The 112,993-nt window shown below is 71.1% G+C and carries 104 protein-coding genes, 1 tRNA gene and 6 pseudogenes (2 of these 111 cut by a window edge); 47 read left to right on the top strand and 64 right to left on the bottom strand.

The window, feature by feature from the left end:
• Positions 1-1,161 carry the 5' portion of a carbohydrate binding domain-containing protein gene (locus OG247_RS07665; protein WP_442813235.1) on the bottom strand. Its footprint begins 519 nt before the window's first position, so only the first 1,161 of its 1,680 coding nucleotides appear in the window; the start codon lies at positions 1,159-1,161; its stop codon lies off the left edge, out of view.
• A 283-nt stretch (positions 1,162-1,444) separates the two neighbouring features.
• Here OG247_RS07665 and OG247_RS07660 point away from each other — a divergent pair, with 283 nt between their 5' ends.
• The 4 genes from OG247_RS07660 to OG247_RS07645 all read left to right on the top strand — a co-directional run bounded on the left by OG247_RS07660 (position 1,445) and on the right by OG247_RS07645 (position 9,163).
• Positions 1,445-2,401, top strand: coding sequence for a GlxA family transcriptional regulator (locus OG247_RS07660; RefSeq protein ID WP_327251526.1), 957 nt, complete (start codon positions 1,445-1,447; stop codon positions 2,399-2,401).
• A gap of 169 nt (positions 2,402-2,570) precedes the next feature.
• The gene (gene gap / locus OG247_RS07655) at positions 2,571-3,569 is read left to right on the top strand and encodes a type I glyceraldehyde-3-phosphate dehydrogenase (RefSeq protein ID WP_327251525.1); all 999 of its coding nucleotides are present in this window, start codon (positions 2,571-2,573) and stop codon (positions 3,567-3,569) included.
• A 217-nt stretch (positions 3,570-3,786) separates the two neighbouring features.
• Positions 3,787-7,752, top strand: coding sequence for a Pls/PosA family non-ribosomal peptide synthetase (locus tag OG247_RS07650; protein ID WP_327251524.1), 3,966 nt, complete (start codon positions 3,787-3,789; stop codon positions 7,750-7,752).
• 73 nt (positions 7,753-7,825) lie between these two features.
• The gene (locus OG247_RS07645) at positions 7,826-9,163 is read left to right on the top strand and encodes a M1 family metallopeptidase (protein WP_327251523.1); all 1,338 of its coding nucleotides are present in this window, start codon (positions 7,826-7,828) and stop codon (positions 9,161-9,163) included.
• Here OG247_RS07645 and OG247_RS07640 read toward each other — a convergent pair.
• The 5 genes from OG247_RS07640 to OG247_RS07620 form a co-directional block, all read right to left on the bottom strand.
• Positions 9,160-9,366: a hypothetical protein gene (locus tag OG247_RS07640; protein WP_327251522.1), complete on the bottom strand. Its 207-nt coding sequence runs from the start codon at positions 9,364-9,366 to the stop codon at positions 9,160-9,162. The two genes, OG247_RS07645 and OG247_RS07640, sit on opposite strands and share 4 nt — an antisense overlap.
• 148 nt (positions 9,367-9,514) lie before the next feature.
• A complete protein-coding gene (locus OG247_RS07635; protein WP_327251521.1) occupies positions 9,515-10,006 on the bottom strand; it encodes a hypothetical protein in 492 nt (163 codons plus the stop codon).
• Positions 9,997-10,428 carry a hypothetical protein gene (locus OG247_RS07630; RefSeq protein ID WP_327251520.1) on the bottom strand — a complete coding sequence of 144 codons (432 nt, stop codon included), beginning with the start codon at positions 10,426-10,428 and terminating at the stop codon, positions 9,997-9,999. Before OG247_RS07630 ends, OG247_RS07635 begins: the two co-directional genes overlap by 10 nt.
• 48 nt (positions 10,429-10,476) lie before the next feature.
• Positions 10,477-11,988: a SulP family inorganic anion transporter gene (locus OG247_RS07625; RefSeq protein ID WP_327251519.1), complete on the bottom strand. Its 1,512-nt coding sequence runs from the start codon at positions 11,986-11,988 to the stop codon at positions 10,477-10,479.
• Positions 11,989-12,333: 345 nt separating this feature from the next.
• A complete protein-coding gene (locus tag OG247_RS07620; protein WP_327251518.1) occupies positions 12,334-12,876 on the bottom strand; it encodes a DUF1269 domain-containing protein in 543 nt (180 codons plus the stop codon).
• 456 nt (positions 12,877-13,332) lie between these two features.
• Here OG247_RS07620 and OG247_RS07615 point away from each other — a divergent pair, with 456 nt between their 5' ends.
• The gene (locus OG247_RS07615) at positions 13,333-14,010 is read left to right on the top strand and encodes a GAP family protein (protein WP_327251517.1); all 678 of its coding nucleotides are present in this window, start codon (positions 13,333-13,335) and stop codon (positions 14,008-14,010) included.
• A 330-nt stretch (positions 14,011-14,340) separates the two neighbouring features.
• Here the strand turns inward: OG247_RS07615 and OG247_RS07610 are convergent.
• Positions 14,341-15,680 (bottom strand): annotated as a pseudogene (locus OG247_RS07610) (nucleobase:cation symporter-2 family protein); the annotation flags it as partial.
• Between the two features lie 217 nt (positions 15,681-15,897).
• On the bottom strand, positions 15,898-16,617 hold the full coding sequence (locus tag OG247_RS07605; protein ID WP_327251516.1) for a helix-turn-helix domain-containing protein: 720 nt from the start codon (positions 16,615-16,617) through the stop codon (positions 15,898-15,900).
• A gap of 319 nt (positions 16,618-16,936) precedes the next feature.
• Between OG247_RS07605 and OG247_RS07600 the strand changes: the two genes are divergently transcribed.
• A complete protein-coding gene (locus tag OG247_RS07600; RefSeq protein WP_327251515.1) occupies positions 16,937-18,475 on the top strand; it encodes a nucleobase:cation symporter-2 family protein in 1,539 nt (512 codons plus the stop codon).
• Here the strand turns inward: OG247_RS07600 and OG247_RS07595 are convergent.
• The gene (locus tag OG247_RS07595) at positions 18,437-19,666 is read right to left on the bottom strand and encodes a DUF2254 family protein (RefSeq protein WP_327251514.1); all 1,230 of its coding nucleotides are present in this window, start codon (positions 19,664-19,666) and stop codon (positions 18,437-18,439) included. The two genes, OG247_RS07600 and OG247_RS07595, sit on opposite strands and share 39 nt — an antisense overlap.
• A 307-nt stretch (positions 19,667-19,973) precedes the next feature.
• On the opposite strand from OG247_RS07595, the gene OG247_RS07590 reads away from it, so the two are divergent.
• The 3 genes from OG247_RS07590 (at position 19,974) to OG247_RS07580 (ending at position 22,308) form a co-directional block, all read left to right on the top strand.
• A complete protein-coding gene (locus OG247_RS07590) occupies positions 19,974-20,477 on the top strand; it encodes a hypothetical protein (RefSeq protein ID WP_327251513.1) in 504 nt (167 codons plus the stop codon).
• 111 nt (positions 20,478-20,588) lie between these two features.
• The gene (locus OG247_RS07585) at positions 20,589-21,317 is read left to right on the top strand and encodes a hypothetical protein (protein WP_327251512.1); all 729 of its coding nucleotides are present in this window, start codon (positions 20,589-20,591) and stop codon (positions 21,315-21,317) included.
• Between the two features lie 118 nt (positions 21,318-21,435).
• On the top strand, positions 21,436-22,308 hold the full coding sequence (locus OG247_RS07580; RefSeq protein WP_327251511.1) for a 2OG-Fe(II) oxygenase: 873 nt from the start codon (positions 21,436-21,438) through the stop codon (positions 22,306-22,308).
• 181 nt (positions 22,309-22,489) lie between these two features.
• On the opposite strand, the gene OG247_RS07575 is transcribed toward OG247_RS07580, so the two are convergent.
• Positions 22,490-23,341, bottom strand: coding sequence for a LysR family transcriptional regulator (locus tag OG247_RS07575; RefSeq protein WP_327251510.1), 852 nt, complete (start codon positions 23,339-23,341; stop codon positions 22,490-22,492).
• Between the two features lie 151 nt (positions 23,342-23,492).
• On the opposite strand from OG247_RS07575, the gene OG247_RS07570 reads away from it, so the two are divergent.
• Entirely contained in the window at positions 23,493-23,855 is a 363-nt protein-coding gene (locus OG247_RS07570) for a DoxX family protein (RefSeq protein ID WP_327251509.1), read from the top strand.
• Positions 23,856-23,874: 19 nt separating this feature from the next.
• Here OG247_RS07570 and OG247_RS07565 read toward each other — a convergent pair whose 3' ends face one another.
• Positions 23,875-24,411 (bottom strand): SixA phosphatase family protein, encoded by a 537-nt coding sequence (locus OG247_RS07565; protein WP_327251508.1) that lies wholly within the window; start codon positions 24,409-24,411, stop codon positions 23,875-23,877.
• A gap of 137 nt (positions 24,412-24,548) precedes the next feature.
• Here OG247_RS07565 and OG247_RS07560 point away from each other — a divergent pair, with 137 nt between their 5' ends.
• Positions 24,549-24,686 (top strand): hypothetical protein, encoded by a 138-nt coding sequence (locus OG247_RS07560; protein ID WP_327251507.1) that lies wholly within the window; start codon positions 24,549-24,551, stop codon positions 24,684-24,686.
• 63 nt (positions 24,687-24,749) lie between these two features.
• Positions 24,750-25,856 (top strand): glycosyltransferase family 39 protein, encoded by a 1,107-nt coding sequence (locus tag OG247_RS07555; RefSeq protein ID WP_327251506.1) that lies wholly within the window; start codon positions 24,750-24,752, stop codon positions 25,854-25,856.
• A gap of 425 nt (positions 25,857-26,281) precedes the next feature.
• Here the strand turns inward: OG247_RS07555 and OG247_RS07550 are convergent, their stop codons facing one another.
• Both OG247_RS07550 and OG247_RS07545 read right to left on the bottom strand, forming a co-directional pair.
• The gene (locus OG247_RS07550; protein WP_327251505.1) at positions 26,282-26,659 is read right to left on the bottom strand and encodes an FKBP-type peptidyl-prolyl cis-trans isomerase; all 378 of its coding nucleotides are present in this window, start codon (positions 26,657-26,659) and stop codon (positions 26,282-26,284) included.
• Positions 26,660-26,857: 198 nt separating this feature from the next.
• Positions 26,858-27,280 (bottom strand): MarR family winged helix-turn-helix transcriptional regulator, encoded by a 423-nt coding sequence (locus OG247_RS07545; protein ID WP_327251504.1) that lies wholly within the window; start codon positions 27,278-27,280, stop codon positions 26,858-26,860.
• 162 nt (positions 27,281-27,442) lie between these two features.
• On the opposite strand from OG247_RS07545, the gene eno reads away from it, so the two are divergent.
• Complete coding sequence (gene eno, locus OG247_RS07540; RefSeq protein ID WP_327251503.1) at positions 27,443-28,759, top strand: phosphopyruvate hydratase; 1,317 nt, start codon at positions 27,443-27,445, stop codon at positions 28,757-28,759.
• Positions 28,760-29,072: 313 nt separating this feature from the next.
• Here eno and OG247_RS07535 read toward each other — a convergent pair whose 3' ends face one another.
• Together OG247_RS07535 and OG247_RS07530 are read right to left on the bottom strand one after the other, a co-directional pair.
• A complete protein-coding gene (locus tag OG247_RS07535) occupies positions 29,073-29,741 on the bottom strand; it encodes a response regulator transcription factor (protein ID WP_327251502.1) in 669 nt (222 codons plus the stop codon).
• Entirely contained in the window at positions 29,738-30,697 is a 960-nt protein-coding gene (locus OG247_RS07530; protein WP_327257371.1) for a sensor histidine kinase, read from the bottom strand. Before OG247_RS07530 ends, OG247_RS07535 begins: the two co-directional genes overlap by 4 nt.
• Positions 30,698-30,987: 290 nt before the next feature.
• On the opposite strand from OG247_RS07530, the gene OG247_RS07525 reads away from it, so the two are divergent.
• Both OG247_RS07525 and OG247_RS07520 read left to right on the top strand, forming a co-directional pair.
• Positions 30,988-31,458, top strand: coding sequence for a cation:proton antiporter regulatory subunit (locus OG247_RS07525; protein ID WP_327251501.1), 471 nt, complete (start codon positions 30,988-30,990; stop codon positions 31,456-31,458).
• Positions 31,459-31,463: 5 nt separating this feature from the next.
• Positions 31,464-32,717, top strand: coding sequence for a cation:proton antiporter (locus tag OG247_RS07520; protein ID WP_327251500.1), 1,254 nt, complete (start codon positions 31,464-31,466; stop codon positions 32,715-32,717).
• A gap of 54 nt (positions 32,718-32,771) precedes the next feature.
• Here OG247_RS07520 and OG247_RS07515 read toward each other — a convergent pair whose 3' ends face one another.
• A complete protein-coding gene (locus OG247_RS07515; RefSeq protein WP_327251499.1) occupies positions 32,772-34,835 on the bottom strand; it encodes a SpoIIE family protein phosphatase in 2,064 nt (687 codons plus the stop codon).
• Positions 34,836-35,212: 377 nt separating this feature from the next.
• On the bottom strand, positions 35,213-37,930 hold the full coding sequence (gene lanKC / locus OG247_RS07510; protein WP_327251498.1) for a class III lanthionine synthetase LanKC: 2,718 nt from the start codon (positions 37,928-37,930) through the stop codon (positions 35,213-35,215).
• A 350-nt stretch (positions 37,931-38,280) separates the two neighbouring features.
• On the opposite strand from lanKC, the gene OG247_RS07505 reads away from it, so the two are divergent.
• Both OG247_RS07505 and OG247_RS07500 read left to right on the top strand, forming a co-directional pair.
• Positions 38,281-39,540 carry an FAD-dependent oxidoreductase gene (locus OG247_RS07505; protein ID WP_327251497.1) on the top strand — a complete coding sequence of 420 codons (1,260 nt, stop codon included), beginning with the start codon at positions 38,281-38,283 and terminating at the stop codon, positions 39,538-39,540.
• Positions 39,537-40,757, top strand: coding sequence for a cytochrome P450 family protein (locus OG247_RS07500; RefSeq protein WP_327251496.1), 1,221 nt, complete (start codon positions 39,537-39,539; stop codon positions 40,755-40,757). The genes OG247_RS07505 and OG247_RS07500 overlap by 4 nt, the downstream gene beginning before the upstream one ends.
• A 42-nt stretch (positions 40,758-40,799) precedes the next feature.
• Here OG247_RS07500 and OG247_RS07495 read toward each other — a convergent pair whose 3' ends face one another.
• The 3 genes from OG247_RS07495 to OG247_RS07485 form a co-directional block, all read right to left on the bottom strand.
• Complete coding sequence (locus OG247_RS07495) at positions 40,800-41,183, bottom strand: VOC family protein (RefSeq protein WP_327251495.1); 384 nt, start codon at positions 41,181-41,183, stop codon at positions 40,800-40,802.
• A gap of 8 nt (positions 41,184-41,191) precedes the next feature.
• The gene (locus OG247_RS07490; protein ID WP_327251494.1) at positions 41,192-42,148 is read right to left on the bottom strand and encodes a nucleoside hydrolase; all 957 of its coding nucleotides are present in this window, start codon (positions 42,146-42,148) and stop codon (positions 41,192-41,194) included.
• Positions 42,149-42,350: 202 nt separating this feature from the next.
• Positions 42,351-45,599: an NB-ARC domain-containing protein gene (locus OG247_RS07485; RefSeq protein ID WP_327251493.1), complete on the bottom strand. Its 3,249-nt coding sequence runs from the start codon at positions 45,597-45,599 to the stop codon at positions 42,351-42,353.
• A gap of 237 nt (positions 45,600-45,836) precedes the next feature.
• On the opposite strand from OG247_RS07485, the gene OG247_RS07480 reads away from it, so the two are divergent.
• Positions 45,837-46,184, top strand: coding sequence for a VOC family protein (locus OG247_RS07480; protein WP_327251492.1), 348 nt, complete (start codon positions 45,837-45,839; stop codon positions 46,182-46,184).
• A gap of 59 nt (positions 46,185-46,243) precedes the next feature.
• Here OG247_RS07480 and OG247_RS07475 read toward each other — a convergent pair whose 3' ends face one another.
• Together OG247_RS07475 and OG247_RS07470 are read right to left on the bottom strand one after the other, a co-directional pair.
• On the bottom strand, positions 46,244-46,639 hold the full coding sequence (locus OG247_RS07475; RefSeq protein WP_327257370.1) for a nuclear transport factor 2 family protein: 396 nt from the start codon (positions 46,637-46,639) through the stop codon (positions 46,244-46,246).
• A gap of 71 nt (positions 46,640-46,710) precedes the next feature.
• Positions 46,711-47,445: an SDR family oxidoreductase gene (locus tag OG247_RS07470; protein WP_327251491.1), complete on the bottom strand. Its 735-nt coding sequence runs from the start codon at positions 47,443-47,445 to the stop codon at positions 46,711-46,713.
• Positions 47,446-47,574: 129 nt separating this feature from the next.
• On the opposite strand from OG247_RS07470, the gene OG247_RS07465 reads away from it, so the two are divergent.
• Entirely contained in the window at positions 47,575-48,444 is an 870-nt protein-coding gene (locus OG247_RS07465) for a helix-turn-helix transcriptional regulator (RefSeq protein ID WP_327257369.1), read from the top strand.
• A gap of 12 nt (positions 48,445-48,456) precedes the next feature.
• Here the strand turns inward: OG247_RS07465 and OG247_RS07460 are convergent.
• Both OG247_RS07460 and OG247_RS07455 read right to left on the bottom strand, forming a co-directional pair.
• Positions 48,457-49,058, bottom strand: a pseudogene (locus OG247_RS07460) (pyridoxamine 5'-phosphate oxidase family protein).
• A 37-nt stretch (positions 49,059-49,095) separates the two neighbouring features.
• A complete protein-coding gene (locus tag OG247_RS07455) occupies positions 49,096-50,352 on the bottom strand; it encodes a globin domain-containing protein (RefSeq protein ID WP_327251490.1) in 1,257 nt (418 codons plus the stop codon).
• A gap of 747 nt (positions 50,353-51,099) precedes the next feature.
• Here OG247_RS07455 and OG247_RS07450 point away from each other — a divergent pair.
• Positions 51,100-52,314 (top strand): S8 family peptidase, encoded by a 1,215-nt coding sequence (locus tag OG247_RS07450; protein WP_327251489.1) that lies wholly within the window; start codon positions 51,100-51,102, stop codon positions 52,312-52,314.
• 181 nt (positions 52,315-52,495) lie between these two features.
• Here OG247_RS07450 and OG247_RS07445 read toward each other — a convergent pair whose 3' ends face one another.
• Both OG247_RS07445 and OG247_RS07440 read right to left on the bottom strand, forming a co-directional pair.
• Positions 52,496-53,221: a permease prefix domain 1-containing protein gene (locus tag OG247_RS07445; protein ID WP_327251488.1), complete on the bottom strand. Its 726-nt coding sequence runs from the start codon at positions 53,219-53,221 to the stop codon at positions 52,496-52,498.
• Positions 53,218-53,562 (bottom strand): PadR family transcriptional regulator, encoded by a 345-nt coding sequence (locus OG247_RS07440; RefSeq protein ID WP_327251487.1) that lies wholly within the window; start codon positions 53,560-53,562, stop codon positions 53,218-53,220. Before OG247_RS07440 ends, OG247_RS07445 begins: the two co-directional genes overlap by 4 nt.
• A gap of 100 nt (positions 53,563-53,662) precedes the next feature.
• On the opposite strand from OG247_RS07440, the gene OG247_RS07435 reads away from it, so the two are divergent.
• Together OG247_RS07435 and OG247_RS07430 are read left to right on the top strand one after the other, a co-directional pair.
• On the top strand, positions 53,663-54,139 hold the full coding sequence (locus tag OG247_RS07435) for a hypothetical protein (RefSeq protein WP_327251486.1): 477 nt from the start codon (positions 53,663-53,665) through the stop codon (positions 54,137-54,139).
• 2 nt (positions 54,140-54,141) lie between these two features.
• Positions 54,142-54,435 carry a DUF3817 domain-containing protein gene (locus tag OG247_RS07430; RefSeq protein WP_327251485.1) on the top strand — a complete coding sequence of 98 codons (294 nt, stop codon included), beginning with the start codon at positions 54,142-54,144 and terminating at the stop codon, positions 54,433-54,435.
• A 99-nt stretch (positions 54,436-54,534) separates the two neighbouring features.
• Here the strand turns inward: OG247_RS07430 and OG247_RS07425 are convergent, their stop codons facing one another.
• Together OG247_RS07425 and OG247_RS07420 are read right to left on the bottom strand one after the other, a co-directional pair.
• Positions 54,535-55,635 (bottom strand): winged helix DNA-binding domain-containing protein, encoded by a 1,101-nt coding sequence (locus tag OG247_RS07425; RefSeq protein ID WP_327251484.1) that lies wholly within the window; start codon positions 55,633-55,635, stop codon positions 54,535-54,537.
• The gene (locus tag OG247_RS07420; protein WP_327251483.1) at positions 55,632-56,057 is read right to left on the bottom strand and encodes a VOC family protein; all 426 of its coding nucleotides are present in this window, start codon (positions 56,055-56,057) and stop codon (positions 55,632-55,634) included. Before OG247_RS07420 ends, OG247_RS07425 begins: the two co-directional genes overlap by 4 nt.
• Before the next feature lie 112 nt (positions 56,058-56,169).
• On the opposite strand from OG247_RS07420, the gene OG247_RS07415 reads away from it, so the two are divergent.
• Both OG247_RS07415 and OG247_RS07410 read left to right on the top strand, forming a co-directional pair.
• The gene (locus OG247_RS07415; RefSeq protein WP_327251482.1) at positions 56,170-57,171 is read left to right on the top strand and encodes a helix-turn-helix transcriptional regulator; all 1,002 of its coding nucleotides are present in this window, start codon (positions 56,170-56,172) and stop codon (positions 57,169-57,171) included.
• A gap of 239 nt (positions 57,172-57,410) precedes the next feature.
• Positions 57,411-58,229 (top strand): YqjF family protein, encoded by an 819-nt coding sequence (locus OG247_RS07410; protein WP_327251481.1) that lies wholly within the window; start codon positions 57,411-57,413, stop codon positions 58,227-58,229.
• 157 nt (positions 58,230-58,386) lie between these two features.
• Here OG247_RS07410 and OG247_RS07405 read toward each other — a convergent pair whose 3' ends face one another.
• Positions 58,387-59,310, bottom strand: a complete 924-nt coding sequence (locus OG247_RS07405; protein ID WP_327251480.1) for a LysR family transcriptional regulator — start codon at positions 59,308-59,310, stop codon at positions 58,387-58,389.
• A 142-nt stretch (positions 59,311-59,452) separates the two neighbouring features.
• On the opposite strand from OG247_RS07405, the gene OG247_RS07400 reads away from it, so the two are divergent.
• Positions 59,453-60,505 (top strand): YncE family protein, encoded by a 1,053-nt coding sequence (locus tag OG247_RS07400; protein ID WP_327251479.1) that lies wholly within the window; start codon positions 59,453-59,455, stop codon positions 60,503-60,505.
• A 340-nt stretch (positions 60,506-60,845) separates the two neighbouring features.
• Here OG247_RS07400 and OG247_RS07395 read toward each other — a convergent pair whose 3' ends face one another.
• A complete protein-coding gene (locus OG247_RS07395; RefSeq protein WP_327251478.1) occupies positions 60,846-61,226 on the bottom strand; it encodes a winged helix-turn-helix transcriptional regulator in 381 nt (126 codons plus the stop codon).
• Between the two features lie 122 nt (positions 61,227-61,348).
• On the opposite strand from OG247_RS07395, the gene OG247_RS07390 reads away from it, so the two are divergent.
• The 4 genes from OG247_RS07390 to OG247_RS07375 all read left to right on the top strand — a co-directional run bounded on the left by OG247_RS07390 (position 61,349) and on the right by OG247_RS07375 (position 63,640).
• Positions 61,349-61,756 carry a RidA family protein gene (locus tag OG247_RS07390; protein WP_327251477.1) on the top strand — a complete coding sequence of 136 codons (408 nt, stop codon included), beginning with the start codon at positions 61,349-61,351 and terminating at the stop codon, positions 61,754-61,756.
• A 212-nt stretch (positions 61,757-61,968) separates the two neighbouring features.
• Complete coding sequence (locus tag OG247_RS07385; protein WP_327251476.1) at positions 61,969-62,217, top strand: hypothetical protein; 249 nt, start codon at positions 61,969-61,971, stop codon at positions 62,215-62,217.
• Positions 62,218-62,319: 102 nt separating this feature from the next.
• A complete protein-coding gene (locus OG247_RS07380) occupies positions 62,320-62,949 on the top strand; it encodes a TetR/AcrR family transcriptional regulator (RefSeq protein ID WP_327251475.1) in 630 nt (209 codons plus the stop codon).
• A gap of 205 nt (positions 62,950-63,154) precedes the next feature.
• Entirely contained in the window at positions 63,155-63,640 is a 486-nt protein-coding gene (locus OG247_RS07375) for a VOC family protein (protein ID WP_327251474.1), read from the top strand.
• 115 nt (positions 63,641-63,755) lie between these two features.
• Here OG247_RS07375 and OG247_RS07370 read toward each other — a convergent pair.
• Positions 63,756-64,229: pseudogene (locus OG247_RS07370) on the bottom strand (MBL fold metallo-hydrolase); the annotation flags it as partial.
• Positions 64,230-64,466: 237 nt separating this feature from the next.
• Between OG247_RS07370 and OG247_RS07365 the strand changes: the two are divergent.
• Positions 64,467-64,543: transfer RNA gene (locus OG247_RS07365), tRNA-Met, on the top strand.
• Positions 64,544-64,741: 198 nt separating this feature from the next.
• On the opposite strand, the gene OG247_RS07360 is transcribed toward OG247_RS07365, so the two are convergent.
• From OG247_RS07360 to OG247_RS07330, 7 genes are all read right to left on the bottom strand, one after another.
• Positions 64,742-65,956 carry a family 2 encapsulin nanocompartment cargo protein terpene cyclase gene (locus tag OG247_RS07360; RefSeq protein WP_327251473.1) on the bottom strand — a complete coding sequence of 405 codons (1,215 nt, stop codon included), beginning with the start codon at positions 65,954-65,956 and terminating at the stop codon, positions 64,742-64,744.
• Between the two features lie 266 nt (positions 65,957-66,222).
• Positions 66,223-66,777: an EF-hand domain-containing protein gene (locus OG247_RS07355; RefSeq protein ID WP_327251472.1), complete on the bottom strand. Its 555-nt coding sequence runs from the start codon at positions 66,775-66,777 to the stop codon at positions 66,223-66,225.
• Positions 66,778-67,010: 233 nt separating this feature from the next.
• Complete coding sequence (locus OG247_RS07350) at positions 67,011-67,727, bottom strand: HAD family hydrolase (protein ID WP_327251471.1); 717 nt, start codon at positions 67,725-67,727, stop codon at positions 67,011-67,013.
• A 17-nt stretch (positions 67,728-67,744) separates the two neighbouring features.
• Complete coding sequence (locus OG247_RS07345) at positions 67,745-68,380, bottom strand: acetoacetate decarboxylase family protein (RefSeq protein WP_327251470.1); 636 nt, start codon at positions 68,378-68,380, stop codon at positions 67,745-67,747.
• Positions 68,377-69,231 (bottom strand): SDR family NAD(P)-dependent oxidoreductase, encoded by an 855-nt coding sequence (locus OG247_RS07340; protein WP_327251469.1) that lies wholly within the window; start codon positions 69,229-69,231, stop codon positions 68,377-68,379. Before OG247_RS07340 ends, OG247_RS07345 begins: the two co-directional genes overlap by 4 nt.
• A gap of 53 nt (positions 69,232-69,284) precedes the next feature.
• On the bottom strand, positions 69,285-70,265 hold the full coding sequence (locus tag OG247_RS07335; RefSeq protein ID WP_327251468.1) for a polyprenyl synthetase family protein: 981 nt from the start codon (positions 70,263-70,265) through the stop codon (positions 69,285-69,287).
• 193 nt (positions 70,266-70,458) lie between these two features.
• Positions 70,459-71,136: a cytochrome P450 gene (locus tag OG247_RS07330; RefSeq protein ID WP_327257368.1), complete on the bottom strand. Its 678-nt coding sequence runs from the start codon at positions 71,134-71,136 to the stop codon at positions 70,459-70,461.
• Positions 71,137-71,321: 185 nt separating this feature from the next.
• On the opposite strand from OG247_RS07330, the pseudogene OG247_RS07325 reads away from it, so the two are divergent.
• A pseudogene (locus OG247_RS07325) lies at positions 71,322-71,687 on the top strand (transposase); the annotation flags it as partial.
• Positions 71,688-71,703: 16 nt separating this feature from the next.
• On the opposite strand, the gene OG247_RS07320 reads toward OG247_RS07325, so the two are convergent.
• Both OG247_RS07320 and OG247_RS07315 read right to left on the bottom strand, forming a co-directional pair.
• Entirely contained in the window at positions 71,704-72,003 is a 300-nt protein-coding gene (locus OG247_RS07320) for a hypothetical protein (RefSeq protein WP_327251467.1), read from the bottom strand.
• 1,118 nt (positions 72,004-73,121) lie between these two features.
• Positions 73,122-73,382, bottom strand: coding sequence for a hypothetical protein (locus tag OG247_RS07315; RefSeq protein ID WP_327251466.1), 261 nt, complete (start codon positions 73,380-73,382; stop codon positions 73,122-73,124).
• Between the two features lie 120 nt (positions 73,383-73,502).
• Between OG247_RS07315 and OG247_RS07310 the strand changes: the two genes are divergently transcribed.
• Positions 73,503-76,661: a hypothetical protein gene (locus OG247_RS07310; RefSeq protein WP_327251465.1), complete on the top strand. Its 3,159-nt coding sequence runs from the start codon at positions 73,503-73,505 to the stop codon at positions 76,659-76,661.
• A 21-nt stretch (positions 76,662-76,682) separates the two neighbouring features.
• Here OG247_RS07310 and OG247_RS07305 read toward each other — a convergent pair whose 3' ends face one another.
• The 7 genes from OG247_RS07305 to OG247_RS07275 form a co-directional block, all read right to left on the bottom strand.
• Entirely contained in the window at positions 76,683-77,033 is a 351-nt protein-coding gene (locus OG247_RS07305; RefSeq protein ID WP_327251464.1) for a hypothetical protein, read from the bottom strand.
• 384 nt (positions 77,034-77,417) lie between these two features.
• Positions 77,418-78,725, bottom strand: coding sequence for an MFS transporter (locus OG247_RS07300; RefSeq protein WP_327251463.1), 1,308 nt, complete (start codon positions 78,723-78,725; stop codon positions 77,418-77,420).
• The gene (locus OG247_RS07295; RefSeq protein ID WP_327251462.1) at positions 78,722-79,849 is read right to left on the bottom strand and encodes a PLP-dependent cysteine synthase family protein; all 1,128 of its coding nucleotides are present in this window, start codon (positions 79,847-79,849) and stop codon (positions 78,722-78,724) included. The genes OG247_RS07300 and OG247_RS07295 overlap by 4 nt, the downstream gene beginning before the upstream one ends.
• Before the next feature lie 758 nt (positions 79,850-80,607).
• On the bottom strand, positions 80,608-81,060 hold the full coding sequence (locus OG247_RS07290; protein WP_327251461.1) for a hypothetical protein: 453 nt from the start codon (positions 81,058-81,060) through the stop codon (positions 80,608-80,610).
• Between the two features lie 480 nt (positions 81,061-81,540).
• On the bottom strand, positions 81,541-81,936 hold the full coding sequence (locus OG247_RS07285) for a hypothetical protein (RefSeq protein WP_327251460.1): 396 nt from the start codon (positions 81,934-81,936) through the stop codon (positions 81,541-81,543).
• A gap of 3 nt (positions 81,937-81,939) precedes the next feature.
• On the bottom strand, positions 81,940-82,290 hold the full coding sequence (locus tag OG247_RS07280; protein WP_327251459.1) for a hypothetical protein: 351 nt from the start codon (positions 82,288-82,290) through the stop codon (positions 81,940-81,942).
• A complete protein-coding gene (locus OG247_RS07275) occupies positions 82,263-82,433 on the bottom strand; it encodes a hypothetical protein (RefSeq protein WP_327251458.1) in 171 nt (56 codons plus the stop codon). Before OG247_RS07275 ends, OG247_RS07280 begins: the two co-directional genes overlap by 28 nt.
• Before the next feature lie 96 nt (positions 82,434-82,529).
• Between OG247_RS07275 and OG247_RS07270 the strand changes: the two genes are divergently transcribed.
• Entirely contained in the window at positions 82,530-83,039 is a 510-nt protein-coding gene (locus OG247_RS07270; RefSeq protein WP_327251457.1) for a hypothetical protein, read from the top strand.
• 25 nt (positions 83,040-83,064) lie between these two features.
• Here the strand turns inward: OG247_RS07270 and OG247_RS44790 are convergent, their stop codons facing one another.
• The gene (locus OG247_RS44790; protein ID WP_442813585.1) at positions 83,065-83,313 is read right to left on the bottom strand and encodes a hypothetical protein; all 249 of its coding nucleotides are present in this window, start codon (positions 83,311-83,313) and stop codon (positions 83,065-83,067) included.
• Between the two features lie 825 nt (positions 83,314-84,138).
• A complete protein-coding gene (locus OG247_RS07265) occupies positions 84,139-84,351 on the bottom strand; it encodes a hypothetical protein (protein WP_327251456.1) in 213 nt (70 codons plus the stop codon).
• A 206-nt stretch (positions 84,352-84,557) separates the two neighbouring features.
• Between OG247_RS07265 and OG247_RS07260 the strand changes: the two genes are divergently transcribed.
• Entirely contained in the window at positions 84,558-84,833 is a 276-nt protein-coding gene (locus OG247_RS07260; protein ID WP_327251455.1) for an isoamylase early set domain-containing protein, read from the top strand.
• Between the two features lie 188 nt (positions 84,834-85,021).
• Here OG247_RS07260 and OG247_RS07255 read toward each other — a convergent pair whose 3' ends face one another.
• From OG247_RS07255 to OG247_RS07245, 3 genes are all read right to left on the bottom strand, one after another.
• Positions 85,022-85,852 (bottom strand): hypothetical protein, encoded by an 831-nt coding sequence (locus OG247_RS07255; protein ID WP_327251454.1) that lies wholly within the window; start codon positions 85,850-85,852, stop codon positions 85,022-85,024.
• A gap of 279 nt (positions 85,853-86,131) precedes the next feature.
• The gene (locus OG247_RS07250; RefSeq protein WP_327251453.1) at positions 86,132-86,722 is read right to left on the bottom strand and encodes a DUF5994 family protein; all 591 of its coding nucleotides are present in this window, start codon (positions 86,720-86,722) and stop codon (positions 86,132-86,134) included.
• A 170-nt stretch (positions 86,723-86,892) separates the two neighbouring features.
• Entirely contained in the window at positions 86,893-87,564 is a 672-nt protein-coding gene (locus tag OG247_RS07245) for a CBS domain-containing protein (protein WP_327251452.1), read from the bottom strand.
• A 232-nt stretch (positions 87,565-87,796) separates the two neighbouring features.
• Here OG247_RS07245 and OG247_RS07240 point away from each other — a divergent pair, with 232 nt between their 5' ends.
• A complete protein-coding gene (locus OG247_RS07240) occupies positions 87,797-88,885 on the top strand; it encodes a zinc-dependent alcohol dehydrogenase family protein (protein WP_327251451.1) in 1,089 nt (362 codons plus the stop codon).
• A gap of 334 nt (positions 88,886-89,219) precedes the next feature.
• Here OG247_RS07240 and OG247_RS07235 read toward each other — a convergent pair whose 3' ends face one another.
• Positions 89,220-90,083 (bottom strand): slipin family protein, encoded by an 864-nt coding sequence (locus OG247_RS07235; RefSeq protein WP_327251450.1) that lies wholly within the window; start codon positions 90,081-90,083, stop codon positions 89,220-89,222.
• A 160-nt stretch (positions 90,084-90,243) separates the two neighbouring features.
• Positions 90,244-90,873, bottom strand: coding sequence for a CBS domain-containing protein (locus tag OG247_RS07230; RefSeq protein WP_327251449.1), 630 nt, complete (start codon positions 90,871-90,873; stop codon positions 90,244-90,246).
• Between the two features lie 266 nt (positions 90,874-91,139).
• On the opposite strand from OG247_RS07230, the gene OG247_RS07225 reads away from it, so the two are divergent.
• From OG247_RS07225 to OG247_RS07215, 3 genes are all read left to right on the top strand, one after another.
• Positions 91,140-92,048, top strand: coding sequence for a universal stress protein (locus OG247_RS07225; RefSeq protein ID WP_327251448.1), 909 nt, complete (start codon positions 91,140-91,142; stop codon positions 92,046-92,048).
• A gap of 27 nt (positions 92,049-92,075) precedes the next feature.
• Positions 92,076-92,522 carry a universal stress protein gene (locus OG247_RS44785; RefSeq protein ID WP_442813234.1) on the top strand — a complete coding sequence of 149 codons (447 nt, stop codon included), beginning with the start codon at positions 92,076-92,078 and terminating at the stop codon, positions 92,520-92,522.
• Positions 92,523-92,681: 159 nt separating this feature from the next.
• Positions 92,682-94,403 carry a sensor histidine kinase gene (locus OG247_RS07215; RefSeq protein ID WP_327251447.1) on the top strand — a complete coding sequence of 574 codons (1,722 nt, stop codon included), beginning with the start codon at positions 92,682-92,684 and terminating at the stop codon, positions 94,401-94,403.
• A gap of 9 nt (positions 94,404-94,412) precedes the next feature.
• Here the strand turns inward: OG247_RS07215 and OG247_RS07210 are convergent, their stop codons facing one another.
• The 3 genes from OG247_RS07210 to OG247_RS07200 all read right to left on the bottom strand — a co-directional run bounded on the left by OG247_RS07210 (position 94,413) and on the right by OG247_RS07200 (position 98,112).
• Entirely contained in the window at positions 94,413-95,102 is a 690-nt protein-coding gene (locus OG247_RS07210; protein WP_327251446.1) for a response regulator transcription factor, read from the bottom strand.
• A 43-nt stretch (positions 95,103-95,145) separates the two neighbouring features.
• Positions 95,146-95,631, bottom strand: a complete 486-nt coding sequence (locus tag OG247_RS07205) for a Crp/Fnr family transcriptional regulator (protein ID WP_327251445.1) — start codon at positions 95,629-95,631, stop codon at positions 95,146-95,148.
• A gap of 117 nt (positions 95,632-95,748) precedes the next feature.
• Positions 95,749-98,112: a phosphoketolase family protein gene (locus OG247_RS07200; protein ID WP_327251444.1), complete on the bottom strand. Its 2,364-nt coding sequence runs from the start codon at positions 98,110-98,112 to the stop codon at positions 95,749-95,751.
• A 289-nt stretch (positions 98,113-98,401) separates the two neighbouring features.
• Here OG247_RS07200 and OG247_RS07195 point away from each other — a divergent pair, with 289 nt between their 5' ends.
• The 4 genes from OG247_RS07195 to OG247_RS07180 all read left to right on the top strand — a co-directional run bounded on the left by OG247_RS07195 (position 98,402) and on the right by OG247_RS07180 (position 102,905).
• Entirely contained in the window at positions 98,402-98,845 is a 444-nt protein-coding gene (locus tag OG247_RS07195; RefSeq protein WP_327251443.1) for a DUF1003 domain-containing protein, read from the top strand.
• Between the two features lie 231 nt (positions 98,846-99,076).
• The gene (locus OG247_RS07190) at positions 99,077-99,757 is read left to right on the top strand and encodes a helix-turn-helix domain-containing protein (protein ID WP_327251442.1); all 681 of its coding nucleotides are present in this window, start codon (positions 99,077-99,079) and stop codon (positions 99,755-99,757) included.
• On the top strand, positions 99,754-100,509 hold the full coding sequence (locus OG247_RS07185) for an HAD family hydrolase (protein ID WP_327251441.1): 756 nt from the start codon (positions 99,754-99,756) through the stop codon (positions 100,507-100,509). Before OG247_RS07190 ends, OG247_RS07185 begins: the two co-directional genes overlap by 4 nt.
• Positions 100,506-102,905 (top strand): glycoside hydrolase family 65 protein, encoded by a 2,400-nt coding sequence (locus OG247_RS07180; protein ID WP_327251440.1) that lies wholly within the window; start codon positions 100,506-100,508, stop codon positions 102,903-102,905. The genes OG247_RS07185 and OG247_RS07180 overlap by 4 nt, the downstream gene beginning before the upstream one ends.
• Positions 102,906-103,015: 110 nt before the next feature.
• Here the strand turns inward: OG247_RS07180 and OG247_RS07175 are convergent, their stop codons facing one another.
• The 4 genes and pseudogenes from OG247_RS07175 to OG247_RS07160 all read right to left on the bottom strand — a co-directional run bounded on the left by OG247_RS07175 (position 103,016) and on the right by OG247_RS07160 (position 105,638).
• Complete coding sequence (locus OG247_RS07175; protein ID WP_327251439.1) at positions 103,016-103,891, bottom strand: universal stress protein; 876 nt, start codon at positions 103,889-103,891, stop codon at positions 103,016-103,018.
• A 210-nt stretch (positions 103,892-104,101) separates the two neighbouring features.
• On the bottom strand, positions 104,102-104,617 hold the full coding sequence (locus OG247_RS07170; RefSeq protein WP_327251438.1) for a universal stress protein: 516 nt from the start codon (positions 104,615-104,617) through the stop codon (positions 104,102-104,104).
• A 9-nt stretch (positions 104,618-104,626) separates the two neighbouring features.
• A pseudogene (locus OG247_RS07165) lies at positions 104,627-104,878 on the bottom strand (universal stress protein); the annotation flags it as partial.
• Between the two features lie 136 nt (positions 104,879-105,014).
• Complete coding sequence (locus OG247_RS07160) at positions 105,015-105,638, bottom strand: CBS domain-containing protein (RefSeq protein WP_327251437.1); 624 nt, start codon at positions 105,636-105,638, stop codon at positions 105,015-105,017.
• Between the two features lie 273 nt (positions 105,639-105,911).
• On the opposite strand from OG247_RS07160, the gene OG247_RS07155 reads away from it, so the two are divergent.
• From OG247_RS07155 to OG247_RS07140, 4 genes and pseudogenes are all read left to right on the top strand, one after another.
• Positions 105,912-106,814, top strand: coding sequence for a universal stress protein (locus OG247_RS07155; RefSeq protein WP_327251436.1), 903 nt, complete (start codon positions 105,912-105,914; stop codon positions 106,812-106,814).
• A gap of 8 nt (positions 106,815-106,822) precedes the next feature.
• Complete coding sequence (locus tag OG247_RS07150; protein ID WP_327251435.1) at positions 106,823-107,680, top strand: universal stress protein; 858 nt, start codon at positions 106,823-106,825, stop codon at positions 107,678-107,680.
• The gene (locus OG247_RS07145) at positions 107,680-110,292 is read left to right on the top strand and encodes a cation-translocating P-type ATPase (protein ID WP_327251434.1); all 2,613 of its coding nucleotides are present in this window, start codon (positions 107,680-107,682) and stop codon (positions 110,290-110,292) included. Before OG247_RS07150 ends, OG247_RS07145 begins: the two co-directional genes overlap by 1 nt.
• 340 nt (positions 110,293-110,632) lie before the next feature.
• Positions 110,633-110,798: pseudogene (locus tag OG247_RS07140) on the top strand (transporter); the annotation flags it as partial.
• 102 nt (positions 110,799-110,900) lie between these two features.
• Here OG247_RS07140 and OG247_RS07135 read toward each other — a convergent pair.
• Both OG247_RS07135 and OG247_RS07130 read right to left on the bottom strand, forming a co-directional pair.
• Complete coding sequence (locus OG247_RS07135) at positions 110,901-111,311, bottom strand: hypothetical protein (protein WP_327251433.1); 411 nt, start codon at positions 111,309-111,311, stop codon at positions 110,901-110,903.
• Positions 111,308-111,904, bottom strand: coding sequence for a hypothetical protein (locus tag OG247_RS07130; protein WP_327251432.1), 597 nt, complete (start codon positions 111,902-111,904; stop codon positions 111,308-111,310). The genes OG247_RS07135 and OG247_RS07130 overlap by 4 nt, the downstream gene beginning before the upstream one ends.
• A gap of 367 nt (positions 111,905-112,271) precedes the next feature.
• Here OG247_RS07130 and OG247_RS07125 point away from each other — a divergent pair, with 367 nt between their 5' ends.
• Complete coding sequence (locus tag OG247_RS07125; RefSeq protein ID WP_327251431.1) at positions 112,272-112,655, top strand: hypothetical protein; 384 nt, start codon at positions 112,272-112,274, stop codon at positions 112,653-112,655.
• A 16-nt stretch (positions 112,656-112,671) separates the two neighbouring features.
• Here OG247_RS07125 and OG247_RS07120 read toward each other — a convergent pair whose 3' ends face one another.
• On the bottom strand, positions 112,672-112,993 hold the 3' portion of the coding sequence (locus tag OG247_RS07120) for a GAF and ANTAR domain-containing protein (RefSeq protein ID WP_327251430.1). Its footprint extends 395 nt past the window's final position; the window shows 322 of its 717 coding nt (coding positions 396-717); its start codon lies beyond the right edge, outside the window; the stop codon is at positions 112,672-112,674.

Below are 112,993 nucleotides of genomic sequence, written 5' to 3'. Positions count from 1 at the left end.
GGCGTTCTCGAACTCGTCGGTGTTCTCGATGTCCACGTCGATGGCCTTGAGGCCGTACGCGTTGATGACCTGCTGGTACGCACCGGCCAGGGCCTCGGCGCTGGAGCAGTTGGGGCCGAGCTTATTGCCCTGCCAGCCACCGATGGAGGGCACGATGTCACCGCCCGCCGCGCGGATCGCGGCGATGGTGCTCTGGTCCACGCCGCCGGTCAGCGGGCGCTGGCCGTCCCAGGACGGGTTGCAGCCGCCGGAGGAGAGGATGAACGCCATGGTGAACCACTTGGTGCCGGTCGCGTTCATCACGGTGGTCGGGCTCGGCGGGTTGCCCCAGCCGAGGTAGAGGTACGGGGCGGCCTGCTTGAAGCCGGCCGGCGGCGTGGTCCCGGTGTCGGTGGTGACGTTGACGGTGTTCGAGGCGGCCGAGGTGTTCCCCGCGAGGTCGCGGGCGCGCACGGTGAACGCGTAGGCGGTGCTGGGGGTCAGGCCGGTGACCGTCGCGCTGGTGGTGCCCGAGGTCGCGACCTTCGTCCCGCCCTGGTAGACGTCGTAGCCGTTCACACCGACGTTGTCGGTGGACGCGGTCCAGGACAGGGAGGCCGTGGTGGAGGTCTTGCCGGTCGCCGCGAGGCTGCCGGGCACGGTGGGAGCCTGGGTGTCGACGGTGCCGCCCGGGCCGTCCAGGGTGATGTCGTCGGCGTGGTAAGTGCCCTGCCCGTACCAGCCGTTGAGGTAGATCTCGGCGCTCGTCTGGGAGGCGCCGGTGGTGAAGGCGACGGTCAGTTTGGTGTAGGCGGCGGCCGAGGGGGTCCAGGTGGAGGCGCCGCCGGTGACCCCGAGGTAGACGTAGCTGCCGCGGACCCAGGCGGAGAGCGTGTAGCTGGTGTTGGGCTGCACGGCGACGGTCTGGACGCACTTGGCGTTGTCGCTCGCACTGGCCGCGCCGGCCAGGGCCTTGCTCCCGCCGTGCACCGGTGAGCCGACCACGGAGCCCAGCCCGCCGGAACAGGACCAGCCGGCCGTGGTGCCGGACTCGAAGTCGCCGTTCGAGAGGATGTTGGCGCCGAAGGCCGCACCGGGGGAGGTCAGCACCGCGGCCGCGCCGAGCAGGGTGGCGCCGAGGGCGCAGGCCAGCCGTGTGCGGGTTCGGTTTGGGATACGCAAGGAAGTGCCTCCAGTGGGAGTGGGGGGACGGCGTGGAGCGCGAAGCGTGGGCGTGCGGCCTGCCGGGGACGCGTGGGGACGGGGCGGCGGGCCCGTGGGTGGGGCCCTGTGACCGGGCGGGCGTGGGGAGTTGACGTCGTATCCGCTTCGTGGCCGGGAACCTAATCCTCCGGAAGGACCGCCGTCAACAGGTCTGGACCAACTGATAGGTGGTTATCTCAATCGGAAGGTTTACTAACCGTGGTGCTTGACAAGGCTCCCGCCCCTTCGGAAGCATGACGCGGTGCCAGCCTCCCGCCCCCACCACGTCGCCGTCCTCGTCCTCGAAGGGGCGAAACCCCTCGACGTCGGCATCCCCGCGCAGGTGTTCACGACCCGCGCGAGCATGCCCTACGAGGTCCGGGTGTGCGGCGCCGCCCCGGGGCTGGTGACCGGTGGTGAGGGCCTGTCGTACTCCGTCGCCCACGGCCTCGAAGCCCTGGCCTGGGCCGACACCGTCTTCGTCCCCGGCTACCGGTTCCCCGACCGCGAGGACCCGCCGCGGGCCGTCGTCGACGCGCTGATCGCCGCCCACGAACGGGGCGCGCGGCTCGCGGCCATCTCCACGGGAGCCTTCGCGCTCGCCGCCACGGGCCTGCTCGACGGCAAGCGGGCCACCACGCACTGGCACTACACCCGGGCGCTCGCGGCGAAGTGGCCGCTGGTCCGGGTCGACGAGAACGTCCTGTTCGTCGACGAGGGCTCCGTGCTGACCTCGGCCGGCGCCGCCTCGGGCATCGACCTGTGCCTGCACGTCCTGCGCAGCGACCTCGGAGTGGCCGCCTCGAACCACACGGCCCGGCGGCTGGTCGCGGCCCCCTACCGCAGCGGCGGGCAGGCGCAGTACGTGCGGCGCAGCGTGCCCGAGCCGCTCGGCCCGCGGTTCGCCGCCACCCGCGAGTGGGCGCTGCACCGGCTCGGCGAACCCCTCACCCTGGAGACGCTCGCCCGGCACGCGGCGGTCTCCCCGCGCACCTTCTCGCGGCGGTTCGCCGAGGACACCGGCTACACGCCGATGCAGTGGGTGATGCGCGCCCGCATCGACGTGGCCCGCGAACTGCTGGAGCTTTCCGAGCGGAGCGTGGAGCAGATCGCCGCGGACGTGGGCCTGGGCACGGGCGCGAACCTGCGGCTGCACTTCCAGCACATCCTGCGGACCACGCCGAGCGAGTACCGGCGCACCTTCGCCCGGGGCGAGTGACGGGGCACGGCGCGGAGCCGCTGAAAGCGGAGCTGCCGCCGGACAGCACGGAGCCCCCGCCGGCGTGTGGCGCGATCCTTGCGGACCGTGGCGATCGCGCCGCTGTCGCGGACGCCCGGGAGACGCGAACCTGGTGGCGAACCCAAGGGACAGGGAACAGGGAGACACCATGACTCGCATCGCCATCAACGGATTCGGCCGCATCGGCCGCAACGTGCTCCGCGCGCTGCTCGAACGCGACAGCAAGCTCGAGGTCGTCGCCGTCAACGACCTCACCGAGCCCACCACCCTCGCGCGGCTGCTCGCCTACGACACCACGTCCGGCCGGCTCGGCCGGCCGGTGACCGTGGACGGGGACGTCCTCGTCGTCGACGGCCGCCGCATCAAGGTGCTCGCCGAGCGCGAGCCGGCGCGACTGCCCTGGGCCGAGCTCGGCGTGGACATCGTGCTGGAGGCCACCGGCCGCTTCGCCACCGCGAAGGCCGCCCGCGCCCACATCGACGCGGGAGCCAAGAAGGTGCTCGTCAGCGCACCGGCCGACGGGGCCGACATCACCCTCGCCTACGGGGTGAACAGCGACTCCTACGACCCGGCCCTGCACACGATCGTCTCCAACGCCTCGTGCACGACCAACGCGCTCGCGCCGCTGGCGGCCGTACTCGACGAGCTCGCCGGCATCGAGCACGGCTTCATGACCACGGTGCACGCCTACACGCAGGAGCAGAACCTGCAGGACGGTCCGCACCGCGACCCCCGGCGCGCCCGCGCCGCCGCCGTGAACATCGTGCCGACCACGACGGGCGCCGCCAAGGCCATCGGCCTGGTCCTGCCGAACCTGGACGGCAAGCTCTCCGGCGACTCGATCCGCGTCCCCGTTCCCGTGGGATCGATCGTCGAGCTGAACACCACCGTCGCCCGCGACGTGACCCGCGAGGACGTCCTGGCCGCCTACCGCGCCGCCGCCGAAGGGCCGCTCGCCGGAGTGCTGGAGTACTCGGACGACCCGCTCGTGTCCTCCGACATCACGGGCAACCCCGCCTCGTCCATCTTCGACTCGCAGCTCACCCGCGTCGAAGGCCGCCACATCAAGGTGGTCGCCTGGTACGACAACGAGTGGGGCTTCTCGAACCGTGTCATCGACACGCTCGAACTCCTCGCGAGCCGCTGAGGCCGGACCCGGTCACCGGGCGCGCCGCGGACCGGGTTTCCGGTCCGCGGCGCGCTGCTTTTACCGTCCCTTCCCGGCCATGCGCAAGGCTTGAACCAGAAAATCCTTGATGTCGCACTAGACTGGCGGGTTGTTTGGCGCTGGACCGGAACAACCTGGGCAGACCCGGGCTCCGCCCGGCGACCCGGAGGGTTCCGGGAACACGACGCGAGGGCCGATGGCAGCCACACCAGAGCACGGTGAAGTCACTCTGCTCGACGACGGGACCGGGCTCGACGAAGGCCTCGGGGAAGGGCTCGCGTCCGACGCCGGGGAGGGGCCCGGGGAGTCCGGCAAGTCGGCCCTCTTCTCCGCCGGACCCGCCGCCCCGACGCGCACCCTCGTCGACGTCTTCGAGGCCACCGTACGGGCGCACCCCGACGAGCTCGCCCTGGACGACGGGGCCACCCGGCTGACCTACCGGGCGCTCGCCGCCGAGGTGGAACGCCGGCGCCAGGCCCTCGTGGCCGCCGGGGTGGGCCTCGGCGACCGGGTCGGCGTCCGCGTGCCGTCCGGGACCAACGAGCTGTACGCGGGCATCCTGGCGGTCCTCGCGGCGGGCGCCGCCTACGTGCCCGTCGACGCCGAGGACCCGGACGAGCGGGCCGACCTGGTCTTCGGCGAGGCCGGAGTACGGGCCGTCCTGGGCGCCGGCCAGCGCATCGAGGTCGCCGCACCGGGCAAGGGCGCCGGCCCCGCCCACGCTCCCGCCGCCCGACCCGGCCCCGAACACGACGCGTGGATCATCTTCACCTCCGGCTCCACCGGCAAGCCCAAGGGCGTGGCCGTCAGCCACCGCAGCGCCGCCGCCTTCGTGGACGCCGAGGCCGCGCTGTTCCTCACCGAGGAGCCGATCGGCCCCGGCGACCGGGTCATGGCCGGCCTGTCCGTGGCCTTCGACGCCTCCTGCGAGGAGATGTGGCTGGCCTGGCGCTACGGCGCCTGCCTCGTCCCCGTCCCCCGCTCCCAGGTCCGCAGCGGCGCCGATCTCGGCCCCTGGCTGGCGGAACAGGAGATCACCGTGGTCTCCACGGTGCCGACCCTGGCCGCCTTGTGGGAGCCCGAGGCCCTCAACGAGGTCCGGCTGCTGATCTTCGGCGGCGAGGCCTGCCCGCCCGAGCTCACCCAGCGCCTGGTCACCGAGGGCCGCGAGGTCTGGAACACCTACGGCCCCACCGAGGCCACCGTCGTCGCCTGCGCCTCCCTCCTGACCGGCGAGGAGCCGATCCGCATCGGCCTCCCGCTGAACGGCTGGGAACTGGCCGTCGTCGACGAATCCGGCGAACCGGTGCCCATGGGCGGCAGCGGCCAGCTCGTCATCGGCGGCGTCGGCCTGGCCCGCTACCTCGACCCCGAGAAGGATGCGGAGAAGTACGCCCCGCTGGAATCCCTCGGCTGGGAGCGCGCCTACCGCAGCGGCGACCTCGTCCGAGCGGAGCCGGAGGGTCTGGTCTTCCTGGGCCGCGGCGACGAGCAGATCAAGCTCGGCGGCCGCCGCATCGAACTGGGCGAGGTGGACGCGGCCCTCCAGGCCCTGCCCGGGGTCGCCGGCGCGGCCGCCGCCGTCCGCACGGCGCGCAGCGGCAACCAGCTCCTCGTCGGCTACCTGGTCACCCAGGAGGGATGGGACCACGCCGCGGCCGTCACCCGGCTGCGCGCCGAACTGCCCGCAGCGCTCGTACCGCTGCTCGCACCGGTCGAGGAACTGCCCACCCGCACCTCCGGCAAGGTGGACCGCGGCGCACTGCCCTGGCCACTCCCGGAACTGGAGACCAGCGGCCCCACCGAGCAGCTCTACGGCACCGAGGCCTGGCTCGCCGAGCAGTGGAGCGAGACCCTGGGCGTGGCCGTCACCGGCGCCGCCGACGACTTCTTCGCCATCGGCGGCAGCAGCCTCGCCGCCGCCCAGCTCACCACCCGGCTGCGCACCCGCTACCCGAGCGCGGCCGTCCTCGACATCTACCAGCAGCCCACCCTGCGCAAGCTGGCCCGGCACCTGGAGAAGTCCGCACAGGACGACGGCTCGGTCCGGACCATCGCCCCCGTGCCGCCGCGGACCAAGGTGATCCAGTCCCTGCTGCTGCTCCCGCTCTTCACCCTGGTCGGCCTGCGCTGGACGGTGGCGCTGCTCGCCCTGGGCAACGTACTGCACTGGTTCGGGCCCTATCCGTGGGCGCCGGCCGCCTCCTGGTGGCTCGTCGCCGCCGGCGCCGCACTGCTCTTCAGCCCGCCCGGCCGCCTCGCGATCGCGGCCGGCGGCGCCCGCCTGCTGCTGCGCGGGGTCAAGGCGGGGCGCCACCCGCGCGGCGGAAACGTTCACCTGCGGCTGTGGACGGCCGAGCGGCTGGCCGAGTACTCCGGCGCCACCTCGCTCACCGGCTCCTGGCTGGAGCGCTACGCACGGGCCTTGGGCGCCAAGATCGGCCCCGAGGTGGACCTGCACTCGCTGCCGCCCGTGACGGGCATGCTCAAACTCGGCCGCGGCTGCGCCGTGGAGTCCGAGGTGGACCTCTCCGGCCACTGGCTGGACGGGGACCGGCTGGAGATCGGCGCCGTCAAGGTCGGCGCGGGCGCCGTCGTCGGCACCCGCAGCATCCTCTTCCCCGGCGCCCGCGTCGGCAAGCGGGCCGAGGTGGCCCCCGGCTCCGCCGTCGTCGGCCAGATCCCCACCGGCCAGCGCTGGGCCGGAGCCCCCGCCGGCAAACTCGGCAAGGCCAAGCGGAACTGGCCCAAGGAACGCCCGCCGCGCGGCCTGCCCTGGCGCGCCGCCTACGGTGCGGCCGGCTTCTGCCTCACCTCCCTGCCCGTGCTCGCCGCCCTGCCCGCCCTCCTCGTGGCCGGCCGGTTCGTGCCCGCCGACGCCGGGCTCGGCCGGGCCCTGGCCGGAGCACTGCTCGCCGTGGTGCCGGGGGCGCTCGCCTTCGGGTTCGCGTACGCGGCCCTGCTCCTGGTCTCCGTACGCCTCCTCAGCCTCGGGCTGCGCACGGGTGTCCATCCGACGCACAGCAGGATCGGCTGGCAGGCCTGGACGGTCACCCAGCTGATGGATCTTTCCCGGGAAACCCTCTTCCCCCTGTACGCCGGACTGATCACACCGGTGTGGCTGCGGCTCCTCGGCATGAAGATCGGCCGGGGCGCCGAGGTGTCCACGGTGCTCGCGCTGCCCAGCCTCACCACCGTCGGCGAGGGCGCGTTCCTCGCCGACGACACCCTGACCGCCCCCTACGAGCTGGGCGGCGGCTGGCTGCGGATCGGCCATTCCGAGATCGGCCGACGGGCCTTCCTGGGCAACTCCGGCATGACCGCGCCGGGCCGTTCCGTGCCGGACGACGGGCTGGTCGGCGTCCTCTCCGCCACCCCGAAGAAGGCCAAGAAGGGCAGCTCCTACCTGGGCCTGCCGCCGGTCCGGCTGCCGAGGTCCGCAGCGGGCGCCGACCAGAGCCGGACGTACGATCCGCCCGCACGGCTGCTGTGGGCGCGCGGGCTCGTGGAGCTGTGCCGGCTCGTCCCGGTGTTCTGCTCGGCCGCGCTGGGCGTGGTGACCGTGGCGGCGTTCTGCGCGCTGGCCGGGGCGGACGGGCCCGGGGTGTGGGGGACCGCGCTGCTGTCCGGAGCGGTCCTGCTCGCCGCCGGGGTGGCCGCGTGCGTGGTCGCGGCGGCCGCGAAATGGCTGCTGGTGGGCCGCCACCGGACGGGCGAGCACCCGCTGTGGAGCGGCTTCGTGTGGCGTAACGAACTGGCCGACACCTTCGTCGAGGTCCTGGCCGTGCCCTGGCTGGTCGGCTCCGTGCCCGGTACGCCGGTGCTGTCCCTGTGGCTGCGCGGACTCGGCGCCCGGATCGGCCGCGGCGTGTGGTGCGAGAGCTACTGGCTGCCCGAGACCGACCTGGTCACCCTGGGCGACGCGGTCAGCGTGAACCGGGGCTGCGTGTTGCAGACGCACCTCTTCCACGACCGGATCTTGAGGACGGATACTGTGGTCCTCCGTGAGGGCGCCACCCTGGGCCCGGGTGGAATCGTCCTGCCCGGGAGCACGGTCGGGGCCCGCAGCACACTGGGTCCGGCCTCCCTCGTGATGGCCGGGGAATCCGTTCCCGCCGACACCCGCTGGCTGGGCAACCCGATCGAGGCGTGGCGGTCCTGACGGGCGGGTCCGACAGGACGGGCCCGGCACCACCGCACGTCGTACGAGCACAACGCAGGGAGCGGAAGCGGCAGTGAACGGCCAGAAGACAGCGGCATCGGACCCGTACTTTCCGGCCAACGGCGACCCCCGTTACCGCGTGCACCGGTACGAACTCGCTCTGGAGTACCGTCCCGGCCCCAACCGGCTCGCCGGGACGGCCCGGCTCAGCGCCATCGCCGGGCGGGCTCCGCTCACCGAGTTCCACCTCAACCTGGCCGAGTTCAAAATAGGCCGGGTCCTGGTCAACGGCAGGGCGCCGCACTACAGCCACCGGGGCGGCAAACTCCGCATCCGGCCGCCCAAGCCGCTGCCCGCCGGCGCCGCCTTCACCGTGGAGGTGCACTGGGCGGGCAACCCCACCCCGGTGCGCAGCCCCTGGGGCGGACTCGGCTGGGAGGAACTGACCGACGGCGCGCTCGTGGCCAGCCAGCCGGTCGGTGCGCCCTCCTGGTACCCGTGCAACGACCGGCCCGCGGACAAGGCCTCGTACCAGATCTCGGTCAACACCCCCTCCGCCTACACCGTCGTGGCCGGCGGCCGGCTGCTCACGCGGACGACCCGGGCCTCCACCACCACCTGGGTGTACGAGCAGCCGGCGCCGACCTCCACCTACCTGGTCGGCCTGTCCATCGGCATGTACCAGACGGTGCTGCTCGGCGACCCCGGGCTCGGCGGAATCCCGCAGAGCGCCCACGTACCGGCGCACCTGCTGCCCCGGTTCTCCCGGGACTTCGCGCGGCAGCCCGCGATGATGACGCTGTTCGAGGAGCTTTTCGGCCCCTACCCCTTCGGGGAGTACGCGGTGGTCGTCGCCGACGAGGAGCTGGACGTGCCGGTGGAGGCCCAGGGGCTCTCCCTGTTCGGCGCCAATCACGTGGACGGCGTACGCGGCTCCGAGCGGCTCATCGCCCACGAGCTCGCGCACCAGTGGTTCGGCAACAGCGTGACCATCGCCGACTGGCGGCACATCTGGCTCAACGAGGGCTTCGCCAAGTACGCGGAATGGCTCTGGTCGGAGCGTTCCGGCGGCCGCACCGCGCACGAACTGGCGGCCGCCGCACACCGCCTGCTGTCCGGGCAGCCGCAGGACCTCCTGCTGGCCGACCCGGGACGCAAGCTGATGTTCGACGACCGCCTCTACCAGCGCGGCGGCCTCGCCGTGCACGCGATCCGCTGCGCACTGGGCGACGGCCCGTTCTTCCGCATGCTGCGGGAGTGGGCCACCGTGCACCGCCACGCAGTGGTCACCACGGCGGGCTTCATCGCGCACGCCTCGCGCTACGCGCTCGAACCGCTGGACGACCTGTTCGCGGCCTGGCTGTCCGAGCCGGCCCTCCCGCCGCTGCCCGCGCCGCCCCCGGCCGCCTAGAGCCATCCCTTCTTCTTGACGAGGACGAAGGTGCCCAGGGACGCGGCGAGGAGGGTCGGCGCCGTCAGCTTCCGGTTCCCCACGGTGGACTTGACCTGATCCTCCGTCAGGGGGTTCAGGCGGTCCCTGCTCCTCGGCGGTTGCGCCTCGTCCTCCGCCGCGTTCTGAGCCGCACCTCCGCGTAGCGAGACCTCTCTCTCCACCCCTCGACGGTCCGTCGGCGCTCCCGCACGGCCCGCACGCCCCTGCCGGGCCGAAGGTCCCTTCCGGTGGGAACGCGAAACGCCCCGCCCGGCCCGCCGCGGCCGGGGGCGCGGCGCGGGGGTCGGACGGGGCGTGCGGCGAGCGGGGTCAGTACCTGAGCGCGGTGCCGAGGGTGGCGCGCACCTCGCCCGAGAGCTTGTGGGTGCTGCGTGCGGTCGCGTCCTTGGACTGGCCGGCGGGCACGTCGGAGACGGTGACGACCACCGTGTCCAGCGGATTGCCGGAGGCGTCCTTGTAGTCGACCTGGACGGCGAAGGATTTCGCCCCGCCGTCGGTGTTGCGGGCCGTGACCGTCACCGCCGACAGCCCGTCGTCGTCGGTGCCGACGCTGCCGAGCGTCACCGCGTCCTTGGCGTCGACACCGTCCTTGACCTCGTCCAGCTTCTTCTTCGCGGCCGCGGTGGCCGAGTCGACCGCGTCGGCGGCCTGTGACTGGACCGAGGCGGCGGCCGAGGCCGCCTTCGACACCCCGGCCGAAGCGTTCCCGTCGGAGTCGGAACAGCCGGCCGTCGTGGCGAGTACGGCCGCTGCGAGCAGGGCGCCGCAGGCGCCGCGGATCCTCGTGGGGGTCAGGGGCACGTGACACCGACCGAGGCCGCGACGAGGGTCTCGTCGAACTTCTGGATCTGGGGCTTCAGTTGGGTCAGGGCCTCGGATCCGGTGGTGTCCCCCGGAAGGTTCCCGAAGCCGGACTTGAGATCGCCCACCGCGGATCCCACCGCCGACCTCTTCGCGGATTCCAGGTCCTTCAGCGAGGAGGAGACGTTGTCCCAGTCCTGCTGGATCGCGTCGACGGCGTCCTTGATCTGGCCCTTCGTCGCGGAAGCCGGGTCCAGCGCCGCCAGCTCGGCCTGGTCCGCCTTCAGGGTGGAGAGACCGGTGCAGAGCTCGGAGGCGGCCTGGGTCGCCTGCTCCTTGGGGCTCGGGTCGTCGGAGGAACAAGACGTGAGGAACAGGGCCGTGGCCGCGCCCAGGGCCGCGGCGATCGGGAGACGTTTCATGGAAATCCTTCCCATTTCGGGGCTTCTGCGTAAAACCTGACATACAAACTAATGAGCTGCATCCGGGGGCAGTTCGGCCGCTGCGGCCTCCACCGCCGCTACCGCCTCGTCGACCGTGCGGTGGACCCCGCGCGCACCCAGGTGATCGCCGAGCGGGTGGCGGGCCAGTTCCCCGGCGGCCGGCGAGCGCAGCCGGCTCAGGTGCAGGGCGACGCCCTGCCGGTCGAGTTCCTCGCGGAGCTCCTCGAGGGTGTCCAGGACGGGAACGCCGAGCTGGAAACAGGCGGTCAGGTCCAGGACGACGGCCCGGGGGGCCAGCGGGGCGGTCCGCAGCCGTTCCAGCACGGCCAGCCGTACCCGGTTGACGTTGCCGAAGAAGAGGCTGCCGTCGGGGCGTACGACCAGGACCGCGGGGTCGGTGGCGGCGTTCTCGTGGCCGGAGGTGTCGCCGTACAGCCGGCTCCCGGGCAGCCGGCCGAGGACGGCGACGTTGCGCCGGCTGGCGGCGCCGATGAACAGCACGAGGGAGAGCGCGACGGCGAGGAGCAGCCCGGGCAGCAGGTCGAAGAGGAGCACGCCGAACAGCGAGGTGAGCGCGACCCACAGGCTGCGCCGGTCCAGGCGGAAGTAGCGGCGCAGCTCCCCGACCCGCAGGAAGCCGCGTACGGCGAAGATGACGATGGCGCCCAGGACCGGCTCGGGCAGATCCGTGAAGAGCGGGGTGAGGAAGGCGCCGGTCAGCAGGATCAGCCCCGCCGCGATCAGCGAGACCATCGGGGTCCTGCCGCCCGCTCCGGCCGCGGCCGCGCTGCGCGAGGCGCTGCCGGAGACGACGAAGCCGCGGAAGAGTCCGACGGCGATGTTGCTGAGGCCGATGGCGGCCATCTCCCGGTTGGCGTCCACCTCCTGGCCGTGTTCCCGGGCGAAGCGGTTCGCGATGCTGAAGGCTTCGGCGAAGACCACCAGGGCCACGCCCAGGGCCCCGCCGAACAGTGCGATCCAGTCGGCGGCCGGGATCCCCGGCAGGTGGGGGACCGGCACGGCCGAGGGGATGTGGCCGACGGTCTCGACGCCGTGGCTCTCGAGGTCGAGGGCCGCCGACAGGAGGAGGGCCGCCACCAGGACGATCAGGGAGGCGGGCAGGCGCGGGACGAAGCGCTCGAGCAGGAACAGCAGGGCCAGCGCGCCCGCCCCGACGGCCAGGGTGACCAGGGGCCAATGGGGGGCTCCGGACAGGACGGTCCACAGCCGCTCGAAGAAGTCGCCGTCGCCGCCCGGCGCCCCGACGAGCTTCGCGGCCTGCCGGACGACGATGGTCAGGGCCATGCCGAACAGGAAGCCCATCAGGGCCGGTTCGGCGAGGAAGTTCGTCAGGAATCCGAGCCGGGCCAGCCCTGCCGCCAGCAGTACCGCGCCCACGATCACCGCGAGGGCGGCCGACAGGCCGACGGCGTCCTCGGGGGCGGGACTGACGGCCGAGACGGTTGCGGCCGACAGGACGGCCGCCGCCGAGGTGGCCCCGATGAGCAGGAAGTTGGAGCGGCCCAGCAACGCGTACACGAGGAGGCCACCGGTGCCGCGTAGAAGGCGTTCTGCGGGGGAACCCCCGCGATCTGCGCGTATGCGACGCACTCCGGCACGATCAGCGCCCACGCGGTGAGGGCGCCCAGCGTGTCCCCACGCAGCCATCTGCCGCGGTAGCGGCGCAGCCAGGGGGCCACCAAGCTCGCCGCGGCCCCGTCGTGTGTTCCTGCCGTCCGCGGAACGCTCACCGCTCGGGCCCCTTTCTCGGATCGCGAAAAGTCCGCACACGGCGGCGGCCGGCGGGACGCGCGCACTGCTGCGGCCCGGACCGGGGGAGGGGCCCACCGGTCCGGGCCGCGGCGTCGTATCGACGCGCTGCTCTCAGGCCGCGAACACCTCGCGGAGCTGCTGCTCCTGCGCGCCGGAGAGGTTGGAGCGGACCAGCTGCGCCTGGCCGCCGGGGAAGGAGCCGCGGACCCGCTCGACCACGGCGTCGGACGAGAGCAGGAACAGTGCGGAGGTTCCGGGCTTCACCTCGGACTTCACCTCGTCGATGAACTGGTCGTCGATGCCGACGTCGGACAGCGAACCACCGATGGCCCCGGCCGCCGCACCCACGGCGGCGCCGAGCAGCGGCACGAAGAACAGCAGCCCGAAGAGCATCCCCCAGAAGGTGCCGGACAGTGCGCCGGCTCCCGTGAGGCTGTTCAGCTGCTGGGTCTTCGGCTTCTTGGCGTCTTCGCGCCAGGTGACGACCGCGGCGTCGTGCACCTGTATGAGCTGTTCCTTCTGCAGGGCGAGCAGGACGGACTCCGCCTGCTGGGCCCCCTCGGGAGTGGGGAACTTCCAGACGGTGAGGGTGGTGGATGCCACGTAACGCTCCAGTTCCTGGACGGTGTTGCCGGCGTCCAGTACAACCCACAATCCGACAATTCACCACAATTGCAATAATCGTGACTCTTTGTCATCTGTCATGCCGTCAGCGTCATTCGCCCGTTCGGCCGTATCCGGCTGTTCGCCCGACGGGATCCGCGCCGAGGGTGGGGCGATCCAGCGGCAGTACGGCTGCGCCCCTTGTCCGCGTTCCGCGGCAGGCCGGCACCGGCGCCCGCGCCGGAACCCGCCCCGCCGGTCTGGCCGGTCTGGCCGGTCTGGCGCGAAGAGTCCCCGGACAGTGCGGGGTTCTTCACCTGCCTCGAGCCCGGCTCCCGAGGGCCCCTTCAGCGTGGCCATCCGCGTCCACGGCCCGGAACCCGCCATTCTGGACCGGACCTGGAGCATGCCGAAGCTCTCCGTACGCGACTGAAGGCCGAGGGAACCCCGTGACCGAACCCCACCGCACCGTGAGCCGGCACCGGATCCCGCCCGTGGAGGCGCGCCGTGGGTGACGCCATCGGCCAGATGCTCGGCTCCGCGGTCGGCATCGCCATCAGCCCGCTCCCGCTGATCGCGGTGATCCTCATGCTGGCCACCCCGCGGGGGCGGACCAACGGCACCGCCTTCGCCGTCGGCTGGGTCCTCTCCCTCGCCGCCCTGGTGACCGTGGTCGTCCTGGCCGGCTCGGGCGCGGGCGCGGCCGGTCGGGGCGAGCCGGCCGCGTGGACGGTGTGGCTCAAGCTGGCACTCGGCGTGCTGTTCCTGCTGATGGGGCTCAAGCAGTTCAAGGGCCGCCCGCGCGAGGGGGAGCCGTCCCCGCCGCCGGCCTGGATGAAGGCCATCGACCACTTCACCCCGGGCAAGTCCGCCGGTCTCGCGGCCGCGCTCGCCGTCGCCAACCCGAAGAACCTCGTCCTCGCGCTGGGCGGCGCCGTCTCCATCGCGTCCAGCGGTGCCGCAGCCGGGGGCAAGGCGGTCGCGGCGACGCTGATGGTGCTGGTCGCCTCGCTGTGCGTCGTCCTGCCGCTGGCCGTCTACCTCTTCGGCGGACGGCGGTCGGCGGCCACCCTGGCCGGGTGGAAGGAATGGATGAGCCGCCACAACTCCGCCATCATGACCATCGTCCTGTGGGTCCTCGGCGCCAAGTACGTCGGCGACGCGATCTCCGGCCTCACCACCTGAGGCGGGCGGCGGTACGGGTCCCGTCCCCCGGCGGGCATGGTCTGGGTGGGCCGCACACCGGCCGATGGGCTCAGGCCGCCGGAGGGTCGGGCGCGCCGGCCCGACGCGGACCCGGGGGCGGCCGCCCAGCCGGGCCCCGACCGGGATGCCCAGTCCGACGGTGGCCACGACGTATCCGAAGGCCGAGGCGACCGTGCTCACGCTCTGCGGCATCGACCGCACTTCCTCCAGCGCCGCACGGACCTCGGGGAACGGCCGGGCGCCGGTGCGCAGCCGGGCCGGCAGGTCCTCCAACGCCTGCGTCTGGTCCAGCCGCAGGTCGGGCCCGTGCACCAGGGCGAAGTCGCCGCGCTCCAGGCCGGCCTGGGCGAGGGTCTGGATGCCGCTGGCGGCCACGGTGCCGAACAGGGCGAGGCCGACGCCGCCGAGGACGGGCTGCGGCACCAGGGAGACGACCGAAGCGAGGAACGGGCACAGGCCCAGCAGGATCAGGATGCCGCCGCTCGCGGCCACGACGTACCGGCTGCGGACCTTGGTGATGGCGACCAGGCCGACGTTCTGCGCGAAGGCGCTGGCGGCGAAGCCGTTGAAGAGCGGGCTCAGCGCGGTGCCCAGGCCGTCCGCGCGCAACGCCGCGGCGAGGGTCTTCTCGTCCGCGGGCTTGTCGACGATCTGGCCGAGGGCGATCACGTCGGCGGTGCTCTCGGTCATGGAGACGATCATGACGATGACCATGGAGATGATCGCGGCGACGGCGAACTGCGGAGCGCCGAAGTGGAAGGGCGTGGGGAAGCCGATGACGTCGGCGTCGGCGACGGCGCTGAAGTCTGCCAGGCCGAGGGGCAGGGCGATCAGGGTGCCCGCGACGAGACCGAGCAGGATGGATATCTGCTTGAGGAAACCGCGCAGCACCCTGCGGAGCACCACGGTGATCACCAGGGTCACGGCGGCGAGCCCGATGTACTCGACGTCTCCGTAGTCCGGGGCCTGCGGGTTGCCGCCCTGGGCCCAGTTGAAGGCGACGGGCAGCAGGGACAGGCCGATGAGCGTGATGACGGTGCCGGTGACGACGGGCGGGAAGAACCGGATGAGTTTGCAGAACCAGGGCGCGAGCAGGAAGCCGAACACTCCGGCCACGATCACGGCGCCGTAGATGACGGGCAGCGCGTCCTCGGGGCCCTCGGCCTTGGCGATGGCCAGCATCGGGGCCACGCCGGCGAAGGAGACGCCGTTGACGAAGGGGAGGCGCGCTCCGATGTTCCAGAAGCCGATCGTCTGCAGCAGGGTGGCGATGCCGGCGGCGAAGGGCTGGCGCTCATCAGGAACGCGATCTCGGTCGTACTCAGTCCCACGCCGATGCCGACGACCAGGGGCGGGGCGACGACACCGGCGTACATGGCCGCCACGTGCTGGAGACCGGCGCCGAGCAGCTTTCCGAACGGCAGGGGCTGGTCGACGGGATGCTTCGCGGCGGGGGCCGTGGCCGGGTCCGGCGCGGGCGCGGGTGCGGGGCTGGGCGTGATGGTGGGCGACACGGAAGGTACCTCCAGGACTGCTGTGGCACGGCGGTCGCCGGGGACAGGCCCCAGGGCGCGGCCGATGCCCTCGGGGGGCCGTGTGGACCGGCGTGAGGACGCAGTCGAGCGGGCGGCAGGAGGGCCCGGGGGCATGGAGATGCCCTGAACAACGGGGAACGCGGGACAACCGGGAACGCGGGAGTCGCCCGAACCGGGGTGCCGCGGGGTGAGCGAGCCCCGGGGACCCTGCCGAAGACTGCGGAGACGAATCGTCCACGATGCGGAAAGCAGCTTCCGTTGGCTGGGTGGCTCTAGTGCCTCACGCGGAGGGGGGCGTGTCAAGACCTGCGCTCCGGGAGGCGGGGTGGACTCAGGCTCCCCGCGGGCGCAATCGCTGCCACAGCTGCTCGTCGACCCGGTCGAGGAAGGCCAGGGCCTCGCGTTCGACCGCCTCGGCGGGGGCGCCGGTCCTGCCGTGGTTGTCGATCCGCTGGTAGGTCAAGTGGAGCTGCTCCAGGGCGCGCTGGATCTCCGCCGGCTCCACGGGCACGATCTTCGCGACGGGGCGTACGTAGTTCGGCCACCAGCCGGTGACCGCCTCGCGCAGCAGCACGCGCAACTGCCCGGTCCGGCCGCATGCCCCGACGAAGCAGGCGGGCGGCGGCCGGAGCACCTCGAACAGCGCCTGGGTCTGCCGCCCCGACCCGCGCCAGCGGTTGCGCCGTTCCGCCTCGGCGTAGCGGTCGCGGGTCATGCCGACCCCCACGGCCGCCTGTTCCACCGTCAGTCCGAGGAGCGTGCGGCACTGCAGGAGCGTGGCCGGTTCGCCGAGCAGCTCGCCCGGTGAGCACCACAGCGCGGCGGCCAGTGCCTTGATCTGATGGGCCGTCGGAACCAGTGCGCCCTGCTCCCAGGCCAGAAGCGTGTCGGGGTGGAGTGGGTGTCCCTGGAAGGCCGATACGGCCCAGGCGACCTGGCCGTGCGTGAGTCCGAGCCGCTCGCGCACGCCGGCGGCGCGGTGGGGGTCCAGCGGGGGATAGGGGGATATTTCGCCCTCGGAAGGTCTGTGGAGATCGTCTTGGGTTGGCATAGCCGCACACCGTAGGGCGGCGGGGCGCCCCCGGCCAAGGCCCGGGGATTGTGCGTACATCCAAAGAACCGAAGGAATCGATTCGCTCCCCTGGAGGAGTTGACGGCCGGGGGGACGGTTCGTAGGGTCGCTGTCGTCCACAGTGGAAAGTAAATTCCGCAATGAGGAATCCGGTCGCTCTCCCCACCCCGGAGAACCGGCACGATTCCCGTATCCCTCCGGGCAAGTCAGTCCACTTGTCCGGCTCTTCCGGCCGTGCTTCGCCCCCGACCGTCCCCGCCGCCCGCCGGCCGGGAGGTCCCTCGGAGGGACTGTCCCCTTGCGCTCGCCCACGTTCTTCACACACGAAGGCTCCAACCCGCCCGCCCCGCCCACCCCGTCCGCCCTGCCCCTCCCCGTCCATCCCGCGGACGAGGTCCTGCCCATGCGGCGGATGGTCCCCGCCGCCCTGCAGCACGTGGCCAGCATGTACGCGGGCCTCGCGGCGCCTCCGCTGATCATCGGCGGCGCCCTCGGCCTGACCGCGGCGCAGCTCACCGCGCTGCTCGCCGCGAGCCTCGTGGTCGCCGGCCTGGCCACCGTCGCCCAGACCCTGCGCCTCTGGGGCGTGGGGGCCGGGCTGCCCGTCACCAACGGCGTTTCCTTCGCCGTGATCTCCCCGCTCCTGGCCGCTTCCGCGTCACGTGGGCAGGACACCCTGCCCCTGGTGTTCGGCGCCACCCTCGTCGCCGGGATCGTCTGCTTCCTCCTGGCCCCGGCCTTCTGCCGGCTCCTGCGCTTCTTCCCGCCCGTCGTCAGCGGTTCCGTCATCACGCTGGTCGGCCTCTCGCTGCTGCCGGTGGCCGGGGAATGGGCGCGGGGCGGCGACCCCGGGTCCTCCGGCTACGGCTCACCGTCCAACCTCGCGCTCGCCGCCGGAACCCTCGCCTTCACCCTCCTCCTCCACCGGCTCCTCAGCGGACGCTTCCTGCAGCGCGTGGCCATCCTGCTCGGCCTCATCGCCGGCACGGCCGCCGCGGTGCCAATGGGCAAGGTCGACTTCCACGCCCTCTCCCAGGCACCGCTGTTCGCGCTCCCGGAACCGTTCGCCTTCGGCGCCCCGCAGTTCGAGGTGCCGGTCATCGCGACGATGCTCGTCGTCATGCTCGTCTCCATGACGGAATCCACCGCCTCCCTGATCGCGGTGGGATCGGTCGTCGACCGACCGGTCGACGCCCGCGTCATCGCGGGGAGTCTGCGCGCCCAGGGGCTGGGCACCGCACTCGGCGGCGTCCTGGGAGCCTTCGTGACCACCGCCTACGCGCAGAACGTCGGCCTGGTCGCGATCAGCCGCATCCGCAGCCGGTACGCGGTCACCCTGTGCGGAGCGGTCCTGGTCCTCATGGGCCTCGTGCCGGTCCTGGGCTCGCTCGTCGCGCTCGTACCGCTGCCCGTGCTCGGCGGGGCCGCGGTCGTCTTCTTCGGCTCGATCACCGTCGCCGGGATCCGGACCCTGGCCAAGGCCTCCCTGGCCACCGGGCACAACGGCATCATCGTGTCCGTCGCCCTCGCCTTCGGTCTCTTCCCCGTCGCCTCGGCCGACTTCTACGAACGGCTCCCCGCGCCCGTCACCATGGTGCTGGGATCGGGCATCACGGCGGGATGCCTCGTCGCCGTCCTCCTCAACCTGCTCCTGAACCACTTCGGGCGGGGCAGCGAGGCCAACGAGAGCCACGTCCCCAGCGCCCAGGTCAACGCCTTCGGCGGCAACGGAGGGATCGGCGGCATCGGCGGCATCGGAGGGAATGGCGGCAACGCCGGGATCGACGGCAACGACGGTTCACGCGGGACCCGGGCCGGGGGTCTTCCCTCCCGGTGAGGCGTTCCAGACGAGGGGGTACCTTTCGCTCCCCGCCCGGTCGACCCACCGGAGCCGGTCCCGGACGATGCCGCGCCGGCTCTCCGGGATCCGGTCCGCCAGCCCGCTCAGCAGGTCGCGCATCCTGCGCAGGGCCATCGGGGACCCGGCGGCGGAGGAGAGCACGTCGTCGACGGCCGTTCTCAGGTAGTGCTCCCAGTCCGGCACCGGGATCGTCACCCGCAACCGGCCGCCCTCGTCGGCGAAGTGGCCGATGCTCAGATCCAGGCCGCCGAGGCGGGTCAGCAGGTCTTCGAGGCGGTCCATGCTCTCCACCGCCGTGGCCGGGTCGTTGACGGCCGGGGAGAGGGCGCGCAGCGCGATGTCGGCGAGGAGCCGGAAGGGCAGGTCGGGGTCCTGGTCGAAGGTGCGCTCGACTCCTGTCTCCAGAGCGCCGCGCAGCACCGCCTCGGGCAGCTCGCCGCCGGTCACCCCGGCCAGCGTCATGCCCCGTGACACGGTCGATCCCGGGGAGACGAGGAAGGTGATCGAGCAGTCGTGCTCCTCGGCCAGGGAGACCAGGGTGCGTACGTCGATCTGTTGGACCACCACCGCCGGTCCGGACCAGAGGACGGTGGTGGCATCGGTGGCATCGGTGGCATCGGTGGCCGGGGACTCCGGGGCCATGGTCGCGCCCGCGGTCGTGGCCCCGTCCGGGTCGTACGGCCGTACGTACACGTCGTCGAACAGCAGGTGTGCGCGCGTGGCGATCGCGGTCAGGGAGTGGCCGAGCTGGATCGAGTGGAACGCCCTGGTCTGCAGGGTCCGCATGAGGGCGAGCGCGATCAGGGTGAGCACCATGGCGGTGCCGGGAACGAGGGTCGACACGGTCGTCCTGCGGGCGCCGACGGCCAGTCCCGAGGTGATGCTGAAGACGAACACGCCGACGGTGAAGGCGAAGGTGCGCCACACGATCGGGTCGTCCCGGAAGAGGCCGAGGCGCGGAGTGAAGGTGCTGGCGGAGAACTGGATGACCAGGAACAGCATCGAGTAGATGATGCTCACCAGGCTGATGACGCCGAACCCGAGGGTGAACAGGAGCGTCACCACGGGCCCGGCATCCACCTGGGGGCCCGGCGAGATCCTGGGGACCAGCACCCCCAGGGCCACCCCGGCGACCGCGCAGACGAGCTGGGCCAGATCCCGGCGCATCGCACGCCGGGGAGGGCGGAACGACGCACCCCGACCGGGTCGGCGTTCCCGGGCCCGGAGGCGCGCGGGGTCGTCAGCCGAGCCGGACATCCAGCCTCCTCAAGGTCCCGGTGGACGCACCCTTCCGATGAGGATGCAACCACGGGAGCCGCGAAGGCGGGCGGCGCAATGCCGGACGCATGCGGTTTCGGGGGAGTCTTGCCGTCGGGGTGCGGGCGGGGCGCCCAGTCAAACCGACCGCGGCCGTACGCCTCGCGTCAACGGGGCTGCCACACGGCGGATTCCGGCCGCCGGATAGGGTCCTGGCATGATCACGGCCCGAGCTGCATCCAGCGCGAAGCGGGCCCGCCGTCCGGCGGGTGCGCTGCGGCTGCTGTGGCTGGCCGCCCTGCTGTTCGCCTTCCTCTACACACATGCCGCCGGAGCCGACAGTGCCTCGGCGCATGTCGCCCGAGGCGCCGTCCCCGTCGCGCACCTGGATGCCATCGGCGCCGACCGTGCCATAGGTGCCGACCGTGCTGTCGGTGTCGACCGTGCCGACGGCGCCGACCCTCACGGCGCCGTGGCGCCCCCCGGGCACGACGGCGACGGCGACGGCGACGGCGGCGGCGATGGGCACGGCCACCCGGCCGAGGCGTGCGTCTCCGGTCATCCCCAGCAGGGTGCGGAGCTGCCCGAGCCGCCGCTGGTTCCCCTCGGCGATCTGTCCCCCGCGGTCGCCGCGCTGCGGCCGGGCTCGTGGGCGCCGACCCTTCCGTCCGGCCTTCCGCCCTTGCGCAGTGTCCTCGGCTCCGTGGTGCAGCGGGTATAGAACCGGGCGCTTTGCCCCGTTCTGATCCGACTCTCATCGCAGACCCCGGCCCGCCCTCCCATGGCGGACGGGGTGATGAGCCATGCATGCAGCATCCAAAGGAACTCGTACGTGACTTCGCCCCAGCTCCTCGGTGCCCGGACCGCGGACACCTCACCGGACGCTCCCGCCACGGGACGCGCCGCCCGGCGCAAACACCAAGCCGGCATGGCCCGGAAGCGGTCCCTGGCCGCCCGGTACCTCGGCTACGTCGGCTACTTCGTCGGCGCCGGCCTCATCAGCGGCGCCGTCGTCCACCACCCGCTCGACCCCGACCGCTACACCCGCATCGCCGTGTACGGGGCCCTCGTCTTCCTCGCCGCGACCGCCCTCAACGAGTTCGTGCTCACCAGGGAGCGTCCCGGGCTGCCCCGTCTGCTGCTGGTGATGGGTGCCTCGCTGCTGCTGTCCTTCGGCATCGGCATGCTCAGCGGCGGCCTCCAGCACTTCGACGACTTCCCCGCCCGCGGCGCCGTCCTCGTCCCCGCCGGACTCGTCGTCTCCTTCGTCGCCTACGTGATCAAGGACGCCGACACTCCGGCGCGCCGGATCTTCGGCCTCATCGGCCTGGCCGTCCTCGTCACCGCCGCACTGGCCTTCCTCGGCCTGCGGGAAGTCGCGGCCTCCATGGAGGGCGCGCCCGGCGGCGGCCACAGCCACGGCACCGCGGAAGAACCCGCCGCGGACGACCATGCTCCTGCCGCCACCCCGGCGAGCCCGGCGGCGCCCGCCCCCGGCGCCTCGCCGACCGTAGAGCCCGCTCCTGCGCGGACGCCGCACAACGACGGTCACGCTCACTGAGCCACGGGGAGGGGCGGGCTCACCCGCCCCTCCCCGTGAGGTGCGTGGACGGTGTACTCCCGTGCGCCCCCATGTGCCCCGTCGGCGGCTCGGGTGATTCCGTTTACGGTTCCGGGCCATGAGCGGATACGCGAAGGAACCGGCCACGCCGACGGAAATCAGCACCCGCGACCTGCCTCCCTCCGACCGGTGGTCCACGACCCCGGTGGTGCCGGCCCCGGTCTGCCGTCTGGAGAACTTCCTCGGCGCCGAACGCGCCGCCCGCCTGCTGAAGTACGCGATATCCCGGCAGCCCGACTTCCGCGCCGGAACGGTCCTGGACCCGCTGTCGGGCCAGGTTTCCCGAAAGGGCCGCAGCTCCCTCGTCCTCCCCGTGACCAGCTCCGTGCTGAGCCGGCACCTCGCCGACTGCCTGCCGCTCGTCCAGGAGGTGCTCGGCCACCGGGCCGCGCTCACGCGGACCTCGACGGTCCTGACCGCGCACGGCGAAGGGGGCCACTACGGCATGCACACCGACGCCTCACGGGTCCGCGACGTCGGTACGGCCCTGTCGGCCGTGTACTACCTCCACCGCAGGCCCCGCGGCTTCGACGGCGGCCAACTCCGGCTGTACGACACCCTGCTGGCCGGCGGCGCGGCGCAGCCCGCGGAGTCCTTCCGCACCGTCGAACCCGAGCACGACACCATCGTCTTCTTCCCGGCGAGCGCCTTCCACGAGGTCGTCCCGTCCACGTGCCCCAGCGGGCAGTTCGCCGATCACCGGTTCACCCTCACGACGTGGATCAGCGGTGTCGAGTCCCAGACCGCGGTGCACGGCCCGCCGTTCGGGATCCTTCCGTGGATGGCCCGCGCGGCCGAACACACCCGCCCGCTCACGGACATCGGGCACGACCACGACCACGACGGTGCCGGCCCCATCGCACTCCCGGCCGCCGACCCCGCGACCCGGCTCGCCCTACCGGCACCCCGTACGACGCCGCGTTCGCGCTGATGCCGGAGAGGGGCCGGCCCGGCTCGCTTTGGGCCGGGGCCAGGACTTCGGCAGGACGGGTCGAGGACGTGGCCGACGAACGCTCACCGCGGCTGCTGCCGTACCCGCGCCGCCAACGGGGCAGGCGCCGCTCCACCGACTGACGGGGCCGGCCGCGCGCGGACCCGCGGGGCCGTGGCGGTCAGTCGCGGTAGGCGGCGGTCGCGATCCGGACGAAGGAGCGGACGAGCGGGTTGGTGTCGCCCTGGTTCCAGGCGGCCACCACGCGGCTCGGCGCCATGTCCGACACCGGTACCACGGCAAGCTCCTCGGGCGTGCTGTGTCCGAGGGGGGTCATGCCGACCGTGCCGTTCCAGAGCACGGCCTGCAAGCACTCCTGGACGGCGCGCACGACCGGGCCCTCACGGGGCTCGCCGCCGTTCCAGTAGGCCCGCCACAGCGGGTCGGTGCCGTCCGGGAACTGGAACCAAGGCCGGTCGGCCAGGTCGGCCAGCGTCAGGTGGTCGCGGCGGGCGAGCGGGTCGTCGGCGCGGAGTACGGCTCCCACCGGGTCGGCCCGCAGTTCGCGCAGCGTCAGGCCGGTCCCGTCGAACGGGGCGCGGGTCAGCGCGATGTCGACCAGTCCGGCGCGCAGCCCGCACGTGGGATCGGTCAGGTCGGTCTCGCGGATGCGTACCTCGACGCCGGGGTGCTGTCGGCGGTACGCGCCGGCCAGCCGGGTCGCACCCGGATCGGTGGTGTCCCCCAGCACGCCTACGGTGATCACCGCGGCGCCGGCCGCCGCGGCCACGCGCGTTCGCACCCGGTCGGCCCGTTCGAGCAGGGCGTACGCCTCGTCGAGGAGCACCACTCCCACCGGAGTGAGCGAGACCCCGGCGGGCGACCGGTCGAACAGCGCGGCGCCGACCTCGGTCTCCAACTGCTTGATGGCCCGGCTCAGCGGCGGCTGGCTCATGTGCAGCCGGGCGGCCGCCCGGCCGAAGTGGAGTTCTTCGGCGACGGCCACGAAATAGCGCAGCGTGCGTAGCTCCATGACCGGCAACGATACCGGCACGGTATCGGCATCGCGGAACGGGTCTTGGACGGCCGCGGTGCCCGGGCGGTGGAATCGGAGCACGACCGGCGCACCGAAGCCCGCGTCGCGCAGGGTCCTCTCCCGCAACCGGCAACCGTGGATGGAAATCGTGAACATCGCCTATTGGATCGTCGCCGGACCGCTCGGTCTCTTCTCCCTCTACGCGGGCGGGGTGAAGGTGGTCCGAAGCCGTGAGCAGCTCCGGCCGATGATGGCCTGGGTGGACAGCACCCCGATGCCGGCCGTCAGGGCCATCGGGACGATCGAAGTGCTCGGTGCCGCCGGGCTGATCCTTCCGCCGCTGACCGGCATCGCGCCCTGGGCGGCCCTGGCCGCGGCGATCGGATTCGCGGTCCTGCAGATCGGCGCGACCGGGGTCCATCTGATGCGGGGAGAGCGCCGGATCGCCCTCAACTTGACGCTCCTCCTCACTGCCGCCGTCACGGCCTGGCTGGCGACGACCTGGCTGTGACCCCGGCCGGCCGCGTGCGTCAGGGTTTCGGGCCCCGGGGGACGGCGAAATCGGCCAGCCGGGCCGAGCCGGGCGCGAGTTCCCGCCAGGGACCGGTGCAGGCGAGCACCGCGATCGCGGACGTCGGGAACTTCTCCGACAGGCGCGCGATCGCTTCGGCCTCCGCGGCGTCCACGGCCTCTCGGGCGAGGCTCAGGGCCAGATCCTCCAGGCCCGGGTTGTGGCCGACGAGCAGCAGCGTCCTGATCTCCTCCGGCACTTCCGACACCACCTCCAGCAGCTCCTCCGGCTCGGCGGCGTAGACCCGTTCGTCGAAGCGCACGGGGACCTCGGCGCCGAGCTGTGCGGCTGCCAGTGCCCAGGTCTCGCGGGTCCGCCGGGCGGTGGAACAGATGACCAGCGAGGGCACGCAGCCGGCGTCGCGCAGCCGGCGACCTGCCGCGGGCGCATCACGGAGCCCCCGCGGACCGAGCGGCCGCTCATGGTCCGCGACATCGGGCCAGGCGGACTTGGCGTGGCGCAGCAGCACCAGGCGGCCGGCGGATTCCGTGCTCATGACCTCAGCCTCATGGCCCCAGCCTCGCACGTTCCCGAGGCCCGAGGCCCGAGGCCGGATGCCCGATGTGCCCGATCCCCGAACGCTGCGGCATCGTGCGGCTCGGGGAGCCCGGCACCCTTCTATACGCTGGTCCGATGGCCGACACGGGTGAGCGCAGTTCCAACGGGGGTGTCCCGGAGGGGGCCGGTGAGGTGAGCCTCCAGGCGTTCGCCGTGCAGTTGAGGCGGTTGAACGGAGAGACCAACCGCCTGGGCAGCAGCACGCTGCGGTAGACCAGAGTGGCACGGCATACGGGAGCACGCGGCGGGCAGGACTCTCCCCGCTCCGTCGCCGCCATGCGCGTGGCCGGGTGGGCGATGCCGGTCCTCGCCTTCGCGCTCGGAGTCCGGGGCAACACGGGCCCGTCCCCGTGGACGGACGAGATCGTCACCATGGACGTGGCGCGCCGGTCGTGGCCGGAGCTGTTCGCGCTGCTCGGCCGGGTCGACGCCGTACACGGTCTGCACTACGTACTGATGCACCTGGTGGGGCAGATCGCCTCGGTGACAGAGTTCACGATGCGGGTCCCGTCCGCGGCGGCCGTCGCCGTGGCCGGGACGGTGTGGCTGGGCCGGGCTCTCGGCGGGCCCCGACTCGGCGCATGTGCCGGACTTGTCCTCGCGGTGGCGCCGACGGCGTCCCGGTACGCGCAGGAAGGGCGCTCTTTCGCCTTCGTCATGGCGGCGGCCGTCCTGGCCACCGGAGCCCTGGCCAAGGTCCTGACCGGCGACGGCCGGCGACGGTGGCCGATCACGTACGCGGTACTGGTCGCGGTGTTGGGCTGGTTCAACATCATGGGGCTGCTCCTGCTCGCCGCCCACGCGATCACCGTGGCCTGGATCCGTCCCGCGCGCCGTACGACGCTCCGCCTGGCCATCGCCCAGGCCGCGGGCATCACGGCCGTGGCGCCACTCCTCTACCTGGCCCTGACCCAGCACTCCGCCGTAGGGGCGTCCGCGCCGGTCACGGTCGGCACCCCGTTGGCGCTCTACTCCTGGCTGCTGTACCCCGGCCAGGACACCCTCCTGACCCCGTTCAAGCTGCTGCTCATCGGCTCGACGCTGACCGCCCTGGGAGCTCTCGCCGTACGGCGGCGTACCAGCCCGCCCCTGATCCGTGCCGTGGGCGTCCCGTGGCTGGTCATACCCCCGGCGCTCCTCGCCCTGGCCACCCTGGCCCAACCCGTGTTCGCCTACCGCTACCTGGTCTTCTGCCTGCCCGCGGCGGCCTTGCTGGTCGCCGCCGGAGTCCTCGCACTGCCCTGGTGGTCCCGTGTCGCGCTGGTCCTGGCCGTGTCCGCGCCCCTGGCGTTCTGCCACCGCGCGATCCGGCTGGAGCAGAGCCGTTCCTGGGACACCCCTGGCCGTCGTCAGCATCCTGCGCGTCCACGGCGCACCCGGTGACACCGTCCTGTTCACCGGTGCCCGCTGCGGCCTGATCTCCACCGCGTATCAGGAGGCGTTCACCCGGCGCACCGACCTGGGCCGCTCCGGCACGGCCGCCGCGGCCGATGCGCTCGACAACCCGCCCACCGACCCGGCCACCCTGGCCCACCGCCTGGAACGCGCCCCCCGCGTGTGGCACGTGATGTGCACCTCTCTCTCCGCCGCGGCCCGGACGGCCGCCGAGGAGACCGCGGCCGCCCAGGAACGGGCCATGCGGGCCGCCGGCTTGCACCCAGGTCGCCACTTCACCATCCGCGGCATCGAGATCACCCTCGAAATCCGGTGCGAAGAGAAGTGCGACAGCACCCCGAAGGCCGCCGCCGCGGACGTCCCCTGAGGGCCGGGCGGGCACGGCCGCCGTGCCGGGGAGGGGCAGGCCTTCCTCAGACCACGGAGAGCAGGTCCACGACGAAGACGAGCGTGGAACCCGCCGGGATCAACGGGGAGGGGGACTGGTTGCCGTACCCGAGGCGCGGGGGAACGATGATCTCGCGCCGTCCGCCGACCTTCATCCCCCGCAGTCCCCGGTCCCAGCCCTTGATGACCCGTCCACCACCCACGGCGAACTTGAACGGCTCGCCCCGGTCCCAGGAGGCGTCGAACTCCTTGCCGGACTCGAAGGTGACCCCGACGTAGTGGACCCGGACGACCCTGCCCGGCTTCGCCTCGGGCCCGTCCCCGACGACGAGGTCCCGGATCGTCAGCTCCTGGGGAGCGTCACCCTCCGGACGTTCGATCTCGGGCTTCGTCAGTTCACTCATCGCAGCCTCATTGCTCTCCGCCGGAATCCCTCGTACGGGCCGGCCGGCGCATGGTCACTCCATGCCTGGATGATCACGCTACCCAGAACGCCGATCGACCGAAGTACATCAAACCCCACGGAGCACCCCGTGCCGGGTCAGCCGCTCTCCCGTAGCGCTCGCCCGACGTACTGGCCCGCGCGCCGCCGGCGGGTTGCCCTAGCGCGTGGCGAGCCGCTCCAGCAGGGCGGCGCTGTGTGCCAGCACCGACCGCTCCTCGTCGTCGAGTTCGGCTTCGATGGCCTGCGCGAGCCAGCCGGCCCTGCGGCCGCGCTCCGCCTCGAGCGCCACCCGGCCCGCGTCCGACAGCTCGACCAGTGACTTCCGGCCGTCCGTGGGGTGCGCCCGGCGTGTGATCAGGTTCTGTTCCATGAGGAGCCCCACGGCGCGGGCCATCGACTGGGGGCGTACGCGCTGATCGGCGGCGAGGTCGCTGGTGGTCATGGCGCCATCGCGGTCGAGGGCGCCGAGCACGGCGACCTGGCCCACCGGGATGCGGTCCTCGTGCTTGATGCGCCGAGTCAGCTTGCCCATCGCGGTGCGCAGTTCTGCGGCGATGGCGGCGGCTTCCGAGGTGGGCATAGGGCACTTTACCCCGCTGTGCAGCATGGCTGTGCAGCTGACCTGTGCAGCAATGCTGCACAGCAAAACTGAACAGCATTGCTGTAGGGTTTGAGTTGTCGGGCCCAGCGCCAGCGCTGTCGCAGCCGGGGCCACGGCACACGAAATCGGGGAGGAACCACCATGTCCGCACAGGCAGCCGGACCCACCGAAATCACCGACGCCACCATCGAGAGCGTGACCGCCCGCAGGATCATCGACAGCCGGGGCAACCCCACGGTCGAGGTCGACGTCGTCCTGACGGACGGCTCCCTGGGGCGGGCGGCCGTCCCCTCGGGCGCCTCCACCGGCGCCCGGGAGGCCGTGGAACTGCGCGACGGGGACTCGACGCGCTGGCACGGCAAGGGCGTCGACCGCGCGGTGGCCCACGTCAACGGGGAGATCGCGGCGTCCGTCCGCGGCCGGGACGCCGCGGACCAGGCGGGTCTCGACGCCGCTCTGGTCGCCCTCGACGGCACGGCGACGAAGTCCCGGCTCGGCGCCAACGCGATCCTCGGCGTCTCCCTCGCTGCCGCGAAGGCCGCCGCCGCGGCCCACCGCCTGCCCCTCTACCGCCACCTCGGCGGCGCCGACGCCCACCTCCTGCCGCTGCCGATGATGAACATCGTCAACGGCGGGGCTCACGCGGACAATCCGCTGGACTTCCAGGAGTTCATGATCGCGCCCGTCGGCGCGGACACCTTCGCCGAAGCCGTGCGCATGGGCAGCGAGGTCTTCCACACCCTGCGCCGCGATCTGCTGGCCGCCGGCCACTCCACGGGCGTCGGCGACGAGGGCGGCTTCGCGCCCGCGCTGCGTACCGCCGAAGAGGCGCTCGACTTCGTGATGGCCGCCATCGAGCGCACCGGCTACCGCCCCGGCACGGACATCGGGCTGATCATGGACCCGGCGTCCTCGGAGTTCTTCCGCGACGGGGTCTACGACTACGCGGGCGAGGGGGTGCGCCGCACCCCCTCCGAGAACGTCGACTATCTGGTCAAGCTCATCGACTCCTACCCGGTCATCTCCATCGAGGACCCGATGGCGGAGAACGACTGGGACGGCTGGCGCGAGCTCACCGCCCGCGTCGGCGACCGCTGCCAGCTCACCGGCGACGACCTGTTCTGCACCAGCGAAACCTTGCTGCGCGAGGGCATCCGTACCGGCGCCGGCAACTCGATCCTGATCAAGGTCAACCAGATCGGCACCCTGACCGAGGCACTGGCCGCTGTGGCCACGGCCCACCGGGCGGGCTGGACGGCCGTGATGTCGCACCGCTCGGGCGAGACGGAGGACACCACCATCGCGGATCTGGCGGTGGCGACCGGCTGCGGTCAGATCAAGACCGGCTCGCTGTCCCGGTCCGACCGCACGGCGAAGTACAACCAGCTGATCCGCATCGAGGAGGAGCTGGGCTCCTCGGCACGCTACGCGGGCCGCTCCGCACTCCGTCGGGCATGAGGCTTCCGGCGCGAGCTCGGCGGGCAGCCGCTCACAGAAGCCGCCGCTTCGTCGTCACGGATTCGCGCGCACGATGACGAGCGAACCTTCGTACGCGGGCTGCGTGCGGAGGGAGCCTTCTCCAGGGCTCGGCCGCGCTCGGCGGGGTCCATCAGGTACTGGCTCTGGCGGCCCGGCAGGGACTCCGGCCGGGCGGTGGGGGAGCGGTCGAGGAAGTCGGCGGCGTTGTCCCGGCGGAATCCACCGTGGACAGTGCCATCGCGTGCGGATCGCGAACGCCGTCCGCCACGGCCTCGACCTGTCGATCCGGCTCCTACGGCTCGATCAGGCCCACCCGGATCGCATAGCGGGTCAGCTCCAGGCGGTCTCGCATCCCCAGTTTCTGGAGCAGGTTCGCCCGGTGGCGTTCCACCGTCTTCGCGCTGATCACCAGCAGGTCCCCGATCTCCTTGGACGAGTGGCCTTCGGCCACGAGCTTGAGGATCTCCTCCTCGCGCTCGGTGATCGCCCGGGCCGGCAGCGGATCCCCTTGGCGGGCGCGGTCGAGGTAGTTGCGGATCAGGGTGGTCTCGGCGCCCGGGTAGATGAACGGCTCGTCCCGGATCGCCGCGCGGCAGGCCTCGACCAGGTCTCGGTCGGCGACGGACTTGGGGACGTACCCGGCGGCTCCGGCCTTCAGGGCCTCGAAGAAGTACTGCTCGTTGTCGTACATCGTGAGGATGAGGATCCTCAGCTCCGGCCGCAGCCGGGAGAGCTCCCGGGCGGCCTGGAGGCCGGTCATGCGGGGCATCGAGACGTCCAGAACGGCGAGGTCGACATCCCGTGTACGGGCCAGGGCGACGGCTTCGGCTCCGTCTCCGGCCTCGGCGACCACCGTCAGGTCCGGCTCGGCGTCGAGGATGAGCCGTACGCCCCGCCGGACGAGGGCGTGGTCGTCGGCGAGCAGGACACGGGTCGGGGCGGCCGGTCGCGGTGCGGTCATCGGCGGCTCTCCCCGGCCCTGCCCGTGGGGACGTCCAGTCGTACGTCGGTTCCGCCGTGCGGGCCGCCGCCGATGGCGAGATCGGCGCCGATCAGCAGGGCGCGTTCGCGCATGCCCTGAACCCCGGCGCCCTCGGCCGCCAGGCGGATGCCCGCGCCGTCGTCCCGCACGAGGAGTCGTACGGCTCCCGCAGACCGGTCGGAGAGGTGCACTTCGACGTTGCTCGCGCCCGCGTGGCGGGCCGCGTTGGTCAGGGCTTCCTGGGCGACCCGGTAGACGACGAGTTCGGTGGCCTCGTCCAGCTCGGGCAATCCCGGCGCGATGAAGTGCCGTACGGAGAGCGACACGGTGGTGAACTCCGTCGTGAGAGCCCGCAACGCGCTGTGCAGGCCCAGTTCTTCCAGCACGCCCGGGCGCAAGCGCCGGGCGATGCGGCGGATTTCGTCCAGGCTGGTACGGGTGGTCTCCTGCACCTGGCGGAGTTCCTCACGCAGAGGGGCCGGGGTCCGGTCGGCAGCGTGCTTGAGCTGGAGCAGGACGGCCGTGAGGGTCTGACCGACCTCGTCGTGGAGCTCCTGGGCGATGCGGCGCCGTTCGGCCTCCTGCGCGGAGAGGGCCCGGGCGCTGCTGGTCGCGCGCTCGGCCTCCAGCCGGCCCAGCATCGCGTTGAACGAGGTGGTGAGTTCGGCGACCTCACCGGGACCCTCCACGCGGGTCCGGCCACCGGGACGAAGCAGGTCGACGGAGGTCATGGCCCGAGTCAGCCGGTCGAGGGGTGCCAGGCCGACGCGGAGCAGAACGGCGTTCGCGATCAGCATGGCCGCCAACCCCCCGAGCAGGACGACGGCTTCGCCGAACAGGACCGGGGTGGAGACGGTGACCGGGCCGAGCAGCAGCGACACGGCCGCGACGAGAACGGCGGCGTTCAGCAGGAAGATCCGCCAGTACAGCGACATCTCCACCTCTCCCTCGTTGCCCGCCCGCCGGGTCGGCGTGCTCACCCCCGCCGGTTCGTCAGCGCACACGCGCGCACCCACTGTGACCTGCGGTGGGGCCGGTGACCCATGCAGCCTGTCGTCTCGTCGGGGCTGTGTCCATCCGTGCCGGCACCCATATTCCGACCGCTCGGAAAATGGCACGATGGGGCCGCCGAGCGGCCGTCTCCTGCCGGGACCAAGGCCACACCGCCGACGGCATCACGCGTACGGAACGAACACGAGGGGGGACAGCTGTGCCTGCTCCACGGATGAGCACCACACCACTGCCCGGCATCGGGGTCCAGTACGACCTCACCACCCGCGAGCGCCGCCACCTGTCCGTGGTCGCGCACCGCGACGGCACACGGACCGTGAACCTCTACCGGGCCGACGACCCCGACGCCTGCGCCCAGTCCCTGCACCTGACGGGTGCGGAGACGGCCTCCCTGATCGACGCGCTGATGCCCGCCCACCACAGCCCGAACGTCCTGCACACCACCGATCTCGGCCTGGTGGCCGAGCGGATCGAGCTGTCGGCCCACTCGTACTGGAACGGACGGGTGCTGGGCGAGACCCGGATGCGGACCGATACCGGCGTCTCGATCGTGGCGGTACTGCGCCGGGCGGAAGCCCGGCCCTCGCCCGCGCCGGACTTCCGCCTCGCGGGCGGGGACACCCTCATCGTGATCGGCACCCGCGAGGGCGTCGATGCCGCCGCCGCGATACTCGGGCGGGAGTGACGCCCGTGCACTCCGCTGTGTTCCTCATCGAGTTCGGCGCGATCATCCTCGGCCTGGGCCTGCTCGGCCGAGTCGCCGGACGCCTGAAGTTCTCCCCCATCCCCCTCTACCTCCTGGCCGGTCTGGCCTTCGGGACCGGCGGCCTGCTGCCCATGGGAGCGAGCGAGGAGTTCGTCGCGATCGGCGCCGAGATCGGCGTGATCCTCCTCCTGCTCATGCTCGGCCTGGAGTACACGGCCAGCGATCTGGTCTCCAACCTCAAGACCCAGTACCCGGCCGGGATGGTCGACTTCGGCCTCAACGCGGTCCCCGGCGCGGCCGCCGCCCTGCTCATGGGCTGGAGCCCCGTCGCCGCCGTGGTCCTGGCCGGCGTCACATGGATCTCCTCCTCCGGAGTCATCGCCAAGGTCATGGGAGACCTGGGCCGGGTCGGCAACCGCGAGACCCCGGTCATCCTGTCCATCCTGGTCCTCGAAGACCTCGCGATGGCGGTCTACCTGCCGATCATCACCGCCCTCCTCGCCGGCGTGAGCCTCGCCGCGGGCAGTGCGACCCTGGCCATCGCCCTCGGCGTCGCCGGAGCGGTCCTGTTCATCGCGGTCCGCTACGGACGCCACATCTCCCGCTTCGTGTCCAGCAACGACCCAGAGAAGCTCCTCCTCGTGGTCCTCGGCCTGACCCTGCTCGTCGCGGGCATCGCCCAGCAGCTCCAGGTTTCCGCCGCCGTGGGCGCGTTCCTCGTGGGCATCGCCCTGTCCGGCGAGGTCGCCGAGGGCACTCACACCCTGCTCAGCCCGCTCCGGGACCTCTTCGCCGCCGTGTTCTTCGTCTTCTTCGGCCTCCACACCGACCCCGCGAGCATCCCGCCGGTCCTGCTGCCCGCACTGGCCCTGGCGGTCGTCACCGCCGGTACGAAGATCGCGACCGGGTACTGGGCCGCGAAGCGGGCCGGCATCGGGGTCAAGGGGCGCTGGCGGGCCGGCGGCACGCTCGTGGCCCGCGGGGAGTTCTCCATCGTCATCGCCGGCCTCGCCGTCACCTCCGGCATCGAGCCCGCGCTGGGCCCGCTCGCCACCGCGTACGTGCTGATACTCGTGGTGATCGGTCCGCTGACCGCCCGCTTCACCGAACCCGTGGCTGCCTGGGCCGGCAGCTCCCGCACCCCTCCGGGAGCGGCCACCCCGGGCGCGGTGCCGTCCCGGCCCGAACCCTCGGAGGACCTCCGGGACCAGGCCCAGGATCCCGCCGGCCGCGCGTGAGCGAGGACACCGGGGCGACGGTCGGCGGCAGCCGTCTTCGCCGCCTCGTTGTGTCTACGGGGCGCGGTGGACGCGCGCGAGGATGAGAACGGTGTCGTCGGTCGGCGGGGTGGGCAGCAGGTTCGCGAGGATGCGGTCCGCCGTTTCTTCCAACGCCACCGGTTTTCCTCCCAGTTCGGTGCGCAGTGCTTCCAGGCCGGCCTCGATGTCCCGGCCGCGTGCCTCGATGAGGCCGTCGGTGTACAGGGCGAGGGTCGCGTGCGCGGGGAGTTCGATCTCGGTCGTCCGGAAGGGGAAGCCGCCGACGCCGAGGGGCACTCCCAGGACCTCGTCGATGGTCTCCACCGTGCCGTCCGGTCGGAGTATCAGGGGCGGGGGATGGCCGGCGCTGGCGATGCGGGCGCGGCCGGTCTTCGGGTCGTAGACGATGTACAGGCACGTCGCCAGCTCGATGCCGGCCTCCTGGGCGCACGCGTCGAGCTCGGCGAGCAGCTCGGCGGGCTCGCTGTCGTGCCTGGCCAGGGCCTTGGTGGTGATGCGGAGGCGGCCCATGGCCGCGGCGGCCGACACTCCGTGCCCCATCACGTCGCCCACCACGAGGACGACCCGGCCGTCGGGCAGGTTGATCACGTCGTACCAGTCGCCGCCGACCTCGGTGATCCGGCTGCCGGGCACGTACCGGTGCGCCACCTCCACGTACGGGCTGGTCGCCAACGCGCTGGGCAGCAGGGCCCGCTGCAGTGTGAGGGCGATGTCCTGGACACGGCTGTACAGACGGGCGTTGTCCAGGCAGATCGCAGCACGTGAGGCGAGCTCACCCGCCAGGCTGACATCGTCCCGGGTGAAGGCCGGCCGGTCCTCGGACCGGCCGAACATGGCGATCCCCTGGACGGTGCCCCTGGCGATGAGCGGGGCGACGAGGACGCAGGCCAACCCGCTCTCGGCGAAGAGCCGCGCGCGTGACTCGATGAGGACGGTCCGGGCCAGAAAGTCCTCGTTCACCACGGCGGAGATCGCACGACCGGTTCGCAGCATGTCGTGGATGACGGAGCCGGGCGGATACCGCACCGTCTCCACCCCGCTCACGAGTTCGGTGGCCGGAGGCGGCAGGATCGTCCCGGAGGCGATACGTCGGGTGACCAGCAATCTCGCCGGGTCGAAGACCTCGTCCTCGTCCATCCACTCCACGACCTCGACCACGGCGCCGTCGCAGAAGTCCGGCATCGACGCGTCGACCAGCTCCTGGGCGGTGATGTTCACGTCCAGGGTGGTCCCGATGCGAGTGGAGGCCCCGTCCAGCAGAGCCAGCCGCCGACGGCTGGCGGTGGCTTCCAGGATGGCCTGCTCCCGGTCCGTCACGTCCACCATCAGCCCGCCCACTCCGGGGCGCGAGCCGACCGCCTGACTCAGGGGGAAGAAACTCACCGACCGCACCTGGTCACGGTCCGGATGTCCGCGCGGCCGCAGACCCACCAGCGTCCCCACGACCGGCGCTCCGCCCAGCGCGACGGCCCGGAGCATGCGCTGGTACTCGCCGCCATCGGACATGATCATGAATTCGTCCATGTGCCGCCCGAGGTGCGCCTCGATCGGAAGGCCGTCCATGTCGGCGAGCGCCTGGTTGAGGTGGACGTACCGCAGGTCCGGGTCGAGCATGACCAGACCGATGGGGCAGGTCTCGAAGAGGGCGTCGAGGAAGGCGAGGTTGGTCTTGACCCGGTCGAGTTCACCGCTGCGGCTCGCCAGGACCATCACCACCGAACGTCCTGCGGCTCCGGTCACGGAGAAGGCCCGGAAACCGCACTCGAAGACCGTGGCGTCACGATGCCGTGCCGGCAGCCGGCCCCTCCAGTACCCGAGGGTCCTGCCCCGCTCCGTCAGCCGGCTACAGGAATCGGATCCGCTCCGGGGCCCGTCGGCGAAGAGAACGGCGCCGGGCTTGGACAGGACGGCGGGGGAGTCGTACCCGAAGAGGTCCCGCGCGCCGGGCCCCCAGTAACAGACGAGGTCGCCGTCATCGATGCCGAAGACGGCCACGGGCACGTGCTCCAGCAGCGTCCCCGGCTCGGACCAGAACGGGCCGTGAGCCTTCTCGCCCCCCGGCAGAGCCGATGGCACGAGACGTCCCCTTCCACGCGCCGTTCCATCCATTATGCGGGCCCCATCGGCGGTGCGCGGGGGGAAGCGTGCCGCGCCGCGGGGCAGGGGAACGCGGCGGGCCGGGACCGGCGGCTCGGCCACCGGTCCCGGCCCGCCGCGGATGCCGGCTGGTTACACCGGGCTGGTTACACGGGGCTGGTTACATCGGGTCCGGGAAGATGTCGCTGATGCTCCAGGCAACGCTGAAGCAGGGGAAGTATTCGGCCTCCGGCTCGGTGTCCAGTGCCTGGAGCGCGAGGATCTGGCTCATGGGTGTCCTCCACTTTCTTCTCGGGTCGTGTCGGTTGACAACTGCGTACCCGGGCACGGGGCTGCTCGCCGCCGTGCCCAGGTGTTCATGGGGTGCCCGCCCGGTGCGATCCGGCGGCTGCCGGGATCCCGGGACGTGCGCGGTGGGGCTCCGTCAGGAGCGGGCCGGCCAGCAGGCGGTGGAGGGCCAGCAGGACACCGGCCCCGCCGCCGGACAGGTCGGCGGTGAACCGCTGCGAACCCGCTCCGAGGAAGCGGACACCGCGCCGGTACGGGACGGCGTACTTCAGCAAGCCGGTCGCGGCGCGGACGGCGTCCCTGCGGGCGGTGTCCCCGCGGGCGGCGTCCGTGCCGGCGGCGTGCGTGCCGGCGTGCTCGGCGTGCTCGGTCAGGAACCAGGTCAGTCCGGCCAGCCCCCGGTACAGGCCCGCCTCCTTCGTGGCGCAGGAGACCCGGATGCCGGCGACCAGCCTCGGCAGCGCCGCGGCGCAGCGCTCGTCCGGCGCGGTGGCCACGTAGCGGGTGAGCGCTGTCGCGACACCGGCCGCGCCCGTGGCCAGGTACGGCATGGCACGGGTGAGCCGCGCATGGTCGGATATGGACAGGGAGCCGTCGTCCAGCGGAAAGGTCCGGTCCAGCTCCTGGTGGAGCAGCAGGCGGCCCGCCTCCAGGTAGCGGGCCTCGCCGGTGTCTCGGGCCAGGCGGTGGAGGAAGAGGGCGAGCCCCGAGCGGCCGTGCAGCAGGCCGCGGGCGTCGTGCTCGCCGAGCGTGGCAGGCAGGTCGGGGGTCCGCAGCAGGCCCTCCCCCGCCGCGGCGGCGCGCTCCAGGTGGCTGCTCTCCCCGGTCAGTCGGTGCAGGGCGAGCCAGCCCAGGCCGACCCCGGCCCGCCCGCCGGCCAGCGTGCCGCAGGAGGCGGTGAGCGGGTGGTCGTCGGCGTCCCGGAGCAGGCTGGCGGCCTCGTCCAGCAGGCCGAGGCCGGCCAGTACCCGGGCGATGCCGGCCGAGCCGACGAGCAGTCCGGGGGGCAGCGCGTCGCGCTGCGCCAGCGTGTCCCGGCGCAGCCGTTCGCGGATCTCCTCCGGCACCGCGGCCCCGGCGCGGTGCAAGGCGTGCACCACCCCGGCCGTGCCGTAGGCCAGGCACACGTTGTTCGTCCGGAACGCTTCCGGCGAGGGCGGGAAGGCCCACTCCGGCCGGTCGGCGTCGGCCATCTCCAGCAGCCCCGCGGCCACCTCCCCGGCCAGCCGGGTGAGGCAGCCACGAGGATCGGTGTCCAGCTCGGCGGGGGAGGGCAGGCGGTCGGGACCGTCCTGGGCCTGGCCCCGCGCCTTGTCCTGCGCCTTGTCCTGCGCCTTGTCCTGGGTCTGCTCCTGGGTCTGGTCCTGCGTCTGGTTCCCCGTCAGGTGGAAGGCTGTGGCCCGCTGCCACAGGTCCTGCGGCGGAGCCACGTCCGCCAGGTCGCGGCGCAGCAGCGCGAGGTTGGCGGGCGCGTGCTCGGCGATCTCGTTGAACGGCGCCAGGAAGGCGAGCGCGACCGCCGACATGCCGTACCGGTCCTGCAGCAGCGGATCGCTGCCGGCCCGGCGCACGCCGGGCGGCGGCGTGAATCCCGGGGTGCCCATTGCGGAGGGCGCCGCGGACAGCGCCGAGGCCGCCTCGAAGTCCACCAGCCGGATCCCGCCCGACGGCGTGACCATGACGTTGCCCAGGCTGAGGTCACCGAAGCGGTAGCCGGCGGAGTGCAGCCGCTCCAGCGAGGCGTCCAGCGCGGCCAGCAGGCGCCGGCACGCCTCGTAGTACGCGGCGACGGACCCGGCCGTGCGGTCGGCGCGGGCCAGCGGGGAGGACCGGCTCAGCCAGCCCACCAGCGGCTGCCCGGAGACGTACTCGGTGACGAGGAAGTCGTGCTCCCACTCCGTGAAGTGGTCCAGCGGCTCCGGGCCCACCCCGGGGGCGGCCGCGTGCAGCTCGCGCAGCACGCGGTACTCGTGCCGCAGCCGCTGCTGCGCGTCGGTCCCGTCGAAGACCAGACCGTTGTGGGCGCGGGCCTCCTTGACGAAGACGGTGCGGCCGGTCCGCCGGTCCCGGGCCTGGTAGGTGCCGCCCGCGTTGCTCAGGCGCACCGCGCGGGTCACCTCGTAGTCGCGGATCAGGATCGGGCCCGTGTGCGGCTGCTCCTCCTGCTCGACGAAGGGGTCCGCGATCCCCGCGGGCAGGTGGAAGGCGGGCAGCCGCAGGTCCGGGACCTCGCGGCCGGAGCCGTCGCGGACCAGCCCCTGCCGGGTGCCGTCGGCCAGCAGCCGGCCGTGGCCGCTGAAGGAGCCGTAGCGGTAGTGGACCGTCCGCGAGTCGCGAAAGCGCCGGTCGGTGAGGACGTACGGCCCCTCCTCCCCGTCGAGCGCGTCGCGCAGGCGTTCCAGCAGCCGGCGGGCGGTCGCGGTGTCCGGCGGGTAGACGGCGCAGAACTTGCCCGCCTGGGCCCGCCCTGCGTGTTTGTGATGGAGGAACAGGAAGAAGAGCCGGGCGCTCAGATGCTTGAACGGCACGCCTTCGGAGAAACAGATCCGGGCGACGGTGTCGAGCACGTGCTGCGCCCGGTCCAGCCGCGCCGATATGTGGATCTTCCAGCCCTGCTCGGCGAGCCCGGTCCGCGCGCTGCCCCAGGCCGTCCAGATGCCCTGGTCGGCGCCGCGCAGGCCCGGCGGCACCTCGCCGGGAGCGAGGCGCGGCCCGGGGTCGGTCACGCTGGGCAGCGGCAGGTAGTACTCCCGGTCCGCGAGCGCTTCGCCGAAGCCTTCGAGCACGGAATCTCCTCGCGGGGTGGTAGCGGGCCGCCACAACGGTCTCGCGCGCCGGACGCCGGGACCGGCAGTTGTGGAGGCGGTTCAGCGGCGGCATGGGTCCGGTGTCGCCAGGTGGGGTCGGGGTCGAGGAGGGGGGATGGCGGCCGGGCAGGGGCACGTCGAACTTTCGCCGTCGGCGGTCGAGCGGTGGTGGTGTGCCGGGCTCGTCGGTGGTGGAGGGGCGAAGGGCGGCCGAACCGGGCCGCGTTCGAGCCAATGGCCGGCCGACTCGCAAGGCGCCACAGCGACCGAGCCCCTCGTGGGGTATACGTCGTTGGGCCTGGCAGATGTCTGCGAAGGGATGGGTTGCCGTGGAGCGTACGACCTGCTGTGTGGTGGGAGGCGGGCCCGCCGGGATGGTGCTGTCCCTGCTGCTGGCCCGGGCCGGGGTGGAGGTCACCGTGCTGGAGAAACACGGCGACTTCCTCCGTGATTTCCGCGGCGACACCGTGCATCCGTCCACCCTGTCGCTGCTGGACGACATCGGCCTCGCCGAGCGGTTCGCCCGGCTGCCCCAGCGGCGGGTGACCTCCGTCCAGCTGCCCATCGGGCCGGACCGCTCCCTCGTCACGGTCGGGAACATCGGGGCGCTGCCCGGGAAGTACAACTACATCGCGATGGTGCCCCAGTGGGACCTGCTCGACCTGCTCGCCGACGAGGCGAGCAGGGAACCCTCCTTCCGGCTGCGCATGGACACCGAGGCGACGTCCTTCCTGATGGAACACGGCCGGGTGGCGGGCGTGCGGTACCGCACCGCGGACGGCGCCGCCGGCGAACTCCGGGCCACGCTGACCGTCGCCTGCGACGGCCGCGGGTCCTTCGCCAGGGTGCTGCCCGAGCTCGGCCTGGAGAACTTCCCGTGCCCGATGGACGCCTGGTGGTTCCGGATGCCGCGCCACGAAAGCGATCCCAGCGGGCTCGTGGGAGGCCTGGGCGAGCGGTTCTTCAGCGCGCTCATCGACCGCGGCGACTACTGGCAGATCGCCGGGCTCATCCCCAAGGGAACCGATGCCGAGCTCCGCGCGGAAGGCCTGGACCGGTTCATGGCCCGGTTCACGCGGGCCGTCCCCTGGCTGGCCGACCGGGCGCACTCGGTCACCTCCTGGGACGAGGTCAAGCTGCTCGACGTACGCCTGGACCGGCTGCGCCGCTGGCACCGGCCGGGGCTGCTGTGCATCGGCGACGCCGCCCATGCCATGTCGCCCGTCTTCGGCATCGGCATCAACCTCGCCGTGCAGGACGCGGTGGCCGCGGCCCGCCACCTCGTGGGACCGCTGCGCGCGGGGAACGTGGGACTGCACGACGTGCGCCGCGTACAGCGCCGCCGCATGCCCACGACGGTGGCGACCCAGGGCCTGCAACGCCTGGCCCACGCCCGGGTCATCGAACCCATGCTGGCCGGGCGCACCGCGTTCGGCCACCCGCAGGCGGCGAAACGACTGACCGAGCTCGTCACCGACTCGCGGTGGCTGAACCGGGTGCCGGCCTACTTCATCGCCTACGGGGCCCTGCGCGAGCGGCCGCCGTCGGAATCCATCCGCGGCGGCTCCGGCGTGCGGGAGGCGCCGTGAGCGAGCGCCCCGTCCTTCTCCCCTACGCCGACCCGGCCTTCGTCGCGGACCCGTTCCCGCTGTACCGGCAGCTCCGCGAGGACGGCCCGGTCCGCAGGGTCGTCATCGCGGGCGGTCTGGAAGCCTGGCTCGTCACCCGCCACGAGGACGGGCTCGCGGCCCTGTCGGACTCCCGCCTCAGCAGCGACGTGCGCGATGCCTCGGACACCCGGCTCCTGAAGCAGCTGCCCGACACGGAGCGCGAGGCGATGCTGGGGAACATGCTGCGCAGTGATCCGCCCGACCACACCCGCCTGCGCCGCCTGGTCTCCACAGCGTTCACCGCCCACCGTGTGGCCGAGCTGGGGCCGCGGATCCAGGCCGTCACCGACCGGCTGCTGGACGCGGTCGTGACGGCCGGCCGCGCCGATCTCGTCGCGGACTTCGCGCTGCCGCTCCCGGTCACGGTGATCAGCGAACTGCTCGGGGTCCCGGTGGACGAGCGACACGAGTTCCAGCACTGGACCGACCGCATGATCATGCGGGGCACGGAGCCGCCGGACCCCGCCGTGGTGAACGAGGCGTGGCAGCACATGCGCGCGTACGTCACCGGACTCATCCGCGCCAAGCGGGCGGACCCGGGCGACGACCTGCTCAGCGCCCTCATCACCGCCCGGGACGAGGAACAGCGGCTGACCGAGGACGAGCTGGTCGCGATGGTGTTCCTGCTGCTGGCCGCCGGCTACCTCACCACGGTCAACCTGATCGGCGGCGGCATCGCCATGCTGCTCGCCCACCCCGACCAGCTCGACCTGCTGCGCTCCGATCCCGGCCTGCTGCCGGGCGCGATCGAGGAGTTCCTCCGCTACGACGGCCCGGTCAGCCCCGGCATCGCCCGCTTCGCGCGCGAGGACGTGCAGATCGCGGGCGTGCACATCCCGCGCGGCGCGACCGTGCTGATCGGCTCGGCCCTCGCCGACCGGGACCCGGAGCGGTTCCCGGATCCCGACCGCCTGGACATCGCCCGGCCGGACAACGCCCACCTGGCGTTCGGGCACGGCATCCACTACTGCCTGGGCGCTCCGCTGGCCCGCCTGGAGGGCCGGATCGCCATCGGCACCGCCCTGCGGCGCCTGCCCGGCCTCACCCTCGCCGTCTCCCCGGCGGAGATCCCCTGGCGCCCCGGAGGCCTCCGCGGCCCCCTGACACTGCCGGTGACGTTCGTCCCGGGCGGCTAGGGCACATGGCACGCGAGGCGCAGGCGGCGAGTCCGTACCCGGTCAGGGGCGAAAGCGCAGCGGGTGGTCCGCCGGCACCTCCACCACGGCGATGCGCACGCCGTCGGGGTCGGCGATCCACATCTCGATCAGGCCCCAGGCCTCGCGCCGTGGCGGCCGCAGCACTTCGACGCCCCGGCCGCTCAGTTCCTCGTACGCGGCCTGCACGTCCGCGACTTGGAGCCACAGTCGAATGCCGGGCGCGGGCGGATCCTGGGCGCGCCCCGATACCTCGAGGAACCCGCCGCCGAGGAAGTAGACCGTCCCCCGCTCAGGACCGGTGCCGAACTCGCGGTGGACGGCGAGCCCCAGGGTGTCGCCGTAGAAGGCGCGTGAGCGCTCGGGGTCCGTGGGACGCAGCAGAATCCTGCTGCCCAGTACGTGCACCGTGGCCCCTATCCTCGCTCGCGCGGCGTACGGGCTCCGAGGGCCGTGACGGCGGCGATCATCCGGTCCCAGAACCGGTCGGTCTCCAGACCCACCGCGACTCGGGCGTTGACCGGGCGGTCGACGTCACGGTGCAGGTCCACCACGGTGGCGCCGCGTGTGTACCGGCCGTGCAACTCCACGACGACGTTCGCGTCCACGCAGTGCACGAGCCCGGGATCGATGACACGGGCCACCGCGACGGGGTCGTGCAACGGCGGGTGCGGGAACCCCCACAGCGTGCGGTACGTGGACGCGAAGAAGGTCAACAACTCGGTGCACATGTGTCCGAGGGGCGTACCGATCCCCTCGAAGCGGGCCACCACCTCGGGCGTGGCCAGCGCCTGGTGAGTGACGTTGAGACCGCACATGGTGACGGGAACGCCGCTGCGGAAGACGATGTCCGCGGCCTCCGGATCCGTGAGGATGTTGAACTCGGCCGCAGGGGTCCGGTTGCCCCGCTCCGTCGATCCGCCCATCAGGACGATCTCGCGGATACGGGAAGCGTCCTGCGGAAAGCGGGTCAACAGGAGGGCGATATTGGTCAACGGCGCCGTCGGCACGAGGGTGACCGGCTCCGGATGCCCGGTCAGTATCCGGTGGATGAGGTCCACCGCGTGCTCCGGGACGACGTCCACGGTGGGCTCCGGGAACATCGGCCCGTCGAGGCCGGAGGCGCCGTGCACGTCCTCCGCGACGCTGAGCGCCTGGACGAGCGGTCTGCCGCAGCCCGCCGCGATGGGCACATCGGTGATCCCGGCCACGGTGCACACGCGCCGCGCGTTCAGGGTGGTCTTGTCGAGCGTCTGATTGCCCGCGACCGTGGTGATGGCCAGCAGATCGACCGTGGGGTCCCCGGCCGCCAGCATGATCGCGAGGGCGTCGTCGTGTCCGGGATCGCAGTCGATGATGATCGGGACGGGCACGTCGCTCCTACCGGTGCGGGGTCGCGGATCCTTCAGTGTGGCGCCGTCCGGGGCCCGTGACCAGGAGGCGCCCGGGGAGCGACTGGGCCGAGCCGGGGGAACTGGGGGAGTTGTGGGAGTTGGGGGAGCGCCGGCGTCCAGATACCCGCGGTCTACGGGGAGCACGCCGACTCTGCCCCTCCAGTACGGCACGTCGGCTGATTCATGGCCTGAAGTCGTAAACGTACAGACCGCGTTCGCCCCCGACGGCCAGGGTCCGGCCATCGGGGGTCCAGGCGAGCGAGCGCACCGGGGCCTCCGTGCGCACGGCGGTGGCCGCCTCCTGCGCACCGCGGGCCCAGATCCGTAGGACGGCGTCCGCGCCGGCCGTGGCCAGCCACTGGCCGTCCGGAGAGAACGCGAGCGTGTCCACCGGCCCGGCGAGCGCGGCCTGCAACGAGGTCCCGGGGTTGTTCCCGACCCAATCCGCCAAGTCCTGGCCGTGGTCGGCCAGGAGCGGCGCGGCGTCCGGGACGAAGACCGGTCTGCGCACGGGACGGATGAAGGATTGTGTCGAAGTGCTGCCGGTTGCGCGGTTCCACAGCCGGACCGCGTTGTCTTCACCTGCCACTGCCAGCCAGACACCATCCGGGGAGACCGCCAACGCGGTCGCCGAAGGGAACTCGCCGCGGTCCAGGACCCGTCCTGTGGCCACCTCCCGGACCACCACGATCCCGTTCGCGCTGGCGGTGGCCACCCATGAGCCGGCGGGGTCCCAGACCACCGCGCAGGTGGCCATGCCGTGTTCCCCGCCGTGGGTGTGTACGGGAGCCCCTGATTCCGTCGCCCAGATGCGTACGGTGGCGTCATGACCGACCGAGGCCAGGAGGGTGCCGTCCGGGGAGGTGGCCACTCCCGCCACCGGGTACGTCCAGCGGTCGTTCGGAGGTTCGTTGCGGGCGGCCGCGGTCTCCCACAGGCGGATCGCGCCGTCCGCCCCGCCGCTGGCCACCCAGCTCCCGTCGGGCGCGATCGCCAGCGCCCGGATCTCGCCGACATGTGCCCAAAGGACGGCCGTACAACGGGTCGAGGCCAGGTCGAAGAAGCGGACCACGCCCTGTTCCCCGCCGTCGGCGAACCAGCTGCCGTCGGGCGCGACGGCGATCACATGCACGCGGCCGGCCGCGGTGGTGATCACCCGGGGGGTGAACGGGGTGGTCGCCTGCCACCACCAGAGGTCCCCGTTCTGACAGCTGCTGACGAGAAAGCTGCTGTCCGGAGCTGCGCCTATGGCCTCCACCGGGCTGGTGTGGCCCTGCAGGACCGCACGGCAGGTCCAAGTGGCGGCGTCCCACAGGCGGATCAGGTGATCCTCACCCGCCGCGGCCAGCCAGGAGCCGTCAGGAGCGACGGCCAGCGCCCCGATGTTCCCTACGTGTCCCGGAAGTGCGGTGCGGGTCGCTCCTCCGGGTACGTCGTGGATGTATACCGATCCGGGGCTCCCACCGTACGTGGATGCGGACCACGTGTCCGTGGCGTGGGTGGCGAAGGGGCCGGTGCCACGGGCTGAACCGGTGTCGGGGAGCCGAGTTCCGCTGTCCCGGTCCCACGCTCGTCGCTCGCCCGTCGCATCCGTGCTCGTGAGCGTGGCGCCGTCGGCGGAGATCTCCAATGAGGCGACGTGAGCACCGTGCCCCGTCAGCGTCCGCAGCAGCGCCGGGTCCGGCAGGTCGGGCTGCGGCAGCCGGGCCAGCAGCGCGGGCCGCACCGCGGGCTCGGCGCCGGACTGGAGGCGCTGCACCTGCGCTCCCCAGTGCGGGAGATGGCCCAGCCGGTCGTACAGGATGTTGCGCAGGGCCCCGGCGGGCTCCACGGGTCCTACGAGATGCGCGAGCCGGTTGAGATCGCGGGCCAGTGGCGCCGCTTCGGGGCCGGGGATCCGGGCCAGGTCGCTCCAGGGGCCGGCGGGCCCGCGCTGACGCAGGCGGCGCTCCACCCAGCGCAGATCGCCGGCGATCTCCAGCGCGCGCTCGGCCGGTCCGCAGGACAGCAGGTGCCGGACCAGGTGGTCCAGCAGGTAGCCGTCGGTCAGTTCCCACGCATGCGCGCCGGGCGGCAGCGCCGCGTCCACCAGCACTTGGTGCAGTCGGCCCACCTCATCGACGCCCAACTCATCGCGGAGGTAGTCGCGGAACACGTCGTGGAGACCGAGCCGGCCCCCGTCCGCCGGTTCGAGGGAGACCAGCGACAGCTGGTGCAACTGTCCGCACAGGTTCCGTGACTGCGCCTCCGTGAGCCCCCCGGTGGCTGCCCACAGCCGGACCACCAGCGGCACCGGAATGGCCTCGTCCTCCACGAATACGCCCAGCTCTGCCAGGCGCCGCGCCCCGTCCGGCGGCAACAGCCCGGTGGCCGCCTCCACCGTGGCACGCACGGCCTGCGCCCGGCGGACCGGATCGTTCAGGTCCAGCGGCTGTACGGGCGCGCCGGGCGCCAGCGCGTCCACGGCGGCGGGTCCGCCCTCGCGCAGGACGCGCAGGGCCTCGGCGGCAGCGGCGGCGGGGTCCGCGCCGGTGGCCACCTGACCGGCGATCAGACGGTTGGTCAGCCGCAGCAGGAGCGCCCAGCGGCCGGTTGCGCGCAGCAGCCCCTCGAAGGTCTCGGCGGGCAGTGCCGGCAACCCCTGGGTCAGTAGCGTGCGCGCCTGCTCGGGCGACATCTCGTCCACCCGCAGCCGGACCGATCCCTCGGGGAGGAGCCCGGCCACCCGCGTGGTCACCAGTCGTACGCAGTTCCGGCCGCCGAGCAGGAACGGGGCGAGCTGCTCGGCCTCCCACACGTCGTCCAGCACCAGCAGGGTACGGGGCCGCAGTTCCAGCAGCCGCCCGAGGTGCTCGCCGGCCCGCTGTGGGTCCTCGTAGGTCTCGGAGTCGCCGGTGACGAACCGGGTCACCTCGGCCACCTTGGCGGCGATCGCCGACCGCCCGCGGACGTCCCGGCCGATGGTGACCGTGTACACCCGGCCCTTGAAGTGGCGCCGGACCTTTCCGTCGGCTGCGACGACCCCGGCGAGAGTGGTCTTGCCGAAGCCGCCGGCCCCTTCGAGCGAGGTGGTGATGCCCACGGCCGCTGTCCCGGAGCCCTGGTGAGGGACGCGGACCGCCGCAACCGCCTGCCGGGCTTCGCCGCGGTCGACCACCCAGTCCGGGACCGGTACCCGCGGAGGCGGTGGCGGGTCCCCGGCGACCACGGCGGGGCGTTCCTGCCGCCAGGCCGCCACTCCCGCGAGCAGTACGACCACGGCCGTCAGGCCGCCCACCCACCACCAGGGATAGCGCCGAAGCCAGTCCACCCGCCCCCATTCAGGCCGCTCGGTCGCCTGATTGACGGCCAGAGAGATCAGAACGGCCAGCACGGCCGAACCGCCGGCCAGCAGCACCCCTTTGACAGCTCCACCGAAAGCTCCGCGCATCTGCCACCCCCGGACGGGACCCTATCCGCAGTCCGGTGAAGGACAAGGGGCGAATACGGCGGACGGTCAGACCCCCGTCAGCTTCCTGGGGGAGGCGGACGATCGTCGAAGACGCCCGGCGGAGTTGAACCACGGGGTGGGGTTGCGTGCGCGGAGGGCTGCGCCGTAGTACTCCTGGTACTCCTGGCACTCCTGGGTAGTCCCGCAGGTGCCCTTCCCATCGCTTGGAGTCGTCGGATGTCCGTTCGTCGTGTCGTGCCCAACGTCCGGTCGCAGGCAGTGCAGGAGAGCCGGGAGTTCTACGGATCGCTGGGGTTCGAGGAGGTCATGAACCTCGGCTGGATCATGACGCTCGCCTCTCCCTCCCACCCGGCAGCGCAGATCAGCTTTATGGCCGCCGACCGGACCGCGCCGGTCGTTCCGGACCTGAGCGTGGAGGTGGACGACGTGGACGCGGCCTACGCGGTCATGCGGGAGCGCGGCGCCGAGATCGTCCACCCCCTGCAGGACGAGGAGTGGGGGGTGCGGCGGTTCTTCGTCCGCGACCCCAGCGGCCGGGTGATCAACGTGCTGGGCCACCGCTGACGGCGCCGAAGCCGACCGGCATCCGACCCGGGTCGCGCACAGACGCCCCGGGACAGCCCTCAGCCGAGGCCGCCCGGCGGCTCGTCCCCGTCGGTCCACCAAGACGCCAAGCCTCTGGCGGACCAGGAACCAACCGCCCTCGGGGCCCCGGCGGAAGTCCCAGTCGTACGGACCGCCCATGGAGTAGGGCGAAGCGCTCTGCCCGCTGCGCGTGACGGCGACGAACCACATGTACCCCACGCCCGTCGCCCGATCCCCTCCACCTGGAAGTCCATGTTCAGAATGTGGTGCTGCATGCTCGGGAAGTGGGCCTCCGCCTCCTCCACCTTCGCCCGGACCGCCTCCCTCCCGTGGATCTCTCCCCACGGCCCGAACTCCAGCACCGCATCCTCGGCCCAGCAGGCGATCCAGGCATGCCAGTCCTTCCGGTCCAGCGCCCGCCAACCGCGGATCACGAGCCGCCGCAGCGCTTCCTTGTCCTCCAGGACCCGCAGTCGGCACAGCAGGTCCTCCTGCCTCCCGGCGGTCACCGGGCGCTCGCGGCGGGACGCACGACGATCTCGTTGACGTCGACCCCGGCCGGCTGGGCGACGGCATAGGCAATGGCCTCGGCGATGGCGGATGCCGGAAGCGCCACGGCTCGATAGGCCTTCATGGCCTCCCTCGCAACAGGATCGGAGATCCCTTCGGCCAGCTCGGACTCGGTCACGCCCGGAGAGACCAGAGTGACCCGGACCGAGCCGTCCGACTCCTGGCGCAGCCCTTCGGATATGGCTCGGACGGCGAACTTGGTCGCGCAGTAGACAGCCGCGGTGGGCGACACCTCGTACGCACCGACGGAGGCGACGTTCACGAAGTGCCCGCCGCCCTGGGCGCGCATCACGGGCAGGGCGGCGGCGATCCCGTGCAGCACGCCCCGCACGTTGACGTCGATCATCCGGTCCCACTCGTCGACCTTCAGCGCGTCCAGCGGCGAGAGCGGCATCACCCCGGCGTTGTTCACCATCACGTCCACTCGGCCGTAATGCTCCCCGGCGGCGGCCACGAAGGCCCGTACATCGGAGACGTCAGTGACGTCGAGCCGTTGGAAGACCGCGGTTCCACCTGCCTCACCGATCTCCCGGCTCAGCGCATCGAGCCGATCGGTACGCCGTGCGCCAAGAAACAACCGGTGCCCGTCCGCAGCGAGCCGCCGAGCCGTCGCCTCCCCGATCCCGCTGCTGGCTCCGGTAATGACCACGACCTTGGCTTCGTTCCTCATACCTGTCCTACTCCTCGTTCGAAACGGATGGCTCCGCCCGACCGAGTGTGTGCAAGCAGAGGCCGGCCAACCAGGACGCACCACACCCAGGCAGCAGTCCTCGCCCGCCCCTGGCCTGAGGCCATGACCGTGACCGGCAATCTCCTCGGAGAGTTCCTCCGCGCGCGCAGGGCGGCCCTGGGGCCACAGGACGTCGGCGTTGCGAGCCACGGCGTACGCAGGGTCACCGGCCTGCGGCGCGAAGAGGTCGCCGACCTGGCCGGAATGAACGCGGACTACTACGCCCGGCTGGAGCAGGGCCGCGAACGCCATCCCTCGCCCCAAGTCCTCGACGCCCTCGGCCGGGCCCTGCGCCTGGCTCCCGACACCCACGCCCACCTGCACCGCCTGGCCGGCGCACCCCCGGCCGACCGGTCGGCCACCGACCGGATCAGCCCGGCCCTCCGCCAACTCCTGGACGGCTTTTCCGACACCCCGGCGTTCGTCATCAATGCAGCCCTGGACGTCCTGGCCGCCAACCCCCGCGCCGAGGCCCTGCATTCACCGTTCGCGGCGGTGGACAACCTGGCGCGCATGGTCTTCCTCGACCCGGCCGGACGGGACTTCTACACCGACTGGACCTGTACGGCCAGGGCCACCGCGGCCCACCTTCGGCAGACCTGCGGCATCACACCGGACGACCCACGCCTGCGGTCTCTCCTGCGCACCCTGACCGCCGGCAGTCCGGACTTCGCCCGCCTCTGGGCCACCCATGACGCCCTGAGCAAGACCCTGGACACCAAGCACTTGCACCACCCGACGGTGGGCTCCCTGGCCGTGACCTACCAGTCCTTCGACGTCCGCGCCGCCCCGGGCCAACAACTCATCGTCTACCAACCCGTTGCCGGCACTCCCACCGGGGACGCCCTCTCCCGGCTCGCCGTCCGAACCGCGGGGCCGGCCGCGGAGGGTGTTGTTCGGGGAGGGCAACACCCTCTGCCGACAGCGGACTTCCCCTAGCTGGAAGAAGACTCATCGCGGCGTGCGGAGTCCGGTGAAGTAGTTCGAGTCCTTGGGGCGCACGGCGTCATGGTTGGCGGGACGGGGGGCGGGCGCCAGGTGGGGTAGTACTTGGAGCAGTGGATGTAGGCCTCTTCGATGTGCAGATGGACCCACATCTCAGGGCTCCGCCCGGGCGTGAGGCCGGTGGGCAGGCCGGGGTGGCGGGAGCGCAGGCCTACGTCGGTGTAGAGCCGGGCCACCCCGTTGACGTGCAGCCCCACGTGGTGGTGGGTGAAGTCCACGAACAGCATGCCGAGGTGGGGGTTCTCCGTCATGTTGCCCGCGCTGGCGAGGACACCGTTCCCGTGGAATTCGGGGTAGGCGAGCGTGTGGTCGTCGATGACGTGGACGAATCCCGGTGGGCCGGCACGGAAGCTGGCGTCGCATTCTCCCCGGGAGTCGGCCGTGGCGAGGAACACCATGGCCTGGCGGCCGATGAACTCGCGCATCTCGGGTGTGAGGTGCGGGCGTACCTGTTGGTCGTAGAACCGGGCGGCGCGGTCGGCGGTGCCCAGTTGCTGCTGCAGCCGGTGCTCGCCTGCTGATCCGAAGGGCTGTGGGGGTATCGCCACGGGGCGCGTTCTCCTGGCGGACGGGTGAGCGCTGGGCTCAGGGAAGGGACAGGACGGGCGTCTCGAACGGGTCGTGATGGATGCGGTCGGGCGGCGTGCCGCCCCGCGCGAGCGTCTCGGTGGCGGAGACGACCATCTGGGTCGGGCCGCTGAGATAGACGTCGTGGTGGTGCCACGGTCCGAACTCGGCCAGCACGTCCGGCAGGGACCCGCGCAGTCCCGGGATGTACTCGTGGGAGACCGCGCCCCTGATGGTCAGCCAGTGGTGTCGCTGGGACATCCTGAGCATGTCGTCCACCCCGTACAGCTCGTCGCCGGTACGGGCGCCGAGGAACAGGTCGACCTGGTGGCGCTCGCCGCGGCGGGCGACCTCCTCGACGAGCGCGCGGATCGGGGCGAGGCCGGTGCCGCCCGCCACGAAGAGCAGGTCGTTGTAGGAGGCGGCGTCCAGGACCATGTCTCCCATCGGGGGCCCCAGCCGGACCACGCTGCCCACCGCCGCCTGGTGCACCAGCGCGGTGCTGACCGTGCCGCCGGGCACCGCGCGCACGTGGAAGGTGAGGGTGCCGTCCTCACGGGGCGCGTTGGCGGGCGAGTAGTAGCGCCATTGCTTCGGCCACCAGGGAGCCTCCAGGCTCACGTACTGTCCGGCGGCGTACTCGTAGGGCAGATGGGGGCTGACCGTGATCTCGGCGATGCCGTGTCCCCGCGAGACGCGGTGCACGACGGTGCAGGGCCACACGGCGGGCCGTAGCGCCTCGTCTTCCTCGGCGGCACTGATCATGACCTGGGCGACCGCGCCGTACGCCTTCGTCCAGGCGGCGGCGATGTCCGCGGTCCAGGCGGGGCCGGCGTAGCGGGCAAGGGAGGCGAGGAGGCACTCGCCCACGGCGGGGAAGTGCGCGCTGAGCGTGCCGAACTTGCGGTGATCGCGTCCGAGGTGTCCGCAGAATCGGACCAGGCTCTGCGGATCGTCGACCAGGTCAACGATGCGCAACAGCGAGCGCAGCAGCCGGCCGCGCTGGGCGTCCATTCCCGGCGGGAACATGGGACGGACCTCGGGGTAGCGGGCGAACAGGATCGCGTAGAAGTAGACCGTCATCTCTGCGGCGAGTGGCTCGACCACCGAGACGGAGGCGCGTATGAGGGCTATCTCGTGGGGCGACAGCGGCGCTTCGACGGCCTGCGGCTCCACGGTCTCTACGGCCGGAGCGGGTGCGGCCGGCTCCGGCAGGCTCCACTCCTGGTGCGGAGGCGTGAACGAACTGGTCGGGCGATTGATCCGGAATCTCAAGGGATCAGTGCTCCTCCGCCCGTTGTCCGAGATGGCCTTCCTCTGTCGGACGGCAGGGCAGCAGCGCTCATGGTGTCAAGCCCCCGAAGCGTGCGAGGGGCGGCGTCCTTACTGAATCGCCGTCTCAGGGCGGCGGTGATCGGAGCGTCGCATGGGGTGATCATGAGTCCTCATCGGTGGTCGGGAACGCCGAAACGGATCAAGCGGTTCCGGACGCTACATGACCGTGTGGGTACTCAGAAGTAGCAATGAGGTGCGGGCGCTTTGTGTGGCTTTCGCCCAGGGTGGTTGTCCGCTCAGCGGTGCTTCGTGACCTCCGAACGCTCTGACCGAAAGGTCCGGCAGGCTCAGAACGGCTTGGCCCGCCGAGCCGCCTCGGGCGGGATCGCCGGCAGGTCCGGAAGGAAGCCGTGTGCGGCAGGACCCGGATGCGGCACGCGGTGGTCTACCGGGCCTGACGTCCGGATCCACGCGACGAACGCGCGTTGTTCCAGCCGCGTGTTCGCGAATGCATCCGGAAGTTGTGTGTATGTGTGGGTGGTTCGAAGAGTGTGGTCATTCTGGGGGGCCGACGAGGAGGTCTCTTTAAGAAACCTTGTTGAATAACGCTGACACGTGGGGCGGCCTTGAATCAACTCCGGTAATCGGTCAGGGTTTCGAGCTGAACCCCCGGAGATCTTCCGGCTCCGGAGGGCTCACGCAACATGCTTTGACGCCCCACACGTCAACACGAGGAGCTCTCTCTCCATGTCAACTCACAAGCACGCACGCACCCGTTCACGCGGCTTCCGAGTCCTTGCGGTGGCCACGGGAGTCGCCACTGCAACTGGTGTCTGCATGCTGATGTCCCCCCTCGCCGGTGCGAACACTCCGGCCGAGGGGACGGTGTACGGGCTCGGCGCACCCGGTGCGCTCAGCGGCAGCTACATCGTCATACTCGACAAGGACGCGGATAAGCAGGCGCTCGCCAAGAAGTACGGCGGCGAGCTGAAGCGCACCTACGCGTCGGCGGTCAACGGCTTCTCCGCGTCCGGGCTTTCGGAGACCAGCGCCAAGCGACTCGCCGCTGATCCGGCGGTGGGCAAGGTCGTCCAGAACAAGAAATTCTCCATCAACAGCACCCAGGACAACCCGCCGTCGTGGGGCCTCGACCGCATAGACCAGACGGAGACGGCCGGGGACAAGAAGTACACGTACCCCGACGCTGGTGGCGAGGGTGTCACGGCCTACGTCATCGACACCGGCGTGCGGATCAGTCACAAGGACTTCGGTGGCCGGGCCGCACACGGCTTCGACGCAGTGGACGGCGACCAGAGCGCCGACGACGGCAACGGGCACGGCACGCACGTCGCCGGCACCATCGCGGGCACCTCCCACGGGGTGGCCAAGAAGGCCAATGTCGTCGCCGTCCGTGTGCTCGACGACAACGGGTCCGGCACCACCGAGCAGGTCGTGGCGGGCATCGACTGGGTGACGCAGCATCGCAGCGGGCCCTCGGTCGCCAACATGAGCCTCGGCGGTGGCGCCGACGAGGCGCTCGACGAGGCGGTACGTCGGTCGATAGCCGCTGGTGTCACCTTTGCCGTCGCGGCGGGCAACGAGTCCGCCGACGCCGGGCAGGGCTCTCCCTCGCGGGTCCCGGAGGCCGTCACGGTGGCCTCCAGCACATCCGACGACTCGCAGTCCTCATTCTCCAACTTCGGCTCGGTCGTGGACCTCTACGCACCGGGCTCGGACATCACCTCCGCCTGGAACGACAGTGACAGCGGCACGAAGGTCATCTCCGGCACCTCGATGGCGACCCCGCACGTGGTGGGAGCGGCGGCCCTCTACCTGGCCGGACACCAGGACGCGTCGCCCGCACAGGTCGCACAGGCCCTGATCGAAGGGGCGACCTCGGGGAAGATCACCAACCCGAGCAGCGGAACCCCGAACAAGCTGCTGAAGGTGTCTGCACAGTAATCGGAGCCGTCCGTGAAGGCGCCGGGGCCGCCGCACCTGAGGGGGGTGCGGCGGCCCCGGCGGCAGCGATTGTTCCGTGAGTTCAACTGGCGCGTCCTTAACGGACGTTCCTGCTCCAGATCCGATCCAGTCGTACCCGGGCACCCGGGCGGGGTGCGTGTTCGGTCGACGCGGTCGGTGCCTACCCTTGGACGGAAGGGAGTCTGGTGCACCGCCGACAGGCGCGGGCGGATGCGGCCAGTACGGCGTGCGCAGTGGCGGCGAGTGCGCCGGCGGCCACCGCCAGGCGCCAGTCGGTGATGGTGGCGGACAGGGCGGCGAGGGCGAACACGGCCAGCGCCATCGCGATGCTCGCGGCCGTGCCCGTCAAGGCCACGATGCGTGGGAGCTGCCTCGGCATGGGCAGCCTGCGGGCGAGGCGCCCCGTGGCCGCCAGGGCGGCCGCGGCCAGCGCGGACGAGGCCGCCGCGACACCGGCCAGGAGCACGATCAGCAGCTGTGACGCGTGGGGTAGCTGCGCGGTGCGGTAGTGACCGGCGCCCCAGACCAGCAGGGCGCAGCCCACCACCAATGGCACGGCGAGCGCGGCGGCACGCGCGGTGTGCCGCGTCTGGGCGATGGTCAGCTCGCGTTGGAAGGCGGGTGCCACGAGGTGCGGGGTGCCGAAATCGCGTACGGCCAACTCCACTGCCCGCCCCGCCGGGACACCACTCTCGGCGTATGTGGCAGCGGTGTCCTCCAAACCACCCCGCAGCTCCTCGATCATCCGGGCCTTGGCGCGCGCCGGGCCGTGGAGGGCCTGCGACAGAGTGGCGGCGTACGCGTCGATGGGGTCCGAAGGTGCGCGCCGCACCGCGTCGATGGGCGATTTCCTCACCTGCGCCCTCTTGGCGGACGGGATGCTCATGCGGTCTGTCCCGCCGGCGGGATCGCGGGGTTGAGGACCGAGCCGATCGCCGCCGCGAACTCCGCCCAGGCGCTCCGTTCCTGGGCCAGGCTGCCTCGGCCCGCCTCTGTCAACTCGTAGCGGCGGCGGCGCCGTTCGCCCACGGCGTCCCAGTTGCTGTCCAGGAGGCCGAGCCGTTCCAGGCGTTGGAGTGCCGGATAGATGGTGCCCGTGCGCAGTTCGAGCGCACCGCTACTGCGCTGCTGCACCGCCGCGATGATCGCGTATCCGTGCAGGGGTCCCGGTTCGAGGACCGCCAGGAGGAGTCCGTCCAAATGGCCGCGCACCGCATCCGACTTCATGGGTGGGCAGCCTACACAAGAAACCGGTAGGCGTGCTATCTATTGGTAGCCAATGTATTGGCGACCTACTTTCCTTCCCTGAGGCTGGAGACGCCCCGCCGTGACCAAGTTCCTGCTGTCCGTGCACGTGCTCGCTGCGATCCTCGCGGTCGGAACGATCGCCGTGGCGGCCTCGATGTTCCCGCGCTACGCGAAACAAGCGGTTACCGATCCCGCGGGGGGTGAGGGGCGCTCCTGGGGTGTCGCTTCATTCCTGCACCGGGTCTGCCGTGGCTATGCGGTCGCCGGGCTCGTCGTGCCGGTCTTCGGTCTTGCCACCGGCGCTCAGCTCGGCGTCCTCACCGACGCGTGGCTGATCACATCGATGGTCCTCACCGCGCTCGCCGCCATCCTGCTCGCGGTGGCGATCCTGCCGCGCCAGCAGCGGCTGCTCTCGCTGGACCGGCAGGACAACGTCACCGGCGCCCTCGACGCTGCCGCCTCCCGACTGGCCATGCTCACCGGGATGTTCAACGTGCTGTGGGCGGCCGTCGTCGTCCTGATGATCGTCCGCCCCGGCTCCACGACGGGGGCGTGAGCGTGAGCGTGAACAGCATGAAGGTCCTGCGCGTCGCGGCAGGCGTCGAGGCCGTCTCCCTGCTCGCCCTGTTGGTCAATCTGCTCACGGTGCACGCTGCGCCGGTCGCCTCGCTCGCCGGGCCCGTGCACGGTGCGGCCTATCTCATCATCATCGCGATGACGTTCTCCCGCACGGCTGCCGGCACCTCGGCGGGGGCCCGCGGCCTCTCCTTCGTGCCCGGTATCGGGGGCATGCTCGCTCTGCGGAGCCTGAGCTTGAGCCTGCGCCCTCAGGCAGTCAAACCGGCCCCTTGAAAGCCATGCCCAAAGGGACTGCCGTGCCCCAAGTGGAGTCCATGCTTCCCAGGCCGTGGCGCCTGTCCGGCCGAGGAGGAACAACCTCCCTGCCTCAGCTCATACCTGGATCCGTACGCGGTCGCTTTCGTTGTCGGACAGGAAGGACGCAAGGCTTTGGCCCTCCTCGGTGACGGCGGTGTGCTCGGTTCGGGTGAGGCCGCGCAGCGGGGTGACGGTCACGGTGTCCGCGTCGGCGGTCCAGGTCGCGGCGACCCGGCCGTCCACCAACACGACGCGTGCGCCGGTGACGGACAGGCCGCGGTGGGCGTCGTCGATGATCCGGCTGCGGTCGTGGTAGCCGAGGATCGCGTTGTCGAACGCCGGCAGGAACCGCACCGGTGCCGGCGTGTCGGGGTCGGGGCGTGGCGCGCCGGGAAGGTCCAGCAGCTGCCGGCCCCGCTCGTCGCGGAAGGCGACGAGCTCCTCTCGCATCGCGGCGATCGCGGCCGGCAGCCCGGCGAGGCCGCACCAGGCGCGCAGATCTGCCGAGGCCGCGGGGCCGAACGCCGCCAGATAACGCCGTACCAGCGCCTGGCCCACGGGATCGGAGCCGTCCGGGGACGGCGGCGCGATCTCGCGGCCCAGCCAGGACGAGAGCGGGACGTTGCGCACTCCCGCCTTCGTGCGCCACAGCCCGCGCGGCGGCAGCTGCGCCACCGGGACGAGGGCGGCGATCACCATCTCGCCCAGTGCCCTGGGGCCCGGTGAGGGCCAGCGCTCGGCGAGCGCCCGCGCGAGCTCCGTCATCGAGCGGGGCTCGCCGTCCGCCAGCACCGCGCGGCCGGCCGTGGCGAGCTCGTCGAGGTCTATCCCGTCGAGCTCGCGGCGGTAGGTCCCGAGTACCCGTTGGCGCAGCATGGTGTCGTGGCGGGCCCGCCAGGCCAGGGCATCGCCGGCGGTGACGAGGTGGACGGTGCGCCGCATGAGGTGGGTGCGTACCACGCTCCGCCCGGTCAGCTGGTCGTCCAGCCTCGCCGGGTCGAACGCGCGCAGCCGCGACCAGAGCCCGGTGAACGGTTCCTGCGGCTCCTGCGCTTGCAGGCCGCCAAGGTGAGCGACGGCGTCGAGGACCGGGCTGGCGGCGCGGTCGAGCAGCAGTTGCCGGGCGAGCGTCGCGCGGCCGAGCGCTCTGGTGTCGAGGACGGTGCCGGTGCTCACGACGCGTCGTACCGGCTGACCACGTCCGCGACCCAGGTGACGCCGAACCGGTCCTTGAGCATTCCGTAGAGGGGCGCCCACTGTGAGGGCTCCAGCGGCTGGACGACGGTCGCGCCCTCGGAGAGCTGCTGCCAGTAGCCGGTGATCTCCTCGGTGGTCTCGCCGCGGAGCGAGATGAAGAACGCGTTCTCGCCCTGGTTCCACGGCAGGCGCGCGGGCACGTCGTAGGCCATGACGCGGAAACCGCTCTCGGCGGTCACCTGGCCCCACAGCACCTGGTCGGCCTCGGTCGGCTCCTGGACGTTTCCGGCGTCCTTGTACGTGACCACGGCCATCTCCCCGCCGAACACCGACCGGTAGAAGGTCAGTGCCTCGCGGGCGTCGCCTCGGAAGTTCAGGTGGGTCACGGAGTTGACGGACATGACGGTTCTCCTCGTCGCTCGATTCATCGCCTGGTACCGATCGCTCGGTGACGACCACCGTCGCAGGAGAAGCGGACAGGATGTGTCCGCTTCTCCTGGCAGGATGGGAAGCATGCAGAAGACATCAGCGCGACTGCTGTCGCTGCTCTCGCTCCTCCAGGCCCGCCGGGACTGGCCGGGGCAGGTGCTGGCCGACCGGCTGGAGGTCAGCCCGCGCACCGTGCGCCGCGACGTCGAGCGGCTGCGCGAGCTCGGCTACCCGATCCTGACCGCCAAGGGCCCGGACGGGGGCTACCGGCTCGACGCCGGCACGGAGCTGCCGCCGCTGCTGTTCGACGACGAACAGGCCGTCGCGCTGGCCGTGGCCCTCCAGATCGCCACCACCAGCGGCGCCGGCATCGAGGAGGCCGCGGCGCGCGCACTGGCCACCGTCAGGCAGGTCATGCCCGCCCGGCTGCGCCACAGGATCGACACCCTCCGGTTCACCGCCGTCGAGCGGCCCGGAGCCCGGCCGGACCCGCAGGTCGACGGCAGCGTGCTGATGGCGCTCAGCGCCGCGGTGCACGCCCGCGAGGTGCTGTACTTCGACTACGCGCCCGCCGCCGACGGCCCGATCCGCCGGGTCCAGCCCCACCACCTCGTCACCTGGGGCGGGCGCTGGTACCTCGTCGCCTGGGACGTCGACCGAGAGGACTGGCGTACCTTCCGGGCCGACCGGATCACCCCGCGCACCCCCACGGGACCCCGCTTCACGCCGCGCGAGGTGCCCGGAGGCGACGTGGCCGCCTTCGTGGCCGCGAGGTTCCAGGGCTACGACGGCTCCGGCGGCCCCGAAGGCTGGCCGTGCCGCGGCGAGGTGATCCTCGACCTGCCCGCCGCCGAGGTGTTCCCGTACGTCCGCGACGGCGTCGTCGAAGAGCTTGGCCTGAACCGTTGCCGGCTCGTCCTGGGCTCGTGGTCATGGCCAGGCCTGGCCGCCGCCATCGGCAGGTTCGACGCCGACATCGAGGTCGTCGGCCCGCCCGCGCTCAAGGACGCTTTCGCGCACCTGGCCCGGCGCTACGCCAACGCCGCTACCGCCACGCCCGTCGGGCCTCCACCCTCGATCTCCTGAGCCCCGACGTGGTAGCGGTGAGGAAAATGAGGTGACTCGGTCCACCGTTTCTCCGGGAGGTCACCATGGACGTGCTCGTGTTGATCGGACGACTTCTCCCTGGCTGAGGCGTTCGTCGCGAGCTCGTAGCGTGGGCGGCAGCCGGCGCTGCCGAGGGGTCGGCGCGGGCGCCCGCGCCGTGGCCGTGCCCCGCGTGCCCCGCGTGCTTCGCCCGCCGGGCGCGTCCGGATACTGGTGCGATGCCGAGGCCACCGCGCACCGCCGACCCCGACCCCGACCCTGAACCCGTAACGCCCGACCCGCCTTACGCGGCGGACCGCCCGTTGCTCACCCAGTCGTGGCTCGACCTGGCCTTCCTCCACTGGCCCGTCGACCCGGCGGACGTCGCGCCGCTGCTGCCCGCCGGCACGCGGCCGGACACCCTGGACGGGGTCACCTACGTCGGTCTCGTCGCGTTCCGGATGCACCGCGTCGGATGGTTGCGCCTGCCCGGGATCCCGTACCTCGGCTCCTTCCCGGAGACCAATGTCCGCCTGTACTCCGTGGACGCCCACGGCCGCCGTGGCGTGGTCTTCCGCTCCCTCGACGCGTCCCGCCTGATCCCCGTCGCCGTCGGACGGGCAGCGTTCCGCCTTCCGTACGTCTGGTCGCGGATGAAGGTCCGCAGGGAGGGCGCCATGGTCACGTACAGCAGTGATCGACGCTGGCCCGGACCTCGTGGCGCGCGCAGCAGCCTCGCGATACGGATCGGCGGACGGGTCGAGGAACCGAGCGGTGTCGAGCATTTCCTGACCGCCCGCTGGGGCATGCACAGCTCCTTCTTCGGGCGGCCGCTCTACCTCCCGAACACGCACCCCCGCTGGCCGCTGCACCGCGCGGAGCTGCTGCACTGCGACGAGAGCCTGGTGGCCGCGGCGGGCCTGCCGGCCCCGGTCGGGCCGCCCGCCAGCGTGCTCTACTCCCCGGGAGTCCCGGTCCGCTTCGGCCGCCCGCCCCGTATTCCGGCGCCGCGGGGGGAAGACGGGGCCAGGGCGTTCCTTCGGCCCGAGCACCCCTAAGCGGGTCACGGCCTGGGCCAACACGGGTGCGTCACCGGTCTGACCCGGCAGCCGGACCCAGCCGCTGTTCCTCGTCCAGGGAGAGGAGTCTGTTCTCCTCGGCGTCGGAGCAGGGCGGATCAGGCTTTCGCGGTGCGACCGGTCGGGCAGGACGAAGTCAGTTGGCAGTGCGGGCGGCCGCCGCCCCTGGTCCCGCCGGGGCCAGGACGGCGGCCGCCAGGTGCTCGCGGAACCAGCGGTGCCCCGGATCGGTCGAGTTGCGGGGGTGCCAGGCCATCCCGAGGTCCAGGGGTGCCAGGTCGAGGGGGATGGGAAACGTCCGCAGTCCCATGGCGGTGACGGTGTCGGGGAGCCAGCCGGCCAGGCTGAGCGCGACGAGATCGGTGTCACGGGCGAGCATCATCGCGCTCGTGTGGCTGGGCACCACGACCGCGGTCCGGCGTTGCAGCCCGAGTTCCGCGAGCGCGCTGTCGATGGGCCCGAGGCGCTTGCCGAGCCGGGAGATGCCGATGTGGTCGGTCGCGGCGAAACGGCGGGCGTCGATTCGCCCGTCGAAGAGGGGATGACCGCAGCGGGCGATGCCGACCAGCGGCATGCGCGTGAGCTGCCGGGTCCGGATCTCCGGGTCCAGGTGTCCCAGGACGCCCAGTTCGACGTCCACCCAGCCCTGCCGCAGCCCAGGGCCGCCCTCCATCGCCTCCGGCAGGAAGACGACGTCAACCTGCGGGGCCTCCGCGTGGATCCGCTCGGTCAGGCTCCCCGCCAGTCCGACCAGCAGCAGGTCAGTGGCCTGCACCGTGAAGGTGCGCTGGAGATGCACGGCATCGAAACCGGGACCGGGCCGCAAGACGTTGTCGCAGCCGCGCAGCAACGCGCCGACCTCCTCCCGGAGTTCCATGGCGCGCGGGGTCGGGACCATCCCCTGGCCGGCCCGGACCAGCAGCGGGTCGCCGACGGCACGGCGGAGCCGGGCCAGGGTACGGCTGACCGCCGCGGGCGAGGTGCCCAGGCGCTCCGCTGCGCGGGTCACGCTGTTCTCTTGGAGCAGGGCGTCCAGGACTCGCAGCAGGTTGAGATCCATCGGTACCTCCTGAGCTGCATTTTTACGCCTGGGTCAATGATCGCGTGCCAATCTTTGCATTGCTGCGGCATCCTCCGGCGCGGAGAGTGGAGATGCCCGCGAGGACGCGCGGCATTCCCTTCACCCCTTTCAAGGAGCCGCTGTGCAGCAGTCCCCCCGTGCCGGTCGGGAAGGTGACGTCCTGGCCGTCGTCAGTCAGAGCGGACCGACGGTCTCGTTCTTCGACGCCGCCTCCGACCGGCACCTCGGCGATGTTCAAGTCCCCGCAGAGCCACACGAGTTGTGCTTCGACCCGACGCAGCGACTGCTGTGGTGCACCCTGACGTACCACTCGGGCTATTACCACGTGAACGGCGGCCGGCGCACCGAACTGGCCGTCATCGACCCTGACACCCGCCGCATCGTCGAGGTCGTCGACCTCGCCCCGGAGCACGGGCCGCACGGACTGGCGCTGGACCCGGTGCGCGGTCGCCTCTACGTCAGTGTGGAAAGTGCGGACGACCGGCCCGGCGGTGTCGTGGTGATCGACACGGAGACCCGCCGGCCTGTGGGCAGGATCGACACGGACGCGCCCGGCCCGCACTGGTTCGCCATCGATCGGGCGGGGCGGACGGGCTACGCCACCAACAAGGAAGCGCCGTTCGTGTCGGTCGTCGACCTCGACCGGGGCGCGCTCACCGCGAAGGTCGAGGTACCGGGCAGCGAGGGCCTCGCCGTCTCCGCCGACGGCGCGCACGCCTTCGTCGCCGCGCCCTACGGCAACTTTTCCGGCACCGCCGAGGAACGGCCGCCCACCGGAATCCGGGTCATCGACACCCGGACAGCGGCCGTCGTCGACACCCTGCCCACAGAGGACATCGTCCTGCCCGTGCACTTGACCTCGACGGGAAGGCTGCTCGCGGGCGAAGTGCGCATGGCGCCCGACGCGGTCTCCCGACTCGGGCGCCACGCACCGGGCCGCCTCACCGTGTTCTGCGCCGACACCCGCAAGCAGCTGGGCGACCTCGAGGTCGGCCTCTTCCCGCTGACCATCACCTCGTCCCCCGACGGCCGGCTCGCCTATGTGGCCTGCGTCGTCTCCTCCACCGTCGACATCGTCGACCTGGAGACGCTGGAGCGCCTGGCCCGGCTGGACATCGCCAAGCTGGGCGAGCCCGGCGCGCACGGCCTCGCGTACCTCCCGCGCCCGGCCTGACCGCCGCCCGGACCCCACCAGGCACGGGGGTGGGTTCAGTCGTTGCTTCCGGCACCGCGATCGGGTGCGCTCAATCGATCACGCCGAGTACCCGGGTTGGGTGTTGCCCGGAGCAGGCAACACCCCACCCGGAAAACGGACTTCACTGCTCTAGAAGAAGCCGAGCTTCTTGGGGGAGTAGCTGGTGAGTATGTTCTTGGTGTGCTGGTGGTACACGGGCCACACCGCTTCTGAACAGCCGGAATGGGGATGCTCGCTGACGGCGGCCCGGCTCCGGCCCGCAATTGGCCCGGATCTTGGTCGTGGGGGAGTGTGGGGCGCCGCCTCCTCGGTTCCTCGGTCAGGTGTCGAAGCGGTGGCGAGAGGCTTCGATGTGGCCGAGGTACCGGTGGGTCCAGTCGCACAGTCCGTCGATCGTGACGCGCAGGGCCCGGCCAGGCTCGGTGAGCGTGTACTCGACCCGTGGCGGCACGACGGGGTGGACCGTGCGCTCGATCAGGCCGTAGCGCTCCAGCATGCGCAGGTTCTGGGTGAGCATCTTGTGGCTGATGCCTTCGACCTCGCCGCGCACCTCGCTGAACCGCAGCGTGCATTCCCCCAGCGCTTCGATGATCAGGAGCGCCCATTTGTTGGCGACGTCCGAGAAGATCTCCCGCGCCAGGGAGTCCGCGCGCCTGAGGTCCGCGTCCTCGGGCGAGCCGCTGTACTGCTTGGTCACCATCAGGTTCCCCAGTCACCGAAAAGTGCGTTCTTCCATGTCAGGGACCACTCTCTTACGGTTTCTGAGTAACCACAAGAGAGTGCTATTCGCGGCGTCTCTCACAGCACACGGAGGCAGGCAGCATGGCCATCACCCTGGTCAACCCCAACGGATTGCCGGAAATCCCTGTCTACCGGCAGGTGTCGGTCTCGACCGGGTCGAAGCTGGTCTTCATCGCCGGACAGGTCGCCTGGGGCCCCGACGGGGTCACGGTCGGCGAAGGGGACCTCGCCGCCCAGGTCGAGCAGTGCTACGTCAACATCGCCACCGCGCTGGGTGGAGTCGGCGCCACCCTCGAAGACCTGGCGAAGCTGACCGTGTACGTCGTCGACTGGACCCCCGACAAGATGCCCCTGCTGCTGGAGGGCATCGCACGGGCGGCCAAGAGGCTGGGCGCCACACCGGTCCCGCCGGCGAGCATGATCGGCGTCGCGGCTCTGGACGTACCCGAGCACCTTGTGGAGATCGAAGCCACCGCCGTTGTCGACTGAGCTCCGAGCCGGATCGTGAGCGTTGCCTCAGGCGCGGTCGGCGTGGCTACACGCGCCTTCGACGCGGTCGAGCCGCCCGGCGGCTACTACGGATTCCACTGGTACGGCCGCGCCAAGCTCGCCAACCTTGCCTGAGCCCTGGAACTGACCGGCCGGCTTGAGGGCAGGGGCGTCTCGGTCTTCGCCGCGGATCCCGGCGGGCCGCGACCGACATGACCAACGGCACCCTGGTCAGCCCGAAGATCTTCTCGCCCGGGCTGCGGCTGATCTGGCCGCCGGTCAAGCGGAAGTTCGCACGCTCGACGTCCGGCCCGGCGTCCGTGGCGGCCAAGCCTTCGCCCTTCGCCGCGACCGACGCCGTGCTGAGCGGCCGGACCGGCCTCGGCGTCCGCACGCAGGTGCAACCGGTCGCCCCTTCCCGTCGGCGATCGATCCACGCACCGCCGCCGTCCGCCGCCTGACTGAGCGCCTCGTGCCTCTCGCTGCCTGACGGGACGGGTGGCTCATCGGATCCCCGCACCGCCACGGCAAATGCGGATGAGTCATCCAGTTGGGCTTCCCCCATGACGACTGCCCCGCTTCGCAAGGACGCCGCCCGTAACTGGGAGCGGATCGTCGCCGTGGCCCGCGATCTGGTGGACGAAGGCACACCACTCCAGCTCAACGACGTCGCCCGGCGCGTTTCCCTGGGCGTCGGCACCGTCTACCGTCATTTCTCCACCGCCGAGGCGCTCCTGGAGACCGTCGCCACACCCTGCCTGGAGTCACTCGTCGCCCACGGCGAACGGGCACTGGCCGACGACAACCCTCGGAGCGCCCTCGCCGGATTCCTGGCCTGCACCATCGAAGCACAGGTCACCGACGCGTCTCTGCCCACGGTCGCCGCCGCGACCACGGATGCCCTGCCCCGCACCACCGAACTGAAGCAATCCCTGCGGTCGGTCGGCGCACAGCTGCTGGAACGCGCCCGCGGTGCCGGGGTGGTGCGCCCGGACCTGACCTCCGAAGACCTGGTCCCACTCATGTGCGGAGTCGCCTACGCGGCAAACGTCCACAGCGTCCCCGCCACTCGCGTCGATACCGCCCGCCGCTATCTGACCGCCCTTCTGGAAGGCCTGTACACCCAGTACCCGCATGACGTCCCCAGCGACAGCGGAGGGTCGCAGCGGCAAGACGGCACGCCTCACGGGTGACTCCGGGCCGGGCCGGCCTTGTCCCGCTGCTTGAACGGCGGGCCGTTTCGCGTGTGCGTCGGCCGCGATCTGCCGGCCCGCAGCCCTTTGGGGCATCCGGTGGCAGGCCGCCGCGCGGCGCGGTCATATGCGCAGCGCGTTCGGGATATCTCTGGTCGCAGATGGCGGTCGGCGTGACCTCCACGGTCCGGAAAGCAGGTGGCCGGTGACTGTCCAGCCCGTTCCCGAGGGGTATCCGCGCGTCACGCCGTACCTCTGTATCGACGGCGCCGCGGCCGCGATCGACTTCTATGCCTCCGTGCTCGGCGCGCGCGAGCGGATGAGGATGGCGGGATCCGGAGGCAAGATCGGCCACGCCGAGCTGGAGCTCGGTAGCTCGGTCATCATGCTCGCGGACGAGTACCCCGACCTCGGCTTCCGCTCACCGAAGTCGGTGGGCGGCACGCCCGTCACCCTGCATGTGTACGTTGAAGACGTCGATGCGGTCTTCGCCGAGGCCCTCGCCCGGGGTGCCACCGCGCTGCGGCCGATCAGGGACGAGTTCTACGGCGACCGCACCGGCCAGTTCGAGGACCCGTTCGGACATCGCTGGAACATCGCCACGCACATCGAGGACGTTCCGCCGGACGAGATGGAGAAGCGCTCCGGGGAAGCCGAGCGCGCCATGGAGTCCAATCCGGGCGGAGAATGAAGGATCTTCGATCGGGGCCGAGCCGGCCACCTCCGCCGGCCGCCTGAGGGCGATTCGCGTGCTCGGCATGAGGTGTCCGCGGTAGGCGAGCCGGTGGGGTCGGGTGGTGGTGGATCTACGGGGCTTTGAGTGCGGCGACGGACTGTGCGGTGAGGTGGCCGCCGTGGCCGACGTAGACGGTGGTCGGGGTGTGGCCGGCGATGGTGCGCATGCTGTGTGCGGCGGCGTTCAGGTCGGTGGCGAACATGGGCTTGCGGGCCATGCGGGCTCGCATCATGCCGCCGGAGAGGGCGTCGCCGGCCAGGATGCTGTGGTCGGGGAGCAGGACGCAGACGGATCCGGGGGTGTGGCCGGGGGTCACGAAGGACCGGCCGATTCCTCCGTGGCGGGTCAGGTCTTCTTCGTCGCCGAGGATGATGTCGGGCTCTATGGCCGGGATTTCGGCCTTGGCGAGCATGACCTTCATGAGCCGGGGCATGAGGCTGGTCGGCTGGAGGTCGACGCGTCCGCCGCGGCGGAGCTGGTCGGCGTCGTCGCGGTGGATGGCGACGGGGGCGCCGGTGGCTTCGCGGAGGGCGAGTGCGGATCCGCTGTGGTCGGCCGCGGGCCAGCCCGCCCGTCAGGTCAATGAGCTCCTCCGCTCCGCCGGTGACCTAGCGCGCTGACCTGCGAAGACGAGATCCCCAACGATGGAAGGTCGCTCAGGTGACGGCTGTGTGGGCACGGGCACGGCGGCGAGTGTGGGGCCCCTCACCGTCGGCCTGCGCTGGCTGCGGGGAGAATTGGCGGGCGGCGCCGAAACCGTGCCGTAGGCTTGCCGTACCGACGCGGGGTGGAGCAGCTCGGTAGCTCGCTGGGCTCATAACCCAGAGGTCGCAGGTTCAAATCCTGTCCCCGCTACCAACGCAACAGCCCCCTCTACCACCAGGTCGAGGGGGCTGTTCGCATTCAGGGCCCGCCGGTGGCTACGGACGCCCGGTCATCAGGCGGTGCACGGTAGGCAACAGGCCGGGAACGCCTGTGTGGACGGCAGGCCTGGATGGCTCCTGCATGGCAGCAACCGGCGCGGAATCATGCCCCTCCGAGGGACCGCGTCCGACCTCACACACTGCGGTCGCGGGTTCCTGTGGCGTAGCGGCCCGTGGTGGCGTGCCATTCGTGGTTCCCGCCGAGCCATGAGTGGAGTCCGGTGAGGTAGCGCCAGAGTTGTGGCGAGGGCATCGTGGTGGTGAGTTCGCGGTGTGCGGCTTCGAATTCGTGGACGAGTTCGTCGTGGTAGGCGGCGCTCAGGCGGACCGCTTCTTGGGTGGTGCAGCCTTGTTCGGCGGCGATGACGTCGGGTAGTCCGCCGTCGTCGATTCCGGGTTCGGACTCCTTGGCCATCGAGTACAGGTCGTTGAGGATGATGCTCGCGCTGGCCGCCAGCATGGTCGCCCGGCGTACCGGCGGGTGGTTGTAGAGGGTGGCGGGCAGTTCGTATCCGCCGATCACGTCGATGAGCGTCATGCAGGGCAGGAAGCTGTTGACCTGCCGTGCAGCCAGGTACTCCCACACTGCGGGGGTCGTCTTTGTGGTTCGCCAGCCGGCTTCGCCGTTCATGGCCACGAACATGGCCACGGTCTCGTGGCGGACCCTGCCCACCTGGGCGGGGGTGGCGATGCTCGCGACGTTGTCGATGTAGGAGCGCAGTGCCACCAGGACGGGATCCGAGGTGAGTGCCCGCTCGAGCTGCTCGTGGTATCCCCATACGCCCACCAGGTGAGCGGGGTCCAGGGCGCTCTGGGCGAGGGTGAGACGGTTTCCCACCAGCGCGGTATCGGATCCGGTGCGTTCGTCGTCGCAGTAGTAGTCGTCCACGGCGAACAGGGCTGCCATGCACTGCGCGACCAGCAGGAGCCGCTCGGGGTCGTCGCAGTCGGGGTGGATGAGCATGGCGTAGCGGCCGTAGTTGCACGCGCGGACGGCGTCGAGGCGGCCGGGGAAGATCCCCACGCGCCGTACCCAGGTGAGGAGCCGTTCGTTGACCTCGGCTCCCAGCGGCTCGTCCACCCGTACCGGCCTCGGGCAGTACAGCGACACCCCCAGGGGCGTGGAAGCGTCCTTGGCTGCAGGGCTGGATGCCGGCGCCGAAGCGATCCAGTGTTCTGGCCAGCGGCGTTCCGCTGTGGACCGGGGTGAGGGCGGGACGCTGATGTCTTGGCGTTTCGTCGGCGTGTTTGGGACGATACGAGCGGCCGAAGTCCCCAGCCCCCGGGGTCCCTGCGGGAACAGCCCTCTGCCCTGCCTGGTCGGTACTGCCCCAGCCACCGGATCCATCGGTCACAGCCTCCTCGCATCTTCGAGGGACGGCTGCCAGGACCACTGCCGGACACAAGGCCGACGGCAGATCAGGGCAACACCACCCCCACTCGCCCGCGGTCATCACAGGCCAGGGCCCAGCAGAGCAGAGCGCCAGAGCACGCCGCAGGAGATGCCGCCGATCCCACCCGCTTCAGCGACAGTCAGCAGACAACCGGTGCGGAAAGCACTACCCCGAAGGGGATGACGAGCGGGACGGCGCGGTGTCGGCGCGTAGATTTCGGTTACAGGGGGCCGAGGAGCCAGTTGCCGGGGGCTTGCGGGTCCTCGCTGGTGCCGTACTCCTCGGTGGCACGGCGGATCTCCTCGCGGTCCAGGGTGCCGTTGCCGTCCCGGTCCAGCTTCGCGAAGGCCGCCTTCAGATCCGCCGGTGAGGCTCCCACGGTCTTGGAGAACATGGTGACGTACTCGTCTTCGTCGATGAGGCCGTTGCCGTCGGTGTCGGCGATGTCCATCCATCCGGCCACCATCGCGGTCAGCCGCTCCAAGACACCCTGGCGGTCGTTGCCCAGGGCCTTCGGCATGCCGGCGACGAACTCCGCGACGTTAACCGAGCCGCTGCTGTCGACGGCCATGATCGACAGGTCCTTGCGCCAGAACTCACTCAGTGCACCGCGAAGCCGGGTGATCTTCGCGGTGTCCTGGACATCGAAGGCCGCGGCAAGCCGGTCGGCGACAGCGAGCGCGTCGACCTCGGCCAGGCGGCCATCTCCGTCGATGTCCAGCATCGCGAAGAAACGGCGCAGCTTCTGTTCCAGGACCCCTGTCGTGCTACTCATCGTGTCTTCTTCCTTGTGTGCCGTTGGCATGGTTAAGGGATCACCGGGTCGTGATCACGTGAGGAGGAACGATCGGGGTGCGCTGTGGGCACGGTTCTGCGCAGCAGCACAAGGGAACGGTATGACAGCGCAGGTGGCGTGGCCCGAGCGTGTGCCCGCTCGCGCCGAGTGAGGACCCGTCGCGGCAGGTGGGCGATATCCCGTGCTGTGGATTGTCTGGTGGGGCGGTACTTCTACCGTTCGGCGTCGATCAGGGTGATGACTTCGTCGAGGTGGCGGACCGTCGCCCAGGCGTGGGCGCTGTGGCGGGTGGAGGTGGTGGTGGTGACGAGGACCCCGCGGTGGGTGGCGTCGAACAGGAGGAGGTCGTTGCTCCCGTTGCCCACGGCGATGACCTCGGCCGGCTCCACATCGTGATCGGTGGTGAACTGGGCGAGCTGGCGGAGTTTGAGGTCTGCGGTGTCCCGGGTGAAGTCGACGTCTTCCAGGTTGCCCGCGGTGTCGAAGAGGAGCCGGCCGTTTCCGTATCCGCAGGCGGCGGCAAGGCGGCGGGTCATGATGTCGGCGTACAGCTGGGCGGAGCTGGTGATCAGGCACAGGGGCAGGCCGCGCGCGGTGAGGGCTGCGGCGAGGGGAAGGGCGCCGTCCTTGATCGGCAGCTGCTGGAAGACGGTCTCGATGGTGGTACGGGTCGCAAGGCCGGCGCGGGTCCACAGTTCGAGGAGTTGGGCGCGGGTCTCTTCGTGGGTGAGCCGTCCACTTTGGTAGCTGCGGTAGAGGGTGGCGACTTCGCCGATGGGCGCGGCGAGGGCGCGGCTGAGTTCGACGACGGAGCTCTGCGGGGTGAGGGTGTGGTCGAGGTCGCAGACGACGGCCCGCACCGGCGGCAGCCCGGTGGTCTCGGCGGCGGGGGCCGGGGGCCGGCGCGGGCCGGGATCGGCTGGGGGCATCGGCGGGTGCTCCGTGGTCAACGGGCGTTGATCGGGTGGGGCGCGGGGACGGCCACACGGAAACGCGGTGAGTGCAGGGCGAGTCGGGTGGTGGTTGTGCTCAGGGTGGGGAGCACCTCGGGCCAGTCGGTGAGGGACACCTGGGTGGGGCCGGCGTACAGGCGCACCGGGGCGACGGCGTAGCTGAGCTGTCCGCGCCGCGGGGTGAACGCCGGCAAGGGCATCAGTAGGGGAACCGTGGCGCGTCGCCCTGGGTGGGCTGCCATCGTGACCCGTAGGCCCTGCTCGCTAGTGATGCGCACCTGATGCTCGGTCCACTGGAAGTGGGCCAGTTGTTTGTCCAGTCCCCAGATGCTGCGGCCGCCTTCCTGGGAGGTGGCACTGTCGACCCAGATGTGATGGATGAAGGTGCCGACACGGAAGCCGCAGCGCACCGCGCTTGCGATGACGAACTCGTCGTAGCGCAGGTCCCCTTCGAGGTAGCGGATCGCGGCGACCAGGAGGTGTCGGGGCAGGAGTGCGGAGAGCCCGCCGGGCACAGGGGGAAGGTGGGGTGCGGGAAAGAGTCCCATCCACATCGCGCCGGACATGCGCCACGGGGCCGGCGGGAAGCTCGGGAGGGTCTGCGGCTCGGGCTCCTGCGGCAGGGTCATGGGGTGGTCCCGATCGTGGGCGACTGCTGGGGCCGGCCGGATTGCCGAGGATGCGGAGTGTGTGGATGTCCGAAGTCGCGGCGGGCGGGCCCGCCGAGCGCGGCCAGCCGGCGGAACGCGCGGGGGCTCATCTGGTAGACGCCGTACGAGAGGGGCAGCCAGGCCGGGATGTCGACGGTGTCCGTGCCGTTGGCCAGGGCGCGTCCGATGGCTGCGGCCACCTGCCCAGGGGTGCACGGGGGCAGGTGGTCGGCGAAGCGCGGGAGGCGGTCGGAGGGGACGTGGAGGCGGAAGAAGTCCGTTCCCGCGACCAGGCCCGGGCGTACGAGGGTGACCCTGATCCCGTGGTCGGCCAGTTCCAGGCGGGTCACTTCCGTGAAGGCCTCAACGGCGGCCTTCGTCGCCACATAGGCCGCTGCCGGCCCCTTTGCGCGCACCCGGCTGAGCGAGGAACCCATGTTCACGATGTGCCCGCCGCGCTGCTTGCGCATGTGCGGGAGTACGGCGGCCACGGTGTGGACCATCGCGTCGTATCCCGTACGCATCATCAGCAGCGCGTCCTCGGGGTTCGACTCGTGGAAGTCCTCCCAGCGGACGAACGCCGCGTTGTTGACCAACACGTCGATGTGCCCGTGGTCCTGCATGGCCTGGGCAGTCCAGTCCCTCACCTGGTCCTGGTCGGTGACGTCGACCCGGGCGAGGCGGATTCGGTCACCGCCCGGGAGGCCGACGAGCCGCTGCCGGGCCTCGTGGAGATTCTCCTCGCAGATGTCGGCGACGTAGACGCGCGCGCCCGCCCGGGCCAGCAGCTGTGTGACGGCCCAGCCGATTCCCTGGGCGCCGCCGGTCACCAGGCACACCCGCCCCCGCGGATGCCATGACCCCGCCCGGCCTTGTCGGGCTTTCACGAGAGGGTCCAGCTGCGAAGGCAGGACGCGAACTCCGCACGGGCGACCGGATCACCGACCGCGTCGGGCAGCCGGTGCAGGGCCCGGGCGAGATGGGCGTCGACCCGCTCGCGCAGCCACGTCAGCGCTCCGCACTCCTCGACCAGGTCTCGCGCCTGAAGAAGTCCTGCGCTGTCCGGGGCGGCGGTGTCGTGGAAGTAGGCGAGCAGCTTCTCGCGGGCCGGCCCCCGGCTTTGGAGTGCGTACGCGACCGAAGGGACGATCCTGCGTTGGCGGAGGTCCGCCAGCCGGTCCGCCGCGGCAGCCGGGTCACCCGGCGCATACTCCTCGAGTTCGTCCCACAGCGCCCATGCCTTGCCGAACTCCGAGCCGACTTCGGCTGCGGCCTCCACCTGCTCAGGCGACGCACCGGCGCACAACGCCCCTGCCGCGCAGGCGAACTCCGTACCGGGAGCGATCTTCGCCGCGGACACCGCCAGCGCCTCCTGGAGCGTCACCGCGTACGAACCCCCGAACCGCACATCCAGGACCTGACAATTTGCGATCTCCCGAACCACCACGGCAAGCCGCCTGCCCAGCTGCCCCGCCAGATGCGCAGGCTCCTCCGCCAGCAGCTCGGAAGCCAACCCGACCAGCGCATTGCCGAGATAGAGGGCGGCCGGCACACCGAAGACGGCATGCACCGTCGGGCGGCCGTTGCGTACCGGCTCCTCGTCGATGATGTCGTCATGCACCGCCACACTCGCCAGCAGCAGCGTTCCCGCGGCCGCCGCATTACGGGCCTGCTCCCACGCCTGCTCGCCGCCGCCGGCTGCCAGCAGGAACAGACTTCCGTACCGGCGCCGTGTGCTCGCAACCACCGGACACGGGGTCCCCTCGGCGTCCACCCACCGGAAGTGGTACTTCGCCATGGCGCGCAACGGCTGTTCCAACCGGCTCACCGCCGCCCGCATATGCGGATCCAGGAATGCCACCACGTCCCGGCTCAGCTGCCGTCCATCCCGCGGGGTCACCCTCACTACCTGCCTCAACGTCTCTCCCAGCCTTCAGGACAACCACCTGCGGACGCGCTGCGGCGCCGCGCACTTCGGGTAAACGCCCCGCACGCCACCCCGGACACCACCGGCAACGTTTTCGAGCGGGACCTGCCAAGCCGGCCGACCGCGGCTCTCAGGCGCGTGAGGTGCTGCGGACCGTGGCGCGCATGTTCAGCCCGCGGGGGTTCAGGATGGCGCCGAGGGCAGGCGTGACGCCGGCTCCGGGGGTGTGGGTGAGTCGCCAGCGGGCGGTGATGGTCGCGAGGGCGAGCGTGGCTTCGGTGATGCTGAAAGTGTCGGCGATGCATTTGCGGGCGCCGCCGCCGAAGGGGATCAGCGCGCCGTTGCGCCCCTTGGTGTTCTGGCCGGCCCAGCGTTCGGGGGCGAAGCGTTCGGGGAGGTAGGGGCTGCACACCACCGTCGTGCCCTTGGCGATCGGGTGGCCATCGAACTGGGTGTCGGTGGTGGTGATACGCGTCAGGAGCCACCCCGGCGGGTACAGGCGCAGGATTTCGGTGATGATCCGGCCGGTGTATTCGAGTTGGGGCAGCAGGTCGAACGTGGCGTGTCCGCCGGCCGGGACGAGCGCGTCGACCTCGGCGTGCAGGCGTTCCTCGATGTCGGGGAGGCGGGCGACCTGGTGCAGGGCCCAGGCCAGGGTGGCGGCGGTGGTTTCGATACCGCCGAAGAAGAAGGACATGACCTGGTCGGCGATCTCGCTGTCCGACAGCCGCTGTCCGTCCTCGGAGGCCGCCAGCAGCGTGGAGAGGAGGTCGGCGCCGTCGAGGTTCCGGGTGCGGTGGTCGTCGATGATCGAGCCGATGGCCTGCTGCAGGTGGGCGCGGCCCGGTCGTAGCGGCGGTTGGCGGGGATGGGGAGTTTGTCGAGCGGGTGGGGCAGGAGCATCCGCTGGTAGATGCCGTGCGAGAAGGTGTTGAAGTCGGCCAGCAGGCTGGTGAGGTCGCTGCCGGGGGTGTCGGCGAACATCGTGGCGCCGGCATTTCCGGGGCCAACCTGCACGACAGTCAGGCTTTGATCCCTCTCGTTGAGGGCATCCCGCCGACCCGTTCGCGCCGCGGACGCCGACGCCGCAAACCCGGCAAGCTCCATGCGGACAAGGGCTACGACTACGCTCACCTGCGGCAATGGTTACGTGAGCGGGGCGTCATGCACCGCATTGCCCGCAAGGGAGTTGAGTCCTCACAACGACCGGGCCGCCATCGTTGGACCGTGGAACGCACCATGGCCTGGCTCGCCGGCTGCCGCCGCCTCTATTGACGCTACGAGCGCAAAGCCGTCCACTTCCTCGCCTGCACCGGCATCGCCTGCAGCATCATCTGCTACCGCAGGCTCACCAAATAGATGACCTCTAACGACGTCAGTCGAAATTCATGTCCCCCAAGTTCCGCGTGTGCACGGACGGGGATGCGGCTGAAGGCGCGTCAACTGCTTGGGTCACCAGGGCATAGGCGCGAGCGAGTTCCACCAGGGCCGCAGCTGCCTGCCCTGCGGACTTCTCCGCGACGTACTGCGCTTCCTGACTGATAGCCCGCAGGAGCGCGTCGCGGGCCTCGGTCTCGGCGGGCGGCTGCACCACCTGGACCTGGATCTGAGCCGGGATCTGCTGAACGCCTTCGCCAGTGGAGACGGAAGTGATCTCGGGTTCGCTGCTGCTCACGGACGCCCCTTGGGCTCGACTGGATCGGTCCTCGTCAGGCTAGAGCCGCAGCCCGTGCCCTCGGGGTGATCCTTGCTCCCCTCAGCGAGAACCGGCCATCACTTGGCTGATCATGAAGCGCTGACGTGCCCTCATGCGACACATGGGATCGCGCCGAGGTAGCGGTACCCGGAGCGTTCGGAACATCCGAGCCGCTCTGCCAACGTCGGCCCTGTGACCTTCTCGCCGCTGGCCCTCATCAAGGCGATCGTGTTCTGCACGACGGGGAGGGGGACGGCCTTCCGCCGCGTCTTCTGGCGGTGCGGCTTCGGCTCCGTAGCGGCAGCCTCCGCCACCGCTGGACGGCGGAACGCACCAGCCTGGCTGGCCGGCTGCCGCCGCCTGGACCGACGCCACGAGCGCAAGTCCTGTGTCGATGGATGACGCTTTGCAACTGCCCTCGGGAGGTTAATTTCCCTTCCGGGAGCTCGACTTGGCGCTCTAGAAGAACCCAACTGCTTTCGGGGAATAACTGCAATAAATGTTCTTGGAGTGCTGGTGGTACACGCACCGCACCCCATCTGACCAGCAGGAATGGGTGTGATTGTGGGGGAGTGGCGTGCCCTGGTCCGGGATTGGCCCGGATCTTGGTCATGCTGTGCGCGCCACGGTCCGCAGGTGGCGTCACTGGCGCGAGATAGCACGGTGCACAGTGAGACGACCAGCGCGACCCTGACGACCCGCCAGGCAAGCCGCAGGACGCCGGTCGAGCGCAGCTCCGTGCTGAGGTTCGGGTCCGCTTCGATCTGCTCGGTCATCTCGGTGACGATCCGGTCGGAGACCCGGGTCAGCTTGGACGGCATCAGCCCCGGCGGGTTGAGCGAGCGTTCCTCGTCCGTGGTCCGCATGTCCCGGGCCAACCGCACGGTCTTCTTGACGGCGCGATGTGACTTGCGCTGTTTCCCGGACACGCGAGCATCAAGTCGGTCCCGGGATCCGCGCACCAGAGCGGGGACCGATCCGCGCGCGACTAGCGCGGCATCCAGCAGCGTGAGCGGTTCACGGGCGGGGCCACATGCCCTGGCAGGCTCCCGGTCCGGTTCCGAGGAGGACAGATAGTCCTCAACTCGGCGGCAGGATCACGACGCCCGGACGCGGTCCTCGGCGAGCAGCACGTTCTCCGGCTTGAGGTCCCAGTGGATCAGCCCGACGCGGTGGATCTCCTGCAGGCAGCGCCAGCGCCCGGAACGGCTCCCACGGGCGTCGGACCAGGCCTCTTCGGTGCGCGCTTCCTTCGCGTGGACGATCGCAGAGACGACGGCTACCAGGACCAGGCTGGTATTTCCGTTATGCGGCGCTTCGCCGCCCGTCGGTTGCCGAGGTAGCCGTAGCTCGCACATGTGGCCCGTCCGACGGCGGCCCGTTGTCCGGCCAGGGCCGTGTCCAGTACCCGTTCGGCGTCTTACACGTGATCACGGCCGGCGGTCACGATGTGGCGTGTCGATCGAGTGGGAGTTCTCATGTCCGAGGAAGTGAAGCAGTGGCCGCGCCGCGTGCGGGGGTGGGTGGCCCCGGCACTGGTCCTCCTGGTGATTCTCTTCATCGCCGCGGGGAGGGTGGATGCCGCTCTCGGCCGGATCGAAGCACCGGGATACCGCTCTGCGACCTGGAGCGGTCTCGTAACACTCGACCCCCGCTCCGAGGAGGCCGGGACCAGATCCCGCACGGCATGGTGCGTCTGGTTCAACACACTGCCTGACCAGCAGGGGCCGCTGATCACCCAGGACACGTACAAGGGCTCCGATCCGGGGCCGCGGGTGGAGTCCTGCCTCAAGGCGTTCATCGGCGAGGGGCTCGGCAAGGTCTTCGAGCCGCCGACCGGGGGTGTCGAGGCGCGCCTGCTGATCCGCTGGTACGTCGGACTCGACGTGCTTCTCGTCCTGCTCTACGTCGTGTTGCTGTACCAGGCACTGATTTCCCTGCGCGCCAGGATCCCCGACTCCCCACCGGAGTCGTCGGAGCCGGACACGCCGACGAGTGCGTCCCTGCTCTGGGCCACAGCGCCGTCCCGGCGTTGGTTCCTGATCGGCGCCCTGTTGCTGGTCGAAGCGGTGGAGGGCGTAGGCCAGTGGCGGCTCTCCGGGCATGGTCTGAAACCGGATCGGATCAACACGCTCTACCAGATCGTTGGTTGGGCCGCCGTCTTCAAGTGGCTGCTCGTGGGCCTGGCCGTACTGGTCCTGGTCGTGCTGATCGCGCATACCAGGGTGCTTGCGCGGTTGCCCTGGCGGGAGAACGTCGCGGTCGTGCGCGTGCAGCTCTTCGTGTCGGCCCTGCTGTTGTTGCTCATCGCCGGAGTCGGAATCCAGCAGGTGCCGGACGCCCTGCTCGGCCTGCTCGATCACTGGCCCACTGCTGTCGCCACCCCGGTCGCCGTCTTCGTGTTCTCGCTCCTGCTGTGGCGCAGTGTGCACCGTACCGCCCTTACCCAGGACGAGGCGCTGGCCCCGGTCAACCAGTGGTGGGTGCTGGGCTCGGCCCTCGTCTGTGCGGCCCTGGGCCTGAGATTCGCCCGTGGCCTGCTGGGACTGGCAGTCGTCCTCGGATTTGTCTTCCTCCTGTCCTGGATCGGAGGCGCAAAGTTCGGGTTCGATTCGAGCCAGGACCCTGGAGCTGCCAGCGCCGGGACGAAGGCGCAGCAGCGTGCCAACATGATCACGGGCAGGCGACGGAGGAGCCTGAAGACCACGGCCCGACTGCTCGCCGCGCTGCCGCTGCTGGTCCTGGGGGTGTTCGCAGTAGGTTCCGCCGTAGCGCCCGCCATCGTGGGCCCTCGTCGCTTTCCGGCGGTCGTCCTCATCCTCCTCGGGCTGCTCGCGGCGGTGGCCGGCGTCGTACTGCCGTACTTGTTGAAGTGGGCCCAGTGGAAGCGCTGGGGCTGGGCGATGCCGCCGTCGAGGCGGCACGACAGGTTCGGGCTGTATCTCGTGCTGTCCGTCCTCTGCGGGCTGTTCGTGCTTGCCTCGGTCGCCACGCTCATCGTGGACTGGACATGGAACATCCCTGTCTGGGTGGGGCCGATGGCGGTGCTGACCGTGTTCCTCTGCCTGGCGCTGGTGGTGCTGAACGAACTGCAGCGCTGGTCCGAGCGCGCCACGCCGGTCACGGGATTCCGGGCGCTGAAGCTGGAGCGCACGCCCGTGTTCGTCCTGCTGATTGCCTGGTTCCTGATGGCCTCGATGGTCGATCCGCATGGCCATCACCAAGTGCGCACCAGAGAGATGGAGGCCAGGTCACCTGTCCTGGCCGACGACATGGACCTGAACGCGGTGTTCGGTAGATGGGCCGCTGCCAACTGTGCGACCGTGCCCTTGGCCGTCGACATGACGGGTGATCCGAAGACGAGCCCACCCGTGCGATTGGTGATCGTCGCCGCGTCGGGTGGCGGTGTCCGTGCTGCCTATTGGACCAGTTCCGTGCTCGACCAGCTGTTCCCTCCGGGGCCGGTCCCGGATATTGCGGGATCCCGTTGCCCGCCGTCGGACGGGCGGGCGCCGGTCTTCGCCGTCAGTGGCATTTCGGGCGGCAGCCTCGGAGCGATGTCCTGGATCTCAAGGAACTCCCCTGATGTTCAGGGAGAGACCCCGAGCCACCAGGTGGTCTTCGGGAAGGACCACCTCTCCGGCGCGCTGGCCTGGCTGACATACGTCGACCTGCCGCGGGCGTTCACCGGCTTTGGCGGGAAGGACCGGGCAGCCGTGCTCGAACAGTCCTGGGAACACCAACAGAAGGAACTGAAGGACCCGTTCTACGCGACATGGCAGACCGCGACCACTGCCTGGACCCCGCTGGCGCTGTTCAACGGCACCGCGGCGGAGAGCGGATGCCGGGTGCTGACCGCCCCCGTCCAGCTCGGTGCCTTCGACCGCCCCGTCGGGGCGACCTCGTGTACCCAGCGCCCCGAGCAACCTCTTCGGCCGGGTGCCCCTCAGGAAGAGCCCCAGGTGGGAGGCCCTACTCTCATCGATCTGCGTGGTGGCTTCCTGTGCGGCCGACAGGACGTGAACCGGTCCACCGCCGCGCTGCTGTCCGCACGCTTTCCCTGGATCACACCCTCCGGAAGGATCGCCGGTGACGAATGCGGGTATCCGGGGGCCGAGGTGTCCATCGTCGACGGGGGCTACGTCGAAGGCACCGGCAGCATGACCGCCGTCGATCTGCGCGAGCAACTCGCCCCGGTGATCGCATGCCACAACCAACGGGTGAAGGGCGGCCCTGCTGTGGAGGGTTGCAGGGTCACCAGCACTGTTGCGGCCCGCTCGGTGGAGGTGGTGCTCGTCCAGATTGACAACGGCTACAACAGCGTGGCGGCCGCTCCTCCGCCAGGCCGCCCGCGTGAGCTCCTCGTACCGCTTCAGGGCAAAGCCGCTGCTGTGAACACGATGGACGCGAACGTACGTCAGCGTGCCTTCGAGGCATTCGGCTGTGCCCACTACCTTCCGTTCGCCAATGTGAGAGGCCCCGGCACACAGGCCCCCCTGGGCTGGGTGCTGTCGAAGAGCGCCCAGCAGGAATTGGACGACCAACTGGACAGGCTGAAGGACACCGAAGCAGGGAACAGGCTGACATTGAGCGGTCAACTTGCCAACACCAAGGCGCTTTGCAAGCCTCGCGGATAGCTCAGCGCCGGCTCCGGCCGGTCACCGTTCCCGTGTCCGCTCGACGGCCCCGGGCGCGGGGTCGAACGCCGCACAGCTGTCGATCAACCCGGCGCGCTGGAAGGCGAGGGCGGTGTAGAAACCGACGCGACCGGCTCCCACGACGCCCAGCCGCGGAGCCGCCACCGTGTCGGCCTGGGCGGCCTGCCGGCCAGGAGGAGCCCGAGCAGCGGCCTGCGCCCGTGGAACCGGGCGATCGTGGGCCGCGCCCAGGGCATCCGGGGATCGCTGGCGGAGCTCTCCACGGGCGCCGAGCGCACGGCGAACTGGGTCGGCCCTGCGCGGGTCGCGGGCGGCGCCCTGGCCTGCCTGGAGGTCCGGACTGATTGGCATCCGGGAGTCCGCGACGAGCTGCCCTCGTCGCGGCCGTCCTTGAGGGGGTCTCGGCGGGGGCCACTGTGCACGCCTTCATCGGGGGACTCCGGCCCGGAGGACGAACAAGAGATCTCCGGCTGCTGGCGCCACGGCAAGAGTGACTAGGCGTGGAACGCTGCCAAGCGGGACCGGAGCTTCCAGGCCGAGGCAGAACAAGAGGCGTAGGCGCCGGCGCAACGAGACCGGCCCTCGTGTCCCTTCGCCGATGCCGCGGTCGACGCCTGCGACCTGACAGGGAGGCTCCGATCGCGACCAGCATGCGGGGTGGTCGGGGCCGTGGGGATGTCGGGCGGAGGGGCGGGCGCTGTCGTACCGTCCGCCCCTCCGTCACGGGTCGACGGATCAGGCCGTCGCCGGCTGTTTCTGGGTTTCAGGCAGCGGCGGCTGCTTGAGGCGGCCGGTGCGGTGCAGCACGTACAGCGCGGTGGAGCAGGCGAAGCCGAGGGCGGCCAGCGCGGCCCACGGCAGTGCGGACATCCCGGAAGCGCGGGCGGCGTCCAGGGCCGCACCGATGCCCAGGTTCCCCAGGGCGATGCCGATGCCGCAGATGGTGTTGTACAGCCCGTAGTGGGTGGCGACCAACTGGTCGCCGGAGAGTCGCACGATCGTGTCCATTTCGAACGGGTAGGCGATCATCGTGCCCAGGGCCAGCAGCAGGGCGGCGAGTGTCGAGGGCACGGCCGCGAGCAGCCAGAGCCCGGCACCGCCGTCCGGCACGGGGACGGCCGTGGCGATGAGCAGCGGGATGAACGCGGTGCCCATGGCGAGCAGTCCCCACGTGAGTGCCCGGCCCGGCTCCGTCCGGGCCTTGCACCAGGCCGTCACCTTGGTCTGGAAGAGGATCGTGCTGAGCCCGGATACAGCGAAGAGCATGGCCGCGGCGCCCGTACCGAACGTCCCGTCGCCGCCCAGGCGCCGCACTTCCAAGGGCAGGGCGAGATACACCTGGAACGTGAGCACGTACGAGCCGATCATGGCTACGGAGAAGAGCAGGAACGGGCGGTTGGCCAGGATGCCGCGCCATTGCGTGAGCACGCTCTCGCGCGGGACCTCCGCCCGGGCCTTCGCGTCGTTGCCCCGGCGGGCGGGCAGGGCCCGGATCTGCACGATGCTCAGCAGAGCGAAGATCGCGGCGGCTACCAGGCAGGTGATGCGGAAGTCGACCCCGGTCAGCACCATGCCCACCAGGGGGCCCAGCAGGATGCCCGCCTGGTAGAAGACGTTGAACAGGGCGAAGGCCTCGACCCGGCGTTCACCCGCGTCCGCGGCCAGGTAAGCCCGGGTGGCGGGGTTGAACAGGGCTCCGGCCAGCCCTGTCGCGGCGGAGGCGGCGATCAGTGCGGGCACGGAGTCGACCAGCCCGAGGGTCGCGAAGCCCACGATGCGCAGCGCGAGCCCGGCAATGATCATCGGCTTGTAGCCGAAGCGGTCGGCCAGCGTCCCACCGATCAGGAACATGCCCTGCTGGCTGAAGTTGCGTACGCCCAGGACGAGTCCGACGATCCAGCCCGCCAGCCCGAGCGATCCGGAGAGATGCTGAGCGAGGTACGGCATCAGCATGTAGAAGCCGAGGTTGATGGTGAATTGATTCACCATCAACAGCTGGACGCTGTGTTCGTAGGAACGCATCTGTACCAGGATGCTCTTCACCGGGCGCACTCTTCCACTGCGGTGGAGTTCGGCTTCGGCTCGGACTCATCGGCGAGGGTGAGGGGGTCGACCACGGTGGTGCACCGCGTCCAGCGAGTGACCTCCTTCTCGTCCATGCGGCCCACCGTCTCCGGTTCGACGGCGGGCGGCCCGTCGAGCAGCCCGTGGGCGGCGCAGTAGTCGTCGTCGTAGACCGTGCCCAGGTAGCGCTGCGGCCCGTCGGGAAAGACGGCGGCGATACGAGCGTCCGCGGGCAGCGTGCGGGCCAGCCACCCCGCGACCAGGGCGACCGCTCCCACGCTCCAGCCGCCGGTGGCGTAATGAGAGGCCGCGAGCCGGCGGCAGGTCCACACCGCTTCGCCCGGGGAGACCCAGTGAACCTCGGAGAAGTTCTCGTACGCGACATTGCGGGGGTAGATGCTGGAGCCGAGGCCGCGCATCAGGCGGGAGCGGGCGGGCTGGCCGAAGATCGTGGAGCCGATGGTGTCCACGCCGACGAGCTCCAGTCCCGGGTAGAGCTGCTGCAGGACACGGGAGACACCCGCGGAGTGACCGCCGGTCCCCACACTGCACACCAGGACGTCGATGTGGCCGAGTTCGGCTGCCAGCTCAAGTGCCAGCGGGGTGTACGCGGTGGTGTTGTCGGGGTTGTTGTACTGGTCCGGGCACCAGGAGCCCGGGTGCTGCTGCATCAGCCGGGTCACCCGGTCGCGGCGGGCCTGCTGCCAGCCGCCGGTCGGGTGGGGCTCCGAGACGAGGTTGACCTGTGCCCCGTACGCGGTCAGCAACCGGTTCATGGACATCTCGAGCCCGGGGTCGGTAACCAGAGTGACCGGATGGCCGTAGACCATGCCGGCCAAGGCGAGGCCGAGGCCGAGGGTGCCGCTGGTGGATTCGATGATCCGGGCGCCGGGGAGCAGCTCGCCGCGGGCACGGGCCCGCTCGACCATGTGCAGGGCCGGACGGTCCTTGATCCCGCCCGGGTTGAAGCCCTCCAGCTTCGCCCAGAAGCCGCGGCCTTCCCGGGTGAAGGGCTCGGATACACGAAGGAGCGGTGTGTTGCCGACCAGCCCGGACAGGGAGGACCGGGCGGACGGGGTGTCAGCAGTGGGAAGAGTGGTCATCTTTTCGGCTCTCATGCGTAGATGGCTGTTTGTGTGCGCATCTCGCCGACTGCTGCGGTCAGGGGCGGGAGGGAGATTCCTCCAGCGTCCGTCGGGCAGCAACGGCGGCGGCCGGTACGGGCGGCCGCACGGATGAGCTCTAGATTCGCCACCGGCAGTCTCTTATGAGAGTGAAGCGCCCTGTATTGACGGCCAGACGTCTGGGAACCGGCTGGCGCCGGGCCATCGGGAAGCTGATGGTGACGCCGGTCACGGCTGGGATTGCGGCGGCCGGGGTATGAGCGGGCGCTGGATTCGCCTCAGCCAGGGAGCGGCCGGCCGGAAGGCAAAGTTCAGCAGAGTCCGGCACCTGGGGTGCACCGCTCGTGAATTCGGCGGTGCGGTGGTGGGGCGGTGCGAGCGTCTCGCCGTGGGAGTGCCCGGCTGTCTGAGGATGGACCACGCAGATGATCGAAGCGATCGTCACTGCGGCGAGAATGCAGGCGGCCAGCGCGCTCCGCATTCGGCCGGCTGCACCGTAGAGAATCCTGAGCGGGTGGAACGGCACAATTCCTCCGTGCGGTGCCCCTTCTCGGTAACTCCGAAGAAGGAAGCAGACAGAGATCGATCAGGTCGGGGAGGCGCCGTCGACAGTCCCGTTCAGATCTGTGAACCATAAAGGTGCGGGGGTCCGATTCCACCGGACGCACCGAAGACGGCAGCTGAGGTCAGCCGCATGGTTCAACGGGGAGTCGACAGCTCGAGGAGAGCCCCCGGACCTAGATCTGCAGGACCGCCGACTCTCTTGATGCCGCCGACGGCGGACGGTTCGCCCGGCCGTCGGCCGCGGGAACCTTGGGGGAGACGCGATCGCAGCGCACGTCGTAACCAAGAACATCCGGACAGGTGATCTGCGGCGTGGCAGCGCCCTGCAGTGACTGTCCGGGCATGCACTGTTCGGCCGGATGCTCCGACGTCTTCGTGGCGACCTCGTCAGCCACCGCAGTGGACTCAAAAGCGACGCTCTGCGAAATCTCGCCAGTATCGGCAGGCGTGTGGCTGGAATTCAGCAGGGCCATGGAGGGGCCGGTGGAGTGGTGCGGCGAATTTTCGGCGCTGACGCCGTGTGCGTACACGAGGCCCAGCATCAGCAGGGTCAGCCAAAGGGCGCGCAGCGGACCGGTGGATACCCGAGCCCGCAGAACACCGATGGGTGACCGCGCGGTAATCATGCCGTGATCGTAGCCGATTCCACGGACCTGATGACAACCCCCCTCTGACTGAGGCGAGTTGAGTTCCTGGCCAGTGCCGAATGCGGCGTCAATTCTCCGTGAGCATTGGACGACATGTGAATGTGCTCGGGCGCCTGAACTCAGCGGCCTTCGCGCGACCCCCATGGGTGCGCCGTCCCGGCTCAGGTGTCGAGGTCGGCGAGCCGGTTCAGGGCTTGCAGTCCCGGCATGAAGGAGTACTCGCCGCCCCGGGTGATCGTCGATGATCTCGTTCTTGAGCGCGTCTCGTGGATTCATCCGCCGGGCGTGCGCGCCCGCCGGGCACGTGAAGCCGCGCTCGTCCTCGTCGAAGTAGAGGAAGTCGTTGCTGAGCTCCGGGTCCTCTCGCGGGACATCCCGGGCGGCGGAAGTTCAGCCTGCCGGCGCCCTGTCGCCGACCCGACCCGACGGGGGAGGCGCCGAGGCGGGCGTCCGGGCAGGCTAGGGTTCCGAGGGCTTTCCGGCGATGGCGTCGTAGACCCTGATGCGCAGGTGGCGCTGCCAGCCCTCGCGCTCCTCCCGGACCCGCGCCCGTTCCGCCTTCCGGCCGCCGGCCGGGTAGTGGGTACGCGCCCACGGGGAGCCGGGCCGGGCCAGCCGTAGCGCAGCGACCACGGCGAAGACCGGTACGAGGATCCCCAGCAGGCCGGTGAAGGCCTTGCCCTTGCCGAGTGCGACCAGGGCGAAACCGGCGTTGGCAGTCCGCCGGGGGTGACCCGCCCGGATCATCCGGACACTGAGCCGGATGAACGGGAACGCCCCGAGGAATCCCAGAAGGAGGAAGAGCAGCGGCTGCTTGCCCGGGTCGACGATCTGGCGTTGGTACCAGTCGCCCATCGGTCAGCCCTCGCGCTTGGCAGGGCGGCCGCGGCGCTTCCGGGTGTAGACCAGGAACCCGGCGAAAGCCACCACGGAGGTGATGGCGCCCGCCAACGTGGCGCCACGGAACCACGGCGCCTCCACGTCCATGACCCGCTGCCCGGCGTGCGACGCGCTGCCGCCGCCCGCCACCACGCTCAGCGTCCACAGGTTCGGGAGGGCGAGGGCGACGGCCAGGGCGAGCCAGCCGGCCGTGACCTTCCAGGGCCGCCGCTTGTTCAGACCGACCCAGGCCACCATCAGGGGCAGCAGTGTGCAGGCGATGTCGAACACCAGGCCGAGGATCAGCCCCGTGCCCAGATGGCCGTCCACCGCAGCGCCCACCCGTTGGGACCACCAGCGGGGATGGTGGCGGCCAGGACGAAGTAGGCCGCCACGAGGACGACCAGAGTCCCGCCGCCGAGCACTACGTGTCTGCGCCGGCCAGGGCCGGCGCCCGTCTGCTGTGACGTCATGATCCGATGCTGGCACCGGACCGCCTCGGCTGCAGTCCGAGGGTCCTGGTGGTGCGGTGCCGGGCGCGCGGCCGGGCTGAACCTTACGGTGGCCCTGTGACGGAACGTGTGGCGGGCGCGGTGGACACGCGGACGGCCGCGGCCCACCTCAAGGAACGGCTCTACGCGACGATCACCATGATCTCGGTCGTCATCGGGCTCGCGGGAAGCGGGCATGTGGAGGTCGTCGGTGCGGCGGCGACGGTCCTGACCGCCTCGGTGGGTCTGTGGCTGGCCGCGCTGGTCGCCGATCAGCAGGCCCATCGTGTGATGCATGGTGCTCTCGCCCGGGGACGGGAACTGCGCGCGATGCTCTTCGTCGGCAGCCCACTGCTGCTGTCTGCGGTGGGCCCGCTCGTTCTGATCGGCGTCTCGGCACTGGGAGTGATGGGCCTGGACACGGCCCTTGTGACGGCCGCCGGGGTCAACATCGCCACCTTGTTCGCATGGGGGTGCTACGGAGGGATCCGCATGGGCGGAGGGACGGCGTTCGCCCTGCTGGCCGGCGGGATCGACGCGGCGATCGGCACGGCCGTCGCTGTGGTGAAGGCCGCCGCCGGCCACTGACGCCTGACCGCGTCCTCTACCCGGCTCAGAGGGAGGACGTCGCTGACCGGCCCCGGCAGGTCGAGTCGTTTTGCTGCCGCGAGCTTGACGGGCAGGTGGAGATCCCGGGGTTCGGAGCCCCAGGCGCCGTGAACGCTGTGTTGCAGTGCGTTGAAGCGGTCTCGTCGGGGATGGTGATGGGCTGCGAGCCCATGCCGATCAGGACGAGCCGCCCGTGCGGCGCCAGAAGGTCGGCGGCGCTGCTGCGTAAGCTCGGATGGCCGACGAGGTCGATCGCCAGATCCAGGCCGAATCCGCCCGTGGCCCCGTGGCCCCGTGGCCCCGTGGACCCGGGCCGGGACGTCGGCGTCGGCAGGGTCGAAGGCCAGGTCCCCGCCCATACTCAGGGCTCGGCTGCGGGCCGCCGGCACCGGGTCGAAGGCGATGATCGGCACTGCCCCGGCGAGGCGGGCGATCTGCACCGTCCGGGATGATCGCCGCCTGCTCGAAGGGCAGGGTGTCCGGGATGGGGACGAGTGACTGGTGGCGGGTCATGGTGTACTCGGCCCAACCGCCGGCATAGCTGATTCCACGGGCCGGCGGCTCACGTGGTCTGCATGAATCTCGGCGTGCTTCTGCCTCTCCCTTCGCACATGCGGCTGAGCCTGCGCCGCAGGGCCCTCGTCAGTAGCGTTCAGCCTCACCAGCGACGGAGCACCCGCAAGTGAACTCTGGAATCACGCGACTTCGTAGCTGTTCCGAGATCAGGGCATGGGGCCTGACCGGGCTTTTGCGCAGGTCAGGCACCATGTTCACGTTTAGAAGTGGGATAGCGGTCGGCGGAGGCACGCGCACCTACGACAACACCACTCGCGCGGTCTGCACCCTGCCGACGACGATCATCATCTCCTTCGATCTCTCGGAACGAGGCAAGGCCTCTGTCTCCAGGGGTAGATCCGCCCTCCGCTGGTGGATTCCCGGACAGCGCAGGCCTGCCGTGGCGTCGACGGCGTGTGCAGCTGCGGGCCTCAAGGTCGGCATCGGGCGCGACGTGACAGAGCCCGGCCGGGGTGACGGTGGACCGGCCGGGCTCTGCGTACGGGGACGAGTAGTGCTCTGGTCAGAACGTCTCGTCGTGCAGGTCCTCTTCGCGCAGCAGGTCGTCCTCGCGACGACGTGTAGCCTCTTCCTCGCCCGGCTTCCGGACCGGCTTCTGGCCCTGCTCGCGGGACGGCTTGCCCGGCTGGGGCTGCGCAGGGTCTCCGGGGCGACGGTGCTCCTGCGCCTCACGGCCCTTGCCCGGCTCCTGATGCTTGTCCTGCGTACCGCCCATGACGGCGACTCCTCTTGATGCGTGGGGTACGGATTCCTCTCGAATCACGCTGACACGCAGCGTGACGCTCTGCATCATGTCGACGACGAAGCGAGGCACACGGGTGACGCCCGTCCCTCGATGTCGCGGCGTCGGAAGGCGGGCCATCCCTTCAGGTCCGAGGATGGGCACGATCCCCACCCCACCTGCTGTCAGGAGCCCGCACCATGCTGGAGCGCACGCTGCGCAAGAACCGCACGGAGGTCACCTTCGTCCTGCCCGCCGACACCCCACCCGGCCCGGTCAGCGTGGTGGGCGACTTCAACGGCTGGCAGCCCGGTGCCCACACCCTGCGGCCCCGCAAGGACGGGAAGCGGGCTGTCACGGTCGAGCTGCCGAGCAAGGGCGCGCATTCCTTCCGGTACTTGGCCGCCGGTGATTACTGGTTCAACGACGAGAGCGCGGGCGACCATGACGGCCCCAACAGCCGCCTGCACACCTGATCAGCCCAACCCGGCATGACCGGGCACGGCTCGTCACGTCGAGCCCGTCATTACACGCGCCTCGTCTGCGGGCGGGTGGGGTCGGACCTGGGCGATGGCGAGGGCGTAGCCGTCCGCGTCTGGCGGGCACGCCGGGCGGAGGAACACATGACGAGGTCGGGAACACAGCCGGCCTCGCGCAGCCAGAGTCATGGCTTCGCCGGGTGCTGGTGCCCCACCTCCCGCGCGAGGTCCAGCCCGAGGATCCGGTCGAGGAAGGCGAACGTCTCGAATTTGGCACCGGCCGGCACATCGGCGCGCCCGGCCACGCTGCGCAGCATGTCCAGGACTACAGGGACGCCGAGATTGTCGGCGAGCGCGGCCTGTGCCTGTCGCAGCACGTCGGCGGGGATCGGCCTGGAGGGCTCCTGCGCCCAGTCGGCCACCTGCTGCCGCCAGCGTCGCAGCGTCAGCCGGGCCTCGGTGAGCCCTGCGCCGGTGACCGTGACCGGAGTGCGGTGGGCGTGCCCGAGCAACAGCATCCTCACAGCCAGCGGATCGGTCCCCGCCGGGGCGAACTCGTCCAGAAGACCCGAGGTGAGGAGAGCGGCTCCGTCCGGCATGTCCCCGTCCGGGGGTGCCGGGCTGACCTGGCCCACGTCGACCCGGACCCCGCCGACCCCGTCCTGAGTGGCAGCGCCGTGCGCGAGAAGGTGCACGTCGGCAGCAGCGCACAGTGTCGCGGTCACCTCGTGTGCACCGACGGTGGCGGGCGGATGGATGCCGAGAACGGCCATGGCGCGATCGAGCGACTGGCCTTGCTCATGCGGCATGTCCGGTGTGATGAGAACCGTGAGGGCCTGCAGACCACGCAGCTCCGCGGTACGCGCCAGCACGTCACCGACCAGGGGCGCCCGCAGGTCCACTGTGCCGACCCGGATGCCGATGGCCGGCAGGTGGACACAGATGCGCAGCAGGTGGCGGCGCCCGGAGGGAATCTCCACGAAGCGGCCGGTCCGGGTGTCGGCAATGCTCAGCATGGTGCGAAGGCTAGTCCTGAAAACCTCTGATACCGGGGAGGACCTGAGCAGAACGCGGACGTTGCCGCTGCGCCGCCCCCAAGCTCCGTCAGAGTCCGCGGATTGGCCACCTCTGCCGCCCGCACCGCCCGTACCTCTGTTCCCGGCGTCACCGCCCTTGCCGTACCCGGACGTGCCTGCCGGGCTCGCCCCACCACGGCCTCCCGTACCACCGGCGCCGCCCGAGGCCTCGACGCTTCGTCTCCTGCTGCCGCAACGACGACATCCTGCGGACGAGGCTCACCACCAAGCGCCGGCGGACAGCGGCCCGACCGGCAGCCTGGCGAGGGAGCCGATGTCGGATGCGCGCGCCCCGCCTTCGCCCTCCCAGGCGTCTTCGCGGTTCCGGAGGTCGGGAATTCGGCCGATGACGGCTTCGGCGGCGATCAATGCGCGGGCGGTCAGGACGCTGCCGGGGACGGCGGCGGCGGCCATCAGCCGGGCCGCGGCGGCGGGTGCGGTCTGGGGCGGGACGACGAGGAGGTCCCAGCGGCCGACGGTGTAGGAGAACAGGATCAGCTTGTCGGGGTCCTGTTCGGTGAACCAGCCTACGTGCACGGCGTGCCCGGCGACGGGGACCTTGTGCGGGATGACGGGCCATCGGGTGGGGTTCACGGTGACGCGGGTGATGCGCCCCCAGGGCTCGGCCAAGGCGGCGACGAGAACGGGGAGTTCGGCTGCGAGGTCGCGGGAGCGGGGCCACCAGGCGCCGTCCAGCTGCCCGGCGAGGGCAGTCTTCGGCGTGAGCACGAGGCGAGCGGGGCGAGGAGGCGCGGCAGCGGCTGGCGCGGATGGCGTGGCAGGTGCGGTGCGTTCCAGGATGACGGTCATGGTGGAGACCTGTCCCCGGGCCGCCCGCAGTTCGACGGCCCAGCGTATTGATCGCCGGAAACGACACCTGAGTTGCATCCGATGCGCGAAATACTCCCGGTAGCTCCATCTTACTCCGGTGCGGAGATCAGAAGGGGTTCTGACCAGGTGTTTCCGTTGAGGCGGAGGCTCTACGCTCCGGCCGTCTGCGCGGCTGATGTGGTCAGGGCGCAGTTGACGTCGACCACGCCCTCCACGGCGCGTGCGAGACGTGCTGCCACCGGAATGAGTGATGCGTCGAGGATGCCGCCGGAGAGGGTGACCACGCCGTGGTGGACGTCGACCCGCACCCTGTGCTGTGCGAGGGGGAACAGTCGGCCGACCACCTCGCGCCGTATCTCGTCCGCGAGTTCACTGTCCGGGCGCAGGAACACCTTGAGCAGATCGGCGCGGCTGATGACGCCCTGGAGGGTGCCGGCCGGGTCGACGACCAGCAGTCGTTTGATGTGCCGCTCCGCCATGAGCCGGGCCGCCTGGGCCAGGGTGGTGTCAGGCCGAACGGTGACGGCGGGGGTCGTCATCAGGTCCTTGGCCAGTGTGGAGCCGGCCTTCAGCGTGTCACCCAGCCGCCGCATCTGCTCGATGAGACCGGGGTCATGGTCGCGGAACTCCTCCTTCGGAAGGAGATCGGCTTCCGAGACCACACCGATGACTCTGCTCGCGCCCTCGCCTTCAACGACCGGTACGGCCGTCACTCGCCAATGGTTCATGACGGCGACGATCTCCTTGAACTCGGCGAGGGGCGTGACGCTGACGACGGTTCTCGTCATCACGTCGCGGACGAGACGTGGACTGGAGGTCATGGCGGGGTGGTCCTCAATGAGAAGGCGAAGGGTTCCCGGGGCCGTCCCGGAGATCGGCGGCCGTCTCCCGGTGAAGGAGACCCCGCCATCCACCATCACACGTCCACGCCACGGGCCGGAGGGGCCTGTCGGGCCCCGGTGCGGGACCGTCCGGCCCTGTCCGGGAACCGGGCGGCGGGGACAGCCTGAGGTGACCTTTGCCGGAGCACGGGATACATGGAGAGGTGGCGTCATGAAGGCACTTGTTTTCCAGGGACCGGGGCGCACCGCGTGGCAGGAGGTGCCGGATCCGGGCATCAAGGATCCGTCCGACGTGATCGTGCGCGTCGATGCCGTGACCATCTGCGGTACGGATCTGCACATCGTCAAGGGTGACCTGCCGGAGGTGGTTCCCGGCCGGGTGCTCGGGCACGAGGCCGTGGGAACGGTGGTGGAGATCGGCGGTGACGTCCGTTCGGTGCGCCCCGGCGACCGGGTCCTGGTCTCCTGCATCTCCTCGTGCGGCCGGTGCCGGTTCTGCCGCGAGAGCCGCTACGGGCAGTGCCGCGGGGGCGGCGGCTGGGTGCTGGGGCACACCATCGACGGCACGCAGGCCGAGTACGTCCGCGTGCCGTTCGCCGACCTTTCCGTGCATCCGCTGCCGAGCACGGTCGACAGCGCCGATGCCGTCCTGCTCGCGGACATCTTCCCCACCGCCTACGAGGTGGGGGTGCTGAACGGCAACGTGCGGCCCGGGGACACCGTCGTCGTGGTCGGCGCCGGCCCCGTAGGACTCGCGGCCATCGCCACGGCACGGTTGTACTCGCCGGCACGCGTCATCGCCGTCGATCTCGCGCCGTCCCGGCTGGCGGCGGCGCGCGAGCTGGGGGCGGACGCGGTCGTGAACGCCGCCGAGGAACCGGAGATGCTCGTGGGCGACCTGACCGACGGTCTCGGCGCGGACGTGGTAATGGAGGCCGTGGGCGTGCCCGAGACCTTCGAGATGTGCACCCGCATGGTCCGCCCCGGCGGCCGGGTCGCGAACATCGGCGTCCACGGCAAGCCGGCGACCCTGCACCTCGAAGACCTGTGGATCAAGGACGTCACCATCACCACCGGCCTCGTGGACACCTCCTCCACGCCGATGCTGCTGCGCATGCTGGCGGCCGGCCGGCTGCCGACCTCGTCGCTGATCACCCATCGTTTCGAGCTGGGACAGATGGAAGAGGCGTACGAGGTGTTCTCCCGTGCCGGTGGGACGGGCGCGCTGAAGGTCGTGCTGGGCGGGCCGCGCCACGACGACCTGGCCGTATCGAACCCGTCGCGCGTCCAGAAGGCGTGACGGCCCCGGTCTGACGCTGGGGCCGGTCGGCCCCCTCCTCTGTCCCTGTCTTGCCCTGCCAAGCGATCTTCCCACCGGGTGATTCTGGAGTGCGGACCTGTTCCGGGTCTCGCTCCCGAAGAGGTGATCCACCATGCCTCGGATCCAGATCTCGGCACCCCGGCCACGGCCGCACCGCCCCCTGCCCCTCGACCTGCGCACGCCGTCGGGGCGCGTGCTGCCGTACTGAGAATGCGCCGAACTCGTGGCGACCCACTGAACGCGGCCCACAGCACAGCAGTCGGCGCCGCCGTACGGAGAACGTCCTCCGCACGGCGGCGCCGCTGACTTTCGGTCACATGCTCTTGACCGCTCGCGCTCCGTTCGGCGGGGACGGGCTGGGGAGCGGCGTGGTGATCTCCGGCGCACGCGGCGTCTGGAGCGTCGCGGCCGCGGTCTCGCGGGCGAGGAAGGCGCCGAGTTCGCCGATGGTGCTCATGAGCGGTGCGGGGAAGACCACTGTGGTGTTCTTGTCGACGCCGATCTCCACGAGGCTCTGCAGGTTGCGCAGTTGCAGGGCGAGGGGGTGGGCCATCATGGTGTCGGAGGCGTCGCCGAGCGCGGCGGCGGCCATCGATTCGCCCTCGGCGTTGATGATTTTGGCCCTCTTCTCCCGTTCGGCCTCGGCCTGGCGGGCCATCGCGCGCTTCATGCTGTCGGGCAGCTGGATGTCCTTCAGTTCGACGAGGGTGACCTCAACGCCCCATTCGGCGGTGGTGACGTCGAGGATCTCGCGGATGTCGAGGTTGATGCGGTCGGTCTCCGAGAGGGTTTCGTCGAGGGTGTGCTGGCCGACGACCTTGCGCAGGGTGGTCTGTGCGATCTGGTTGATGGCCGCGCCCACGTTCTCGATCGCGATGACCGACTTCACGGCGTCGACGACGCGGAAGTAGGCGACCGCGGAGACGTCGACGCTGACGTTGTCCCGGGTGATGATGCCCTGGGACTGGATGGGCATGGTGACGATCCGCAAGGACACCCGGTGCAGGACGTCCGCGAACGGCACGATGACCCGCAGGCCCGGCGCGCGGGTCCCGATGAGCCGGCCGAAGCGGAACAGCACGCCCTGCTCGTACTGCTTGACGATCTTCAGGGCCATGGTCAGCCCTATCAGGGCGACCACGGCCAGGGCGATCAGGGCGAAGATCAGGACTTCCATGAAGGTGCTCCTCACGAAGTGCGGTGGCGGAGCAGGGGGATGGCCCGGGTCCGTCTGCAAGGCGCCGCACGGGTGTGACCGGGTGCGGCGAGCCTGCCTCTCTTCCATGCTCGCGCGGTGAGGATGGGGCGGGCAGGGGCCGAACGGTCCACATCCCTCATCAGCGGCGAACGTCTTCGGCGCCGCGGTCCGGCGGAGCGGTGCGGGTACGGGTGTCGTTGGAGTGGGCCGTGAGCCGGTCGATGACCGCGACCACACCGTCCAACTGTCCGGCGAGCCGGAGCGCGACGGGAATCTGGCTGCTCCTGGGCAGTCGGCCGTCCAAGGTGACGACCCCGTCCACGACACCCACGCTCACGGCATCGGCACCGATGCCCATCGTGTCCGACAGCACGTCCTCGACCAGCACCCGGTGTATCTCGTGGTCCGGGCGCAGAAACACGCGGAGCAGGTCCCGGCGGGTCACGATGCCGACCAGGCGGTCCTCCTCGTCGACGACCGGCAGCCGCGTCACCCCGCGTCGGGTAATGAGGCGGGCGGCCTCGGTGACGGTCTGTTCGGCGTGGACCGTGACAGCCGGCGCGGTCATCAGGTCTTGAGCGGTGAGGTGGTCTTGGACGAGCAGATCGGTCCGCGAAATGACCCCTAGGACGCGCTCGTCCGCGTCCAGGACGGGCATGCCGCTGATGTCGTGTTCGACGAGCAGCGCGGCCACGTCCGCGGACGGAGTCCTCCCGAGGACCGAGATGACCTCGTCGGTCATCAGGAAGCCGACCTTGGCGTGCTTCATCTGTGGCCCTCCTGTCGGCTTCGGCCGGTGGGCGCATCTTGCGGAGCGCCCTCACCAGCCACCATCCGCCGCGTCCGCCTGCGGTGCGAGGGCCGAACGGTCCTGTGTCAGGACTGACCGGTCCCGGCTGTGTGCGGTCGATGAGGCGGTGCGTAGCGGGCAAGGGACCTTCGGTCCCTTGGCTGACCCCTGCGGCCCATTCCTCGCGCGAGCCCGGGTGGCAGGGTGAAGACACCACCCGTCGCTGTTCGACAGAGGAGGAAGCCATGGAAGGCTCCACCCCACACCGTCCCGACCTCGGCGCGGTGGTCGTCGGCGTCGACGGATCAGACACCGCGCTGACAGCGGCATTCTGGGCCGCCGCCGAGGCAGCCCGACGCAACAGCGCCCTTCACATCTTCTACGCGGCCGACACCGCCGACGGGATCTTCTACCTGTCGCCGGAGATCATCGCAGGCGTCCACACGGAGGGCCGTGACCTGTTGGAGCTTACGGCCGCTCAGGTCTCGGAGCGATTCCCGACCCTCCACGTCACTACGGAGTACAGCCGCCGGGACCCCGTCTCCGGTCTGCACCGAGTGGGGGCGAAGTACGGCACGACTGTGGTCGGTCACCGCGGGCTGGGTGGCTTCGAGTCGCTGATGCTGGGTTCGGTCGGTCTGAGGGTCGCGGCAGCCGCTACGACCCCGGTGATCGTGGTGCGCGGCGGCGCGGACCTCGCTGAGAACGGCGTGGTGCTGGCCGCGGTTCGGGACGAGTGCGACTTCGAAAGCGCGCGACGTGCCGCCCGCGAAGCAGAGCTGCGCAAAGCAACGCTGCGCCTGCTGACCGTGTGGAACATAGTCCAGTACGCCGGAACCGTCGTCACCATGCTCGACGACGTCAACGAATTCGCCGGCCGCCATGTCCGCGGTCTGAAGTCCGTCGCCGACCGCGTACACGACGAGTTCCCGGCGTTGCCGGTGAACGCCGATGCCGAAAAGGGCGTGTCGGTGGCTTCCGTACTGGTCGAGGCATCACGCCATGCGGACCTGCTCGTCATGGGAGGGCGGCGATCACCCGGGTACTTCGGGCCCACCCTGGGACGTACGACGCACAGTCTCCTGCACCACTCGCACTGCCCCGTGGAGCTCATTCCGCGGCACGATCAGGCGCGGGGGAGTGACGCGTCATGACGGACATCGGGGAGACGGGACATCGCGGTGGGGATCGATTCCGCCGGAGGGCGACTCCTGCCCCCCCCGCCTGGGCAGCCGAGGAGGCACACCGTCGCAACGTCCGGCTCCGTGTGGTCCTGGCCGCGCGCCCTCGCCCCACGACACCGCGCAGCACAATGCCGTACGGCAGGCCAGCGCGGAGGCCCTCGAAGAGCCCGCGGTCTGGGCACTGAGCGCCACCCTGAGACGGATTGGCCGCATGCTGAGCGAGAGGCGGCAGGCCGGGCGCAGGAGTACCCGGAGGTCAAGCTCGCCCACGAGGTGCTGACCGGACACCCGGTGGAGTGCCTCGCCGAGGCGGCTGAGCACGCACCGGCCCTGGTCGTGGGCCGGCGGGGCAGGGGCGACTACACGGGCATCCGGCTCGGATCGGTCGTCCACGGGCTGCTGCACCGGGCGCACTGCCCAGTGATCACTGTCCCCGGCGGGTGAACGGGCATCGCGTCCTGGGTGTCAGCCTGAACGGATTCGCGCCGGTCCAGCTCCCCCTTGCCCCTCACCCGTGGCTCCGACCGTCACCGGCCGACGGCCGGAGGACTACGCTGAAAGCCGGGCGGGGCGCAGAGCCCCTCGCCGCCGCCGGAGGTGTCCATGGTCGGGGACGATCGAGACGCGTCGGCGAGCCGGATTCCGCAGCCGAGGCTGGACGCGCTCCAGGCACAGATCACCGACGCGCGGGATACCCGTGACCGGCTGACGGGCCTGCTCGAGGCGGTCATGTCGCTGGGGCAGGGGCAGGGGCTGGACCTGGCCCAGGTGCTGCGCGGCATCGTAGAGGCCGCAGTGGTCCTCGTGGACGCGGAGTACGGTGCGCTGGGCGTGGTGGGGGACGACGAGAAACTCGCCGAGTTCCTCCCGGTGGGCATCAGCGACCAGCTCCGGGCGCGGATCGGGGCCCTGCCCACCGGACACGGACTGCTGGGCGAGCTGATCAGGCACCCGCGGCCACTGCGCCTGGGAGATCTCTCGGAGCACGCGGCCTCCGCCGGGTTTCCGGAGCACCACCCGCCGATGCGTTCCTTCCTCGGCGTACCGATCCGGGTCCGGGACGAGGTGTTCGGCAATCTCTACCTGACGGAGAAGCGGGACGGGAGGGGCTTCGACGCGGAGGACGAGGGGGTCTTGTCCACCCTCGCGGTTGCCGCCGGCGTCGCCGTGGACAACGCCCGTCTGTACGAGGAGGTCCGGCTCCGGGAGCGCTGGCTGGCGGCCAGCTCCGATTTCACGAGCGCGCTGCTGTCCGGCTCCTCCGAGATAGAGGTGCTGGAAGGCATGCTGGAGCGGGCCCGGGACATCATCTCGGCCGAGATGTGCGTCTTCTACCAGGTGGGGCCCGGCGGCGAGCTGCGCGGCTCGCTGGCCCTGGGGGAGGGCGCCGAAGCGCACCGCGGGATCGTGCTGCCCGGCAGCGAGGGGATCCTGGCCGCCGTCATCCTGGCACGGGACGGACTGATCACCTTGACCGATATGGCCACCGATGCCCGGGCCGCGGCGCAGCCGGACACGTGGACGGGCTTCGGGCCGGCCGTGGCGGTCACGGTGGGCACCAGGGCGAAGCTGCGGGGAGTGCTGATGCTGGCACGGCGTACGGGGCGGCAGGCCTTCGCCGCGGCCGAGGTCGCGCCCCTGCCCGGCTTCGCGGGGCAGGCGGCCCTCGCGCTGGAGCTGGCCGACCGGCGCCGGGACAGTGAGCAGGTGAGCCTGTTGGCGGACCGCGACCGGATCGCCCGGGATCTGCACGATCTCGCGATCCAGCGGCTCTTCGCCACGGGAATGACCTTGCAGAGCGCCCAGCGCTTCGTGGAGCACCCAGAGGCTTCCGAGAGGCTGAGCCGGTCGATCGACGACCTGGACGAGACGATCAAGATCATCCGGTCGACGATCTTCGGACTCCGCGACCACGAAGGGGCGGGCCGTACCCCGAGACTCCGGGTCCGTGCGGTTCGGGCCTTGGGTGAGGCGGCGGCGCTGCTCGGTTTCGCGCCCGCCCTGCGCATGGAGGGGCTGATCGACACCGATGTGCCGGTGCCGGTCGCCGACGACGTGGTAGCCGTGCTCGGCGAGGCCCTGACCAACGTGGCCCGCCATGCGGGAGCGGCGCGGGCGGAGGTCGGGATCGTCCTGGCGGACGGCGTGCTGGCCGTGACGGTGAGTGACGACGGTGTGGGCGTCACGGACGGTGGCCGTCGGAGCGGTCTGCGCAACCTCGCGGAGCGCGCCGAGGCCCGCGGGGGAGGGCTGTCCGTCTCGCCGGGCCCGGATGGTGGTGGAACCCGTCTGGACTGGCGGATCCCGATCGGACCCACCCGGTGAGTTCGGGCCTTAGCGGCCGGTCTCGTCGTGCTCGCGCACCTCGGCGGCGATGACGGCGGCCTGCACCCGGCGTTCGACGCCCAGCTTGGCGAGCAGCCGTGAGATGTGGTTCTTGACCGTCTTCTCGGACAGGAAGAGCCTTTTTCCGATCTGACGGTTGGTGAGGCCTTCGCCGATCAGTTCGAGTACGGCTCGCTCGCGCTCGGAGAGCACCGTCAGTCGCTTGTCTCCGGGCGGCTTCCCGGCGGTCGGGTCCCGGAGCGAACTCATCAGACGGGCCGTCGTCGCGGGGTCGAGCATCGACTGGCCCGTCGCCACCGTCCGAATGGCGGCGACCAGGTCCGAGCCCTTGATCTGCTTCAGTACGTACCCGGCCGCGCCCGCCATGATGGCGTCGAGCAGGGCGTCCTCGTCGTCGAAGGACGTCAGCATGAGGCAGGCGAGATCCGGCATGCGCGAGCGCAGCTCGCGGCAGACGCTGATGCCGTCGCTGTCGGGCAGCCGTACGTCGAGCACCGCGACGTCGGGCCGCAGTGCCGGCCCTCGGGCCAGGGCCTGCGTGGCCGTCGCCGCCTCACCCACCACCTCGATGTCCGGCTCGGAGTCCAGCAGGTCGTGCAGTCCGCGCCGGACGACCTCGTGATCGTCGAGGAGGAACACCCGGATGGGCGCCGGGGCGGCAGCTGGTGCATCGGACATCCACGCCACACCCTCGGGTCGGATACGTCTGGGGACAATTGTCTCAGATGAGGCTTCCGCTGCCGTGGGGTGCGTACAGGTCGAGGAGCCGGACCCGGGCGGAGACGAGCCGGTGGGCGAGCACCTGCCCCACCCATTGCCACATGGCGGAGGTGAGTGCGGGATCGGAGTCCATCAGCGCCCGTACGGCGGCGGCGTCGAACTCGTCGGTGCGCACCGGCGTCATGGCCTCGGCGCCGAAGTGCCAGGTGTAGGGACGGAACAGCCAGGACCACCCGACGAGCTCGCCCGGGCCGGCTGTCTCGACCACCGCGGCCTGCCTGCCGGGTACGTGCACGTCCATGCCGACGCTGCCCGACCGGACGACCCAGAACCGGTCGGCGTGCCCGCCCTGGTTGAACAGTCGCGCGTCGGCGTCGAAGTTCGCCTCGTGGGCCAGGGCCAGCAGACTGCCGCAGTGCGCCGGGGAGAGGGCGTGGTCGAAGCGGATGGGGGAGGAGGTGAGCCGGTGGGGGGAAGAGGTGCTCATGGCGGTTCTCCGTTCGGGTCCGCTTCCACCCTCCGCCGCCGTCGGCCCGTCCGGGAAGGGCCGTTCGGTACCTTCCCCGACCCGGGCGGCCCACCCGTACCGCCCCGGGCGGGACGATCAGTAGGGCCAGGACCAGTCGGCGACCTCCGGCAGGTCGGTTCCGTGGGCGCGGATCCAGTCGTGGTGGCGGATCCGCTCGTCGCACATGGTCTGGCGCAGGGCCGCCGCGCGACCGGCGAGGCCTGGGACGCGGTCGATGACGTCCATGACGAGCCGGTACCGGTCGAGGTCGTTGCGTACGACCATGTCGAAGGGGGTGGTCGTGGTCCCGGACTCCTTGTAGCCGCGGACGTGCAGCTGGGCGTGGCCGGTCCGGCGGTAGGCGAGACGGTGGATGAGCCACGGATAGCCGTGGTAGGCGAAGACCACCGGCTTGTCGGTGGTGAAGAGGGCGTTGTACTCGGTGTCGGTCATGCCGTGCGGGTGTTCCTCGTGGGGCATCAGCCGGGCGATGTCGACGACGTTGACGACCCGGACGGCCAGCGAGGGGAGGTGCTCGCGGAGCAGGGCCGAGGCGGCCAGGACCTCCATGGTGGGCACGTCGCCGGCGCAGGCGAGCACGACGTCCGGCTCGCAGGAGCCGTGATCGGTCCCCGCCCACTCCCAGACGCCCGCGCCGCGAGCCACGTGCGCGCGGGCCTCCCCGATGGGCAGCCAGTCGAAGCAGGGCTGCTTGCCCGCGACGATCACGTTCACCTGGTCACGGCTGCGCAGCGCGTGATCGGCCACCGCGAGGAGGGTGTTGGCGTCCGGCGGCAGGTAGACCCGTACGACCTCGGGGCTCTTGTTGAGGACGTGGTCGACGAAGCCGGGGTCCTGGTGGGAGAAGCCGTTGCTGTCCTGGCGCCAGACGTGCGAGGTGAGCAGGTAGTTGAGGGAGGCGACGGGCGCGCGCCAGCTCAGCTCGCGGGCGCTCTTGAGCCATTTGATGTGCTGGCCGACCATGGAGTCGACGATGTGGGCGAAGGCCTCGTACGTGGAGAACAGTCCGTGGCGGCCGGTGAGGAGGTACCCCTCCAGCCAGCCCTGGCACACGTGCTCGGAGAGGATCTCCATGACCCGGCCGTCGCGGGACAGGTTCTGATCGGTGGGTTCCGTCATGTCCTGCCAGGCTTTGCCGGTGACGTCGTACAGGTCGTCGAGGTGGTTGCTCGCCGTCTCGTCCGGCCCCACGACCCGGAAGTCCCGCCGTCCGGCGGTGTCCCTCATGACCTGCGCGAGGTAGCGGCCCAGGACGCGGGTCGGCTCGTGCAGGGTGCTTCCGGGCTTCTCCACGGGGACGGCCCACGCGTCGAGGGCGGGGAGCGGGAGCGAGCGCAGCAGCCGGCCGCCGTTGGCGTACGGGCTCGCCCCCAGCCGGCGCTCCCCCTCCGGCACGCAGGCCAGTACGGAGGAGACGGGGCGGCCCTCGGCGTCGAAGAGCTCCTCCGGCCGGTAGGAACGCATCCAGCTCTCCAACTGCCTCAGGTGTTCGGGGTTCTCGCGCACCCCTGCGAGCGGCACCTGGTGTGCGCGCCAGGTGCCTTCGACGGGTTGCCCGTCGACGGTCGCGGGACCCGTCCAGCCCTTGGGAGTCCGCAGGACGATCATCGGCCAGGGCGCACGCTCAGCGCCCGGATCCGTGCCCGCGGCCCGGGCTTCCCGCTGGAGGGCGTGGATACGGTCGAGGGCCCGGTCCATGGCTCCGGCCATGGCGGGGTGGACGAGGGCGGGGTCGCTGCCGGAGACGTAGAGGGGCTCGTGCCCGTAGCCGCGCAGCAGTGCGTCGAGCTCCTGCTCCGGGATCCGCGACAGCACGGTCGGATTCGCGATCTTGTATCCGTTGAGGTGCAGGATCGGCAGGACGGCGCCGTCGTGGACCGGGTCCAGGAACTTGTTCGAGTGCCAGGAGGCGGCCAGCGGCCCCGTCTCCGCCTCGCCGTCGCCGATGACGCAGGCCACCAGCAGGCCGGGATGGTCGAAGGCGGCCCCGTACGCGTGGGCCAGCGAGTAGCCGAGCTCACCGCCCTCGTGGACGGAGCCCGGCGTCTCCGGCGCGACGTGACTCGGCACGCCGCCGGGGAAGGAGAACTGGCGGAACAGCCTGCGCATCCCGTCCGCGTCCCGGCCGATGTCCGGATAGGTCTCGCTGTACGTGCCCTCCAGCCAGGAGTTGGCGAGGACGGCCGCCCCTCCGTGGCCGGGTCCCCAGACGCACAGGGCCTTCAGGGAACGCTCCTTGATCACCCGGTTCAGGTGGGTGTGGACGAGGTTCAGGCCGGGGGCGGTGCCCCAGTGGCCGAGCAGCCGCGGCTTGATGTGCTCCGGCCGCAGCGGCTCGGCGAGCAGCGGGTTGTCCATGAGGTAGATCTGGCCGAGGGCCAGGTAGTTCGCGGCACGCCAGTGCGCGTCCAGCTCCGTGATCCGGTACGTGGTGGTCATGAGAGCTCCTTCGAACCGCAGGCCGGGGCATGCGCCGGTTGAGTCGATGCGTGAACCGTGCTCCTACGGGGCCGGAGGCGGGAAGGGCAGGGACGGCCCCCACATGGGGCCGGTCGGCCCCTTCTGCGGCGCCGGCGGGGGGTGGAGTGTGGGCGGGCTGGGTCTCTGCCGGGTCACGCCGCCCCGGCCGACGGCGGGCTCTGGCGGTACGCCGAGAAGGGTCGATGGTTTTGAGACGATGCGGGACACAGAGCCGTGTCACGGGTGCTCGTCCCGAGGAGGCAGGCAGGTGAACGCAACCGAGGACGAGGCGCGGCACCATCCGGTTGTCGTCGCACACCGCACGAGTCAGGCCGCCGGTGTCCAGTCGCGCATCGCTGACGCGATCACGAAGTTCGCCGGCTCCATGCCGTTCGTCTATCTCCACGCGATCGGCTTCGCCCTCTGGATGCTGTTCGTGGAGGCGAATCCCTGGCCGATGCTGACGCTCGCCGTCTCCCTGGAGGCGATCTTCCTGTCGACGTTCGTGATGATCGGGCAGAACCGGCAGGCAGCGTTCCAACAGGCGAAGGCCGACCACGATTTCGTCGAGCAGGAGCTGGAACTCAAGACCAATACGGAACTGACCCGTGCCATCCACGCGATGACCACGGAACTTCACCGCCGACTGGTTCCGGAAGCGGACAGCGGTCCTGAGGGTTTCCCAACGGTTTCCTCCCCGTGGACCAGGTAGGTGGTGTGCGGGGCGGAAACGAAGCCGCCTCGGACATGACAGGCCTTCCTCCGGCAGGGGAAACCGGCCTCCACCGTCACACCCCGGGGAGAGGGCCGCAGGGGCCCGACAGGCCCCGGTAGGGGACCGTCCGGCCCTGTGCGTGCACCGGTAGCGGGTACAGCCTGAGGTTGACGCCCAGCGCGTCGCCAAGTTCCTGTACCGGCCTCGAACAACAAGGGTGTGACGATCATGGGAGAGACCACAGCAGATGCGTCCCCGATCAAGGTTCCGGCTGCCCGTGGTGACTTCGGACGACGCGTGAGCGCCCGCCGCGTAGAGCTGGGCCTCACGCGTGAAGAACTCGGGGAGCGCTGCGGGGCCGCCGCGTCGTACATCGCCTACGTGGAGGAGCGGGCGGCGGCGCCCAGCATGGGCATGCTCGTGGGTCTCGCGGACGGGCTGGGGACCACCGTTGCCGAGCTGACAGGGAGAACGACCGACAGTCCCCCCGGCATGGGGACCGCAATGCGCGGTTCCGCGTCGACGGTGCTGAGCGAGGCCGAGTGCCTCCGCCTGCTCTCCACCCACGGCATCGGCCGGGTCGGGTTCTCCGGCATGGAAGGACTCGCCGTCTTCCCCGTCAACTATGTCGTCGTGGGAAACGAGATCGCGTTCCGCACGGCGGCCGACTCGCGGATCGCCGAGGCATCCGGGACCGAGGTCGCCTTCGAGGTGGACCACATCGACGACGTGATGCGAGAGGGCTGGAGCGTCATGGCCGTCGGCGAGGTGTCCGGTGTCACGGACGGGGAGCGGGTCAGCCACCTGTATTCGGTCGCCCGCTCGCTTCCCTGGGCCGGCGGACCCCGTACGCACTGGATGTCCATTACCCCCACCAGGATGACCGGCCGACGCGTGGGATCCGGGTGAGCGCCCCGCATGCCGTCGTGTTCGACACGGACGGGGTACTGCTCGATTCGGCGCGGCTGCACGCCGCGGCCTGGAAGACTGCCTTCGACAGCTGTCTGGACGCCTGGGCCACGTCCGGGCACGGGCGGCAGCCTCCCTTCGACGCGGACCGTGAGTACCGTCAGTGGGTCGACGGCAAGCCCCGGCTGGACGGGGCGAGTTCCTTCCTGAACTCCCGTGGCATCGACCTGCCGACCGGCAGCCCCGACGGTGCACCAGGCGACGACACGGTCTGGGCGGTGGCCGCGCGCAAGGAGGCGGCGTTCGTAAGCACGTTGCGGTCCGGGGCCGTCCATGCCTTCACCGACGTCGCTCCGGCGCTCGCTCGGCTGCGGGCGCACGGCGTGTGCTGTGCCGCCGTATCGGCCTCCCGGCATGCCCGGCCGCTTCTCGGATCAGCCTCCCTTCTGGGCTGCTTCGACGCTGTGGTGGATGGTACGGACGCTGCCGACCTGGGGCTCGCGGGCAAGCCGGACCCCGCTCTGTTCCTCGAAGCGGCCGGACGGCTCGGGATGGACCCCACTCGCTGTGCGGTGGTGGAAGACGCCCTCGCAGGTGTCGAAGCAGGCCGACGCGGCCACTTCGGCCTCGTCATCGGCCTCGACCGGACGAAGAACCCCGACACGGCACGGGCACTACGGGAACGCGGGGCGGACCTGGTCGCCGCCGAACTCCTCACGGTCTCCGACCTCGTCTGCGGGGCACGACCGTGACCGCCTCGTGGACCTGGGAGTACGACCACTACGACCCCCGAACGGAGCGCCTGGTCGAAGCCCTGTGCACACTGGGCAACGGAAGGTTCGCCACGCGCGGCGCGGCCCCCGAGACCCCGGCGGGCCCCGTGCACTATCCCGCCACCTACGCCGCCGGCTGCTGCAACCGGCTCACCTCGCACGTGGCCGGACAGCAGGTCGACAACGAGGACATGGTCAACCTGCCCAACTGGACGGCGCTGCGGTACCGCTGCATCACCGACGACGGTCTCCAGGGCGACTGGCTGACTCCCGACGACCCCGGCCTGCTGCACTACAAGGTGGTGCTCGACCTGCGTCGAGGGACGCTCACCCGGCACATGCTCTTTCAGGACGGCCACGGCCGCCGCCTCGGCGTCACCCACGTCCGCGTCGTGCACATGGGAGACCCCTACCTCGCGGCCCAGCGGACCACCTTCCACGCGTACGGATGGAGCGGCCTGATCGAAGTGGAATCAGGGCTGGACGGAGACGTGGCCAACGCGGGAGTGGAACGCTACAGCGGGCTCGACGGCCACCACCTCACGGATCATCGGACGGGCTTCGCGCCGCACGGCGTCGCATGGATCGCCTGCCGCACCACCTCCCCCCGCACCGAAATCGGACTCGCCGTCAGGACAGCCACCCGACCTCGCGCACCCGTCATGACGAGCCACACCGCAGGCGGAACGGTGCAGACGTTCAGACTGCCCGTGGCTCCCAGACGGTCCGCGACGGTGGTGAAGACCGCGGCCCTGTACACCTCCCTCGACAGGCCGGCCGGAGACCTCCTGCCGCGCGCGATCGAACACGCTTCGCGGGCACCCGGATTCCCGGCCCTGCTCACGGCACAGTGCTCGGCCTGGGAACGGCTTTGGGAGCAAGGCGAGTTGACCGTGTCGGGGGAGACGGGTCGGACCCTGCGCCTCCATCTCTTCCATGTACTGCAGACGCTCTCCCCGCACACCGCCGAGCTGGACGTGGGTGTCCCCGCGCGAGGCCTGCACGGTGAGGCCTACCGGGGCCACGTCTTCTGGGACGAACTCTTCGTCCTGCCCTACATCACACTGCACTTCCCCGAAGTCGCGCGGGCCCTGCTCATGTACCGCCACCGACGGCTGCCGGCCGCCCGCGATGCTGCCCGGCTGGCAGGGCAGAGCGGAGCGATGTTCCCTTGGCAGAGCGGAAGTTCGGGACAGGAGGAGAGCCAGGCCCTGCACCTCAATCCCCGCTCGGGCCGCTGGCTGCCCGACCACTCGCACCTGCAGCGCCATGTCGGCTCCGCCATAGCCCTGAACGTCTGCCGTTACGGGCGGGCCACCGGGGACACCGGCTTCCTGCACGGCCCCGGCGCGGAACTCCTGCTCGAGATCGCCCGCTTCTGGGCCGGCGCCGCCGTCTACGACGCGCACCGGGGGCGCTACCGCATCCGTGGTGTGCTGGGCCCGGACGAGTACCACGACGCCTATCCCGCGGCCGCGGAACCCGGAATCGACGACAACGCCTACACCAACGTGATGGCCGCCTGGGTGATCCACCAGGGGCTCGAACTGCTCGACGAACTGCCTCCCGCACGACGGACGGAACTGACCGAGCGGCTCGCCCTGGACCGCGGCGCGCTGGAGCACTGGGAAGAGGTGTCCCGCCGCCTGTACGTCCCGTTCCACCGGGGCGTCATCAGCCAGTTCGAGGGATACGGAGACCTGGCCGAGCTGGACTGGGCGGCCTACCGCGCCCGGTACGGCGACGTGCGCCGGCTCGACCGGATCCTGGAAGCCGAAGGAGATACGGTCAACCGCTACCAGGCGTCGAAACAGGCCGACGTGATCATGCTCGGCTACCTCTTCCGGCCCGCCGAGCTGTACGGCCTGTTCGCCCGGCTCGGCTACCGGCTCGACGATGCGGTGTGGCGCGCGACCGTCGCGTACTACCTGCCGCGCACCAGCCACGGATCGACGCTCAGCAGCCTCGTCCACGGCTGGGTGCTGGCCCGCCGGAAGGATCCGGACGCCTGGAAGTACTGCGAGGAGGCACTCCTCGGCGACGTCACGGACATCCAGGGCGGGACCACCGGGGAGGGGATCCACCTGGGAGCCATGGCCGGCACCCTCGACCTCGCGGAGCGCGGAGTCACGGGCCTGGAGACCGGCCCCGAAGGCCTGTACATCGATCCCGTCCCCCTACGGGAGATCGAGCCCGTCTCCTTCACGCTCTGCCACCGGGGGCACCGCGATGTCCGTGTCCGACTGCTCCACGGCAGGTTCGGCATCACCGTGCCGGAATCCCGCCAAGGTCCTCTGGCCCTCATGCTGCCCGGCGAACAGGCCGTCGTGGTGGCGGCCGGAGACGAGCATTGGGTCCGGCTTCCCGTGGACTAGACCCGCCGCCTTCGCGGAGATCTCCCCGGGCCACCGACGGACTGCGCTGCCTGAGGCGGCGTACCCGTAAGCCGGCGCGCACCTGACCGTCCAGGGGAACGCGGGTGCGTTCACTCGTGGGCGATGACGGCGACGGGCGAGGTGGCGTGGTGCAGGACCGCGTGCGCGATCGCGTCGATGTGGGTGCCGTAGGCGGACCGTCGGATGCGCCTGCCGACGACGACCAGCGCGGCACCTTTGGAGGCGTCCACGAGCTGGATCGCGGACTGGCCCATGCGCACCTCGGGAGTGACTGCCACCGAGGGGTACTTTTCGCACCAGGGGCGGATCATCTCGTCCACGGCCGTGGCGATCCCCTGCCCGATCTCCTCCTGGGCACCGGGGTCGAGAGGGGGGCCGTAACCGATGATCGGCGGTGGTGCCCAGGCGTGGAGCACCCGCAGGGCGCACCTGCTGCGTGCTGCCTCGTCGAAGGCGAAGGAGAGAAGCGCGTCACACGGGCGCCCGATCTCCACTCCCGCCACGATCGGGCCGTCGGTACCGGATCGCTCGGCAGGCGTCGCCTCACCGTGCGGCGCTCTGACGAGGACGACCGGCTGGTCGGCCGCGGCGATGGTGTCGGCGCCGATGGACCCGAGGATGAATCCGGCGATGCTGCCGAGCCCTCGGGAACCCAGCACCAGGATGTCCGAAGAGGCGGCCGCGTGGGCCAGGGCCGTGGCCGGGATCCCCGACAGCCGGCGGGAGGTGATCTCCAGATGCGGATACAGCCGCTTGATCTCCTCGGAGGCTTCGCGCAACAGTCCCTCGGCCCACTGGCGCTGGACCTCGGTGGTCGCGACGGCGAGAGGGGGCCGTTCCAGCCACTCCTCGACGTGGACCAGGGCCAGGGGCACCCCTCGGAGGTCGGCTTCGCGCGCGGCCCATCGGGCCGCCGCGACGCTTTCGCGCGAGCCGTCGAGGCCGGCGGTCACAAGGTTGGCCATGGTTCCCATCTCCCTCAGTTGACGTGTGAGTTCCAGGCTCCGCCCCGGCCACGGGTTCCGAGGGGCCGAGGGGCCCGTTGTGGAGCCGACCGGCCGACGTCCAGGGCTGCACCTCACCGCCAGGCCAGGCCGGGTTCGGGAGGCGAGCACCCGTCCGTCATGAGTGCTGCTGGGCCGTGACGCGCAGCACGGCGCGATGAAGCCAGGCGGTCAGTCGTGAGCGAGAACGGCGATCGGAGCGGCCGTGTGGTGAAGCACGGTGTGGGCGATCGGGCCGAGGGGCGTGCCCATGGGGGAGCGGCGGATGCGGCGTCCGATGACGACGAGGTCCGCGCCCGTGGTGGCCCGGACGAGCTCCCGTCCCGCAGATCCGATGAACGTCCTCTCCTCGAGTCGCACGTCCGGGAACTTCAGCCGCCACGGCATGAGCATGTCGTCGAGCATCTGGGCGACGGTGCGGTCGACCTCGCGTGCGACCGAGGGATTGAGGACGGGCGAGCAGCCGGACGCGGGAGGGAGCTTCCAGCCGTGCACCGCCCGCAACGCGCAGTCGCGGCGTGAGGCTTCCTCGAAGGCGAAGGCCAGGACCCTGTCGCAGGACTGGTGGATGTCGACGCCCACGACGATCTCGCGGTACGGGGTGGGGGCCGCGCTCTCCCTGCCGTCCTCCTCCGCCCGTACGAGGACGACGGGGGTCTCGGTGGCCGTGAGGGTGGACAGGCTCACGGAGCCGACGATGAAGCCCACCCCACTGCCCAGCCCGCGGGAGCCGAGGACCAGGAGGCCGGCGCTCTCGGCCTCTGCCGCCAGAGCCGCCGAAGGCCTGCCCGAGAGGCGACGCGTGGAGATCTCCAGGCGGGGACACGCCTGCTTCAGCTCGTCGGCGGCAGAGCCCAGGACCTCGTCGGCCCACCGGTCGCGCGTCCCGGGGTCCAGCTCGGGTATCAGCGTGCCGGAGGACCAGTCCTCGGCGTGGACGATCCGCAGAGGGGCCTGCCGAAGCGTGGCCTCGCGGGCTGCCCAGCGGGCTGCGGAGAGGCTCTGGGGGGGGTGCCGTCGACGCCGACGGTTACGTGGTGGTTCATGACGGTGGCCCCCTCAGGCTGCGCGGGGTGTTTCGCGGTCACCAGGTGATGGGTTGCGCTCCGCGCTCCGGCGGGATCAGACGGGAGTCGTCCGTGCGGGCGGTGAGCTCGTCCACCACGGCGACGACACCGTCCAGTCGTGCGGTGAGCCGCAGGGCGAGGGGGACCTGGCTCTGCCGTTCAAGCCGGCCCGCGAGGGTCACGACACCGTCCAGGACGTGGATGTCCACCGCCCCCGTGGGCGCGCCGATGCTGCCGGACAGCACGTCCTCGCTCACCTGCCGCCGTATCTCGGCATCGGGGCGAAGGAAGACGCGCAGGAGGTCACGCCGGGTGACGATGCCGACGAGACGTTCTTGCTCGTCGGTGACCGGAAGGCGTTGCAGGCCCAGGCGCGTCATGAGCTGCCCGGCCTCCGAGACGCTCTCCTGAGCGTGGACCGTGACAGCGGGAGCCGACATGATGTCCGCGGCCGTCAGGGCCTTGCGGGCGAGCAGATCGCTCTCGGAGACGACGCCGACCACCCGGTCGTCCTCGTCCACGACGGGCAGCCCGGTGATGTCGTAGTCGGCGAGGAGCTTGGCGATCTCCCTGAACGTCGCCGAACGGTCCACCGAGACGACATCTGCCGTCATCACCTCGCCGACCTGGGTGTGCTTCACGAGCGGACCTCCTGTACGTCGTCATGCAGGGGCGCAGAGGGCTGGTGTGCACCACCCGTACAGGGCCACCATCCGCCCGGCCGGCGTCCGTATCGAGGGCCGAACGGTCCTGTACGAGGGCCGACCGGGTCCGTCGGCGGAGGCTTATGAAGGTTCCCGGAGCCGGGGAGGGACCAGTCGGCCCTTGCCCTGGCCCCTATGGCCCTCGCCGACCACGCGCCCGCGATGCCAGCGTGAGAGCGCAAGCACGATGGCCCTCGATCAGGAGAAACCATGGAAGGCATCACTGCCGGTCCGGAACTCGGGACGGTCATCGTCGGCGTCGACGGGTCGGACCCCGCACGCGGGGCAGTCCTGTGGGCCGCGGCCGAAGCAGCACGGCGGGGGAGCACCCTGCACGTCCTCCACGCCGCCGATACGGACAGTAGAGCCGTATACGCATCGGTGGAAACCCTTGAACGGGTCCGCGCAGCGGGCCGCGAACTACTCGATGACACCGCCGCGGCCGTAGCGGAACTCCATCCCGATCTGCACGTCACCACGGAGTTCAGTCGCAGTGCACCCGTACCCAGCCTCCACCGGGCCGCCGGCGTCCACGACACGATCGTCGTCGGCAACCGCGGTCTCGGCGGGTTCACCTCGCTGATGCTCGGCTCCGTCGGGCTCAAGGCCGCCGCGAGTGCCACCACCCCCTTGGCCGTGGTGCGGGGGACGGACCCGCGGGTCGAGACGGGCAGCGTGCTGGCCGGTGTCCGCGACCAACACGACCTCGACTGCGTCCGGTACGCCGCGTGCGAAGCCGGGCTGCGCAAGGCGTCGCTGCGGCTGACGCACGTATGGAACCTGCTGGGATCCGTCGGCAACGTCGTGAGCATGCTCGACGACGTCGAGGAGATCAGCGGCCGGCACGCGGAGCGCCTGACAGCAATGGCAGGCCTGATCCGCGAGGAGTTCCCGGATCTGACCGTGCACGCCGACCTGGAGAAGAGCTTCTCGGTGGCCGGTGTACTGGCCGAGGCCTCGCAGGACGCGGACCTGCTGGTCATCGGCGGGAGGCGCTCGCCGGGCTACATCGGCCGGACGCTGGGGCACGTGGCCCACAGCCTCCTGCACCACGCGCGGTGTCCCGTGCTGCTCATCCCGCGGCACGGCAACGATCAGGGGAGCGAGTCGTGAGGGAGAACATGACAGGCCGTGAGATCGTCGTCGGTATCGACCCGGTCAGGGACTGGCACATGGCCCTGGCCTGGGCGGCCGACGAGGCGCACCGCCGGGCGCTCGGACTGGGTCTCGCACTGGTGGTGCCACCGCAACACGACACCCAGCACGCCGACGGGAGCACGCACCGTATCGACCTGCGCCGGACCGGATCGGAAACCCTCGAAGCGGCCGCCGTGTGGACGCGCTCGCGTCACCCGGATCTCGAACCGTCCGCCCACCTGCTCGACGGGCTTCCGGCCCCGGTACTCGGCCGGCTTTCCCTGAAGGCCCCCATGCTGGTGCTCGGCTCGCGACATCTCGGCCGCACCGAGGAGTTCCTCAGTGCCGGTTCGCTGGTGGTGCCCGTCGTCGCGCAGGCGCACTGTCCGGTCGTGGTCGTCGGTGATGCGGAGCATGTCAGCCAACAGTCGCCGTACATGGTCGTCGCGGTCGACGGCAGCGAGTCGTCGAAGGCGGCGCTGGCAGTGGCCTTCGAGGAAGCGAGCGTACGCGGATGCATGGTGCGGGCGATCTCGGTGTGGCACCAGCCCCTGCTCTCGTTCCAGGACAAGAACGCGGGTGTCCAGGCGCAGCGTCGCATGCTGTCCGAGACCGTCGCCGGCTGGTCGGAGAAGTACCCGGATGTCGCACTCACCCACGAAGTGCTGGCAGGTCACCCGGTCGAGGAGCTGGCGAAGGCAGCCGAACACACCCTGGCCTTGGTCCTGGGCCGCCGCGGAAACGGGGGTTACACCGGCATGAGGCTCGGCTCCGTCGTCCACGGACTGCTGCACCGGGCACACTGCCCCGTCATCACGGTCCCCGTCGCGCAAGGGACCTGATGTCCGCGCCCGCGGCCAGTCAAGCACCCGCCGCCCCACGGAAGCCCCGCGGACTCACCGATCGGGAAGCCGGGCGCCGCCTCGTCGAACACGGCCGCAACGAAATCGCCTCCCAGTCGCCGACACCCCTGTACGCGCGAGTCCTGGCACAGCTCCGAGACCCCCTGGTCATGGTCCTGATCGGCGCGGTCCTGCTCACGATCGCCATCGGCGACCACGCCGACTCCATCGTCATCGGCCTGGTGATCCTCTTCAACACCACCGTCGGCGTGACCCAGGAGATCCGCGCCGACAACGCGGTGGCCGCCCTCTCGGCCATGTCAGCCCCGGGAGCACGCGTACTGAGGGCAGGCACGCCACGCGAAGTCCCCGCCACCGACGTCGTACCCGGTGACGTGCTCCTCCTCGGCGAAGGCGACATCGTCGCCGCCGACGCCGAACTCACCGAAGCATCGGCCCTCCTCGTCGACGAGTCCATGCTCACCGGCGAGTCCGTCGCGGTGGACAAGGATTCGGGTACGACCTTGAGCGCCGGAACCGTCGTCGTCCGGGGGAGAGGCGTGGCCACCGTGGCGGCGACCGGCGCGGCCAGCGCACTCGGTCGGATCGCCGCCCTCCTCGAAGGCGGGCGGGAACCGACCCCGCTGCAGCACCGCCTCGCCTCTCTCGGCCGGATCCTGGCCGCCGCCACACTCGGACTCTGCCTGGTCGTCTTCGCGCTCGGCCTCCTGCAAGGCCTGCCCGTCGGGATCATGGCAGTGACCGCCATCAGCCTCGCGGTCGCCGCGGTACCGGAGTCACTGCCCGCCGTCGTCACCCTCGCCCTCGCCCTCGGCGCCCGCCGCATGGCCACCCGGCACGCGCTCGTACGCCGCCTTCCCGCCGTCGAGACGCTCGGCTCCGTATCGGTCCTCGCCACGGACAAGACCGGCACCCTCACCGAAGGCCGCATGGTGGTCCAGCGGGTCTGGATGCCCCATGCCACGGCCGACCTCTCCGGTGTCGGCTACGAGCCCGAAGGCGACGTCCTGATCGCAGGCCGACCCCCGACGCCGACGGAGATGGATCCTCTGCGCAAACTGCTGACCACTGCGGCGCTCTGCAACGACGCCTCCATCCGCCCGCCGACGGGACCGGTCCCGCCCGACGACCGCTGGATCCCGGTGGGTGACCCCACCGAGGCTGCCCTCCTGACGGCCGCGGCCAAAGCGGGCTGTGCCGATCAGACCGACCTCCACGAAAGCCACCCGCGCGCGGACGAAGCCCCTTTCGACAGCCTGCGCAAACGCATGACCACCCTGCACACCACGCCCGAGGACCGGGTGCTCGTGTGTCTGAAGGGCGCGCCCGAAGCGGTCCTCGACCCCGCCGTCCTCGCCGACCCCACGGACCTGCTCCACACGGCGGAACAGCAGGCCGCGCTGCTGGCCGCCCATGGCTTCCGCGTCCTCGCCGTCGCTTCCGGTATGCGGGACGATGTCCCCGACCACCCCGCCGACGCCGAGTCCGGCCTCCACCTGCTCGGCCTGGTCGCCATCAGCGACCCGCCTAAAACGGAGGCCGCGGCCACGATCGCCGCCTGCCGGGCCGCCGGCATCACCCCCATCCTCATCACCGGCGACCACCCCGCCACCGCGCGCGCCGTGGCAACCGAGGTCGGCCTGCTCTCCGCCGACAGCTCGCACGAGAAGGTGGTCACGGGCGCGGACCTCGCCGCCGGCCGGATCGCGGACCTCACCACCGTCCGCGTATTCGCACGTACGACTCCGCAACAGAAGCTGGACATCGTAGAAGCCTGGCGCTCCCACGGCGCCGTCACCGCGATGACCGGCGACGGAGTCAACGACGGACCCGCCCTGCGCCAGGCAGACATCGGCGTCGCGATGGGCGCACGCGGCACGGAGGTCGCGCGGCAGGCCGCCGACCTCGTGCTCACCAACGACGAACTGTCGACCGTCGTCGCCGCGGTCGAGGAAGGCCGTCGCGTCTACGACAACATCCGGCGCTTCCTCGTATACGGCCTGGCCGGCGGAACGGCCGAGATCCTCGTCATGCTCACCGGCCCCCTCATCGGCCTCCCCCTACCCCTGCGGGCCGGACAGATCCTCTGGATCAACCTCCTCACCCACGGCCTCACCGGCGTCGCCATGGGCGCCGAACCCGTCTCACCAGGCACCATGAACAGGCCGCCCCGCCCGCCCGGACAGCACATCCTCGGCGCCGGCGCCTGGCAGCGACTGCTCCTGCTCGCCGTGGTCGTCACCGCCTCCTGCCTCGCGGCCGCCCTCACCGCACGCGCCTGGGACCTGCCCTGGCAGAGCGTGCTCTTCCTCGCCCTGCTCGCCGGCCAGCTCGGAGTGGTACTGGGCCTGCGATCCCGCCTGCTGACCAAGGAGAACCTCTTCCTCCCCCTGGCGGTCCTCGCCTCCGCACTCCTCGCGGCAGCCGCGCTCTACCTCCCCGCGCTCCGGTCGATCCTGGAGACCGAACCGCTCGATGCGACCGGCATCGGCCTGGCGGCAGCCACAGCGCTGATCGGATTCATCGCAGCCCGCGTCGTACGGACCGCGTTCCACGCGCAACCACCGACAACGACGATCTCCCACGGCTGAGGCGAAACGGCCTCGGCCGGGGATGCCGCCCCTTTGTATCCATGCTCCGCCCGCCGCAGCCAGCAGTTCCCGAACTTCACTCGGGACTGAGGACGACTCCAGTGAGGGCTCCAATTCCGGCGAGTGTCCGCGAGAAGAAGCTTGCCTCCATGTCGCGTCCAACACCGTCACGAGCGCGGCTGGGTTCATCGAGTTACGGGGGCTGACCTGAGAAAGCATGCCCCCTGACGCTCGTTCAGGGGATGCGTGGGACGCATACGGAGCTGGGACGGGAACTGCCCCAGCCGGAAACAATCTTGACCCGCCCGGAGTTGCAGAGGGGCGGAGTCGAGAAGGGGAGATGTCCTGCCTGAAGCTGGGCAACACGAAAGGCCGTGACCGAGGGCGCGCCGCGTCTGGCCGAGGCCGATGTGCAGGACCTCGTCGAGGCGCACATCCAGACCATGCTCGGCGTTCGGTTTCTGGCGACCGACTCGCTGGGCATTCACGGCAACGGCGCACCGGTGGGCGGTGGCGTCCGGGGCAGCGACGAGAGGCCGGCGGGGCGGCTCATCGGGGAGGATGGGCCGTCCCCACCGGCTGTCAGGGGCCGATCGGAGCAGGGGCGCTCACATGCGCAGCAGCCTCAAGGTGATCTCCCGGTACTGGCGCAGGGCGAGGCGCAGCTCTTCCGTCCCGGCTTCGGGGCCGAGGTCCCGATGGGCGGAGTCGATGACGCGCCGGCGCTCCACGAGTGCGGCCGTCACGCGGGTGGTGGCGTCGGCGAAGGCGGTGTCGGCTTCGTCGACCGCTTCGTGCGGGCTCCGGACGAACGTGCCGAGGGCGTGCTGGAGGCGCAGGGTCAGCCGGTCCCGGTCGCTCTGCGCGAGCAGTGAAACGTAGACCGGGATGTCCGCGCGGGTCTCGGACGGTCCCTCGGGGGGCAGGGGGCGGGAAGTCGGGCCCCCGCGCGGATCGTGGCGCCCGGGGAGCGGGCCGGGGGACGGGAGTTGCCGTGCGCGTTCCTGGTCGTACATCATCGCGTGCCACTTTCCCCGGCGTGGTGACGTTGCGGACGGTGCCGGCCCGAGTCGGCTGGATGCGGTGCGACCAGCGCGTCGAAGAGCTCGCCCGCCCCGGTCATGGCCCTGCGGTTCTCCTCCGTGCTGCCACGGCCGTGGGCGGCTCCGTGCAGGCCGCGATAGCCGTCGACGTGCTGCGCGTGGTGGACGGAGAGCGCGGCGAGCCGTTCTTCGAACGGCCCTTCGGCCGGGAAGCCCCGGTCCGATGCCAACCGTGCCAGCAATGCATCGGCCTCGGCGACCGACTCCTGTGGGGAGTCGACGAACCGCCTCTGGATCCCGGCCCATTGGGCCGCGTACTGCTCCCGGGAGGCCGGCGAGAGCGGCCGTTCCCTGACGGAGCCGTGCTGCCTCAGGCGTTTGCCCAGTTCTCGGTCCGCGGCCTTGGTGTCGCCTTCGTGGCGGGTCACGAGGCGTTCGTACTCAGGGCCGAAGCGCCGTTTCAGACCGCGCCCCAGGCGGTGGTGGCCGAGCGCGGCCAGGAGGACGGCCGTCACGGCGACGAGGGCCGCGGCGACGAGGGCCGCGATGATGATCACGGACCTGGACATGGAGTCCCCCAGCTGTTCCCGGCTCGCAAGTCGCTCTGCTGCATGTCCGTCGACTCTCCTCGCTCGATGGCGCGTTGGTGCCGGCAGGCGGAGAAGGATCCGGAAGGGCGCGGCCGGGACCTGCACAGCGGACACAGGGGTGGTACCTGCGTTCCGCGGGGTCCGGGCGAAGCGGAGGGTGGAAGGCCTGGCTCCGGAGCTGTCCGGGGCGCTACGGCCCAACGCCGTCCGCGTCAGTCAACGCCGGGCGGTGGCGGCTGTCAATGGGGCCCGACGGCTGTCGCCGGGCCCCCGGCGGGGCTACGCTGCTGGATGAGGCCCCGGTCCCCGGCAGCGATGACCTGTTCCGCTGTGGAAGGGACCGCTCGTGTCCGTCGTGCTTCTCGTGCTCCTGGTTGCCCTGTTCCTCTTCGGCTACCTCAACCACCTGCTGTGGGTGGCCGCCGCGATCCTGCTCTTCGCCCTGGTGCACCGTGGACGGCGGGGCGGATCGGGTCATCAGGGCGACCACCGCGGCCACGACGACCACCGGGGCCACGACGATCATCACGGCTACGAGGACTACGGCGACTATCGCGAGCACCGGGACCAGCAGCACCGTTGGGACCGCCGCTACGCCCGGCAGCACCGTGGCCGCCGGAGCCGTGAGGGCCGCCGCGACCGGGACCGAGACCGAGGTCGGGACCCGGACAGTGACCGGGGCGGTGACCGTGGACAGGACGGTGACCGCGACCGCGATCGGGGTTCGTGAGGAACCGTGCTGACGGTCAGGTGACCAGCCCGGCGAGGGGTTCGCTTCCGTCGACGAAGGCGCCGGCCAGGTCGGACAGCCGCCGGTTGTGCGCGCGGGCGTAGCCGCGCAGTGCGCTGAAGGCCTCCTCCATGCCGATGCCCTGGCGTTCGGCGAGCTTGCCCTTGGCCTGCTCAATCAGCACGCGACTGTTCAACGCTGTCTGCAACTGCTCGTTGAGCACCGTGCTCTCCTGGGAGGAGCGCTGTTGCAGGAGGCTGATGGTGGCGACGTCGGCGAGGGCCTGGGCGATGGGCGTGACGGCCGGATCGAAGGGCCCCGGGAGGGTGCGGAACAGG

The organism is Streptomyces sp. NBC_01244, from assembly GCF_035987325.1.
Taxonomy (GTDB): Bacteria; Actinomycetota; Actinomycetes; order Streptomycetales; family Streptomycetaceae; genus Streptomyces.
The sequence above is the reverse complement of the archived record's forward strand: the minus strand, read 5'-3'. Positions and strand labels throughout refer to the sequence as shown.

What these genes read in the sequence shown, in the direction of transcription:
- OG247_RS07580 (WP_327251511.1), top strand. Translation starts at nt 21,436, where the DNA reads ATGAGCGGATACGCGAAGGAACCGGCCACGCCGACGGAAATCAGCACC.
- OG247_RS07355 (WP_327251472.1), bottom strand. Translation starts at nt 66,777, where the DNA reads ATGAGTAGCACGACAGGGGTCCTGGAACAGAAGCTGCGCCGTTTCTTC.
- OG247_RS07130 (WP_327251432.1), bottom strand. Translation starts at nt 111,904, where the DNA reads ATGTCCAGGTCCGTGATCATCATCGCGGCCCTCGTCGCCGCGGCCCTC.
- OG247_RS07305 (WP_327251464.1), bottom strand. Translation starts at nt 77,033, where the DNA reads ATGCCAATCAGTCCGGACCTCCAGGCAGGCCAGGGCGCCGCCCGCGAC.
- OG247_RS07530 (WP_327257371.1), bottom strand. Translation starts at nt 30,697, where the DNA reads ATGTCGCTGTACTGGCGGATCTTCCTGCTGAACGCCGCCGTTCTCGTC.
- OG247_RS07565 (WP_327251508.1), bottom strand. Translation starts at nt 24,411, where the DNA reads ATGAGCACGGAATCCGCCGGCCGCCTGGTGCTGCTGCGCCACGCCAAG.
- OG247_RS07310 (WP_327251465.1), top strand. Translation starts at nt 73,503, where the DNA reads ATGTCCGAGGAAGTGAAGCAGTGGCCGCGCCGCGTGCGGGGGTGGGTG.
- OG247_RS07240 (WP_327251451.1), top strand. Translation starts at nt 87,797, where the DNA reads ATGAAGGCACTTGTTTTCCAGGGACCGGGGCGCACCGCGTGGCAGGAG.
- OG247_RS07235 (WP_327251450.1), bottom strand. Translation starts at nt 90,083, where the DNA reads ATGGAAGTCCTGATCTTCGCCCTGATCGCCCTGGCCGTGGTCGCCCTG.
- OG247_RS07150 (WP_327251435.1), top strand. Translation starts at nt 106,823, where the DNA reads ATGACAGGCCGTGAGATCGTCGTCGGTATCGACCCGGTCAGGGACTGG.
- OG247_RS07445 (WP_327251488.1), bottom strand. Translation starts at nt 53,221, where the DNA reads ATGAGCATCCCGTCCGCCAAGAGGGCGCAGGTGAGGAAATCGCCCATC.
- OG247_RS07245 (WP_327251452.1), bottom strand. Translation starts at nt 87,564, where the DNA reads ATGACCTCCAGTCCACGTCTCGTCCGCGACGTGATGACGAGAACCGTC.
- OG247_RS07550 (WP_327251505.1), bottom strand. Translation starts at nt 26,659, where the DNA reads ATGAGTGAACTGACGAAGCCCGAGATCGAACGTCCGGAGGGTGACGCT.
- OG247_RS07575 (WP_327251510.1), bottom strand. Translation starts at nt 23,341, where the DNA reads ATGGAGCTACGCACGCTGCGCTATTTCGTGGCCGTCGCCGAAGAACTC.
- OG247_RS07175 (WP_327251439.1), bottom strand. Translation starts at nt 103,891, where the DNA reads ATGGCCAACCTTGTGACCGCCGGCCTCGACGGCTCGCGCGAAAGCGTC.
- OG247_RS07545 (WP_327251504.1), bottom strand. Translation starts at nt 27,280, where the DNA reads ATGCCCACCTCGGAAGCCGCCGCCATCGCCGCAGAACTGCGCACCGCG.
- OG247_RS07405 (WP_327251480.1), bottom strand. Translation starts at nt 59,310, where the DNA reads ATGGATCTCAACCTGCTGCGAGTCCTGGACGCCCTGCTCCAAGAGAAC.
- OG247_RS07395 (WP_327251478.1), bottom strand. Translation starts at nt 61,226, where the DNA reads ATGGTGACCAAGCAGTACAGCGGCTCGCCCGAGGACGCGGACCTCAGG.
- OG247_RS07450 (WP_327251489.1), top strand. Translation starts at nt 51,100, where the DNA reads ATGTCAACTCACAAGCACGCACGCACCCGTTCACGCGGCTTCCGAGTC.
- OG247_RS07145 (WP_327251434.1), top strand. Translation starts at nt 107,680, where the DNA reads ATGTCCGCGCCCGCGGCCAGTCAAGCACCCGCCGCCCCACGGAAGCCC.
- OG247_RS07605 (WP_327251516.1), bottom strand. Translation starts at nt 16,617, where the DNA reads ATGCCAACCCAAGACGATCTCCACAGACCTTCCGAGGGCGAAATATCC.
- gap (WP_327251525.1), top strand. Translation starts at nt 2,571, where the DNA reads ATGACTCGCATCGCCATCAACGGATTCGGCCGCATCGGCCGCAACGTG.
- OG247_RS07210 (WP_327251446.1), bottom strand. Translation starts at nt 95,102, where the DNA reads ATGTCCGATGCACCAGCTGCCGCCCCGGCGCCCATCCGGGTGTTCCTC.
- OG247_RS07535 (WP_327251502.1), bottom strand. Translation starts at nt 29,741, where the DNA reads ATGACCGCACCGCGACCGGCCGCCCCGACCCGTGTCCTGCTCGCCGAC.
- eno (WP_327251503.1), top strand. Translation starts at nt 27,443, where the DNA reads ATGTCCGCACAGGCAGCCGGACCCACCGAAATCACCGACGCCACCATC.
- OG247_RS07275 (WP_327251458.1), bottom strand. Translation starts at nt 82,433, where the DNA reads ATGACGTCACAGCAGACGGGCGCCGGCCCTGGCCGGCGCAGACACGTA.
- OG247_RS07415 (WP_327251482.1), top strand. Translation starts at nt 56,170, where the DNA reads ATGCAGAAGACATCAGCGCGACTGCTGTCGCTGCTCTCGCTCCTCCAG.
- OG247_RS07390 (WP_327251477.1), top strand. Translation starts at nt 61,349, where the DNA reads ATGGCCATCACCCTGGTCAACCCCAACGGATTGCCGGAAATCCCTGTC.
- OG247_RS07135 (WP_327251433.1), bottom strand. Translation starts at nt 111,311, where the DNA reads ATGATGTACGACCAGGAACGCGCACGGCAACTCCCGTCCCCCGGCCCG.
- OG247_RS07155 (WP_327251436.1), top strand. Translation starts at nt 105,912, where the DNA reads ATGGAAGGCATCACTGCCGGTCCGGAACTCGGGACGGTCATCGTCGGC.
- OG247_RS07290 (WP_327251461.1), bottom strand. Translation starts at nt 81,060, where the DNA reads ATGATTACCGCGCGGTCACCCATCGGTGTTCTGCGGGCTCGGGTATCC.
- OG247_RS07260 (WP_327251455.1), top strand. Translation starts at nt 84,558, where the DNA reads ATGCTGGAGCGCACGCTGCGCAAGAACCGCACGGAGGTCACCTTCGTC.
- OG247_RS07555 (WP_327251506.1), top strand. Translation starts at nt 24,750, where the DNA reads ATGCGCGTGGCCGGGTGGGCGATGCCGGTCCTCGCCTTCGCGCTCGGA.
- OG247_RS07480 (WP_327251492.1), top strand. Translation starts at nt 45,837, where the DNA reads ATGTCCGTTCGTCGTGTCGTGCCCAACGTCCGGTCGCAGGCAGTGCAG.
- OG247_RS07250 (WP_327251453.1), bottom strand. Translation starts at nt 86,722, where the DNA reads ATGACCGTCATCCTGGAACGCACCGCACCTGCCACGCCATCCGCGCCA.
- OG247_RS07295 (WP_327251462.1), bottom strand. Translation starts at nt 79,849, where the DNA reads ATGACCACTCTTCCCACTGCTGACACCCCGTCCGCCCGGTCCTCCCTG.
- OG247_RS07485 (WP_327251493.1), bottom strand. Translation starts at nt 45,599, where the DNA reads ATGCGCGGAGCTTTCGGTGGAGCTGTCAAAGGGGTGCTGCTGGCCGGC.
- OG247_RS07380 (WP_327251475.1), top strand. Translation starts at nt 62,320, where the DNA reads ATGACGACTGCCCCGCTTCGCAAGGACGCCGCCCGTAACTGGGAGCGG.
- OG247_RS07350 (WP_327251471.1), bottom strand. Translation starts at nt 67,727, where the DNA reads ATGCCCCCAGCCGATCCCGGCCCGCGCCGGCCCCCGGCCCCCGCCGCC.
- OG247_RS07650 (WP_327251524.1), top strand. Translation starts at nt 3,787, where the DNA reads ATGGCAGCCACACCAGAGCACGGTGAAGTCACTCTGCTCGACGACGGG.
- OG247_RS07595 (WP_327251514.1), bottom strand. Translation starts at nt 19,666, where the DNA reads ATGCGCCGGGATCTGGCCCAGCTCGTCTGCGCGGTCGCCGGGGTGGCC.
- OG247_RS07385 (WP_327251476.1), top strand. Translation starts at nt 61,969, where the DNA reads ATGACCAACGGCACCCTGGTCAGCCCGAAGATCTTCTCGCCCGGGCTG.
- OG247_RS07360 (WP_327251473.1), bottom strand. Translation starts at nt 65,956, where the DNA reads ATGGATCCGGTGGCTGGGGCAGTACCGACCAGGCAGGGCAGAGGGCTG.
- OG247_RS07525 (WP_327251501.1), top strand. Translation starts at nt 30,988, where the DNA reads ATGAGCACCACACCACTGCCCGGCATCGGGGTCCAGTACGACCTCACC.
- OG247_RS07285 (WP_327251460.1), bottom strand. Translation starts at nt 81,936, where the DNA reads ATGGGCGACTGGTACCAACGCCAGATCGTCGACCCGGGCAAGCAGCCG.
- OG247_RS07190 (WP_327251442.1), top strand. Translation starts at nt 99,077, where the DNA reads ATGGGAGAGACCACAGCAGATGCGTCCCCGATCAAGGTTCCGGCTGCC.
- OG247_RS07440 (WP_327251487.1), bottom strand. Translation starts at nt 53,562, where the DNA reads ATGAAGTCGGATGCGGTGCGCGGCCATTTGGACGGACTCCTCCTGGCG.
- OG247_RS07470 (WP_327251491.1), bottom strand. Translation starts at nt 47,445, where the DNA reads ATGAGGAACGAAGCCAAGGTCGTGGTCATTACCGGAGCCAGCAGCGGG.
- OG247_RS07230 (WP_327251449.1), bottom strand. Translation starts at nt 90,873, where the DNA reads ATGAAGCACGCCAAGGTCGGCTTCCTGATGACCGACGAGGTCATCTCG.
- OG247_RS07265 (WP_327251456.1), bottom strand. Translation starts at nt 84,351, where the DNA reads ATGGGCGGTACGCAGGACAAGCATCAGGAGCCGGGCAAGGGCCGTGAG.
- OG247_RS07200 (WP_327251444.1), bottom strand. Translation starts at nt 98,112, where the DNA reads ATGACCACCACGTACCGGATCACGGAGCTGGACGCGCACTGGCGTGCC.
- OG247_RS07215 (WP_327251447.1), top strand. Translation starts at nt 92,682, where the DNA reads ATGGTCGGGGACGATCGAGACGCGTCGGCGAGCCGGATTCCGCAGCCG.
- OG247_RS07345 (WP_327251470.1), bottom strand. Translation starts at nt 68,380, where the DNA reads ATGACCCTGCCGCAGGAGCCCGAGCCGCAGACCCTCCCGAGCTTCCCG.
- OG247_RS07420 (WP_327251483.1), bottom strand. Translation starts at nt 56,057, where the DNA reads ATGTCCGTCAACTCCGTGACCCACCTGAACTTCCGAGGCGACGCCCGC.
- OG247_RS07590 (WP_327251513.1), top strand. Translation starts at nt 19,974, where the DNA reads ATGATCACGGCCCGAGCTGCATCCAGCGCGAAGCGGGCCCGCCGTCCG.
- OG247_RS07630 (WP_327251520.1), bottom strand. Translation starts at nt 10,428, where the DNA reads ATGAAACGTCTCCCGATCGCCGCGGCCCTGGGCGCGGCCACGGCCCTG.
- OG247_RS07560 (WP_327251507.1), top strand. Translation starts at nt 24,549, where the DNA reads ATGGCCGACACGGGTGAGCGCAGTTCCAACGGGGGTGTCCCGGAGGGG.
- OG247_RS07315 (WP_327251466.1), bottom strand. Translation starts at nt 73,382, where the DNA reads ATGTGCGAGCTACGGCTACCTCGGCAACCGACGGGCGGCGAAGCGCCG.
- OG247_RS07225 (WP_327251448.1), top strand. Translation starts at nt 91,140, where the DNA reads ATGGAAGGCTCCACCCCACACCGTCCCGACCTCGGCGCGGTGGTCGTC.
- OG247_RS07255 (WP_327251454.1), bottom strand. Translation starts at nt 85,852, where the DNA reads ATGCTGAGCATTGCCGACACCCGGACCGGCCGCTTCGTGGAGATTCCC.
- OG247_RS07205 (WP_327251445.1), bottom strand. Translation starts at nt 95,631, where the DNA reads ATGAGCACCTCTTCCCCCCACCGGCTCACCTCCTCCCCCATCCGCTTC.
- OG247_RS07410 (WP_327251481.1), top strand. Translation starts at nt 57,411, where the DNA reads ATGCCGAGGCCACCGCGCACCGCCGACCCCGACCCCGACCCTGAACCC.